This is a genomic window from Candidatus Pantoea symbiotica (assembly GCF_056491525.1).
In genome coordinates, this window is sequence record NZ_JBSZHR010000002.1 from 2408106 (window position 1) to 2523448 (window position 115343).

Annotated in this window: 93 protein-coding genes and 1 other annotated feature (2 of these 94 cut by a window edge); of the genes, 39 read left to right on the plus strand and 54 right to left on the minus strand. The window is 52.5% G+C overall.

Annotated elements, in window-relative coordinates; translation table 11 throughout:
• Both ACXIZX_RS11845 and ACXIZX_RS11850 read left to right on the plus strand, forming a co-directional pair.
• A protein-coding gene (locus tag ACXIZX_RS11845) for a D-arabinono-1,4-lactone oxidase (RefSeq protein WP_479404217.1) crosses the window boundary here: on the plus strand, positions 1-120 show its end. It extends 1263 nt beyond the left edge of the window; the window shows 120 of its 1383 coding nt (coding positions 1264-1383); its start codon lies off the left edge, out of view; the stop codon is at positions 118-120.
• Between the two features lie 18 nt (positions 121-138).
• Positions 139-966, plus strand: coding sequence for a glycosyltransferase family 8 protein (locus ACXIZX_RS11850; RefSeq protein WP_479404218.1), 828 nt, complete (start codon positions 139-141; stop codon positions 964-966).
• Between the two features lie 69 nt (positions 967-1035).
• Here ACXIZX_RS11850 and ACXIZX_RS11855 read toward each other — a convergent pair whose 3' ends face one another.
• Positions 1036-2058, minus strand: coding sequence for an LLM class flavin-dependent oxidoreductase (locus tag ACXIZX_RS11855; protein ID WP_479404219.1), 1023 nt, complete (start codon positions 2056-2058; stop codon positions 1036-1038).
• 204 nt (positions 2059-2262) lie between these two features.
• On the opposite strand from ACXIZX_RS11855, the gene ACXIZX_RS11860 reads away from it, so the two are divergent.
• Both ACXIZX_RS11860 and ACXIZX_RS11865 read left to right on the plus strand, forming a co-directional pair.
• A complete protein-coding gene (locus ACXIZX_RS11860) occupies positions 2263-3330 on the plus strand; it encodes a fatty acid desaturase (protein WP_479404220.1) in 1068 nt (355 codons plus the stop codon).
• Positions 3227-4012 (plus strand): phosphate/phosphite/phosphonate ABC transporter substrate-binding protein, encoded by a 786-nt coding sequence (locus ACXIZX_RS11865; RefSeq protein WP_479404221.1) that lies wholly within the window; start codon positions 3227-3229, stop codon positions 4010-4012. The genes ACXIZX_RS11860 and ACXIZX_RS11865 overlap by 104 nt, the downstream gene beginning before the upstream one ends.
• Before the next feature lie 625 nt (positions 4013-4637).
• On the opposite strand, the gene ACXIZX_RS11870 is transcribed toward ACXIZX_RS11865, so the two are convergent.
• The 8 genes from ACXIZX_RS11870 to ACXIZX_RS11905 all read right to left on the minus strand — a co-directional run bounded on the left by ACXIZX_RS11870 (position 4638) and on the right by ACXIZX_RS11905 (position 14376).
• Complete coding sequence (locus tag ACXIZX_RS11870; protein WP_479404222.1) at positions 4638-5978, minus strand: LLM class flavin-dependent oxidoreductase; 1341 nt, start codon at positions 5976-5978, stop codon at positions 4638-4640.
• A gap of 10 nt (positions 5979-5988) precedes the next feature.
• Positions 5989-7596, minus strand: coding sequence for an ABC transporter ATP-binding protein (locus ACXIZX_RS11875; protein WP_154183637.1), 1608 nt, complete (start codon positions 7594-7596; stop codon positions 5989-5991).
• On the minus strand, positions 7593-8426 hold the full coding sequence (locus ACXIZX_RS11880) for an ABC transporter permease (protein WP_179450208.1): 834 nt from the start codon (positions 8424-8426) through the stop codon (positions 7593-7595). Before ACXIZX_RS11880 ends, ACXIZX_RS11875 begins: the two co-directional genes overlap by 4 nt.
• A complete protein-coding gene (locus tag ACXIZX_RS11885; protein ID WP_179450206.1) occupies positions 8423-9415 on the minus strand; it encodes an ABC transporter permease in 993 nt (330 codons plus the stop codon). The genes ACXIZX_RS11880 and ACXIZX_RS11885 overlap by 4 nt, the downstream gene beginning before the upstream one ends.
• A gap of 13 nt (positions 9416-9428) precedes the next feature.
• Positions 9429-11042: an ABC transporter substrate-binding protein gene (locus tag ACXIZX_RS11890; protein ID WP_479404223.1), complete on the minus strand. Its 1614-nt coding sequence runs from the start codon at positions 11040-11042 to the stop codon at positions 9429-9431.
• 36 nt (positions 11043-11078) lie between these two features.
• Positions 11079-11603, minus strand: coding sequence for a GNAT family N-acetyltransferase (locus ACXIZX_RS11895; RefSeq protein ID WP_312184780.1), 525 nt, complete (start codon positions 11601-11603; stop codon positions 11079-11081).
• Between the two features lie 229 nt (positions 11604-11832).
• Positions 11833-13446, minus strand: a complete 1614-nt coding sequence (locus ACXIZX_RS11900) for an ABC transporter substrate-binding protein (protein ID WP_479404224.1) — start codon at positions 13444-13446, stop codon at positions 11833-11835.
• A 159-nt stretch (positions 13447-13605) separates the two neighbouring features.
• Positions 13606-14376 carry a hypothetical protein gene (locus ACXIZX_RS11905; protein WP_231103562.1) on the minus strand — a complete coding sequence of 257 codons (771 nt, stop codon included), beginning with the start codon at positions 14374-14376 and terminating at the stop codon, positions 13606-13608.
• A 590-nt stretch (positions 14377-14966) separates the two neighbouring features.
• On the opposite strand from ACXIZX_RS11905, the gene ACXIZX_RS11910 reads away from it, so the two are divergent.
• From ACXIZX_RS11910 to ACXIZX_RS11925, 4 genes are all read left to right on the plus strand, one after another.
• Complete coding sequence (locus tag ACXIZX_RS11910) at positions 14967-15764, plus strand: fimbrial protein (RefSeq protein ID WP_479404225.1); 798 nt, start codon at positions 14967-14969, stop codon at positions 15762-15764.
• A gap of 102 nt (positions 15765-15866) precedes the next feature.
• Positions 15867-16370 (plus strand): CS1 type fimbrial major subunit, encoded by a 504-nt coding sequence (locus ACXIZX_RS11915; RefSeq protein ID WP_008107322.1) that lies wholly within the window; start codon positions 15867-15869, stop codon positions 16368-16370.
• A 77-nt stretch (positions 16371-16447) separates the two neighbouring features.
• Complete coding sequence (locus ACXIZX_RS11920) at positions 16448-19186, plus strand: TcfC E-set like domain-containing protein (protein WP_479404226.1); 2739 nt, start codon at positions 16448-16450, stop codon at positions 19184-19186.
• 9 nt (positions 19187-19195) lie between these two features.
• Positions 19196-20362 carry a CfaE/CblD family pilus tip adhesin gene (locus ACXIZX_RS11925; protein WP_479404227.1) on the plus strand — a complete coding sequence of 389 codons (1167 nt, stop codon included), beginning with the start codon at positions 19196-19198 and terminating at the stop codon, positions 20360-20362.
• 91 nt (positions 20363-20453) lie between these two features.
• Here ACXIZX_RS11925 and ACXIZX_RS11930 read toward each other — a convergent pair whose 3' ends face one another.
• Positions 20454-21047, minus strand: coding sequence for a LuxR C-terminal-related transcriptional regulator (locus tag ACXIZX_RS11930; protein WP_479404228.1), 594 nt, complete (start codon positions 21045-21047; stop codon positions 20454-20456).
• A gap of 167 nt (positions 21048-21214) precedes the next feature.
• Positions 21215-23311, minus strand: a complete 2097-nt coding sequence (gene fusA, locus ACXIZX_RS11935) for an elongation factor G (protein ID WP_179450190.1) — start codon at positions 23309-23311, stop codon at positions 21215-21217.
• Between the two features lie 211 nt (positions 23312-23522).
• On the opposite strand from fusA, the gene ACXIZX_RS11940 reads away from it, so the two are divergent.
• The gene (locus ACXIZX_RS11940; RefSeq protein ID WP_479404229.1) at positions 23523-24434 is read left to right on the plus strand and encodes a ketopantoate reductase family protein; all 912 of its coding nucleotides are present in this window, start codon (positions 23523-23525) and stop codon (positions 24432-24434) included.
• A 30-nt stretch (positions 24435-24464) separates the two neighbouring features.
• Here ACXIZX_RS11940 and ACXIZX_RS11945 read toward each other — a convergent pair whose 3' ends face one another.
• Positions 24465-25232 carry a YdcF family protein gene (locus ACXIZX_RS11945; RefSeq protein WP_479404230.1) on the minus strand — a complete coding sequence of 256 codons (768 nt, stop codon included), beginning with the start codon at positions 25230-25232 and terminating at the stop codon, positions 24465-24467.
• Between the two features lie 99 nt (positions 25233-25331).
• Here ACXIZX_RS11945 and ACXIZX_RS11950 point away from each other — a divergent pair, with 99 nt between their 5' ends.
• Positions 25332-26393: a LacI family DNA-binding transcriptional regulator gene (locus tag ACXIZX_RS11950; protein ID WP_479404231.1), complete on the plus strand. Its 1062-nt coding sequence runs from the start codon at positions 25332-25334 to the stop codon at positions 26391-26393.
• 47 nt (positions 26394-26440) lie between these two features.
• Here ACXIZX_RS11950 and tmaR read toward each other — a convergent pair whose 3' ends face one another.
• From tmaR to dacD, 4 genes are all read right to left on the minus strand, one after another.
• Complete coding sequence (gene tmaR / locus ACXIZX_RS11955; RefSeq protein WP_008110563.1) at positions 26441-26761, minus strand: PTS system regulator TmaR; 321 nt, start codon at positions 26759-26761, stop codon at positions 26441-26443.
• 161 nt (positions 26762-26922) lie between these two features.
• Positions 26923-27981, minus strand: coding sequence for an FUSC family protein (locus tag ACXIZX_RS11960; RefSeq protein ID WP_008110562.1), 1059 nt, complete (start codon positions 27979-27981; stop codon positions 26923-26925).
• 247 nt (positions 27982-28228) lie between these two features.
• On the minus strand, positions 28229-28693 hold the full coding sequence (locus tag ACXIZX_RS11965; protein WP_179450182.1) for a GyrI-like domain-containing protein: 465 nt from the start codon (positions 28691-28693) through the stop codon (positions 28229-28231).
• Positions 28694-28781: 88 nt separating this feature from the next.
• Positions 28782-29948, minus strand: a complete 1167-nt coding sequence (gene dacD, locus ACXIZX_RS11970) for a serine-type D-Ala-D-Ala carboxypeptidase DacD (protein ID WP_479404232.1) — start codon at positions 29946-29948, stop codon at positions 28782-28784.
• Positions 29949-30149: 201 nt separating this feature from the next.
• Between dacD and sbcB the strand changes: the two genes are divergently transcribed.
• Complete coding sequence (sbcB, locus tag ACXIZX_RS11975; protein WP_479404233.1) at positions 30150-31571, plus strand: exodeoxyribonuclease I; 1422 nt, start codon at positions 30150-30152, stop codon at positions 31569-31571.
• Between the two features lie 254 nt (positions 31572-31825).
• Entirely contained in the window at positions 31826-34930 is a 3105-nt protein-coding gene (locus tag ACXIZX_RS11980; RefSeq protein WP_479404234.1) for an Ig-like domain-containing protein, read from the plus strand.
• Positions 34931-35040: 110 nt separating this feature from the next.
• Here ACXIZX_RS11980 and ACXIZX_RS11985 read toward each other — a convergent pair whose 3' ends face one another.
• The 5 genes from ACXIZX_RS11985 to ltnD form a co-directional block, all read right to left on the minus strand.
• On the minus strand, positions 35041-36393 hold the full coding sequence (locus ACXIZX_RS11985) for a GntP family transporter (protein WP_061717692.1): 1353 nt from the start codon (positions 36391-36393) through the stop codon (positions 35041-35043).
• Positions 36394-36510: 117 nt separating this feature from the next.
• Entirely contained in the window at positions 36511-37290 is a 780-nt protein-coding gene (locus ACXIZX_RS11990; protein ID WP_154183621.1) for an HPr family phosphocarrier protein, read from the minus strand.
• A complete protein-coding gene (gene otnC / locus ACXIZX_RS11995) occupies positions 37290-37916 on the minus strand; it encodes a 3-oxo-tetronate 4-phosphate decarboxylase (RefSeq protein WP_154157688.1) in 627 nt (208 codons plus the stop codon). Before otnC ends, ACXIZX_RS11990 begins: the two co-directional genes overlap by 1 nt.
• A complete protein-coding gene (otnK, locus tag ACXIZX_RS12000; RefSeq protein ID WP_479404235.1) occupies positions 37913-39172 on the minus strand; it encodes a 3-oxo-tetronate kinase in 1260 nt (419 codons plus the stop codon). The genes otnC and otnK overlap by 4 nt, the downstream gene beginning before the upstream one ends.
• Positions 39173-39174: 2 nt before the next feature.
• Positions 39175-40083 carry an L-threonate dehydrogenase gene (ltnD, locus tag ACXIZX_RS12005; protein WP_154190111.1) on the minus strand — a complete coding sequence of 303 codons (909 nt, stop codon included), beginning with the start codon at positions 40081-40083 and terminating at the stop codon, positions 39175-39177.
• Positions 40084-40342: 259 nt separating this feature from the next.
• Between ltnD and ygbI the strand changes: the two genes are divergently transcribed.
• Positions 40343-41104: a DNA-binding transcriptional repressor YgbI gene (gene ygbI / locus ACXIZX_RS12010; protein ID WP_008104813.1), complete on the plus strand. Its 762-nt coding sequence runs from the start codon at positions 40343-40345 to the stop codon at positions 41102-41104.
• Between the two features lie 82 nt (positions 41105-41186).
• Here ygbI and ACXIZX_RS12015 read toward each other — a convergent pair whose 3' ends face one another.
• Positions 41187-42545 (minus strand): APC family permease, encoded by a 1359-nt coding sequence (locus ACXIZX_RS12015; protein ID WP_479404236.1) that lies wholly within the window; start codon positions 42543-42545, stop codon positions 41187-41189.
• Positions 42546-42917: 372 nt separating this feature from the next.
• Positions 42918-44333, minus strand: coding sequence for a glutamine synthetase family protein (locus ACXIZX_RS12020; protein ID WP_061717698.1), 1416 nt, complete (start codon positions 44331-44333; stop codon positions 42918-42920).
• A gap of 213 nt (positions 44334-44546) precedes the next feature.
• On the opposite strand from ACXIZX_RS12020, the gene puuD reads away from it, so the two are divergent.
• The 6 genes from puuD (at position 44547) to ACXIZX_RS12050 (ending at position 50022) form a co-directional block, all read left to right on the plus strand.
• The gene (gene puuD, locus ACXIZX_RS12025) at positions 44547-45311 is read left to right on the plus strand and encodes a gamma-glutamyl-gamma-aminobutyrate hydrolase (protein WP_479404237.1); all 765 of its coding nucleotides are present in this window, start codon (positions 44547-44549) and stop codon (positions 45309-45311) included.
• Positions 45308-45865, plus strand: coding sequence for an HTH-type transcriptional regulator PuuR (gene puuR / locus ACXIZX_RS12030; RefSeq protein ID WP_008104818.1), 558 nt, complete (start codon positions 45308-45310; stop codon positions 45863-45865). The genes puuD and puuR overlap by 4 nt, the downstream gene beginning before the upstream one ends.
• A gap of 24 nt (positions 45866-45889) precedes the next feature.
• On the plus strand, positions 45890-47167 hold the full coding sequence (locus ACXIZX_RS12035; RefSeq protein ID WP_479404238.1) for an NAD(P)/FAD-dependent oxidoreductase: 1278 nt from the start codon (positions 45890-45892) through the stop codon (positions 47165-47167).
• 95 nt (positions 47168-47262) lie between these two features.
• Positions 47263-47622 (plus strand): GtrA family protein, encoded by a 360-nt coding sequence (locus ACXIZX_RS12040; RefSeq protein ID WP_101763396.1) that lies wholly within the window; start codon positions 47263-47265, stop codon positions 47620-47622.
• Positions 47619-48554 carry a glycosyltransferase family 2 protein gene (locus ACXIZX_RS12045; RefSeq protein ID WP_309834046.1) on the plus strand — a complete coding sequence of 312 codons (936 nt, stop codon included), beginning with the start codon at positions 47619-47621 and terminating at the stop codon, positions 48552-48554. Before ACXIZX_RS12040 ends, ACXIZX_RS12045 begins: the two co-directional genes overlap by 4 nt.
• Positions 48547-50022 carry a glucosyltransferase domain-containing protein gene (locus tag ACXIZX_RS12050; RefSeq protein WP_479404239.1) on the plus strand — a complete coding sequence of 492 codons (1476 nt, stop codon included), beginning with the start codon at positions 48547-48549 and terminating at the stop codon, positions 50020-50022. Before ACXIZX_RS12045 ends, ACXIZX_RS12050 begins: the two co-directional genes overlap by 8 nt.
• Before the next feature lie 93 nt (positions 50023-50115).
• Here ACXIZX_RS12050 and ACXIZX_RS12055 read toward each other — a convergent pair whose 3' ends face one another.
• On the minus strand, positions 50116-50943 hold the full coding sequence (locus tag ACXIZX_RS12055; protein WP_479404240.1) for an SDR family oxidoreductase: 828 nt from the start codon (positions 50941-50943) through the stop codon (positions 50116-50118).
• Positions 50944-51119: 176 nt separating this feature from the next.
• On the opposite strand from ACXIZX_RS12055, the gene hisL reads away from it, so the two are divergent.
• The 12 genes from hisL to ACXIZX_RS12115 all read left to right on the plus strand — a co-directional run bounded on the left by hisL (position 51120) and on the right by ACXIZX_RS12115 (position 61012).
• Positions 51120-51167: a his operon leader peptide gene (gene hisL / locus ACXIZX_RS12060; protein ID WP_100396937.1), complete on the plus strand. Its 48-nt coding sequence runs from the start codon at positions 51120-51122 to the stop codon at positions 51165-51167.
• Positions 51143-51264: a sequence feature (His leader region), on the plus strand. Its footprint overlaps the gene before it by 25 nt.
• A 53-nt stretch (positions 51265-51317) precedes the next feature.
• Positions 51318-52217 (plus strand): ATP phosphoribosyltransferase, encoded by a 900-nt coding sequence (hisG, locus tag ACXIZX_RS12065; protein WP_008104821.1) that lies wholly within the window; start codon positions 51318-51320, stop codon positions 52215-52217.
• Between the two features lie 4 nt (positions 52218-52221).
• Positions 52222-53529, plus strand: coding sequence for a histidinol dehydrogenase (gene hisD / locus ACXIZX_RS12070; RefSeq protein ID WP_479404241.1), 1308 nt, complete (start codon positions 52222-52224; stop codon positions 53527-53529).
• A complete protein-coding gene (gene hisC, locus ACXIZX_RS12075; protein ID WP_479404242.1) occupies positions 53526-54602 on the plus strand; it encodes a histidinol-phosphate transaminase in 1077 nt (358 codons plus the stop codon). Before hisD ends, hisC begins: the two co-directional genes overlap by 4 nt.
• A complete protein-coding gene (hisB, locus tag ACXIZX_RS12080; protein WP_154183612.1) occupies positions 54599-55666 on the plus strand; it encodes a bifunctional histidinol-phosphatase/imidazoleglycerol-phosphate dehydratase HisB in 1068 nt (355 codons plus the stop codon). Before hisC ends, hisB begins: the two co-directional genes overlap by 4 nt.
• The gene (gene hisH / locus ACXIZX_RS12085) at positions 55666-56256 is read left to right on the plus strand and encodes an imidazole glycerol phosphate synthase subunit HisH (protein ID WP_008104825.1); all 591 of its coding nucleotides are present in this window, start codon (positions 55666-55668) and stop codon (positions 56254-56256) included. Before hisB ends, hisH begins: the two co-directional genes overlap by 1 nt.
• Positions 56256-56993, plus strand: coding sequence for a 1-(5-phosphoribosyl)-5-[(5-phosphoribosylamino)methylideneamino]imidazole-4-carboxamide isomerase (gene hisA, locus ACXIZX_RS12090; RefSeq protein WP_008104827.1), 738 nt, complete (start codon positions 56256-56258; stop codon positions 56991-56993). The genes hisH and hisA overlap by 1 nt, the downstream gene beginning before the upstream one ends.
• Positions 56975-57751: an imidazole glycerol phosphate synthase subunit HisF gene (hisF, locus tag ACXIZX_RS12095; RefSeq protein WP_007888882.1), complete on the plus strand. Its 777-nt coding sequence runs from the start codon at positions 56975-56977 to the stop codon at positions 57749-57751. The genes hisA and hisF overlap by 19 nt, the downstream gene beginning before the upstream one ends.
• Positions 57745-58356: a bifunctional phosphoribosyl-AMP cyclohydrolase/phosphoribosyl-ATP diphosphatase HisIE gene (hisIE, locus tag ACXIZX_RS12100; protein ID WP_277966234.1), complete on the plus strand. Its 612-nt coding sequence runs from the start codon at positions 57745-57747 to the stop codon at positions 58354-58356. The genes hisF and hisIE overlap by 7 nt, the downstream gene beginning before the upstream one ends.
• A gap of 88 nt (positions 58357-58444) precedes the next feature.
• Positions 58445-58921, plus strand: coding sequence for a YbaK/prolyl-tRNA synthetase associated domain-containing protein (locus tag ACXIZX_RS12105; protein ID WP_479404243.1), 477 nt, complete (start codon positions 58445-58447; stop codon positions 58919-58921).
• A gap of 66 nt (positions 58922-58987) precedes the next feature.
• On the plus strand, positions 58988-59785 hold the full coding sequence (locus ACXIZX_RS12110) for an ABC transporter substrate-binding protein (RefSeq protein ID WP_479404244.1): 798 nt from the start codon (positions 58988-58990) through the stop codon (positions 59783-59785).
• A gap of 111 nt (positions 59786-59896) precedes the next feature.
• Positions 59897-61012: a succinylglutamate desuccinylase/aspartoacylase family protein gene (locus ACXIZX_RS12115; protein WP_479404245.1), complete on the plus strand. Its 1116-nt coding sequence runs from the start codon at positions 59897-59899 to the stop codon at positions 61010-61012.
• A gap of 1269 nt (positions 61013-62281) precedes the next feature.
• Here ACXIZX_RS12115 and ACXIZX_RS12120 read toward each other — a convergent pair.
• From ACXIZX_RS12120 to wbaP, 25 genes are all read right to left on the minus strand, one after another.
• Complete coding sequence (locus ACXIZX_RS12120; RefSeq protein WP_479404246.1) at positions 62282-63352, minus strand: glycosyltransferase family 9 protein; 1071 nt, start codon at positions 63350-63352, stop codon at positions 62282-62284.
• Between the two features lie 89 nt (positions 63353-63441).
• Entirely contained in the window at positions 63442-64851 is a 1410-nt protein-coding gene (gndA, locus tag ACXIZX_RS12125; protein WP_479404247.1) for an NADP-dependent phosphogluconate dehydrogenase, read from the minus strand.
• Between the two features lie 160 nt (positions 64852-65011).
• A complete protein-coding gene (locus tag ACXIZX_RS12130) occupies positions 65012-66238 on the minus strand; it encodes a capsular polysaccharide export protein, LipB/KpsS family (protein WP_479404248.1) in 1227 nt (408 codons plus the stop codon).
• Positions 66239-66251: 13 nt separating this feature from the next.
• Positions 66252-67379, minus strand: a complete 1128-nt coding sequence (locus tag ACXIZX_RS12135) for a glycosyltransferase family 4 protein (protein WP_479404249.1) — start codon at positions 67377-67379, stop codon at positions 66252-66254.
• On the minus strand, positions 67380-68279 hold the full coding sequence (locus ACXIZX_RS12140; protein WP_479404250.1) for a glycosyltransferase: 900 nt from the start codon (positions 68277-68279) through the stop codon (positions 67380-67382).
• On the minus strand, positions 68276-69427 hold the full coding sequence (glf, locus tag ACXIZX_RS12145; protein ID WP_479404251.1) for a UDP-galactopyranose mutase: 1152 nt from the start codon (positions 69425-69427) through the stop codon (positions 68276-68278). Before glf ends, ACXIZX_RS12140 begins: the two co-directional genes overlap by 4 nt.
• 5 nt (positions 69428-69432) lie before the next feature.
• Positions 69433-71337 (minus strand): DUF4422 domain-containing protein, encoded by a 1905-nt coding sequence (locus ACXIZX_RS12150; protein ID WP_479404252.1) that lies wholly within the window; start codon positions 71335-71337, stop codon positions 69433-69435.
• An 11-nt stretch (positions 71338-71348) separates the two neighbouring features.
• Positions 71349-72086 carry an ABC transporter ATP-binding protein gene (locus ACXIZX_RS12155; protein WP_309834013.1) on the minus strand — a complete coding sequence of 246 codons (738 nt, stop codon included), beginning with the start codon at positions 72084-72086 and terminating at the stop codon, positions 71349-71351.
• Positions 72086-72853: an ABC transporter permease gene (locus tag ACXIZX_RS12160; RefSeq protein WP_064739220.1), complete on the minus strand. Its 768-nt coding sequence runs from the start codon at positions 72851-72853 to the stop codon at positions 72086-72088. The genes ACXIZX_RS12155 and ACXIZX_RS12160 overlap by 1 nt, the downstream gene beginning before the upstream one ends.
• A gap of 309 nt (positions 72854-73162) precedes the next feature.
• Positions 73163-74176: a UDP-glucose 4-epimerase GalE gene (gene galE / locus ACXIZX_RS12165; RefSeq protein WP_137386113.1), complete on the minus strand. Its 1014-nt coding sequence runs from the start codon at positions 74174-74176 to the stop codon at positions 73163-73165.
• Between the two features lie 48 nt (positions 74177-74224).
• Positions 74225-75118: a UTP--glucose-1-phosphate uridylyltransferase GalF gene (gene galF / locus ACXIZX_RS12170; protein ID WP_008104857.1), complete on the minus strand. Its 894-nt coding sequence runs from the start codon at positions 75116-75118 to the stop codon at positions 74225-74227.
• Between the two features lie 393 nt (positions 75119-75511).
• A complete protein-coding gene (locus tag ACXIZX_RS12175) occupies positions 75512-76852 on the minus strand; it encodes an MOP flippase family protein (protein ID WP_008104858.1) in 1341 nt (446 codons plus the stop codon).
• Positions 76849-78072 (minus strand): glycosyltransferase, encoded by a 1224-nt coding sequence (locus tag ACXIZX_RS12180; protein WP_036648512.1) that lies wholly within the window; start codon positions 78070-78072, stop codon positions 76849-76851. Before ACXIZX_RS12180 ends, ACXIZX_RS12175 begins: the two co-directional genes overlap by 4 nt.
• A gap of 4 nt (positions 78073-78076) precedes the next feature.
• On the minus strand, positions 78077-79339 hold the full coding sequence (wcaK, locus tag ACXIZX_RS12185; RefSeq protein ID WP_179450146.1) for a colanic acid biosynthesis pyruvyl transferase WcaK: 1263 nt from the start codon (positions 79337-79339) through the stop codon (positions 78077-78079).
• A gap of 279 nt (positions 79340-79618) precedes the next feature.
• Complete coding sequence (locus ACXIZX_RS12190; RefSeq protein WP_479404253.1) at positions 79619-81829, minus strand: phage tailspike protein; 2211 nt, start codon at positions 81827-81829, stop codon at positions 79619-79621.
• 57 nt (positions 81830-81886) lie between these two features.
• Entirely contained in the window at positions 81887-82921 is a 1035-nt protein-coding gene (locus tag ACXIZX_RS12195) for a glycosyltransferase (protein WP_154155947.1), read from the minus strand.
• A gap of 156 nt (positions 82922-83077) precedes the next feature.
• Entirely contained in the window at positions 83078-83830 is a 753-nt protein-coding gene (locus ACXIZX_RS12200; protein WP_008104866.1) for a glycosyltransferase family 2 protein, read from the minus strand.
• Between the two features lie 73 nt (positions 83831-83903).
• Positions 83904-84821, minus strand: a complete 918-nt coding sequence (locus tag ACXIZX_RS12205; RefSeq protein WP_061717734.1) for a glycosyltransferase family 2 protein — start codon at positions 84819-84821, stop codon at positions 83904-83906.
• Between the two features lie 74 nt (positions 84822-84895).
• Entirely contained in the window at positions 84896-86074 is a 1179-nt protein-coding gene (locus ACXIZX_RS12210; RefSeq protein ID WP_479404254.1) for an acyltransferase family protein, read from the minus strand.
• 24 nt (positions 86075-86098) lie between these two features.
• The gene (locus tag ACXIZX_RS12215; RefSeq protein WP_479404255.1) at positions 86099-86821 is read right to left on the minus strand and encodes an SGNH/GDSL hydrolase family protein; all 723 of its coding nucleotides are present in this window, start codon (positions 86819-86821) and stop codon (positions 86099-86101) included.
• A 15-nt stretch (positions 86822-86836) separates the two neighbouring features.
• Positions 86837-87973, minus strand: a complete 1137-nt coding sequence (locus tag ACXIZX_RS12220) for an EpsG family protein (RefSeq protein WP_008104873.1) — start codon at positions 87971-87973, stop codon at positions 86837-86839.
• 181 nt (positions 87974-88154) lie between these two features.
• Positions 88155-90332 (minus strand): tyrosine-protein kinase Wzc, encoded by a 2178-nt coding sequence (wzc, locus tag ACXIZX_RS12225; RefSeq protein WP_008104875.1) that lies wholly within the window; start codon positions 90330-90332, stop codon positions 88155-88157.
• A 12-nt stretch (positions 90333-90344) separates the two neighbouring features.
• On the minus strand, positions 90345-90779 hold the full coding sequence (locus ACXIZX_RS12230; protein ID WP_008104877.1) for an arsenate reductase/protein-tyrosine-phosphatase family protein: 435 nt from the start codon (positions 90777-90779) through the stop codon (positions 90345-90347).
• Between the two features lie 9 nt (positions 90780-90788).
• Positions 90789-91919, minus strand: coding sequence for a polysaccharide export protein (locus tag ACXIZX_RS12235; RefSeq protein WP_179450138.1), 1131 nt, complete (start codon positions 91917-91919; stop codon positions 90789-90791).
• Positions 91920-92192: 273 nt separating this feature from the next.
• Entirely contained in the window at positions 92193-93626 is a 1434-nt protein-coding gene (gene wbaP, locus ACXIZX_RS12240) for an undecaprenyl-phosphate galactose phosphotransferase WbaP (protein ID WP_008104880.1), read from the minus strand.
• A gap of 789 nt (positions 93627-94415) precedes the next feature.
• Here wbaP and ACXIZX_RS12245 point away from each other — a divergent pair.
• Positions 94416-95972, plus strand: a complete 1557-nt coding sequence (locus tag ACXIZX_RS12245) for a TerC family protein (RefSeq protein ID WP_479404256.1) — start codon at positions 94416-94418, stop codon at positions 95970-95972.
• Between the two features lie 36 nt (positions 95973-96008).
• Here ACXIZX_RS12245 and asmA read toward each other — a convergent pair whose 3' ends face one another.
• The 3 genes from asmA to udk all read right to left on the minus strand — a co-directional run bounded on the left by asmA (position 96009) and on the right by udk (position 99247).
• Positions 96009-97808 carry an outer membrane assembly protein AsmA gene (gene asmA / locus ACXIZX_RS12250; protein WP_479404257.1) on the minus strand — a complete coding sequence of 600 codons (1800 nt, stop codon included), beginning with the start codon at positions 97806-97808 and terminating at the stop codon, positions 96009-96011.
• Between the two features lie 146 nt (positions 97809-97954).
• The gene (gene dcd, locus ACXIZX_RS12255) at positions 97955-98536 is read right to left on the minus strand and encodes a dCTP deaminase (RefSeq protein ID WP_007888946.1); all 582 of its coding nucleotides are present in this window, start codon (positions 98534-98536) and stop codon (positions 97955-97957) included.
• 72 nt (positions 98537-98608) lie between these two features.
• Positions 98609-99247, minus strand: coding sequence for a uridine kinase (gene udk / locus ACXIZX_RS12260; RefSeq protein WP_008104883.1), 639 nt, complete (start codon positions 99245-99247; stop codon positions 98609-98611).
• 230 nt (positions 99248-99477) lie between these two features.
• Between udk and ACXIZX_RS12265 the strand changes: the two genes are divergently transcribed.
• From ACXIZX_RS12265 to yegD, 3 genes are all read left to right on the plus strand, one after another.
• Entirely contained in the window at positions 99478-100089 is a 612-nt protein-coding gene (locus tag ACXIZX_RS12265; protein ID WP_008104884.1) for a phosphatase PAP2 family protein, read from the plus strand.
• 161 nt (positions 100090-100250) lie between these two features.
• Positions 100251-102815 (plus strand): diguanylate cyclase, encoded by a 2565-nt coding sequence (locus tag ACXIZX_RS12270; RefSeq protein WP_479404258.1) that lies wholly within the window; start codon positions 100251-100253, stop codon positions 102813-102815.
• A gap of 77 nt (positions 102816-102892) precedes the next feature.
• Complete coding sequence (yegD, locus tag ACXIZX_RS12275; protein ID WP_479404259.1) at positions 102893-104245, plus strand: molecular chaperone; 1353 nt, start codon at positions 102893-102895, stop codon at positions 104243-104245.
• A 72-nt stretch (positions 104246-104317) separates the two neighbouring features.
• Here the strand turns inward: yegD and ACXIZX_RS12280 are convergent, their stop codons facing one another.
• The gene (locus ACXIZX_RS12280) at positions 104318-105652 is read right to left on the minus strand and encodes a carbohydrate porin (RefSeq protein WP_036648467.1); all 1335 of its coding nucleotides are present in this window, start codon (positions 105650-105652) and stop codon (positions 104318-104320) included.
• A 218-nt stretch (positions 105653-105870) separates the two neighbouring features.
• Positions 105871-106833 (minus strand): aldo/keto reductase, encoded by a 963-nt coding sequence (locus tag ACXIZX_RS12285; RefSeq protein ID WP_061717746.1) that lies wholly within the window; start codon positions 106831-106833, stop codon positions 105871-105873.
• Positions 106834-107071: 238 nt separating this feature from the next.
• Here ACXIZX_RS12285 and ACXIZX_RS12290 point away from each other — a divergent pair, with 238 nt between their 5' ends.
• The 4 genes from ACXIZX_RS12290 to mdtD all read left to right on the plus strand — a co-directional run.
• Positions 107072-108292, plus strand: a complete 1221-nt coding sequence (locus ACXIZX_RS12290) for an MdtA/MuxA family multidrug efflux RND transporter periplasmic adaptor subunit (protein WP_479404260.1) — start codon at positions 107072-107074, stop codon at positions 108290-108292.
• Positions 108292-111414 carry an MdtB/MuxB family multidrug efflux RND transporter permease subunit gene (locus tag ACXIZX_RS12295; protein ID WP_479404261.1) on the plus strand — a complete coding sequence of 1041 codons (3123 nt, stop codon included), beginning with the start codon at positions 108292-108294 and terminating at the stop codon, positions 111412-111414. The genes ACXIZX_RS12290 and ACXIZX_RS12295 overlap by 1 nt, the downstream gene beginning before the upstream one ends.
• The gene (mdtC, locus tag ACXIZX_RS12300) at positions 111411-114479 is read left to right on the plus strand and encodes a multidrug efflux RND transporter permease subunit MdtC (protein ID WP_479404262.1); all 3069 of its coding nucleotides are present in this window, start codon (positions 111411-111413) and stop codon (positions 114477-114479) included. Before ACXIZX_RS12295 ends, mdtC begins: the two co-directional genes overlap by 4 nt.
• A 90-nt stretch (positions 114480-114569) precedes the next feature.
• A protein-coding gene (gene mdtD, locus ACXIZX_RS12305) for a multidrug transporter subunit MdtD (protein ID WP_479404263.1) crosses the window boundary here: on the plus strand, positions 114570-115343 show its 5' portion. 633 nt of this gene lie beyond the right edge of the window; 774 of the gene's 1407 nt are visible here — the first part of the coding sequence; its start codon is at positions 114570-114572; its stop codon lies off the right edge, out of view.

Sequence of the window (115343 nt, forward strand, 5' to 3'; positions counted from 1 at the left end):
CCTCAGCGCTATCAGTGGCGCGATATCTATCCGCAGTGGGACGCTTTCCGCGCGGTGCGCAACCAGCTCGATCCACAACGCCGTTTTAGCAATGACTATGTCACTGCTTTGTTTGATTAAGTTTGAGGGGGAGAAACCATGTTTGCATGGGTAACGCTGTTAACGCAGCCGGACTATTTTATTGGCGTGAAGGCGCTGCACCGCTCGCTGAAGCGCAGTGAAACCCGCTGGCCGCTGATTGTGATGGTCACTGACGCCATCGATCTGGAGACGCGTGAAGCCTTGCAGGCGCTGGGCTGCGTAATCCATCAGGTGGATCCGCTGATGCCAAATGCCGAGCTGGAGCAGCATTACGCTTCGGCGCAGTTCGGTGAAGTGTGGAGCAAACTGCGCGCGTGGGAGCTGGTTGACTGCGAGCGCGTGGTATTTCTCGATGCCGATATGCTGGTGCTGCGCAATATGGATGAGCTGTTTACGCTCGATCTGGGCAAGCATGCGCTGGCAGCATGTCACGCCTGTCGCTGCAATCCCAACAAGATCGCCAGCTATCCGGCCAGTTGGCAGCCGGAGAATTGCCATTATACCTGGCAGGATCGGGGTGAACCGGCACCCTCCACGCTTGATCGCTATCTGAACGGCGGTTTCCTGGTGCTGAAGCCGGATCTGGCGGTGTTTGAGTGGCTGCAGGAGAAAGTGGCGGCCATTACCGATTTGCGTCGCTATCCGTTCTCCGAGCAGGATTTACTCAATGAAGTGTTCGAAGATCGTTGGTTACCGCTTTCGTATAAATATAACGCGCTGAAAACCTTGCCGTTCCAGCACAGTGAGATGTGGCGCGAAGATGAGGTGAAGAACCTTCACTTTATTCTGGCGAAACCGTGGAAACGCGATTTGAATCAGCCCGAGTCGGAACGCGACCGTTATTACGCGCTGGATAAGCTGTGGTGGGAGTTGGCGACGGAATAACTTAAAGACGTAGGGTCGCATTTATGTGCTTCAGGTCGCCATAAATGGCGACCCTACGAGATCTTAGACTTAACGCCAACCCAACTCCGGTGCAACGTGGGTCAAAATGCTCTCAATCACATGCGCACAATAATCCACGCCTAACTGATTCGGAATGGTCAGCAATAGCGTATCCGCTTCAGCAATCCCTTCGTCCTGCGCCAGCTGTTTGATCAACTGATCCGGCTCAGCTGCGTAGCTGCGACCAAAGATGGCGCGGGTTTTCTCGTCGAGGAAACCTACCGAATCCTGATCCTGGCCACTGCGACCAAAGTAGGCGCGGTCGGTGTCGTTGGTCAGCGCAAAGATGCTGCGGCTCACCGAAACACGCGGCGTACGCTGATGGCCCGCTGCTTCCCACGCCTGACGATAGGCTCGAATTTGCTTTGCCTGCTGCACGTGGAACGGCTCGCCGGTTTCATCATCTTTCAAGGTGGAGCTTTGCAGGTTCATGCCCTGCTGCGCTGCCCAGATGGATGTTGCGTTGGAACCCGATCCCCACCAGATACGCTCACGCAAACCTTCCGAGAACGGCTCCAGACGCAGCAAACCCGGCGGATTCGGAAACATCGGCTGCGGATTCGGTTTCGCGAAACCTTCACCGCGCAGCACTTCCAGCAATTCCTCGGTATGACGACGGCCCATATCGGCATCGCTTTCCCCGTTCTGCGGATCAAAGCCAAAGTAGCGATAGCCTTCAATCACCTGCTCCGGCGAGCCACGGCTCAGGCCGAGCTGCAGACGACCGTTAGAAATCAGATCCGCCGCACCGGCATCTTCCGCCATATACAACGGGTTCTCGTAACGCATATCGATTACGCCGGTACCAATTTCGATCTTTTTGGTACGCGCACCGACCGCCGCCAGCAGCGGGAACGGCGAACTCAACTGACGCGCAAAGTGGTGCACGCGGAAGTAAGCGCCATCGGCACCCAACTCTTCAGCCGCGACCGCTAAATCAATCGATTGCAGCAGGACGTCCTGCGCCGAACGGGTGGCGGATTGTGATGATGGGGTCCAGTGACCAAAGGATAAGAAGCCAATCTTTTTCATGCTGAAATTCTCCTCGTGAGCCACGCAGGCTCGAACGTTTTCAATGCAGCAAGGTTACGCCACAGACGAGGTGACTGATAGCCAATAGATTTCGCGCGCTTCATCAACTTTTTTGCATAAGTAAGAAAAAGAGATTCTTTGTGTTCATCACGGTGATCAATCATCGTCAGAAGCCTAATCACTGTTCACAGGTTCAGCTTCTCCATGAGTAAAGGGACATCCGCCTATCTCAGCGCGCAACAGCGCGAGGTGGTGCATCAACTGGCGCGCAGCTGGCTGTGGCGCAGCGAATTGCCAACGTGGCTATTGATGGTGGCGGTGTACAGCGGCTGGTTCGCCAGCGTTGTCTATTGGCAAACGCTGGGATTAACCTTGAGCACGCTGCTGCTGATCCTGTTTACCACCTGGTATATGTCGTTGCAGCATGAGTTAATTCACGGCCACCCGACGCGTTTTCCCCGTTTCAATCAGCTGTTCGGTATGCTGCCGCTGGCGGTGTGGTATCCGTATGGTTTATATCGCGATTCGCATCTGGCGCATCATCGCAATCACACGCTGACCGATCCCGATGAAGATCCGGAAACCTACTACCTTTCGCCAGCGCGCTGGGCACAACTCAAGCCGTGGCAGCAGCAGGTGATTCATCTGCGTAATACTTTTCCCGGCCGCTTGCTGATCGGCCCGCTGCTGGATATGGGCGCGACCGTCAAAACCTTACTGAATGCCTTTCTCCAGCGCGATACACCGGCGATGACTATGTGGATCATTCATCTCAGCTTGCTAATCGGGCTGTTTTACTGGATGACGCTGCACGGCTTCTCGCCGCTGTGGTTCGTGCTGGCGGTGAGTTACCCGGCGCTGATGCTGACCAAAGTGCGATCCTTCTACGAGCATCGCGCTGAAGAAGAACCGCTGGCGCGCTCGGTCAATAACGAAGCCGCGCTGCCGTGGCGCTTACTGTTCCTCAATCTCAACTATCATTCTGTACATCACGATCTGCCCGGTTTGCCGTGGTACGGATTACGCAAAGTCTATTTGCTGTATCGCGATGGTTATCATCAGCGTAATCACGGTTTTCGCGTCGCCGGTTATGGCGAGTGGATAACCCGCTTCTGGCGCAAATCGGTCGAGGTTAATGCCCATCCGGGTACGCAAAAGGATGCACAGGATGCCCACGCTTTCGTTACCGATGTACGACATCAATCATCAGGCAACTATCGGCCTGACCTCAGCGCTAACGACGCTGTTGCAACAACGCGGCGTGCCAGCTGAGGTTCGCTGGCCGCAGGATTTATTGCCGCACTGGCGCGATGAGCAATTGCTGCTGAGCCAAACCTGCGGTTATCCGCTGGTAGAACTGCTGCCCGATGTACAGCTGGTCGGCACCTTTCACTCCAGCGCGCAGGGCTGCGACGGCATGCGCTATCGCAGCTGGCTGGTGGCGCGCAGCGCAGATGAAAACCTAACGCTAAGCGATTTTCGCGGTCGGTGCGCGGTGTGTAACAGCAACGATTCGCACTCCGGCTTCAACTCGCTGCGCTACGTGATTGCCCCGCTGGCGCAGAACGGAAAATTCTTCAGCGAGACCCGTTTTAGCGGCAGTCATCGTCAGTCGCTGGCGGCGTTGCGGGCGGGCGATGCGGATATTGCGGCGATTGATTGCATTACCTGGGCGCTGCTGCGCCGCAATTATCCAGAGGAGTTGGCGGGGCTGGAGATCATCGGCGAAACGCCGCTGTGCGCCGCGCTGCCGCTGATTACGTCGGCCAAAACCGATGCCGAAACCCTTGAGAAACTGCGCAGTGCGTTGAGCGAGCTGACCCGCGATAAGTGTTATCAGGATCTGCTGGCGGAGAGTTTGATCAGCGGGTTCAGCGTGAGCGATCGGGCGTTTTATGACGAAGTGCGGGAGTGGAAAGATCGCGCCGCCGCGCTGGGCGTGACGGCGTTGTAACCATCTGTTTATCGATTGGAACGGTCGCCATAAATGGCGACCGTACGGGAAATGTGCGGGATTTTGTAGGGTCGCCATTTATGGCGACCTTGGCAACATTAAGCTACATCAGGCGTTTATGACGAAGTGCGGGAGTTAAAAGATCGTGCCGCCGCGCTGGGCGTGACGGCGTTGTAACCATCTTTATCAATTAAAACGGTCACCATAAATGGCGACCCTACGGGAAATGTGCGGGATTTTTTAGGGTCGCCATTTATGGCGACCTTGCCAACATTAAGCTACATCAGGCGTTTATGACGAAGTGCGGAAGTGGAAGCATCGCGCCGCCGGGCTGGGCGTGACGGCGTTGTAACCATCTTTATCGATTGGAATGGTCGCCATAAATGGCGACCCTACGGGAAATGTGCGGGATTTTGTAGGGTCGCCATTTATGGCGACCTTGCCAACATTAAGCTACATCAGGCGTTTATGACGAAGTGCGGGAGTGGAAAGATCGCGCCGCCGGGCTGGGCGTGACGGCGTTGTAATCATCCGTTTATCGATTGGAACGGTCACCATAAATGGCGACCCTACGGGAAATGTGCGGGATTTTTTAGGGTCGCCATTTATGGCGACCTTGCCAACATTAAGCTACCTGCTGACTACCACGCTGCACCGCGAACTGATTTTCCGGCTCGGCCAATCCCAGGTTCTCGCGCAGCGTCTCGCCTTCATACTCTTTGCGATAAATACCCCGCGCCTGCAACAGCGGAATCACCTGTGCCACGAAATCATCAAACGCGGTTGGCGTACCGCCGCGCACGATAAAGCCGTCGGTTGCGCCTTGCAGGAACCAGTTCGCCAACCCTTCCGCTACCTGCTCCGCCGTTCCCAGGAAACTCGGGCGCGGCGTGGCTTCTTCCAGCGCCGCCTGACGCAGCGTTAAGCCTCGTTCGCGGGCGTTCTGCTTGATCTTGTCGGTGGTGCTGCGGAAGCTATTGCTGCCCAGCTCGCCAATGTCCGGGAAAGGGGCATCCAGCGCGTACTGACTGAAATCATGATGCTCGAAGTAGCGGCCAAGATACTCCAGCGCTTTATCGATGGTTACCAGCTCGGCAGTTTGCTGATAGCGACGCTCGGCGTCTTCCTCGGTTTCACCAATAATCACGCTGATGCCCTGGAACACACGAATATCATCGGCATCCCGCCCGCGCGCCACCAACCGGCGGCGCACGTCTTCGCGGAACTCGCGCGCCTGCTCCAGCGTTTCCTGGCGCGTGTAGATGGCATCGGCGGCTTCGGCGGCGAAGGCTTTACCCGCTTCAGAAGCGCCTGCCTGGAACACAATCGGACGCCCCTGCGGCGAGCGGCCGACGTTGAGTGGTCCCTGCACCGAGAAGTAGTGTCCCTGATGATTCAGCGTATGCAGCTTGTCGGCGGCGAAGAATTCCCCGCTCTGTTTGTCGCGCACAAAAGCATCGCCTTCCCATGAATCCCACAGCCCTTTCACCACCTGCAAATATTCGCTAGCAACGCGATAACGCTCGTCATGTTCCGGATGCGTGCTGCGCGAGAAGTTTTTCGCCGAGCCTTCCAGCGGCGAGGTCACCACGTTCCAGCCAACGCGACCGCCGCTCAGATGATCGAGGCTGGCAAACTGGCGCGCCACGGTAAACGGCTCGCTGTAGGAGGTTGAAAGCGTGGCGACCAGGCCAATTTTTTTAGTCACCAGCGACAGCGCCGACAGCAAGGTGATCGGCTCAAAGCGGTTGAGGAAGTGCGGAATCGACTGCGGCGTGATGTACAAACCGTCGGCGACAAACAGGAAATCGATCTTCGCCTGCTCCGCTTTGCGCGCCAGATCCAGCACGTAATCGATGTTAATGCTGGCATCCGCCACCGCATCGGGATGACGCCATGCCGACATGTTGCCGGATACGCCCTGAATAATCGCGCCCAGCCGCAGCTGGCGTTGTGTCTGACTCATTCTGCTCTCCTTAATATGCGTTCGCGGGCTGCCAGTCGGGAATGACCGGCAGCGCCTGTAACAGTTTTTGCGTCCACGGATGCTGCGGCGCGGCGAACACCTGCTGCAGCGCCCCGCTCTCCACCACTTGCCCGTTCTGCATCACCAGCACGCGATCCGCCAGATGCTGGATCACGCCGAGATCGTGAGAGATAAACAGCAGCGCGGTGCCGTGTTCGGCCTGCATGTCAGCCAGCAGATCCAGCACCTGCGCCTGCACCGAAACGTCGAGCGCGCTGACCGGTTCATCGGCCACCAGCAGCGCCGGATTCGGCGCAAAGGCGCGCGCAATCGCCACGCGCTGACGCTGGCCGCCGGAAAGCTGCTGCGGATAGCGCTGCAGGAAACGGTCGCCGAGCTGCACTTCATCGAGCAGCTGTCGCACGCGCTGACGCCGCGCATCACCGTAAATCCCGGCGCTATCGAGGCTTTCGCCGATAATTTTTTCCACCGTGTAGCGCGGATCGAAAGAGCTGAACGGGTCCTGCGCGATCAGCTGCAAGCGCGCACGCCGGGCGCGACGCGCTTTCTCCGGCAGACGATCCCAGCGCTCCCCTTCCAGCAGCAGCGTGCCGCTGTCCGGTTCGGTTAAACCCATCACCACTTTCACCAGCGAGGTTTTGCCGGAGCCGGATTCGCCGACCACGCCAAGCGTTTCCCCGGCGTGCAGCGTGAAGTTGATGTCGTTGAGCACCAGACGATCGCCGTAGGCTTTGTGCAGGCCGATGCCCTCCAGCAGCGGCGCGCTGCTGCGTGTTGGGCGCGGCGGCAGCGGCGTCGGTTCAGCCGCGCTGAGGCGCAAACCGCGCGTGGCGGGCGTCGGCACCGCGCGCAGCAGGCGCTGCGTCCAGGCGTGTTGCGGACGATTGAGCAGCGGGCCGCTGTTGCCCTGCTCCACCACTTCGCCATCGCGCATTACCAGCACGCGATCCGCCAGTTCCGCTACCACCGCCAAATCGTGGCTGATCAGTAGCAGGCCGTGGCCGTCGCGACGGCGCTGCGCCAGCAGTTGCAGAATCTGGCGCTGTACCGTCATGTCCAGCGCGGTGGTCGGTTCATCAGCAATCAATAAAGTTGGCGTGCCGGCCAGCGCGGTAGCGATTAAAGCACGCTGACGCTGGCCGCCCGAAAGCTGATGCGGATAGCGTTCGAGGCGGCTTTCGGCATCGTGAATGCCCGCCGCCTTCAGCAGTTCGATGCTTTTGTCCTGCAAATGGCCGCGATGACCGGCGGCGCTTAGCGCATCACTCAGCTGCTGACCAATGCGGCGCAGCGGATCGAGCGATACCAGCGCGTCCTGTAACACATAGCCAATGCGACGACCGCGCAGCGCGCGCCAGTCGCTGCGGCTGGCGTGGCGCATATCGCGGCCGTCGATAGTGAAACGGTCGGCGGTTAACACCGCGCCTTCCGGCAGCAGGCCAAGCAGGCTGCGCGCGGTCAGGGTTTTGCCGGACCCGGATTCCCCGACCAGCGCCACCGATTCGCCCGCCGAGACTTGCAGGTTGAGGTTTTTCACCACCTGCTGCGGCCCGAAACGGATCGAGAGATTCTGGATATCAATAAATGGCTGGCTCATGCGGATCGTCCTTCAAAACGTGCCTGCCAGTAACGCCCCAGCGTATTCACAGCAATCACCGTCAGCGTAATAAACACGCCCGGCCACACGGCGATCCACCACGCGTTACGCAGATAGTTGCGTCCTTCCGCCAGCATCAGGCCCCATTCGGCGGTCGGCGGCTGCGGCCCCATGCCGAGGAAACTCAATCCGGCGGTGCCGATAATCGCGGTGCCGAGCCCCAGCGTGGCCAGCGCCGGCACCTGCGCAATGGCGTGCGGTAGAATATGGCGCGTGATCAACGTGAAGCGTGACAGGCCAAAGGTGCGCGCCTGCTCAACGTAGCCGGAGGTCATCACGCTGTAGGTTTGTGCCCGCACCACGCGGGCAAAACGCGGCACCGACGCGACGCCGAGCGCGATAATCAGGTTGTTGGTGCCGGGCCCGGTGAAGGCGATGAGCATCAGCGCCAGCAGCAGATCGGGAAAGGCGGAGATCACATCCACCGCGCGGCTCAGCAGCTCATCCACCACGCCACGCGCCAGCGCCGCCACCAATCCCAGCAAGGTGCCAAACACCACCGCCAGCGCCATCGCCGCCACGCTGATCAGCAGCGAATAGCGGCTGCCGTAGATCACGCGCGTCAGCAGATCGCGTCCCAGCTGATCGGTGCCCAGCCAGTGCTGCGCCGACGGCGGCAGCTGCGCGTTTACCGGATCGGCCAGCAGCGGATCGCTGTGCGCCAGCCACTGCGGCGCGGTCACCGCGATAGCCAATACAATGAGAAACAGAATCGCTGCCCACACCGCGGCGGGCAGCGCAACCGGAAGGCGTTGCAGTGCGGCAATCATGATTTGCTCTCCCCGCGCAGACGCGGATCAATCCACAGCGACAGGATGTCAACCAGGGTGCTCATCACCACGTAGATCAGCGCCGAGAGAATCGCCACCGCCAGCACCACCGGCAGATCCTGCGCCAGCACCGCATCGACGGTGAGTTTACCGAGCCCGGGACGTCCAAAGACCTGTTCGGTGATCACCGCGCCGCTCAGCAATCCGCCCACCAGCCAGCCGGTCAACGTCACTGCTGGCAAGGACGCATGACGCAGCGCGTGGCGCAAACGAATAGTGGTTTCCCCCACGCCCCACGCACGTAACGTAAGGGTGAATGGCGCATCCAGTGCGCGCTCCAGCTCGCGGCGCAGCAGTTGCGCAATCACCGCGCCCTGCGCCAGACCGAGCGCCAGCGCAGGTAGCACCAGCGACGACAGCGAGCGATCGCCCGCCACCGGGAACCAGCGCAAGGTGAAGCTGAAAATAAACAGCAGCACAATGCCCATCCAGAAAGAGGGCGTGGACGCCAGCAACAGCTCGACGCCGTTAGCCACGCGGCGACCAATGCGACGATGCGCGGTGCCGACGGCAATCACCACTGCAAAGATGATGCTGACCAGCAGCGCCGCCAGCGTCAGTTTGATGGTGGGCCACAGCTGCGTGGCCAGCAGATGGCTGACTTCGGTATTCAGCATGTAAGAGCGCCCAAAATCGCCGTGCAGCACGCGCCACATATAGTGCAGATATTGCCACCACAGCGGTTCGTTCAGGCCCCATTCAGCGCGGATCGCCGCCTCAATCGCGGGCGTACGCAGCTGCTCACCGATCAGCAGACTAACGATATCGCCCGGCGCCAGATGCACGCCGAGAAAGGCCAGCGATACCGCCGCCCACAGCACCAGTACGCCGCCCAACAGACGGCTGACGATGCGGCGCGTCAGGTCGCTGCGCCACACCGATGGCCGACGCGCGCGTGGCGTGCGGGTGACAATGCTTTCCAGACTCATCTTCGCCTCCTGATTAGTGGTCGCTGAGCCAGATGTCGTACGCGTTCTCCGGCATCTGTTTAAAACTGCGGAAACCGGCACCGTGCACGTAGCTGGCGGTGGCGATCTGGTCTTCGGGTTCATACAACGGGATCGCCAGCGCCTGCTGTGGCAGCGCGTATTGCTGCAGCTGGCTGTAGAATTTACGGCGCTGATTGATATCCAGCGTCGCTGCTGCCTGATCGAGCCAGCCGTTGATTTGCGGGCTGTTGACGCGGCTGTAGTTAATCGGCCCGCCGGCTTTCACCGGGCGATAGTGGTTTTCGATATCAATGCCGTCGGTTTCGGTATTCGAGTTAGCAATCGAGCCGAAGTGGCCGGTGTTACGCACGTCGGTATAGGTGCCGGAATCGACGTAGCGCAGTTTGAGGTCCACGCCGAGACGCTGACGCGCCTGCGCTTGTACCGCCTGTAGCAGCACATCGCGCTGATCGCGCACCGTTGCCTGCGCCTGAATCACCTCAATGCTCAAACGCTGGCCGTCTTTGGTGCGGAAACCGTCGCTGTCGCGCGTTTGCCAGCCCGCTTCGTCCAGCAGCTGGTTGGCGGCGGCGGGATTGTTACCGTACTGACCTTCAAGATCGTTGTTGTAGAGCGGATCGACCGGCGAAGTGATGCCCCACGCGCGGGTACGTTCGCCGCGATACACCGACTTCAGCAGCGGATCGATATCCAGACCTTGCAGTAACGCCTGACGCACTTTCACATCCTGCGTCGGACCATATTCCACGTTGAGGAATAGCGAATACGGCGTACCGGTATTCAGCGCATGCTGATAGGTAAAGTCGGGATTGTCTTTGAATTCACCGGCATCGTTACCCGAAATGCCTTCAATGGCATCAACCTGGCCCGACAGCAGCGCGCCAGTGCGCACCGAAGATTCCGGCAGGAAGCGATAGGTAACGCGATCGAGATACGCCGGTCCTTGATGTTTGGCGGTGGCGGGCGCCCAGTTGTAGTGTGGGTTGCGTACGAATGTCACCTGCTGGCCTTTTTCGTAGCTTTCGATAATAAATGGCCCGGTACCGGCGATCTCTTTGCCACCGGCTTTCAGCTCGGGTGAGTTCCAGCTGGCCGGCGCCAGAATCTGCAATTTGGCGGCGAACGACAGGAACGGAGAATAGCCCTGCTTCAGCGTGATGGTAACGGTGTAGTCGTCCGGCGTCGCCACGCTGGCAATGCGCGCGCCCAGGGCGCAGATGCTGCTGCCGGCGCAATACTTCGCATCCTGCACGTGGCGGAAATTCTCGGCCACCGCGTTGGCATCTAGCTTCTCACCGTTGGAGAAGGTGACATCGCGACGCAGGCTAAAGCGATACGTTTTACCGTCCGGGCTGACCTCATAACTTTCTGCCAACCAGGGTACGAAACTGCCGTCAGTACGGCGCGCCAGCAGCGATTCCCACACGTTACGCAGCGTCACTTCCGCTTTGGATTGCCCATTGAGCTGCGGGTTAAACGGTACAGGTTCGGTTTCGACGCCAAAGGTTAAGCTGCCACCGCTGCGTGGTTGCTCAGCGGCGAAAAGTGATGCGCTTCCCAGCAGGCAGATGACACCCAGCGCGAGAGTGATGGAATTCGCTTTCATAAGATCCTTGGTGGTTGCAGGTGCTTTTTTAGTTGTTCAGGCGATTTTGGCGATGGGTTGATCGGCTGGCGGGTTGAATTCCTTTTTCAGAAACACCAGCGCTTCGCCTAATGGATTGGTGCGGTGATGGAACGGTTGATAACCGCGACGCAGATAGAGCTCGCTCAGCCATGGATGCTTAATGGCGGTGGCGAGATAGACACCCGGCGCTTTCAGCGTCTCTTTCAGCAGAGTTTCTTCGGCGTAGGTGATGATGTCGCGGCCAAAGCCCTGCCCTTTGTAATCAGGATCGACAGCAAACCAGTGGATAAACGGCAGCGACGATGGCGCATGTTCATCCTGCTGCCACGGAAAACGCACCGTGACGGTCGCCACCGCGCGTTTCCATTTGCGCAGCACCAGCACGGTTTCCTGCTCGATGACGCGGCGCACCTGCTCAACGTTGCCCTGTGAAATAGTGAAATGCACATCCAGCGCCACCAGCGCGGCGTAGGCACGCTGTAACAGCGCAAATATTTCTTCCGCATCGTCGGGCTTGGCAACTTCAATTAGCTGACTCATGGTGACCGTTTCCTTATTCATTCCTGCCGAAAGTATTAAAATCCGGCGGATTAAAGTAAACCGAGAATAACGGCAATCGATTTGTTGAATATGGCAATGCAATAATTTAGCGGAAGATGAAAACATTTAATTAATGCACATATCGTAGCGGCGCAATTAATTGCGCTGTTTTGACTTTTAAAATCAACAGAGCGCGATAAATCGCGCCGCTACGGATATGTGCGTTTTTTTAGTGCTTGCTCACCCACACATCGTAAACGCTTTCTGGCATCTGTTTATAGCTGCGGAAGCCGTAGCCATGCACGTAGCTGGCGGTGGCTAACTGATCTTCCGGTTCATACAGCGGCACTGCCAGCGCCAGCTGCGGTAAAGCGACCTGCTGCAGTTGGCTGTAGAAATCGCGGCGCTGGTGCAGATCCAGCGTGCGGGCGGCTTTATCCAGCAAGCCATTGATCTTCTCATCGTTGACGCGGCTGTAGTTAATTGCTCCGCCCTGAGCGATCGGACGATAGTGGTTTTCGATATCCACGCCATCGGTTGGCGTGTTGGAGTTGGCGATGGTGCCGAACTTGCCGCTTTTACGCACATCCGCATACGTACCGGAATCGACGTAGTTCAGCTTGAGATCGACACCAAGACGCTGACGCGCCTGCGCCTGAATTGCCTGCAGCAGCACATCGCGCTGGTCACGCACCGTCGCCTGCGCCTGAATCAGCTCAATGCGCAGACGCTGGCCCTCTTTAGTGCGGAAACCTTCGCCATCACGCGTTTTCCAACCGGCTTCATCCAGCAGCTTGTTGGCCGCATCCGGATTGTTGCCGTATTTGCCTTCCAGTTCTTTGTTATAGAGCGGATCGATGGGCGACGTGATGCCCCACGCGCGGGTACGTTCGCCGCGATACACCGACTTCAGCAGCGGATCGATATCCAGACCTTGCAGTAACGCCTGACGCACTTTCACATCCTGCGTCGGGCCATATTCCACGTTGAGGAACAGCGAATACGGCGTGCCGGTATTCAGCGCATGCTGATAGGTAAAGTCGGGATTGTCTTTGAATTCACCGGCATCGTTACCCGAAATACCTTCAATGGCATCAACCTGGCCCGACAGCAGCGCGCCAGTGCGCACCGAGGATTCCGGCAGGAAGCGATAGGTAACGCGATCGAGATACGCCGGTCCCTGATGCTTCGCGGTGGCCGGTGCCCAGTTGTATTTCGGGTTTTTAACGTAGGTCACCTGCTGGCCTTTCTCATAGCTTTCGAGAATAAAGGGCCCGGTGCCTGCCAGATCTTTACCGCCCGATTTCAGCTGCGGTGATTTCCAGCTGGCCGGTGCCAGAATCTGCAAGCCCGCAGCGAAGGATAGGAAGGGTGAGTAAACCTCTTTCAGGGTGATCACCACAGTATGATCGTCCGGCGTTTCAATCTTCTCGATGTGCGAACCCATCAGGCACAAACTGCTGCCAGCGCAATATTGCGCGACCTGAGTTTGGCGGAAGTTCTCAGCCACCGCGTTGGCATCGAACTTCTCGCCGTTGGAGAAGGTGACGTCCTGACGCAGATTAAAGCGGATCACTTTGCCATCCTGGCTGGCCTCATAACTTTGCGCCAGCCACGGCACAAAACTGCCGTCCGGACGGCGCGCCAGCAGCGATTCCCAGAAGTTACGCAGCGTGATTTCTGCTTTGTCCTGACCATTAAGCTGTGGGTTAAAAGTGGTCGGTTCGGTTTCGACACCAACCGTTAAACTGCCACCGCTAACCGGTTGATCGGCGGCTACAGCATTAAACGCGTTTCCCAACAGGCTAAAACCTAATGCCAAAGCGATTGTATTTAATTTCATATTGTCCTTGGTGATTGCAGGTAAATATTATGTATGGCCTGAATCTGGCCTGTATTAATTCCCGCTGAATTATTAAAACCCGGACAAATAAATGTAAAACGACAATAGTGGCAATCGATTTGTTGAATATGGCAATTCACCAATAACTGAAAAAACAGATTATCGTGACATGCTTGCTGGTAGCGGAGGCACGCCGGATAACCCGCGTAACCCGTACTCGACCATTGCCATATAGACCGCAAAATAATCCAGCGCCATTTGCATAAAGGAGAGATGCAAAATGAGTGTATTGCTGGCTTTATCCAGCGTCAGCAAACCCGCCGCTTCGGCGTCCTGCAGGCAGCGTTTGATGTGCGAACGCGAAACGCCACATTTCAGTGACGCTTTCAGGTAGTTGTACTCAATAACGGTGGTTTTTTGTTGCAAACTTTCGATGTAAAGATCCATCAGCAGCATATGCCCGGCATCCCTGAAAATGAAGGCTTTACTCTCTGGCACCATATCGAATAAGTAGACATGCTTGAGGGTAATTTCAGCGTATTTTTTGAAGTATTCGGCATGGAAATTTTCCATTTTCAGGCATGCCGAAACGTCGAAATCACCATACAACATGCCGTAAGGGATCATCATGGTATTAATTAAGGCGCGGGTTTCATCCAGCGCTTTGCTGGTCACCGTGTAGGTTAACTTGCGTTTATCCAGCGCGTCCTTTTTAACTTCCATACGCCCGCCTACCCGAATAAAGAGCAGAAAGGAGTCAATAGTGTTGTCGCTAATCAGGCCGGTTTTCTTACAAAAGTCTTTTACATCACGCAACGTTGGGTTTGCTGAAGTGAAGGAGTACGCCATGATCGCCGAACCAATAATAAAGCGATTGGCTTTAAAAATGACTTTAAAATAGAGCGGCTTAGTCAGATACAGTCTAAACAACAGTTTGTAATGCTTCTGCATAACTAACGAGATGTTTTTATTTGACTTAATCTCTGCTGCGCGATGATAAATTAATGCTGTGAGTTGCTGTTTGCTTTTCATATTGCTGTGTTGTGTGCCTGGTTATCAATTATAAATATTTCAAAAACCACCCACCTTCTCATACGTTATTTTAAAGCCTGTTGAGAATCGGTAGATGATGCTTTTGGGAGGCATTGTTTCTGAGGTTAACATTTTAAGATTAACAAGGGTCTTTTTGCCCTTCCGAGTACGATCTTACCATCAATGCGCTATTTTTTGTAAAGCCTGATTTTATTTTAACCTGACAGGACCATTTCTAAGCCTGTAAATTAATCTTTGTTTTTATAGCTATTTCATTAAGTTAGGTTGCGATATTTTGGCAAGTATTCACTTTGCAGCACAGCTTAAAAAAATTAACCACAAAAATGGACAGTGACTTAACAAAGCCCGTATGAGAACTTTCTTAACGCACGGTTATTCCGCTTGATTAAGCCACGTTGGCTAATAGCCATGCCGATTTTTACAGGGAATATCCGACAGGATTTTAATGGATTTCATAAGGATTTATCATGGACGATTCACCGCAAAAGATGCTGCATCACGGCTTTTCATGGGGTATTTCACCCAATAATTATCTGCTAAAAAAACTCGCTTACCCTCTGATCCTCATGGGTTTTATTGCTATGCCATCAGCATGGGCAAATATGAGTGTCTATCCAATGGAAGTCACCCTGAATAATCAGGGTGCGGCGCAGGTGCAGACATTATCACAGAGCGGTGAAGCGCAGTTTATTCGCGTCAGCATCAAGCGAATTGAGCGTCCTGCGACACCGTTTGAAAAAGAAATATTGGTTGAGGATGCCGTTTCGCGCTCGCTTATCGCTACACCGGATAAGTTCGCGCTCGCTTCCGGTTCTCAACGCATCATTCGGCTGATTTCATTACAACCGCCGGAAAAAGAGACCGCCTGGCGCGTCTACTTTGAGGCCGTGGCTGCCCCGGATGAACTGAAAGATCAATCGCTGCCGAATAATAACATCAGCAATCAGGTCGGCATCAATTTAGTCTGGGGCGTACTGGCCCATATTCCGCCGCGCAATGCCAGGTTATCGCTTACTGCATCCGCATCGGGCGAAGTCAAGAATTCGGGTACGGTACGCGTAGTGATTCGTGAGGTGGCGGTTTGCTCAAAACAACATATCAGTAGCAGCTGCCAGTGGAAAAAAGAACACGCCACGGTTTATCCGGATGAAACACTGCGCTTTAAAGCCTGGAGTTCTACAGAATTAAGTGCTGCTCAGGAAGTCAGAATTAAATATGTTGATCTCAACACGCGGAATTTAGCCGAGTACGTTATCGGACAATGATCAGCACCTATTAAAGGAATAACAACCTGTTTGTTATAAAGCAGTTTACTACCCATGAGACGGTCATTTACGGCCAGTACAAGGATTTTCACGGAGCTACAAATGCAAAAATTAATTAAACCACTTGTCATCGCTGCTGCGTTAACGGCTGTATTTAATGCACAGGCGGTGCAGAAAGATATTACGGTGAATGCGAATGTCGATTCGACGGTCGATATGACCCAGGCGGACGGAACCGCATTACCGGGCACCATTAATATGCAATATATTCCGGGCCGTGGTTTGTCTACCTATTCACTGGACACCAAAATCTGGTCGAACTCGCAAACCGCCAATATTAACGTTGCGCTGGTGAGCGCTGCTCAGCTTAACAATACCGTCACCGGTACAGCGGTACCCTTGACCGTCACGCTGGGCGCGGATTTAAAACCGATTACCACCACCAACACACCGCTGACTTACGCCTCGCTGTTCCCGGCGGGTACCGCCAACGGTTCGTCAGTATTGCCACTAAAAATCTCGCAGACCACGCAAGGCGTGCTGGCAACCGGTACCTATTCCGGCGTGATTAGCTTGTTAATTACTCAGGCCACCACGCAGAGCTAATTTGTCGGTATTGACTGATCAATTATTTCGGGGGGCCGCTCGCCCCCCTTATTATTCTTTTTCAGCAGGATGCTGTAATGAAGGTCAATATTCGCGTCGTTTTAATCGCCTCTTTCATTACCCTGATCCCCTCTCTTGCACCCCGCGCTGCCACGCAGGTTCCGCCTGGTTTTGAATCGCTGGTTACCGGCCAGACGCTGTGGGTCAACCTTTCTGTTTACGGGCAATCGCTCGGCCTGTTTGAAGCCTCTGTTTCGCTTGATACCGTCACGTTCTTAAAACCGCATCAGGTTGCGCGGGCGGTGATGCAGCATTATCAAAACGGTCCGCAGCAGGAAAAGCGCTTAGACCATCTGATCAGTGAACCGCTGGCTCGCAATGGCAACAAGGCATGCAGCAGCAACGGCGGCGCAGCAGGCTGCGACTATCTGGAAACCGATTCCCTCGCGCTGATCTATGACGAAAATAATGCCAAAGTGGCGCTGTTTCTCGGCCCGGAATTTGTGCCGCTGGCGGCTGACAACGCATCGCCCTACTACCAGCAGACCGCCGAAACGGAAGCGGCGTTTATTCATCAGCAGAATATCAATTTCGTCACCAATCGCGATGACCAGACGTTATCCCTGCAGGGTGCGGGCGCGCTTGGACTCACTGAAAACAGCTATGCCGGTATCGACTGGGACTATCTGGCGCAAAAATACCGTCAGCAGAGTCATCAGGAAGTGCGCTTTAACAACGTGTTTCTGCGCCGCGATATCGGCAAGCGCTATTACGTGCAGGCCGGACGCATGGATTCGCGCGATATCTTTAGCAACGCCGGCGGCAACATTACTTTAAGCCAGCTGCCGCTTAGCACCATCGAAGGTGCGCGCGTGGGTTCGACGCTCGCCTGGATGAACCGCGCACAGGCGGCGCAAGGCACGCCGGTGACGGTGTTTATTACGCGTCCGTCGCGTATTGATGCTTATCGCGGGCAGCAATTGCTGGGCACCTTTTACCTCAATGCGGGCACGCAAAACCTCGATACCAGCGCCTTTCCCAATGGCAGCTACAGCGTGACGTTGCGCATCTATGAAGAGAATCAGTTGTCACGTACCGAACAGGTACCTTTTAGTCGTACCGGCAATGCCATCAGCCAGAACATTGAATGGTTTGTACAAGGCGGAACCATTCCCGATCGCGAGATGCAGGGCAACGGCGCTGCGTCACAGCAGAGCGCCGACCGCCGCGTGATGCAGGCGGGCATCAAAGTGCCTGTGACGCAAGACGCTGCGCTGACCGGCGGTGTCGCCGTGACCAATCGCAACCGCTTTATCGAAAGCGCGCTCGACTGGAGTCACGGCTTTGATAACTCGCTGCTCGACGGCATTCTTACTACCCGCTTTAGCTACCTGAAAGGCAGCGAAGGCTCGCGCGGCAATATCCAGCAGGTCGCCTATAACGACGGATTCTCCCTTAGTTTCTATCGCAGCGCCTTGTATGCACAGGACTGCTACAGCAACAACGGTGGGCAATACGGTTTTAGCGGGTGCTACCAGAGCAGCAGCCTGATGTTCAGCGTGCCGGTGAAAAGCTGGTATCTGAATGCCGGCTACAGCGCCAGCAAGAATGAAGGCCGCAATGTGCTGCCCGTTCAACTGGATGATAACGCGGTGGTGCCACAGTGGACGCGCCGCAACCTCTACAGCAAAACGCAGACCACCACCTGGCAGGCTGGCCTTGGGCGCGGCTTCAGCGTCAACGGCATCAATATTAATACCAGCGCCAATCTCTTTACCCGCACCAGCAGCAGCGGAATCCAGCGCGATAATGGCGGCTTCCTCTCGGTTTCACTCTCGCGCGTCAGCACGCCGACCGTCAATTCAGGTTCGAGCTACAGTTCGCTCGGCATGACCTACCAAACCGATCGCAACAACAAAGATCAGATTGGCTATAACGTGGCGCAGAACTGGTATTTCGATGCGCAAAATCAGCAGGAAATCGGTGTGAACCTCAACGGTAATCAGGAAAACAAGCTGAATGCTTCCTTTTATGGCAAAACCGGCGGCGAATACGGCAGCGGCAGCCTGGCGGTCAGCTCGGCATCGTCCGGTTCATCCGCTCAACGCTTTAGCAGCAGCGGCAGCTATAACTCCTCTTTGGCGGTGGCGCGTTCCGGTCTGTACTGGGGCAAATGGGGCAACGGCCTGCCCGGTGCGGCGGTCGGTTTGCATGTGGCAAGCAGCGATGAGAGTCGCGATACCCGGGTGGATGTCTCGGTTGATGGCGCGGGCAGCGCCAGCCTGCACGGCACCGGCCGCACGCTCTTCAGCGTACCGGCTTATACCCAGAGCGCGATCAGCATCAATGATTCCATCGAATCCACCGACGGGATGCGCAGCGAAATTACTCAAGGTGCCGGACGACGCACGCTGTTCATCGCGCCGGGGCGCATGTTGGTTAGCAAGGTGAATATTGTTTCGCGCTACACCTGGCTTGGCAGACTGATGATCAATCAACAGCTTCCACTGGAAGGTGCCACGCCGCTGAATGTCGCCAGCTGGTCCGGTTTAGGCCAGGGCGGATTCAGCGCTGAGACCGATCACCGCATAAAAAATCTCTACATGGTGCGCGGCATGCAGATGTACCGCTGTGAAATGAAGGTGAAAAGCACCCATGACGTGGTGCGTTACGTCGGCGATAGCGACTGCAAACCTATCGAACTGGCTTCAGTGCCGCAGGATGTGCAGCAACGAGCAAAAATGCTGATTGTCACCCGCCAGGCGGATGAGGTTCCGCTGGCTCGCACCGCGCCTTCTGCGTCGCAACAACAATAGGGATTTTGGATGAAAAGTAGCTTTCTTAGCGCGCTGACGCTGTTTTGGTTAATGGTCAACACATTGGCGCAGGCGGCCACGCTCACGCCTTCTGGGCGCAATACCAGCATTGCTGTGACGTTTGACCGCATGTCAGTGCCGGCGCAATTGCCGATCTGGACCAATGAAAACGGCGGTTATGATACCAACGACGCGCCAAAATGGGGCCGCAACACGCTGGTGTGCCAGTCGCGCACCAGCAATCAATATGGCGCCTGCCTGACATTACCTGTCTGGTTGGAAGCCTCTCCATCACCCTATCCCGTGCCGCTATTGTTTACCGAAAGCAGCACCAAACAGACGTTGGTACTGAATGTCTATCTCACCAAAAGGCGCTCATTGAATAATGTGGTGGTGGCGACCAATCTGGTGCCGATGAATGCTTTTGGTGGTGCCGTCACGCCGCGTGGCGATGGCACCGATTATTCAGCCTATCTTCCCTCTTCTGAGCTGAGTAAATTCCCGTCGGCGGGCACCTGGAGTGCGACGCTGAAAATGTCGCTGATGCAGTGGCCAGTAACCTCCTGCACCGGAAATTCGCAGAACGTGAACGTGGGTTGTACCAATGTGACGAAGATGGGTGACTGGATCGCCACCATGACCTTTAAGGTGACGGATTACGGTAATCAGCAGATTTATCTGCCGGAGTTTGGCAATGCGGCCGCCACGGTTGATCTCGGTTTAAAAACCTTCCCCGGTGCGCGCGCCACCACCACCGTCAGCGGCAGCCGTTCGCTGGATATGTGCCTGTACGACGGCAATAATTCTGACAGCAACCGGGTGAGCATCTTGTTTCAGGACGAAGGTGCAGCCGCGCCCGCCAGAGCCACGGGATTGTTTTCGTTATATCGCACAGGCGCGGACAAAAATCTGGCGCAAAATCGTCTCGATTATGCGGTTGAAGTGATTAACCCGCTGACTAAAGCGCGCCAGGCAGTCGAGAACGGCAGTGAAATCATCTGGAGCGGCACTAACAGAGGTGTGTTGCGACGTGTGGTGTTACCGGGCCAGAGCAATTCGGTGCTGTGCGTTCCCGCGCCGATACAACTCATCACGCCGCCTTTTACTTTATCGTCAAAAACAGCGGGCCGTTATCAGGGCACGCTGAGGATTATTTATACTCCGACGACGCAATAATGGCGCGGGCGGTGATGACATTATCCGATGTTTTGCAGGATGGGCATTTATGGGAATAAGGTCGCCATGAATGGCGACCCTACCGGGTGATTTAAAAATTATTGGTGAAACGCTGATAGAGATGCAGGCTGTTTTTCAGATTGAGCTTTTTAACGATCTTATTCTGATGGCTGTAGAGTGTTTTTTTATTTATACCGGTTATCTTCGCCACACCTTCAATCGATTCGTAAGTGAATAAACAACGCAGGAAGTTAAATTCTTTACGGGTTAAATGATTATTGATGGCGGGAGCAGCCAACAGCTGGCCGTTTTTATGCTGGCACAACATCATCGCCAGCCTGGTACTGATGGTGCCGATTGGAGATTTTTTATCGATAAAACAATCGGCTGTAATGGCATGAGTGCTGTAATTAATCTTGTTTTTCACTGAATCTGAAAAGAAAATCAGCGTCGCATTCAAGGTGCTTTTCAGTCTGGTCAGATAATCTATCTGAGCCAGCGCCGTGCGGAAGTTTACCGGCAAATCAAAAATAATAATCGGTGAAAGGCTGGCGGTTTTTTCCCTGTCACTCATTAGCGTCTTCATTTCACGAAGCGTATTACAGCAAGTGATATTTGAATGTTGCAGCAGCGCAATTAAGCCCTGCTGGTGATAGCAAGACTGATCCAGATAAATGACATCCATGATTAATTTCCGATAAATATCCCTCATTCTGCGCATACTATCGGCTTACCGGCGGAAATTAACTGTCCATTTTTGGTGCTAAATAATTCACGTGATCGATCGGTCGATTTAAAAGTAGACCGGGCACAAAGTGTTACCTCTGTGCCCGGTCTGATTTCACTCTAAAGCTAGGCGCGCGCGGCGATGATGCTTTCAGCCACGTTGCGTGGCGCTTCCGCGTAGTGCGCAAACTCCATGCTGTAGGTTGCTCGGCCTTGCGACATCGATCGCAGCGTGGTGGCGTAGCCAAACATCTCGGACAGCGGCACTTCGGCGCGAATAATGCGCGCACCAAAGCGTTCATCCATGCCCTGCAGCGTACCGCGCCGCGACGACAAATCGCCCATCACGCCACCGGCATACTCTTCCGGCGTCTCGACTTCCACCTGCATCAGCGGTTCGAGGATCACCGGATCGGCCAGTTTCGCGGCGGCTTTGAAGCCAAAGATCGCCGCCATGCGGAATGCCATTTCCGATGAATCGACGTCGTGGTACGAACCAAACGTCAGCGTGGCTTTGATGTCCACCACCGGATAACCGGCCAGCACGCCGCTGTTCAGCGCTTCACGAATCCCCTTCTCCACCGAAGGAATGAACTCGCGCGGCACCACGCCGCCTTTGGTGGCGTCTTCAAAGGCAAATCCGGCACCCGCCTGCTGCGGCTCCAGCGTCAGCACCACATGTCCATACTGACCTTTACCACCCGACTGGCGCACAAACTTGCCTTCCACCTCGCGCACCGTTTTGCGAATGGTTTCGCGATAAGTAACCTGCGGCCGACCGATGTTGGCTTCCACGCCAAACTCGCGCTTCATGCGATCCACGATAATCTCCAGATGCAGCTCGCCCATGCCGGAAATAATCGTTTGTCCTGATTCCTCATCGGTGTGCAGACGGAACGACGGATCTTCGGCCGCCAGCCGCTGTAGCGCCAGGCCCATTTTCTCCTGATCGCTCTTGGTTTTCGGCTCAATCGACAGCGAAATCACCGGATCGGGAAACTCCATGCGCTCCAGAGTGATCACCGCATTGGGATCGCACAGCGTTTCACCGGTGGTGACCTCTTTCAACCCCACGCAGGCGGCGATATCGCCGGCTCGAATCTCTTCGATCTCGATACGGTCATTGGCTTGCATCTGGACGATGCGACCGATGCGCTCTTTGCGCCCTTTCACCGCGTTCCACACGCTGTCGCCTTTGCGCAGCACGCCGGAGTAGACGCGCACGAAAGTCAGCTGTCCGACATAGGGATCGCTCATCAGTTTGAAAGCCAGCGCTGAGAACGGCTCGCTGTCATCCGCATGACGTTCGTCGTGTTCGCCCTGCTCGTTGACGCCGCTCACCGCCGGTACGTCGAGCGGCGAAGGCATCAGTTCAATCACCGCGTCGAGCATGCGCTGCACGCCTTTGTTTTTGAACGCGCTGCCGCACAGCATCGGCTGGATTTCGCCGAGCAAGGTGCGCTGACGCAATCCGGCAATCACCTCGTCTTCACTGAGATCGCCCTGCTCCAGATAGCGATCCATCAGCGCTTCGCTGGCTTCGGCCGCTGCTGCCACCATGTTCTCGCGCCACTCGGCGGCAAGTGCCTGTAGCTCAGCAGGAATTGGCGCATAGCTGAAGCTCATGCCCTGGCTGGCGTCGTCCCAGTAAATGGCACGCATTTTGTTGAGATCGACCACGCCGCTGAAGTGCTCTTCCGCTCCGATGGGGATCACAATCGGCACCGGATTGGCGTGCAGGCGATCTTTCATCATCTGCACCACGCGGAAGAAGTCCGCACCCTGACGGTCCATTTTGTTGACGAAGGCGATGCGCGGCACGTGATATTTATTGGCCTGGCGCCACACGGTTTCAGACTGCGGCTGCACGCCGCCAACGGCGTCATACACCATCACCGCGCCATCAAGCACGCGCATTGAACGCTCAACTTCAATGGTGAAATCGACGTGTCCGGGCGTATCGATGATGTTGATGCGGTGCGGCGTAAAGCTGCCGTCCATGCCGGGCCAGAAGCAGCTCACTGCCGCCGAGGTAATGGTGATACCACGCTCCTGCTCCTGCGCCATCCAGTCGGTGGTTGCCGCGCCATCGTGCACTTCACCTAACTTGTGGCTCATTCCGGTGTAAAACAGGATGCGCTCAGTGGTGGTAGTTTTACCGGCATCGATGTGCGCGGAGATGCCGATGTTGCGATAACGTTCGATGGGGAGGGTTCGGGGCATGATGCGTCCTTAGTCATTCGACTAGTTATGCGGCGCGCACCATTGCCCGCCGCTGCGCAACAGCCTAAACCTATTGTACGAGTAAATACGAACAGTTTGAGCCTTTTTTAAACATCGTTAAAATCTTGTATCTGATTCAGCATTTACGGGCTGGAAAGCCGTCGCCGGTCACTTTAAGGTAAGGCTTTCACTCTCAACGGGAAAATTGACCATGCGTATTCTGGTAGTCGGCGCCGGCGCCACCGGCGGCTATTTCGGTGCGCGTCTGGCGCAAGCAGGACGTGATGTGACTTTTCTGGTGCGCGAGCGCCGCTTTCAGCAGTTACAGCAAACCGGTCTGGTGCTGAAAACGCCATCCGACAGCGAAGTGATTCAGCCGCAGCTGGCGCAGGCCGGCTCGCTGGATGGACATTTTGACCTGATTATTTTGACGGTGAAAAGCTTCGCGCTGGATCAGGCGATGAATGACATCGCGCCCGCTGTCGGCCCTGACACGCTGATCATGCCGATCCTCAACGGCATGCGACATATCGATACGCTGCGTGCACGCTTTGGCGACAAGGTGATTGGTGGCCTGTGCAAAATCAACGCCACGCTGGGTGAAAACGGCGAAGTGCTGCAGATGACGCCGCTGCATATTCTCTATTACGGCGCGCTGGACGGTCACAATGATGCGCGTTTGCAGCTGGTGGATGAAGCGCTGCGTGCGGCGCAGTTTGATACGGTGTTTGCCGACAACATCATCAGCGAGCTGTTGGAAAAATGGTTGCTGCTCAGCACGCTTGGTGCGGTGTGTTGTCTCGCGCGCGGTAATACGCAACAGGTGCTAACGTCACAAGGCGGCGAAGCGCTGCTGCAAAGTGTATTTGGTGAAGTGTTGTCGGTGCTAAGCGCGGAAGGTTATCAGCAGCGCCCGGCGGTGACGGCGAAGATTTATGAGACGCTGAACAATCCTAAAGCAGCGATGACCTCGTCGATGTATCGCGATTTAACCCAGGGCTTTGAGATTGAGGCCGATCAGGTGATTGGCGATCTGCTGGTGCGCGGCGCACGCAGCGGCGTGGTGACGCCGTTGCTGAACGCGGTGTATGTCAATTTGCAGGTGTATGTGCAGGGTCGATAAAACGGATCGCCAGGGATGGCGACCGAAATCTCATAACCGTGACTGCACGCCTGGCAACTGTTTCAGACGTTGCCAGCCCGCTTCCACCTCTTCTGGCACCTCAACGTGGCCGAGGAAACCTTTGCCGCGCGGCCCGTAACCATTTTCATCGTCACGCAAGCGCTGGATTTCCCCCATCAGCAGCGAGAGAAAACGCTCCATCGACCACAATCCCTGCGGCGGCGCACCAATAATGCGCAACATGCCCGCGTCCATCTTCACCTGCGGCCCAAACACCGGCCAGCTGATAAATTCCGGCGCATCCGCACGATCGCGCCATTGAAAGCGGAAGGTTTCCCAGGTACGACGCTGCATCAGCGGATCCTGCACCAGCAGCACGCGCTGCGGCTGCCAGCTGTGCTCATCCAGCAGTTTCTGGCTGAAGGCGGCGTTTTCCCCGCAGTTGCGTGAGGCGGTTTCCAGCAGCAGCAGATCGTCCGGCAGCGCGGCAAAGACGCGGGCGACATCGCCTAACAATTCGGCTTCGCTTTTGCCTTTGCTGTCGATTTGGCGATACAGCGGATGCACCGCGAGCATCTCCACCAGCAGCGGCGTTGAGTGGCCAGTGCCGCCGCTGATCAATAACGGCAGCTGATATTTTTTCGCCACGGCAATTACCGCTTCCACGTTCGGTAGTACCGCGTGACCGGCGAGAATGGCTAAATCGATGTCGAGCGTGCCATCTTGTGGCATCTGATCCAGCGCCAGCCAGGCCGCCAACGTATTGATATCCTGAATCTGATGGTTGTTGAGTTGCATCCGGTTCTCCTCTTTATACCTTTGGCAGTGTAGCGGCTTAAGTGCGTGTCAGCAGGGAAAAATTTGCTACACTCGCAGCTTAATCTTCAGGAGAGATTCATGACTGCGCGCTCCGTAACCCTCGACGATGTAGCTCATCTGGCTGGGGTTTCTTATCAAACCGTTTCTCGCGTCCTCAACCATTCCGAGCAGGTTTCGCCGCGCACCCGCGCCAAAGTAGAAGCCGCGATGCAGCAGCTCAACTATGTGCCGAATCGCGTAGCGCAGCAGCTGGCGGGAAAAAACACCCGCACGCTAGGACTCGCCACCAGCGATTTAGCCTTGATGGCGCCCGCACAGATCGCTTCGGCGATTCAGCAACGTGCGGCAGCGCAGGGTTATCATCTGGTGATCGCCATGGCGAATCCCGACAGCGCGCCGCAGGACACCGTTAACGAACTGCTGGCGCAACGCGTGGATGCGCTGCTGATCAACCTGCCGCTGGATGCCGCGCAGGCCGCGCAGATTCAGCAGCAGTGCGACCACAAACCGGTGCTTTTTCTCGATGTGGAGCGCAGCGCTGAGGTGACGCAATGCCAGTATCAGAGCGAATCCGGTGCGCAGCAGGCGGTTGATCATCTGGTGGCGCTCGGCCATCGTCAGATTGGCGTGTTAAATGGCCCGGCAAGTTCTGCATCGGCGCGTGCACGTTTTGCCGCGTGGCAGCAAGCGCTGGCGGCGCATCAACTCACGCCATTCTGCGTGTTAAGCGGTGACTGGAGCGCTGCTTCGGGTTATCAGGCGCTGCTGGCGCAGTTGCCTGACCATCTGCCGCAGGCGCTGCTGGTGGCCAACGATCAGATGGCGCTCGGCGCGATGCGGGCGATGCATCAACATGGCGTGAGGATCCCGGCGGAGATTTCGCTGATTGGCTATGACGATACGGCGGAAAGCGCGTGGTATCAGCCACCGTTAACCACCGTGCGGCAGGATTTGCAGCAGTTGGGCGCGGTGAGTGTTGATCGCTTGCTGGTGCAGCTGGAAGGCGGAGATGTAACAGAGAAGACGCTGGAAACCGAGCTGGTGTTACGTGAAACCACGGCGGCACCGCAGCAGGATGAGGTGGATGTGGCGGAGATTGCCCAGCAGTTGCAGGTTTTGGCGCGGAAGTTGAAGCGTTGAGCGGGAAGTAGAAAGAAAAAGGTCGCCATGAATGGCGACCCTACGATTTATTGCGCTTTTGGCTCGCCCATCGCTTTCAACTTCTTAGACAGCTCGCGACGCTCTTTGGAGAGGTCAGCGTTTTTGATGATGTACTCATCAACGCGGTCTTCATAGTCCACACGCATGCTGGCGATAATTTCCTGCACCGCCTCGATGCTCATGCCTGGTTTGATGTATTCACTCAGGTTGTCCAGCAGCAGCACACGTTTCTGGTTATCACGGACTTTCTTCTCGTTATCCACGATTTCGCGCTGCAGTTTGTTTTTACGACGGAACATACGCACAAACTCCAGTACGTCCTGAAATGATTGCTTGGCATTTTCCATGTTGGCACCTTTCTTGAGGCCTGCGTCGGCAGGCGGAATAGTCATAACGTTTAGCTTAGCGGCTTGGCCGCCAGGGTTGCAATTCTCACCGCTAAATTCGGACTGGCGCTTATCTTAGCGCAAAGAAAGGGTGATTCACATTAAGTCATTGCCTGAGAAAACTATTTACGCAGCGCCAGCCGCACTAAATCGGTCATACGCTCCAGTTGGCGCGCCTGTTCGAGGCTCAGCCAGACGTAACCGTAAATTGCCGTGGTTTCGGAACGCCCGCTGCGATTGGCAATCAGCTGCTCCAGTTCCTGGGTGATCTCCTCCAACGCGTGGCTGTTGGCGGTGATCTGCTCGGTCTCGCCTTTCACCATCAGCGTTGCCAGCGCATTCAACGTGTCTTCGGTCATCTGCTGAGTGCGGCGCAGCGTGGGCGCGTTGAGCATAATCAAGTGGCTTTCACGCGACGACCACCATGCATCAATCTGCATCTGCATGGTGTTCACCATATTGCGATTGATGGTTTGGATCGCCTCAAACACCGATTTCGGAATGCGCGTCTCTTTGCTCGCCGGCTCCAGCAGCGCGCGCATTTTAATTACGCCGCTCAGCAGCTTCTGGAAAGGTTTATTCAGCCGCGGTTTCTCCAGCAGATTGGCGGAGAAACCGGTGTGATGCAGCTTGGCCATGGCGATAAACGCATCCGATAGCTGGATACGCCAATGGGTGTACGCGCGTTGCGCCCAGATGGCGCTAAACAGCAGCGCCATCAGCGAACCGAGAATCACGTCGCCGCCGCGCCACATGGCGATGGTGAAATCCCCGGCCGGTGCACCTACCACCACGCCGAGCGTGATACCGATCAACAGCGCCATGTAGGGATGTTTGCCCAGCGTCAGATAACCACAGACCACCATCACGATGGCGCACCACACCAGCATCACCGGCAGCGAAAACAGCTCAAGCTTGAGCGCAATCAGGCCAGAAATCAGACCGGCGAAGGTGCCGCTAATGCGCTGCACCACACGCGGCAGCACGTTGCCCCAGGTGGAAATCGGCCCCATCACTACCACCAGCGTAATCAGCGGCCAGGTGCCTTCGGGAATGTCGGTGAGGCGTACAAACAGGAAGCACAGCACAAAAGCGATAGCGATGCGCACGCCGTGCACGGCGCGATAGTGGCGGTAGAACCAGAACTCAATCTGCGAGATGGGCTTGTCAGCGCGTAACATGGTTGTCCGGGAACGCTATAAATTTGCGCGCTATGTTACCCTGGCGAGGGCTGCATCATCAGGGTTGAACGCAACTATTTTTCGTGTTTTGCTGAAATTCAACATGGGCGTTACATCAGGTTTTCCCAATGGAAACATTGATGTAACGCATTCAGTTTTATGCGGCCATTAAGAAGGTCGCCATGAATGGCGACCTTACGGGTGCGGTGCGGTTTTTTAGGGTCACCATTTATGGTGACCGCGTAATTTATTCAGCCGCACGTACCGGAATATACATATCCACCAACCAGTCGCCGCTGTCAGATCCATCTGAAAGGTAATGCTCAAAGCACGGACGATTGTCGACTTGCCAACCGCCCTGGGCGTTCAAGCTATCGAACAAACTGCGCCACGCGCTGAAGAAATCGTTGTTGAGCACTTCAACACGCGCATGAAAATAGCGGCCACCCGGCAATAAGCCTTTTTCGATATCGTCGCCCGCCGCCGGAATCATCTCTTCTGGCGCGGTAATCACCGTTTCCACGCGCAGCTCTTCAGGCGGCAGCTCCTGCGGATTGCCGTAATAGATCGCCAGCCATTCGCCTTCAACCTTGTGCTCGCTTACCCAGCTTTTCAGCTGGTTAAAGCCGCGCGGCACGGTTTCCTGCCACGGACCTTGCAGATGGTAACCGAGCCAGCTTTGCGGATTACGTTCAACAATCGATGCTTTCATACCTTGCCTCTCATCAGCAGCAGAAACAGCGATTGTGCCATCACCGCCGCAGCACGGCGACGATGATGACGCGGAAATACGCGACAGATTACAGTTTCTGTTTCACGTAATCGCTGATGCGCGTAATGATGCCAGCCTGATCAACCGCTTGCAGCGCGTAGAGCGGATAGCTTGCCAGCTGCTTATCTTTGTCCATCACCTGAATTTCACCAATCTGCTCGCCCGCTTTCAGCGGCGCTTCCAAATCTTTGCGATCGATAACGTACTTCGCCATCACGTTGGCCACTTCGGTGCGCGGCAGCGACAGATAAATATCCTGCGTGGTGCCGACATCCACTTTATGCGGATTGCCGTACCAGACGTTTTCGGTACCGATCTTTTTGCCCGCGTGGAACAGCTGCACGGTGTCAAAGGTGTTTTGGCCCCAAACCAGCAGCTTGCGCGCCTGATCTTCACGGCCTTTCGAACTCTTGCCGCCCATGATCACCGAGATCAAGCGATGACGCCCGACGACGTTAGAGGCGATGATGTTGAAGCCAGCACTTTCGGTGTGGCCGGTTTTCAGGCCATCGACGTGCAGATTTTGATCCCAAAGCAAGCCGTTGCGGTTGTTCTGGGTGATACCGTTCCAGCTCAGGGTTTTCTCACCGTACATGGCGTAGAAATCCGGCTCGCCGCTGATGATGGCGCGCGACAGCACCGCCAAATCGCGTGCCGTGGTATGCTGGCCCGGCGCATCGAGGCCGTGCACGGTTTCGAAATGGGTGTGCGACAGACCAAGCTTCTGCACGTAGCTGTTCATCATGGTAACAAAGCTGCTTTCGCTACCGGCCACATGATCCGCTAACGCCACGCAGGCATCATTACCCGAATCGATGATCACGCCACGCATCAGGTCACGCACCGTGACCTGATCGCCCGGCTTGAGGAACATCAGCGAAGAACCTTTAAACACCGGATTGCCTGCGCCCCACGCATCTTTGCCGATGGTGACTTTGTCATCGCGGCTGATTTTGTTCTGATCGATAGCGCGATCCACGACATAACCGGTCATCAGTTTGGTCAGGCTGGCCGGATTACGCTCTTCATCCGGATTGCCGGCAGTGAGAATTTGTCCGGTTGTGGCGTCCATCAGCACCCACGAAGCCGCATCAATCGGCGGTGGCGTCAGGGGAAACGGCATGCTGTCGTCAGCCTGCGCCAACGATGCCCAAATAATCATTCCAGATACAGTTACCAGCAGACGCCTTTTCAACACTTCTTCCTCAAGATCAAAAAATGAATTTACCGCCGCACGTTTTACGGCAAATAGCGCTTACAGATCTGAATAAATTGAAAAAAAGTATGAACTGCGCATAAATGCTGCGCGCCTGCTCGCAGCGAGGATGATCAAGGTTGTACTGCTATCCACGGACGACTATCCTGTGCGTTGATTCTCCATTGCCAGGATAACGCCGTGCCCGCCTCTGAGTTCACCTTCTTATTTCACGATTATGAAACCTTCGGTAAAAGCCCGTCGCTGGACCGTCCGGCGCAGTTCGCGGGCCTGCGTACCGATAAAGAATTCAACGCGGTAGGTGAACCGCAGGTGTTTTATTGCCAGCCAGCGGACGATTATCTGCCGCAGCCGGAAGCGGTGATGATCACCGGCATTACGCCACAAACCGCCAAAGCGCGTGGCGTGACAGAAGCGGCGTTTGCCGAACGCATTCACGGCCTGTTTAGCGAGCCGCAAACCTGTGTGATTGGTTACAACAATGTGCGCTTTGATGATGAAGTGACGCGCAATATCTTCTATCGCAACTTCTTCGATCCGTACGGCTGGAGCTGGCAAAACGGCAATTCACGCTGGGATTTACTCGATGTTATGCGCGCCTGCTACGCGTTGCGCCCGGAAGGCATTGAGTGGCCGGAAAATGACGATGGCTTCCCAAGCTTTAAGCTGGAGCATCTCACCAGGGCCAACGGCGTGGCGCACGAACAGGCGCACGATGCGATGTCCGACGTGTATGCCACGCTGGCGATGGCGAAACTGGTAAAAGAGAAGCAGCCGAAGCTATTTGAGTTTCTGTTTACCCATCGCAACAAACAGAAACTGATGACGCTGATTGATATCCCGCAGATGAAACCGCTGGTGCACGTTTCAGGCATGTTTGGGGCAGCGCGCGGTAACACCAGCTGGATTGTGCCGCTGGCGTGGCATCCGGATAACCGTAACGCGCTGATTGTTGCGGATCTGGCCGGTGATATGTCGCCGCTGCTAAAGCTAGGATCAGATGAACTGCGTGAGCGTTTGTATACCCGTCACAGCGATTTGGGCGATCTGCCTGCGGTGCCGATCAAGCTGGTGCACATCAATAAGTGTCCGGTACTGGCGCCCGCGAGCACGCTGCGTCCGGAAGATGCCGCGCGCCTGAATATCGATCGTCAGCAGTGCCTCGCTAATCTTAAGCTGCTGCGTGACCACGCCGAAGTGCGTGAGAAAGTGGTGGCGCTGTTTGCCGACGCCGAGCCGTTTACACCTTCGGATGATGTGGATGCGCAGTTGTATGACGGTTTCTTCAGCGATGCCGACCGCGCAGGTATGAATATTATCCGCCAGACGCCGCCGCAGAACTTACCGGCGCTGGATTTGACCTTCGAAGATAAGCGCATTGCTAAGCTATTGTTCCGCTATCGCGCACGTAATTTCCCTGGCACGCTGGATGACGCCGAGCAGCAGCGCTGGTTGCAGCATCGCCGCGAAGCGTTAAATGCCGAGCGGGTGCAGGCGTTCCTGCTGGAACTGGAGTCGCTGGCGAGTTTGCATGAAGACAATACTGAGAAGATGGCACAGCTGAAGGCGCTGTATTTGTATGCGCAGGAGTTGGTGTCTTAAGAAGATTTGTTCAATGCCCTCTTCGCAAGAGAGGGTTTTCCTTTTAACCGGCTTTTTACTTCGTTTTTTTAAGCATCGAATTCATTGGTTTCACTCTCCGTCTGATTTTTTAGTTCCGCTCTTAAAATACACATAACTCATTGCCTTTGACGGGCTTTTGAGACACGTCTCTTTAGTAGCTGAAATACGTTTCTATACCATTTTGATTCTCTTAACTCACTACAACGCTTAGTTATTGAATCGGAATTGAAACTATGAACTTACTTGCATATGACCAGACAAAATATATTTACAGAGATATTCGACGCCCTACTTTCGCCGGCTCCACCGGTGAATACCATCCAAACACCGTAGTAAGAATTACGCTTGGCCAAAAACAGGTCAATGCGGATTACAACCCTGTTGACGGCAAATTCACCTGGACGCTTGATGAAGATCTGCCTGACGGTGTTTATAATCTGTCAATTGTTGTCATTGATGCTGCAGGCAATGTTGGTCCAGCAACCCTGCGCACGCTGGTCATTGATACTACGCCTCCCGAAGCCCCTGAGCTTATAAATCTCAAAGATGACGTTGGCGCGAAAACCGGTAGTTTTGATCCGGGCCAGCTAACTGATGATGCTAAACCAACCCTGACGGGCGTTGCTCAGCCTAATACCGTTGTATATTTGCGGGATGCAGCAGGCAATGATATTGGCAGTGCAAAAACTGATGCAGTGACCGGCAAATGGGTTATCGAGCCGAATAATGATTTGCAACAGGGTGAGAACGTATTAACCCTGGTGGCTATTGAAGAGTTTGGCAAAGATGCCAATGGTGCGCCGATTTACCGTGAGGGCAAAGTCTCTGATTCCTTCATCATTAATGTTGGCATGGCTGACTTCGTTACCATCGTCGATGCCCTTGATGATGTGGGGAAATGGAGTGGCGTGCTGAACAATGGCGCGCTTACCGACGACACCACGCCAACACTGCGCGGCCAGACAAATGAAGGCGCTACGGTCATCGTTTACTACCGCAAAGCGGGTGAAAGCACCTGGGCAGGAAGCGCAACCGCAACGGTGAACGGACAAAACTGGAGCTGGACCCCTTCCCCTGCGCTGGCGGCCGGTCAATACGAGTTCCAGGCGGCGACACCTAAAGTCTCTTCTGCACTATTTAACCTGGACATCTTTGCTGCGGGTTCAGGCGATCAACAGACAAAAATCACCGAAGTCTGGGACGATTTTGGCACCACTATCGGCAAACTCAACAGCGGCGACTTTACCGATGACATGTCACCGAGATTCACTGGTCGGGCAGAATCGAACAGCCGGGTTGTGATTCAGTACACGCTCAATGGCAGCCAGAACAGTGTCACCGTTGATGTAGGCCATGATGGAAAATGGAGCTGGACGCCGTCGGTTGATCTGTTAGCTGGCGACTGGAATTTCCAGGTTAAGAGTGAAGGTGCAGCAGACTGGAATGACAGTTTCGATCTGCATATTTATCCGTCACCTTCGGTGCCGACCACCATTACACAGGTATTTGACGATGTTGGCGTTACCGGGCCTGTCGGCAACAACGGTATCACCGATGACAGCACGCCAACCTTATCCGGTCGCTCTGAAGCGGGACGCTTTGTCCTTATTTACGACGGCAGCACACTGCTGGGCTCCACGCAGACAAGCAGTAATGGTGACTGGAGTTTCACGCCGACGGCGCTGGGCGACGGACGCCATAACTTCTGGGCCGTGCAGCGTGACTATTCCGGCGTGTCAAATAAATGGCAGATCGAAATCGATACTTCCGGTTTGGGTCCGGATAAACCAAGCATTACAGGATTGTTCGAGCACCAGGCGAGTGGCGCATACGACAAGTTTGCTAATGGCGGCATTATTGATGATGGCAGCGTAAAGGTTGAAGGCACAGGCCGCGCGCTGAGCGTTATTAATATTTACGATGGCACAACGTTAATTGGCAGCACCACGGCAGGCACCGACGGTAAATGGTCATATCTGCACGACAGTAATTATTCTTCAGGTTTCCACAGTATCACCGCAAGAGAAGTAAAATCAGCCGGAGTCAGCGACCCTTCAAATGAAGCCAGGTTTACTTTGGTGGGTACTGGAAAATCGGGTGAAGGTTACTACGCTGATAGTTTTCATGATGATCCAGTGATCATTACAGGAAGCAGGTCATTTAGTTCAGGATACACTTTCCGTTCATTAAACGGGGGCACCTTAAAATTAGTGGAAGGAACTCTGTACTCTAAAAACCAAGCGATAGTTAAAAAGGAACCAGGTTACCTTAAGTTTCTTGATGACGGTGATAACACTGCGAAAAGTGTCACTTTTGAAATAGCAGCTTCTACTGATTTTTATATGGCAGTTAATGGGCTGTCCGACAGTGGCTGGGCACGGTTAGCTTATTACAGCACCACAGGTAAATATTTGGGATCGTCGGACTTCGGTTCCAAAGTTGGTGCATCAATCGAGGGAGTTATAAAACAATCAGGATTTGTAGCGCCACAAGGTGAATTGATTGGCAAGGTGACAGTTACGGTTAAAGATAAAGGGGGAATGGGTATTGCAAGTGTTATTTATGGTGTATCCAGTTATCCTACAGGTAAAGGTGACGCATATTTTACAACTATTCCAGATGGACCGGTATATAGCTCAGGTAATGGACTTGAGGGTTTCGCAGTTCTAACCGGCGTGGCTTATCAAGAAAACGGAAAGATGAGGCTTTCACCTGATGATATTTTTAGCTTTACTGTCGGCAAGACTACTGACATCCAATTCAGCCTGGAAGGTTATGTCGGCGTAACTTTTTATGATGTCTATAACAATGTAATACATTCCGGTAGTTATAGTAGCTTCGTAAACTATACTGCACCTGCTGGTCAGCTAATCTATCGTGTTGCGATCGATACCTATGGTCAGACTAATATTCTGATTGATAACGTTATCTGGGGAAATAACCCAGTAAACCCCGATTACGGCTACGACAGTAATAGCGCCAACATCGCTGCCCATGATGACAGCAAGGTTGAGTTAAATGGCCTTGTCGAATCCCAAGCGATTATTGACCTGCAAGATGGTGAAAGCACCACCAAAGTTATCACCGTGGAAGATTTGCTGACTTATGGCGAGGAAGGTCTTTTCACTGAAGCTGATGCCAAGCAACTGATGATTCAGGGCGATAAAAATGATGTTATTCAACTGAACGATATTATGCCGGAAGGTGGTGATATTGAGCAGTGGACGCATCAAAAAGGCACCATTACCGTTGCGGGCGTAAAATATGAAGTTTATAGCCACAATGGTGAGAATGCAGAGCTGCTTGTGCAGTCAGATGTTAAAGTTGAAATAATCTGATTTGCTCTGAAGTAACGTAAATTAACGCTGTGTCATTTTTTAATTAATGACACAGCGTTTTTATTTCTATCCCGAATATCACAATTGATGCACGGAATTAACCACGTTATTTAAATCATACCCCAAACCAACCACGTCAGCGCAAAGCCGCTTAATCCCATCACCGTGGTCAAAACGGTCCAGGTCTTCAGGCCGTCCGCCACTGACAAGCCCAGATAGCGCGTCACTACCCAGAATCCCGCATCATTAACATGCGACAACCCTAAACCACCGAAACATGCCGCCAGCGTCACCAGCACACGCTGCATATCCGTCACATCGCCCACCGCCTGGCTTAGTAAACCACTGGTGGTCAGAATCGCGACCGTTGCCGATCCCTGCGACGCACGCAGCGCCAGCGACAGAATGAACGCAGCCGGTACCAGCGGCAGATGCAAAGTTTCCAGCGTCAACGCCAGCGCTTTTCCCACACCCGATTCCACCAGCACCTTACCAAAGGCACCGCCCGCACCCGCCACCAGAATCACGCTGGCAGAGCTGGGAATCGCACGTCCGGTGAGATCTTCTAACTTCTCTTTGCTCCAGCCGCGACGCACGCCGAGCAGCCACGCCGCCAGTCCCAATGCAATCAGCAGCGCAATCGCTGGGGTTCCAATCACCGTCATCACCGAGCGTAGCGTGCTGCCTTCTGCCAGCGTGGTGTGCGCTACCGTTCCCATAACGATTAACAGAATCGGCACCACAATCAGGCCAGTAATGGTCAGCGCACCCGGCGGTGGCGCGTCATTCTTTGGCTTACCTTCCGGCTTCGCCAGCTGCAGCTGCTCCAGCACATCGACGGAAAGATGGTATTGACGCAGGTTCATCGCTTTCGCCACGTAGTAACCGACGATACCGACCGGAATCGAGATCAGGATTCCGAGCATCATCAGCCAGCCCATATCGGTATGCAGAATCCCTGCAGCCGCAGCCGCACCTGGATGCGTTGGCAGCGCCACGTGCACCGTCAGCATCACGCCCGCCATCGGCAAGCCAAACTTCAGCGGTGACACGCGCGCCACTTTGGTGAAGCCATAAATCAGCGGAATCACGATGATAAAGCCAACTTCGAAGAACACCGGAATGCCGAGAATAAACGCCGCCATGGTCAGCGCCGCCACGGTACGCTTGATGCCCAGCGATTTACTGAAGCGTTGCGCCAGCGACTCCGCACCGCCCGAGGCTTCAATCACTGCGCCGAGCATCGCCCCCAGCACGATGATAATAGTGATATGCCCCAGCAAATTCCCCATCCCGCTAAAGATGGTTTCCATGATTTTGTCGGCGGGAATGCCGGTAGCAATCGCCACCAGCAGGCTGACAATCAGCAGCGCCACAAAGGGGTGAACTTTGGTTTTAATCACCAGCAGCAGCAAGATCACGATGCTGGCAGTAGCTATAGCTAACAACAATGCGGTAGACATGGTATCCCTCTGATTTATATCTATTTATTAGTATGGTTATTTCTGGCATTGACGAATTGAGGTAAGACTTGCCCAACACAGCGTACAAAGCCGCTGTGTTGGGCGGTAAAACAGGGGTTATTTAGCGTAAGGCGCGAACCAGCCAAGGCCCGCTTCAGTACGGCCGCGCGGGATATATTCACATCCCACCCAACCGTCGTAGCCCACTTCATCCAGCAGGTTAAACAGATAGGAATAGTTGATCTCGCCTTCATCCGGCTCGTGACGATGCGGCGCAGAGGCGATCTGGATATGGCGATAACGACCGGCGTATTCGCGAATCAGATGCGTCAGATTGCCGTCCACCAGCTGCGCATGGAACAGATCGAGCTGGGTAAAGACGTTGGGTCGATCGATCCGTGCCATCATCGCCAGCGTCTGATACTGGCTGGAGTAGAGATAATTCGGCTTGGTAACCGGATTGAGCGCTTCCAGCAGCAGGCGAATGCCGTGCGGTGCAAAACGCTCGGCGGCATAGTGCATGTTGCGCACGAAAGTCTCTTCATAGGCCGCACGATCGGCACCGTTTGGCACCGTTGCCGCCATTACATGCACTTGCGGCACATTAAGCGCTATCGCGTATTCCAGCGCGCGGTCAATATCCGCATGCGCCTCGGCTTCACGGCCCGGAATAGCAGAAACGCCCCACTCGCCCGCTTGCACGTTGCCTGCGGCGGTGTTGAACAGCACCAGTTCCAGCTGATGTTTTTCCAGCTCGGCTTTAATCACCTCGGCAGGAAAGTCATACGGGAACAGGAATTCCACTGCGCGAAAACCGGCGTTAGCCGCAGCGGCAAAGCGCTCGATAAACGGCAGTTCACCGAACTGGGTAGATAAATTGGCTGCAAACTTAGGCATTAGAAATTCCTCAATTCCGCGACTTCGCTATCGGTCAGATAACGAATCGAACGGTCGCCGAGCGTGAACATCAGACGCGCGGTCTCTTCCAGTTCTTCGGTGTTATTGGCGGCTTCGCGCAGAGATTTGCCCACCACCACCGGACCGTGATTGGCCAGCAGGAAGGCGTTATAACGCGAGGCCAGATTGGCCAGATCGTCGGCCAGACGCTGATCGCCCGGCTTGTAGTACGGCACCACCGGCACATCACCCACGCGCATCACCACGTACGGCGTGAACGGACGGATGCAGTTTTCAGTGTCGAGATCGTTCAGGCACGAGAGCGCCGTCAAATAGTGGCTGTGCAGATGCACCACCGCTTTGCACTCAGGATTATTCAGGTACAGTGCGCGGTGAAATGCGACTTCTTTCGACGGCTTGTCGCCGGAGATCCATTCGCCCTGAATCGTCACTTTCGACAGACGATCGGCCTGCAATTCGCCGAGGCAGGAGCCGGTTGGCGTCGCCAGCAAGTTACCATCTTCCAGCAGCAGCGACAGGTTGCCTGCTGAACCGGTAGCGTATCCGCGCTGAAAGAAGGACGCGCCGAGCTGTACCATTTCTTCGCGTGCTTGTTGTTCCGTCATGCTGAAAACTCCTGTTGTGCGCGGGCAAAGAACTGTTCGTCGCCAAAGTTGCCGGATTTCAGCGCCAGCGACAGCGGCTGCTGGATATCGCGCACCCACGGCACACCCGGCGAAATCATTGGCCCAATGTGGAATGCGGTGACGCCAAGGCTTTGTGCCACCACGCCCGAGGTTTCACCGCCGGCGACGATAAAGCGCTGCCAGCCACGGCTTTTCAGCTCCCGCGTTACCGCAGCAAACAGCTGCTCAACCGCTTCACTGCTGCGCGCCGCGCCGTATTGCTGCTGAATGGCTTGCAGCTGCTGCGCATCGGCGGTAGCAAACAGCAAGGGCGCCAGATCGGGCTGATGATTGGCTTCCACCCAATCACAAAGTTCCTGCGCATAGCTTTCGACGTTGTCGAGACAACGCTCCACCAGCACTTCGTGCGATGGCGCTTGCTGACGATACGCCTGCACCTGACGGTTGGTCATTTGCGAGCAGGAGCCCGAGATCACTACCGCGCGGTCGCCTTGTGGACGTCCGGCTTGTTCAGCGTCGCTGTTTTGCTGTTGTGTTGCCCAGGCGCGGGCGATACCGATCGCCAGGCCTGAACCGCCGGTCACCAGACGCATCTCTTTCAGCGCTTCGCCCTGCGTCAGCAAATGCTGCTCGTGCAGCGCGTCCAGCACCACATAGTTGATGCCCTGCGCTTTTAAAACATCCAGCTGCGCACGTACCGCATCGGCACCTTGATCCAGCTGAGTCGCGTTGATCACCGCCGCCTGACCTTTGGCCTGACGCGTCATCAAACGCACCAGATTGCTGTCGGTCATTGGCGTCACCGGATGATGGCGCATACCCGATTCGGACAGCAGCTGATCGGCAACAAACAGATAGCCCTGATACACCGTGCGACCGTTAACCGGCAGCGACGGCGAGATCACCGTTTGCGTTTCGCCCAACGCCGCCAGCAGCGCATGGGTCACCGGGCCGATATTGCCCTGCTCGGTGCTGTCGAAGGTGGAGCAATATTTGAAGTAGAAACGATCGCAGCCCTGCTGTTGCAGCCACTGCAGCGCCGCCAGCGACTGATCGATCGCCTGCTGCGCTGGGCAAGAGCGTGACTTCAGGCTGATCACAATCGCCTGCGCGCTCAGTTCGTCGTGACTTTCCGGCACGCCGTTGAACTGAATGGTCGGCAGACCGTTCTGCACCAGGAAACTGGCGATGTCGGTTGCACCGGTAAAATCGTCTGCAATGACGCCTAAACGCATGATTACTTCTCCTTCGCCTGCGGCAGCGTGATGCCGCTGAAGATCTTGATCACCGCGCTGTCATCTTCACGACCGTGACCGGCGTTGCTGGCTTCGGTAAACATGTTAAGCGCGGTGGAAGCCAGCGGCAGCGGGAAGTGCAGCGACTTGGCGGTATCCGCCACCAGATTGAGATCTTTAACGAAGATATCGACCGCTGATTTTGGCGAATAATCGCCATCCACCACGTGACGCATGCGGTTCTCAAACATCCACGAGTTACCGGCGGCGTTGGTTACCACGTCATACATGGTATCGAGCGGAATGCCGGCGCGGGCGGCCAGCGCCATCGCTTCAGCGCCCACCGCAATGTGCACGCCCGCCAGCAGCTGATGAATGATTTTTACGGTTGAGCCGAGACCGATTTCGCTGCCCACGCGATAGACTTTCGCCGCCACCGCATCCAGCACCGGCTTCAGCAGGGCAAAAGCTTCGTCGCTGCCGGAAGCCATCACGGTCATCTCACCGACCGCCGCTTTTGCTGCGCCGCCGGAAACCGGTGCATCCAGCATCAGCAACTGATGCTGAGCCAGCTGTTGTTCAATCGCCTGCGCATCCTGTGAAGAGATGGTAGAAGAGACCATCACCACGGTGCCGGGCTTGAGCTGCGCCGCCACGCCGTTTTCACCAAACAGAATCGCTTTAACCTGCGCGGCATTCACCACCAGCAGCAGCACCGCATCGAGTTCCGCGGCAAAGCGGGCAGCGGAGGTCTGCGCATCACGCGCACCGGCCTGGCGCAGGGTTTCCAGCGCCTGCGGATTGAGATCAACACCCCAGGTATTTAATCCTGCACGGATGCAAGACTGTGCTGCACCCATGCCCATGGAACCTAAACCAATCACGCCGATGTTATTCACGGTTGCTGACATCGCAAACCTCCATTGTTAATTTAAGTGATAATTTGTTCATTGGTGTTAAGTCTGCCGCAGTCAGTGGTGAATAAACGTGCGTGACATCACAAAAATTAACTTCACTGCGCAACGTTTAACAGGGATTCACAGCTGAAGCTAATGGTGTCATACCCCGTCAACACGGGATTTCTGCTTACATATCGGGAAGATAAATTGTGCTGCGAGCTGTGAATCGATGATCTACAATGTGAAAAAATGATAATTCAGGGAGAGCAATGTGATTCCGGTTGAACGTCATCAACAAATTTTAGCGCTGGTTGGCGAACGCGGCGTTGTGAGTATTGCCGAGCTTACTGAGCGGTTGGGTGTGTCGCATATGACGATTCGTCGCGACGTGCAGAAGCTGGAAGAGCAAGGCGCGGTGTTGTCAGTTTCGGGCGGCGTGCGCTCGGCGGATCGCCTGGCGGCGGAGCCGTCGCATCTGGCGAAAACCAATATGTACAGCGGCGAAAAGATGGCGATTGGTCAATATGCCGCGCGCCATATTCCGCGCAATAGCTGCATCTATATCGATGCCGGCACCACCACTCTGGCGCTGGCGCGCGAGCTGGTAGAACGTGATGACCTGCTGGTGGTGACCAATGATTTCGTGATTGCGCGCCTGCTGATGGAGAGCAGCGGCTGCAAGCTGATTCACACTGGCGGCACGGTGTGTCGTGAGAACCGTTCCAGCGTCGGTGAAGCAGCTGCACGCAGTTTGCGCCAGCTGGCGATCGATATCGCATTTATCTCCGCGTCCTGCTGGGGCCCGCGCGGGCTGTATACGCCGGATGAAGATAAGGTGCCGGTGAAGCAGGCGGCGAGCGATGTCAGTAGTAAGCGCGTGTTGTTAAGCGACAGTTCGAAGTACAACAAGATTGCGACTCATCTGGCGTTGCCGCTGGAGCGCTTTGATACGTTGATTACGGATGCGGAGTTGAGTAAAGCGGGACGCGAAGCGTTGAGTGCGGGGAGCTGGGAGTTGGTGTTGGCGAGCTAGAATTTACGGTTTTAAACCAGGTCGCCATGAATGGCGACCCTACTATGTAGGGTGCGCATTCATGCGCACCTGGTCATTTAAATCACACTTCTTCGCTGAACTGCGGAACCGGGTTGCGGAAGGTGCGGGTAACAAACGCGAGGTAAATAATACCAATCGCTGCCCACACCAGGCCGAGCACCATTGAGGTCTCTTCCAGGTTAATCCACAACGCACCGACAGTCAGGGCGCCCATCACCGGCAGCACCAGATAGTTGAGGTGATCTTTCAGCGTCTTGTTACGCTTCTCACGGATCCAGAACTGCGCAATCACCGACAGGTTCACAAAGGTGAACGCCACCAGCGCACCGAAGTTAATCAGTGCGGTTGCGGTTACCAGGTCGAAGTTGATCGCCATCAGCGCCACCGCGCCCACCAGCAACACGTTCAGCGACGGCGTGCGGTAAGTTGGGTGAATGAAGCCAAAGAAACGCTGTGGGAACACACCATCGCGGCCCATCACATACATCAGACGCGAAACGCCTGCGTGCGCGGCCATACCGGATGCCAGTACCGTCACCACCGAGAAGATTAGGATGCCAATCTGCAGCGCTTTACCCGCCACGAACAGCATGATTTCTGGCTGTGAAGAGTCCGGATTGGTGAAGCGTGAGATGTCCGGGAAGTACAGCTGCAGGAAGTATGAGACACCGATAAAGATCACACCACCAATCAGCGCGGTGAGGAAAATCGCGCGCGGGATAGTGCGTTCAGCATCTTTGGTCTCTTCTGACAGCGAACTGATACCGTCAAAGCCGAGGAACGAGAAGCAGAGAATGGTCGCACCGGTAATCATCGGTACTACGTGTGCATTCTCGGACCAGAACGGTTTGCTGCTGGTCAAGGTTCCTGCACCAACACCGTGTGCCACACCGTAAACCACCATGCCGGTAATCACTACCATCACCACCACTTGCAGCACCACGATCACGCTGTTGAAGTTGGCAACGGTTTTGATTCCACGCAGGTTGGAGATGGTCATAAAGGCCACCAGCAGCACCACGAAAATCCACGACGGAATGCCCGGCACCAGCGTCTCAAAGTAGCTTTTCGCCAGCAGGATGTTGATCATCGGCATGAACAAATAGTCCAGCAGTGATGACCAGCCAACCATAAAGCCGACGTGCGGACTGATTGCCTTCTGAGCATAGGTGTAAGCGGAGCCCGCAGATGGGAAGCGGCGTACCAGCTTGCCGTAGCTCACGGCAGTAAACAGAATCGCGATCAGGGCGAAAGCATAAGCGGTGGCGACGTGGCCGTCGGTCAATCCAGACACGATACCGAAGGTATCAAACAGGGTCATTGGCTGCATATACGCCAGGCCCATCATGACAACCGGGATCAAGGTCAGGGATTTTTTCAGATGTGCACGCTGAGGTGCGGCAGAGGTGTTAAGCGACATTGTTCAGGCCCCCGCAGACGACAACCGCGATCGGTTGGGCTACAGGGCTACTGCGCAATTTGCTGCAGTGAGAAGTGATATAAGTGTTTACGATTGTCGCGGCGCCGTAGTCATCACGGAAGCGAGAACCAGCCTGAGCTGGTGCAATGTTAAACAGTCCCATCTTTGTTTTCCTCAAATCTCACGCACAAGCGTGTTTGTCAGTATCTATCTATCCGGATGCGTGTCCGGCCTCGTTTGAATTTCAGTGAGTACATCATGCAAAAAAATAACCGACGGGATAAGCGTCGGTTATGTTTCTCATTTTGCAGGGCGCGTATTTTGCCCCAACTTATGCCATCGGCACAAGACGTTAGATCAAATCTTCCTGCGTCAGGCGTTCTTTAGCATCCAGTCGATTTCTGTTGAGGTGATTAAGCGCTCAAACTGCATCAATTCATACTGTTTGCAGCTGTGCCACACGCCGCTGAAACGCTCGCCCAACAGCTTCTGCAGCGGGTAGCTATTCTCGAATTCATACAGCGCATCGCTCTGGCGAATCGGTAATGCCAGCCCTTCAGCTTCATGTCCATTGCCCTGCACCGGATGCGGTAAGGGTAGCTGATTATCCAGACCGTGCAAAATACCGGCAAGAATAGTTGACACTACCAAATAGGGATTTGCATCCGCACCGGCCACGCGATACTCAATGCGATGGTTATCCGCATCGCCACAAGGCACACGCAACGCGACCGTGCGGTTGTTATGTCCCCACGACGCCTGCAGCGGCACGTAGGCTTCCGGCAGGAAGCGGCGATAGGCGTTCACATTCGGCGCCAGCAACGCCATCGAAGCAGGCATCAGATCGATCATGCCCGCCAGCGCGCGTTTCATCAGCGGCGAATCGCTGCCGTCATCTAGCGCGAAAGCGTTGTGATCGGCGGCATCCAGCATGCTGATGTGCACATGCATACCGCTGCCCGCGTACTCTTCGTAAGGTTTAGCCATGAAAGTCGCGGTCATGCCGTGATTTTCCGCCACCTGACGCACCAGCCGTTTCAGCTGAATAGCATGGTCACACGCTTTCAGCACGTCGCGCGTGTGATGCAGGTTGATTTCGAACTGGCCAGGTGAAGCTTCCGCCAGCGCGCCATCGGCGGGAATACCTTGCAGCTTAGCTAAATGGTCGATATCCCGCAGAACGTCGGCGAAGTGATCGAGATTATCCACCGAATAGACCTGGCTCTGCATATTGCGTTCGTCGCTGCCCGGCGAGCACGGCGGCTGAATAAAACCTTCGGCATCGCGCTTTTTATCCACCAGATAGAACTCCAGCTCTACCGCTACCACCGGGAATAATCCTCTATTGCGCAGCTGTTGCCACAGCCGATTGAGGACATTACGGGGTTCAACGTCAAAGGGAGTGCCATCTTGGTTACACATGGTCAGCAACAGCTGGGCGATGTGCGTGGGATCGGCGGCAGAAGGAATTAAGGTTCCGGGAACCGGCATGCAGAGGTGGTCGGGTTCGCCGAGTGATTGTCCAAGTCCGGCGTCTTCGACGGTGTTACCGAGAATATCCATCGCGAAAACCGAAGCTGGGAAGTAACACCCTTTTTCCAGTTTTGCCAATGCGGAGATGGGAATGCGTTTACCGCGAAATACCCCATTTAAATCATTAAGAAGAATATCGACATACTGCGTTTCAGGATGGCGTTCCAGCCAGGTTTTGACCTCCAGCTGGAACGCGCTTGTTCGTTTCTCTTCACTATGTCGCGTGAAGTCTTCTACTTCTACGAGGTTCGTCATGATCCCACCCGCCCTTTACCGTTTAATATTGGTGCGCGTAATGCTCAAAATAACAGCCACTCCTCTAACATAGCTCTAACGCAAAAAGTGTGCAAATGTAACAATTCTGTTTGAGGAATGAACGATCGGTTGCTAGATTGACAAAATATTGCACACTTTACAGGCTAGCCGCGCATTTCCGGCGAAAATATTGAACAGCAACGCGGAGACGTTATGGGCATTATTTTTGACAAGCCCTTGATTGGCGTAGTGATGTGCCAGAACTTTATCGGCAACCATCCAGGGCAAACGGTTCACAACAAATATCTCGACGCTATCGTGCTCGCCGGTGGCGTGCCGCTGCCATTGCCACATCAACTGATGCAGGCACCTCATCTATTAGAAAACAGTATGACCGTGCTGGATGGCATTTTGCTGACCGGCAGCCCCAGCAACATCGAACCCTGGCATTACGGCGAAGACGGTAAAGAGGCGCATGCCGATCCGGCGCGCGATCGCCTCGCCTTCGGGCTCATCACACATGCGATGGGTAAAAAGATGCCGATGTTCAGCATCTGTCGCGGCTTGCAGGAGTTGGTGGTCGCCAACGGCGGTGCGCTGCATCGCCAACTGCATATGACACATCTATTCCAGGAACACCGCGAAAACGACGCGCTGCCGCTGGAGGAGCAATACGCGCCGGTACATGACGTGCAGCCAGAAGTGGATGGCATGTTGAGCCAACTGCTCGGCAGCGCCGAACCTTTTGCGGTCAACTCGCTGCACGGACAAGGCATCCGCGAAACCGGTCCGCTGCTGCGTGTGGAAGCGCGCGCGCCCGACGGGCTGATTGAAGCCGTGAGCCTGCCAAAGCACCCTTTCGCCCTCGCGGTGCAGTGGCATCCGGAGTGGCATTCCGACCGTGATCCGGTCTCGCGCCGTTTGTTTGCGGCCTTTATCCACGCCGCTGTCTGTTATCACAAGGAAAAACAGCCATGAATGATGCCACTCTGGCACCCGGACGTCGCTTATCGCAGATCCGGCAGGAGTTGGGATTGTCTCAGCGTCGCGTCGCTGAGTTATCAGGTTTAACGCACAGCGCTATTAGCACTATCGAACAGGATAAAGTGAGCCCGGCCGTCAGCACCTTACAGAAGCTGCTGAAAGTTTACGGGTTATCGCTATCGGAGTTTTTCTCCGAACCCAAAATCAATGCCACGCCGCGCGTGATTGTGCGCCCGGAAGAGTGCGTGGAGATCGGCAGCCTTGGCGTATCGCTGATGCTGATCGATAACGGTGCCGCGCGACGTGCGCTGGCGATGCTGCTGGAGCGTTATGAACCCGGCGCCAGCACCGGCGAGAAGTTACGCCATCCCGGCGAGGAAACCGGCACGGTGCTGGAAGGTGAAATCACGCTGGTGGTCAACGGCCAGAGTTACCATCTCTATCGCGGTGAAAGCTATGTGATTGATACCGGCTTACCGCACAGTTTTACCAACACCTCAGATCAACCGTGTCGCATTGTTAGCGCGCATACGCCCGCCAATTTCTAAGGTTTCGCGCTTAAGGAGGATGTAATGCAACATGTGGGAAGTTATTACGCCGCTACCGCCAACACGCATGAGCCGTGGCCGGAGCTGCAAGAATCAGTGCAATGCGATGTCTGCATTATCGGCGGCGGCTTTACCGGACTCTCGTCCGCGCTGTTTCTCACCGAAGCCGGTTACGACGTAGTGCTGCTCGAAGCGGCGAAAATCGGCTTTGGCGCCAGCGGCCGCAATGGCGGCCAGGTCGTCAACTCCTACAGCCGCGACGTGGATGTGATTGAGCAGCGCTACGGCAAACAGACCGCACAGATGCTCGGCAGTATGATGTTTGAAGGCGCGGAGATCATTCGCGATCGCATCGACCGATATGCCATCGCCTGCGACTATCGTCCCGGCGGCATTTTCGCCGCGCTGAACCAGCGGCAAATGGGCCATCTGCGCAACCAGAAAGCGCTTTGGGCGCGCTACGGTAATCACGATTTGGAACTGCTCGACGAACGTGGCATTCGCCGTGAAGTGGCGACCGATCGCTACGTCGGTGGCTTGCTTGATAAACGCGGCGGCCATCTGCATCCGCTTAATCTTGCGCTGGGTGAAGCCGAGGCGATTCGTCGTCACGGTGGGCGCATTTATGAGCAATCGGCGGCGATAGAAGTGAAATATGGCGCACCGCATCGAATAAAAACCGCTAAAGGCGAAGTCAGCGCCACGTTCGTGATTTTTGCCGGCAACGCCTATTTGCCATCGCAGCTTGAACCGCGCCTGACGCGCAAAAGCATGCCGTGCGGTTCACAGATCGTCACCACCGAACCTTTAACACGCGATCAGGCGCTGGGTTTACTGCCGAACAATTACTGCGTTGAAGATTGTAACTATCTGCTGGATTACTTCCGCCTCACCGCCGATAACCGCCTGCTCTACGGTGGCGGCGTGGTATACGGCGCGCGCGAGCCGGATGACATCGAAGCGCTGATTCGTCCCAAGCTGCTGCGCACCTTTCCCCAGTTGCGTGACATCAAAATCAGCCACCGCTGGAGCGGCAATTTCCTGCTTACGCTATCGCGCATGCCGCAGTTTGGCCAGGTTGAGAAGAATGCGTTCTTTATGCAGGGTGACAGCGGTCATGGTGTGACTTGCACCCATCTTTCGGGGAAATTGATTGCAGAGGTGCTGCGCGGGCATGCGGAACGGTTTGATGCCTTCGCAAAATTGCCGCATCTGCCGTTTCCGGGTGGGAGACGGTTTAAGGTGCCGCTTACCGCGATGGGAGCGGCGTGGTATGCGTTAAGGGATCGGTTTGGGGTGTGAACCACTGATTACAATTTCTCGACATTCCTTTACCAAAACTTGCTATAAAACAGCAGTAATGTCAGGATCGGGCTCTTTAATTTTTGGGCTGCAAAATGTTGAGGTTGTTCGCCAGATACACTTCTGTAGGTGTAATTAATACGCTCATTCATTGGGGCGTATTTGCCGCACTTTATGCCATCGTTGGTAGCCAATCCCTGTCTAACCTCGTGGCGTTTTGTGTTGCGGTAACCTTTTCCTTCTTTGCCAACGCAAAATGGACGTTTAACGCAGAAGCGACCACCACTCGATATCTTCTCTATATCTGCTTTATGGGCGCAATGGCAACAGCCGTGGGCTGGACAGCTGACTATCTGCACATTAATCCAATTATTACATTGGTTTTCTTCTCTGCACTCAGCTTGGTTTGCGGCTTCGCCTACTCTAAGTTTTTCGTGTTTAGGACAAGTAAATGAAATTATCTCTTATTGTTCCAGTACTGAATGAAGAGGAGGCCATTCCCCTCTTCTATAAAGCAGTACGCGAATTTGAACCCTTTCAAAAATATGATATTGAATTGGTTTTTGTAAATGATGGCAGCACAGACAAGACAGAAGCGGTACTAACTGAAATTGAGACGGACGATTCTTTAGTTAAACATATTTCGTTTACACGCAATTTCGGTAAAGAGCCAGCCCTTTTTGCTGGCCTTGAAGCAGCAACTGGCGATGCTATTATCCCTATTGATGTCGATTTACAAGATCCTATTGATGTCATTCCTTTGATGGTCGATAAATGGCATTTGGGCGCGGATATTGTTCTGGCGAAACGTGTTGATCGCAGCACAGACTCTCATCTAAAGCGTAAGACTGCTGAGTGGTTTTACAAACTGCATAACAAGATCAGCTCGCCAAAAATTGAAGAAAACGTGGGTGATTTCCGCTTAATGTCACGCGACGTAGTGGAAAATATCAAACTGCTGCAAGAACGTAACCTGTTTATGAAAGGTGTTCTCAGCTGGGTCGGCGGCAAAACTGAAGTCGTTGAATATATTCGCGCTGAACGTGTTGCTGGTACAACAAAATTCAATGGCTGGAAACTGTGGAACCTTGCACTTGAAGGGATAACCTCGTTTTCAACCTTCCCGCTTCGTATCTGGACTTATCTCGGGCTTGTCGTCGCTGCCCTTTCATTCATCTATGGCGCATGGATGGTAATTGATACTATTTTCTGGGGCAACCCTGTTAAAGGCTATCCTTCCATTATGGTTTCCATGTTGTTTTTAGGTGGTATTCAACTCATTGGGATTGGCGTACTTGGTGAATATATTGGCAGAATTTATTTAGAGACAAAAAGAAGACCAAGATTTATTCTTAAAAAATCAAAAGAGAAGATTTCACATGACTAAAGTTTTCAATGAGAAAAACGATAATAAAGTATTTATCTCCCTTGCAATATTACTTGTAATGTATTGTTTTCCTATAATATTTACTGGTAGATTATATATTGATGATTTGGGAAGAACATTATATGGTTATACCGGATGGGGGCTAAATGGTCGACCACTTAGCGATATGCTGATGTCTGCATTAAACTACGGCACTCCATTACTCGACATCTCTCCGCTAAATCAAATACTGAGCGTTATTTTGTTAGCAGGAACCTTATATTTCTACGCAAAAACTAATTTCCCTGCACTCTCTTACATATCTACTACAGCTATTATATTTTTCTTTATAGCTAATCCATTTTATATTGAAAACTTGTCCTATAAGTATGATTCACTGACTATGTCACTTAGTCTAATAACATTGATTATTCCCTTTATTATAAGATTTAATAACGCTTATGATGTAATATTATCAATTACAATGATAATATGCTCATTGTCACTATATCAAGCATCGCTTGGTTTATTTGCTATTCTTACAGTAATCGAGTTAACAACAAAGTTTAGCAAACTTGGTAATAAACACATTTTACTAAAAACCTTATCGAGATTATTACAAATTACCATCGGCTATGTTATATATAGGATATTCATTGCGTCTAAATTTGTCGAGGGTGAATATAATCTAACGCACTCAAAAACGCTTCCTTTGAATATCGATTCATTAGTTCCATTTGAGAAAAACCTAAGTAACGTTTTGTGGTATTTCAATGAATTGATTGCAAGCATACCATTATTCGCCACAATTACATACGCTCTAATATTTTTAATATCTATAATTTTTATTGCTCGAGATTTATATGACGATGGATTGAGGAAAAATGCACTCTCCTTCGCCATATTACTATCTTCGCCTTTGTTAATTTTTATTTTTTCTTTTGCACCACTTCTGACTTTAGAATTTCCAGTATTTGCACCGCGAGTATTAATTTGCTTTGGTGGCGTCCTTTTGTATTTTTCACTAATAATTTTGCGTGTAATAAAAAACAACCATTTAAAAACATTAGTTTGTTTACCAATGCTTTGGGTGACATTATATTATTCTTACTCTTTCTCTAATGCATCCTCCAGCCAAAGGGATATTGACAGTTTGATTTCATCATCAATTTATAATGACGCAAGCCATTACGGTAATGAATTTAAATATGTCAACATTATAGGGAAAATGCCTGAATCTAAACAATTTTCATTGGCTCAGTCAAAACTTCCGATTATGTCTCGGCTCATACCAGTCTATATGAATGGCGATTGGTTATGGGGTGCAGAATTACTCAATCATTATGGCATGACATTACAATATAAAGTAATAGATGAAGACACAAAAAAAACCCTCTGCCAAATTAAACCCTTTGTAGTAAGTAAATATTACAACCTTTATTCAATTAGTGATGTATTAATCATCTCATTTACAAAATCTTCATGCTAACATTTGGCCTCGAATCAGATTCGAGGCCAAATTTCATGAACTTTAGAAGTTTACAATTGTTATGAATTATCACGTTACCAAATCGAAAATTTGTTATTCCAAGGGCATTTTCATCGGATCATCATACGTATACTCAAACCCCAGTTCACTCGCGATTTTCGAGCCATCAATCACTTTCCCGTTAGAACGCTCTGGCTCCGCCACAAACGTCGGCGGCTCAAGCCCCAGCTGCTTCGAGACGCTGGGATAAAAGCTATCGCGCGACGGGTGTTTCGATGCGCAAAGATTGTAAATGTGCCCGCCTTTTGGGGTTTGCAGCAACAGCACAATCGCGTCAACCACATCATCGAGATGCACCAGATTGACCGCATGACCGCCGTTTTCAAGCCCAGTTTTTCCTGCGAGGAAACGACCAGGATGACGATTCGGCCCGACTAATCCTGCGAGGCGCACAATATCCATGCTGGTGCCGGGCAGATCGTGCAGCCAGTTCTCCAGCTCCACCAGCGTTTTGCCGGCGACAGTTTCCGGCTGCAGTGGGCTGGTCTCTTTCATTACACCTTCGCCGCTGCCGTATACCGATGTAGAGCTGGTGAAAATAATACGCGGGACTTTTTTTGCCAGCGCGGTGTCCACCACGTTCTGCACCGCCTGCATGTAATCTTCACCGCCTTTCACCGTGCGGCTGGCGGGCAACGTCACCACCAGCGCATCCACCGCCATCAGCGACTCTAACTCTTCGGCTTCACACTCCAGCTCGGGCGTTAGTATCAGTTGGAAGGCTTCGATGCCACAGCGGCGTGCGGCGTCCACGCCATCCGGCGAGGTTTTACTGCCGGTGACCTGCCAGCCGCGTGCCGTTAGCGCCATCGCCAGCGGCATACCCAGCCATCCCAGACCTACAATCGCGACCTTTTTCATATCGACTCCTGCTATGGGCTCACACTTCATCTTAGTGCGGCTAGATGTGCCAAACCAGCGCAAACTGTTTCGGGAGATTCCGGAAATTGACGGTTAAAAAAGGGTTGCCAATTGTCACCATCTTCGTTAGGTTATTCAGCACGCAAATGAATACTCATTCAGCAACGGAATTTACTATGACACGCGTTCAGTTCAACCACCATCATCACCATCATCCTGACTAGTCTTTCAGGCGATGTGTGCTGGGAGACGATTAGGATCTTCCAGTGGTGCGAACGCAAAGAGAGCCCCCGGAAGATCATCTTCCGGGGGTTTTTTTATGGGCGAACGCAAACCAACACGTTCAGACAGGATTGAATAAGAGGACAGGAACCATGTTAGATAACACCCGTATTCGCATAGCTATGCAGAAATCTGGCCGTTTGAGTGATGAATCACGCGAACTGCTGGCACGCTGCGGTATCAAAATCAACCTTCAGCAACAGCGTCTGATTGCGTTTGCGGAGAACATGCCGATCGACATCCTGCGTGTGCGCGATGACGATATTCCTGGCCTGGTGATGGATGGCGTCGTCGATCTCGGTATCGTCGGTGAAAACGTGCTGGAAGAGGAGCTGCTGAACCGTCGTGCTCAGGGCGAAGATCCGCGTTACTTCACGCTGCGTCGTCTGGATTTCGGCGGTTGCCGCCTGTCGCTGGCGATGCCGGTTGATGAAGAGTACACCGGCCCGCAATGCCTGAATAACGCCCGCATCGCCACCTCTTATCCACACCTGCTGAAGAAATACCTCGATAAACAAGGCGTCGCCTTCAAATCCTGCCTGCTAAACGGTTCTGTTGAAGTTGCACCTCGCGCTGGTCTGGCCGATGCGATTTGTGACCTGGTTTCAACCGGCGCCACGCTGGAAGCTAACGGTCTGCGCGAAGTAGAAGTGATTTATCGCTCTAAAGCGGTGCTGATTCAGCGCGACGGCGAATTGCCTGCCGCCAAGCAAGAGCTGGTCGACAAAATGATGACACGTATTCAGGGCGTGATTAAAGCGCGTGAATCCAAGTACATCATGCTGCACGCGCCAAGCGAGCGCCTGGATGAAGTGATTGCGTTGCTGCCGGGCGCTGAACGTCCAACCGTGCTGCCGCTGGCCGGTGATGTCAGCCGCGTGGCGATGCACATGGTTAGCAGCGAAACGCTGTTCTGGGAAACCATGGAGAAGCTGAAGTCGCTGGGCGCCAGCTCGATCCTCGTGCTGCCAATCGAAAAAATGTTGGAGTAACACGATGAGCACTCTGATGACACCCATTGATTGGCAGCAATGCAGCGCAGAGCAGCAGCAAGCGCTGCTGATGCGTCCGGCGATTTCGGCTTCAGAAAGTATCAGCCAGATCGTGCGCGACGTGTTGGTACAAGTGAAAGACAGCGGTGATGCGGCGCTGCGTGAATTTAGCGCGCGCTTCGACAAAGCGCAGGTGGATAACCTGCGCGTCACTGCCGAAGAGATGCAAGCCGCCAGCGATCGTCTGAGCGACACGCTGAAGCAGGCGATGGCGGTTGCTGTGGGCAATATCGAGACCTTCCACAATGCGCAGATTCTGGCGGAAGTGGATGTGGAAACTCAGCCCGGCGTGCGCTGCCAGCAAATTACCCGTCCGGTTAAATCGGTGGGTTTGTACATTCCTGGCGGTTCCGCCCCGCTGTTCTCAACCGTATTGATGCTGGCGACACCCGCGCGCATCGCCGGTTGCGGTCGCGTGGTGCTGTGCTCGCCACCGCCGATTGCCGATGAAATTCTTTACGCAGCGCAGCTGTGCGGCGTTAAAGAGGTGTTTCAGGTTGGCGGTTCGCAAGCCATCGCCGCCCTCGCCTTCGGCACCGAAACCGTGCCGAAAGTGGACAAGATTTTTGGCCCAGGCAACGCGTACGTGACCGAAGCCAAACGTCAGGTGAGTCAGCGTTTAGATGGCGCGGCGATCGATATGCCTGCTGGTCCATCAGAAGTGCTGGTGATTGCCGATGAAGGCGCTACGCCAGCATTCGTGGCTTCTGACTTGCTGTCGCAGGCGGAACACGGCCCGGATTCGCAGGTGATTCTGCTGACGCCATCGCTACAACTTGCCAAAGGTGTGGCGCAAGCGGTTGAGGAGCAACTGGCGCAGCTGCCGCGTGCGGCTACCGCGCGTCAGGCGCTAGAGAGCAGCCGCCTGATTGTGCTGCGCGATTTGGATCAGTGCATCGAGATCTCCAACCTGTACGGCCCGGAGCACCTGATCATTCAGACGCGCCAACCGCGCGATCTGGTCGATAGCATCACCAGCGCCGGTTCAGTGTTCCTTGGCGACTGGTCACCGGAATCGGCGGGCGATTACGCGTCTGGCACCAACCACGTGCTGCCGACCTACGGTTACACCGCCACTTGTTCCAGCCTTGGCCTAGCCGATTTCCAGAAACGTATGACGGTGCAAGAGCTGACGCCGCAAGGCTTCCTCAATCTTGCCGCAACGATTGAAACGCTGGCCGCCGCCGAGCAGCTGGAAGCCCACAAAAATGCCGTTACCCTGCGTGTTGCCGCGCTGAAGGAGCAAGCATGAGCCTGAATATTGAAGAGTTGGCGCGCGCCAACGTGCGAGCGCTGACGCCGTATCAATCGGCGCGTCGTCTGGGTGGTAACGGTGATGTGTGGCTGAACGCCAACGAATTCCCGCTGCCGGTGCCGTTTGAGCTGTCGCAGCAAACGCTGAACCGCTATCCGGAATGCCAGCCGAAGATTGTTATTGAGCGTTACGCCGCTTACGCCGGTTTGACACCGGAGCAGGTGCTGGTCAGCCGCGGTGCGGATGAAGGTATCGAACTGCTGATGCGCGCGTTTTGCGAGCCGGGCAAAGATGCGATTCTGTTCTGCCCGCCAACCTACGGCATGTACAGCGTCAGCGCCGAAACCATCGGCATCGAATATCGCACCGTGGCGGCACTCGATGACTGGCAGCTCAATCTGCCTGCCATCGCTGACCAGCTCGATGGCGTAAAAGTCGTCTATATGTGCAGTCCAAACAATCCGACCGGCAACCTGATCAATCCCGACGACATTCGCAAGTTGCTGGATATGACAGCTGGTAAAGCGCTGCTGGTAGCCGATGAAGCTTATATCGAGTTCTGCCCGGAAGCGACGCTGGCGGGCTGGCTGCAAGAGTATCCGCACTTAGTGATTCTGCGCACGCTCTCCAAAGCCTTTGCGCTGGCCGGTTTGCGCTGCGGCTTCACCCTGGCGAACAAGCCGGTGATCGATCTGCTGATGAAGGTGATTGCACCCTATCCGCTCGCCACGCCGGTGGCGGATGTGGCCGGACAAGCGCTGAGTGAGCAAGGTATTGCGCTGATGCGTCAGCACGTTGCCGAGCTGAACGCCAATCGTGCCTGGCTGTTTGAGCAGTTGCCGCAGATTAGCGTGGTGCAGCAGGTGTTCCCAAGCGAAACCAACTATATTCTGGCGCGCTTCACAGATTCGCCAAAAGTGTTTAAAACGCTGTGGGATCAAGGCATTATTCTGCGCGACCAAAACAAAAACCTCGGCCTTGCGGGATGCCTGCGCATCTCCATCGGCACCCGTGAAGAGTGCGAGCGCCTGATCGCCGCGCTGCAAGCCTTATCAGTGGAGCAAGCATGAGTCAGAAGATCCTTTTTATCGACCGCGACGGCACCATCATCTCTGAGCCACCCACCGATTATCAGGTGGATCGCATGGAGAAGCTGGCGTTTGAGAAGAACGCCATTCCTGCGCTGCTGGCATTGCAGGAAGCGGGCTATCAACTGGTGATGATCACCAATCAGGATGGCCTCGGCACCGCTAGCTTCCCGCAGGCCGATTTCGACGGCCCGCACAACCTGATGATGCAGATTCTCAGCTCACAAGGCGTGAATTTCAGCGACATCCTGATCTGCCCGCATATGCCGGAAGATAACTGCGATTGCCGCAAGCCGAAGACCAAAATGGTGGAAGCCTGGCTGGCCGCCGGTGCGCTCGATACCGCCAACAGCTACGTGATTGGCGACCGCCTCACCGATATCCAGCTGGCGCAGAACATGGGCATTCAGGGCCTACGTTACGGCGCGGAAGGCGAAGATTGGGATGCGATTCAGGCGCGTTTGACCAAGCGCGATCGCTATGCGCTGGTGCAACGCAACACCAAAGAGACGCAGATTAAAGTCGAAGTGTGGCTGGATCGCGAAGGCGGCAGCAAAATCAACACCGGCGTTGGCTTCTTTGATCACATGCTGGATCAGATTGCGGTGCACGGCGGATTCCGCATGAACATCGATGTGAAAGGCGATCTCTACATTGACGATCACCACACCGTGGAAGATACCGGTCTGGCTCTCGGCGAAGCGCTGCTGAAAGCGCTGGGTGACAAACGTGGCATCGGCCGTTTCGGCTTCGTGCTGCCGATGGATGAGTGCCTGGCGCGCTGCGCGCTGGATATCTCCGGCCGCCCGCACATCGAATTCAAAGCCGAGTTCAGCTACCAGCGCGTGGGCGATCTCAGCACCGAGATGGTCGAGCACTTCTTCAGCTCCCTCTCCTACGCCATGATGAGCACGCTGCACCTGAAAACCAAAGGCCGCAACGATCACCATCGTGTGGAAAGCCTGTTTAAAGCCTTTGGCCGCACGCTGCGTCAGGCGATTCGCGTGGAAGGCAACACCTTGCCGAGCTCGAAAGGAGTGCTGTGATGAACGTGGTGATCCTCGATACCGGCTGCGCCAACCTGTCGTCGGTGAAGTGGGCCATTGAGCGCCTCGGCTACACGCCGCAGGTGAGCCGCGACCCGGATGTGGTGCTGCATGCTGACAAGCTGCTGCTACCGGGCGTTGGCACTGCGCAGGCGGCGATGAATCAGCTGCAGGAGCGCGATCTCATTGATCTGATCAAAGCCTGTACTCAGCCGGTGCTCGGCATCTGCCTCGGCATGCAGCTGCTGGGTCGCGGTAGCGATGAGAATGGCGGCGTAACCACGCTCGGGCTGGTTGATGAGCCAGTGACGCTGATGGACACGCAGGATTTACCGCTGCCGCACATGGGCTGGAACCAGATTACCGCTAAAGCGGGCCATCATCTGTTCCGCGACATTCCCGATGGCAGCTATTTCTACTTCGTGCACAGCTACGCCATGCCGGTGAATGCGGCCACCATCGCGCAGTGCGATTATGGCCATCCGTTCACTGCCGCCCTGCAGAAAGATAACTTCTTCGGCGTGCAGTTCCACCCGGAGCGTTCGGGCAAAGCAGGCGCGCAGTTGCTGAAAAATTTCCTGGAGATGTGATGATTATCCCCGCATTAGATTTAATCGACGGCAAAGTGGTGCGCCTGCATCAGGGCGATTACGGCCAGCAGCGCGATTACGGTAGCGATCCGCTGCCGCGCTTACAGGATTACCAACGCCAGGGCGCTGAAGTGCTGCATCTGGTGGATTTGACCGGCGCGAAAGACCCGGCCAAACGCCAGATTCCCCTGCTCACCACCTTACTGCGCGGCGTGAACGTGCCGGTGCAGGTTGGTGGCGGCATCCGCAATCGCGATGACGTGGCGGCGCTGCTGGCAGCGGGCGCTACGCGTGTGGTAGTGGGTTCCACCGCGGTGAAGCAGCCGGAAGAAGTAAAAAGCTGGTTCAGCGAGTTTGGCGCGGACGCCATCGTGCTGGCATTGGATGTGCGCATTGATGCCAACAACCGTAAAGAAGTGGCGATCAGCGGCTGGCAGGAAGCGGCGGGTGTGACGCTTGAAGAGGTAATCGGCTGGTATCAGCCGGTTGGCCTTAAACATGTGCTGTGCACCGACATTTCGCGTGACGGTACGTTAAGCGGCTCCAACGTCGAACTGTATAAAGAAGTGTCTGCGGCCTTCCCGGACATCGCTTTCCAGTCGTCGGGCGGCATCGGTTCGCTGGATGACATCGCAGCGTTACGCGGCAGCGGCGCGCAGGGCGTGATCGTCGGTCGCGCTTTACTGGAAGATAAATTCACTGTTGCGGAGGCGATTGCATGCTGGCAAAACGGATAATTCCTTGTCTCGATGTGCGTGATGGGCAAGTGGTGAAAGGTGTTCAGTTCCGTAATCACGAAATCATCGGCGACATCGTGCCGCTGGCGCAGCGCTATGCGCAGGAAGGCGCGGACGAGCTGGTGTTCTACGATATCACCGCCTCATCGGATGGCCGCGTGGTGGACAAAAGCTGGGTGTCACGTGTGGCGGAAGTGATTGATATTCCTTTCTGCGTGGCGGGCGGCATCAAGAGCGAAGAAGACGCGGCGCGTATTCTGCAGTTCGGTGCCGACAAGATCTCCATCAACTCGCCGGCATTAGCCGATCCGACGCTGATCACGCGCCTGGCCGATCGCTTTGGCGTGCAGTGCATCGTGGTGGGTATCGATACCTGGTTTGACGAAGCGAGCGGCAAATATCACGTCAATCAGTACACCGGCGACGAAGCGCGCACCAAAGTGACCACGTGGGAAACCCTCGATTGGGTGCAGGAAGTGCAGAAGCTGGGCGCGGGTGAAATCGTCCTCAACATGATGAACCAGGATGGCGTGCGGAATGGCTACGATCTGGTGCAGCTGAAGAAAGTACGCGATGTCTGCAAAGTGCCGCTGATCGCTTCTGGCGGCGCGGGTACCATGCCACACTTCCTCGAAGCTTTTGAGCAGGCGAATGTCGATGGCGCGCTGGCGGCTTCTGTGTTTCACAAACAAATTATCAATATCGGCGAGTTGAAAAACTTCCTGATCGACAACGGTGTGGAGATTCGCGCGTGTTAACTGCAGAACAACTGGCCAAGCTGGATTGGGTCAAAACCGCGGGCATGATGCCCGTTATCGTCCAGCACAACGTTTCCGGCGAAGTGCTGATGCACGGTTATATGAATGAAGAAGCGCTGCAAAAAACTCTCAGCGAGGGCAACGTCACCTTCTTCTCACGTACTAAAAACCGTTTATGGACCAAAGGCGAAACCTCGGGCCACTTCCTGCAAGTGGCTAGCATTACGCCGGATTGCGACAACGATACCTTGCTGGTACTGGCGAATCCGATTGGCCCAACTTGCCATCTCGGCACATCCAGCTGCTTCTCACCGGCCGCACCGGACTGGACGTTCCTCTATCAGCTCGAGCAGTTGTTGGCTTCACGCAAAACTGCCGATCCTGAGAGTTCGTATACCGCGAAGCTGTACGCCAGCGGCACCAAGCGCATCGCGCAGAAAGTGGGTGAAGAAGGCGTGGAAACCGCTTTGGCAGCAACGGTTAATGATCGTCACGAGCTGACCAATGAAGCATCTGATTTGCTGTATCACTTGATGGTGCTGCTGCAGGATCAGGAGCTGGATTTGAGCACCATCATCAATAATCTGCGGGCGCGTCATAAATAACTTTCCGTAGGGTCGCCATTCATGGCGACCAATGTTCCAGGTGCGCATAAATGCGCACCCTACGCTATTCATCAGCATGGAAAATATCATGACCACACATGAAAAACTGATCGCCCTGCTCGACCAGCATCAGGCGCGCTATCGCGTGATGGAACATGAAGCGACTGGCAAGTGTGAAGCTGTGGCGGCGATTCGCGGAACTGAAGTTGGGCAAGGCGCGAAGGCGCTGGTGTGTCATGTAAAAGGTAACGGCATCAAGCAACATGTGCTGGCGGTGCTGCCTGCCGATCAACAAGCGGATCTCAGCAAGGTTGCTGCAGCGGTTGGCGGTCGACGCGCTTCGCTGGCCTCGCCTGCCGAAGTTGATGCACTGACCGGATGCGTGTTCGGGGCTATTCCACCGTTTAGCTTCCATCCTGATTTACAGCTGGTGGTCGATCCGCTGCTGTTTGAACGTTATGACGAAATCGCCTTTAATGCCGGATTGCTGGAGCAATCGGTGGTGCTGAATATTGCGGATTACCAGGCGCTGCATAATGGTAACGTGATGAAAATAATCCTCTAATTGCCTTGCCCGGCCCTGAGCGGTACTCTTCTTGACTCAACATCACATCAAAAGAAGACCGATATTATGGCAATTTCTCGTTTAACCGCCCGCCTGCGTCAGACGCTGGCGCTGGCTGTGCTGGCAGGTTGCGCATTTGGCGTGCAGGCAAAAATTGATCAGGTGCGTTTCGCGGTTGATCCTACCTATCCTCCTTTCGAATCCAAAACGCCACAGGGCAAACTGGTCGGTTTTGATATCGATCTTGGCAATGCGCTGTGTGAGCAGATGCAGGCCAAATGCGTGTGGGTGGAAAGCCAGTTCGATGGCATGATCCCGGCGCTAAAAGCGCGTAAGTTCGACGCTATCCTGTCTGATATGGGTATCACTGAAGAACGTCTTAAGCAGATTGATTTCACCGTGCCGCTGTACGACACCCATACGCAGCTGATTGCGCGTAAAGGTTCTGGCCTGCTGCCAACCGCTGAATCGCTGAAAGGCAAAACCGTGGGCGTTGAGCAAGGCACCGTGCAGGAGCGTTATGCGCTGGCAAAATGGCAGCCGCATGGCGTGCAGGTTGTACCTTATGGCGATCAGGCACAGGTTGAGAGTGATTTGATTTCTGGTCGTCTTGATGTGGTGTTTACCGATGCTGCCCAGGCCGCAAATGGCTTCCTGAAACATCCGCAGGGCAAAGATTTCGAATTAGCAGGCCCGATTGTGCAGGATCCGATTATCGGTCCAGGCACCGCGATAGGCCTGCGTAAAGGCGACACAGAACTGAAAACCGCGCTGGATAACGCTTTTGCCGAGCTGAAGAAGAACGGCACTTTCGATAAGATTCAGAAACAGTACTTCGCGACTGACATTTCCATTCAGCAGTAATCTTTAGGGCGGCTTTTTGCCGCCCTTTTCGCACTCAGCACTATAATTCCATCAGAAAATAAATCAGGCGTCGCTGAAAGCGTGCCATGAATAAAGGACATCGATAGCGTTATGCAACAACAACATCATCCTCTATTAAGCGCCTCGCTGGGCACGCAACGCGAAATTGTCAGCTTCCACTTCGGCACGGATTCACAGCAACGCGTCTACATTCAGGCTGCGCTGCACGGCGATGAGCTGCCGGGCATGGCGGTAGCGTGGTATTTGAAACAGAAGCTGTTAGCGCTGGAATCTGCGGGCCAGCTAAAAGCCAAAATCACGCTGGTGCCGGTCGCTAATCCTTTAGCGATGGGACAACACTGGCACGGTAGCCATCTCGGGCGTTTCCATACGCTTTCAGGACAAGATTTCAACCGCCGCTTCCCTGCATTGGGTGAAGCCTTGGTTGAAGAGCTTGCAAGTTCACTGACGCAGAGTGAATACGAAAATAAGCGTCTAATTCGGGAAGCGATTGATCGTCATTACCGTGAGCGTATTGCCCGCACTGAACTTGATGCTCAACGCTTTACGCTGATGCGCATGGCCAGCCAGGCGGATTTAATGATTGATTTGCATTGCGACTGGGATGCGCTGCCGCATCTGTACACTACGCCGCACGCGTGGCCAGACATCGAACCGCTGGCGCGTTGGTTAGGAAGTGAAGTGCAATTGCTGGCGCAGATTTCTGGCGGCGAGCCGTTTGATGAGGCTTGCTGTGAACCGTGGCTAACGTTGGCTGAGCGCTATGGCGATGAATATCCTATGCCGCGTGGTTTGCTGCCGGTGACGCTGGAATTGCGTGGCGTGGCGGATGTATCGCCTGAAGTGGCAGAGAAAGATGCTGACGCGATTATCAATGCGCTAATTGAAGGTGGTTATATTGCCGGTGAAGTGGGTGAATCCCCTGCCCTGATTCATCCTGCGACGGACCTGGCGGGATGTGAGTATATTCATGCAGCGCAATCTGGATTGGTGTTTTACCGACGTAATTTGGGCGAGAGGATTAAGGCTGGGGAAGTGGTGGCTGAGGTTGTTGACCCGATTACTGACCAGGTGATGCCGCTGGTGGCAGAGTTTGGTGGCGTGTTGTATGCGAGGAATTTGACTAAGTTTGTGACGGCGGGGATGTTGGTGGTGAGGCTGGCTGGAGAGAATGCTGGGAGACGTGGGGAGTTGTTAGTTGGGTAACTAACCAAAAACTCTTCAGATACTTCAATTATGAGTGTTTATTGAACTAAAGATAATAATTTTTTATTTATGAATATAAAAAGCTTGCTTGAGATACAAAATTGAAATAAAAAATTCTTTTCGTTTTTTACATTTCCTTGTGAATAGTTAGGGTTGTATAAAAAAAGGATTTGGAGTTGAACGGCTGCAGAGGTTCACTTTGCTGGTCAGTAGTCGCTGGGCATAGGCTTGGAAGTCATTTGAAATGGGACAACGTCAGCTTTTCTCATTCTTATATCAGTTGACGGTTTTTTCATTCTTTCAGGAATTGTTTTAACCTATATTTATAAAATAAAATCAGCTGGCGGTAAGAATGACTCGTCCAAATATTTATTTCACCGATCCGAACGTTTATACCCTCTACATTTATTGAATTTTCATCTCTTCGTCTTTATCTGTAATCATTTTTTTTGAAAGTATTCCTTTCAATGTGTCTACTTTAACAGGATTCTATAATTTAATTTTGATTCATGGTTTAGGATTCACTTCTTCATGGAACTGGAATGATCCAAGTTGGTCGACATCTATAGAATTTTATGCTTCAGTTTTGATTTTCCCAATGTTATTGAAAATTCACAATAACATCTCACTTATTGTTATAGCTGTAATCTTGTCTGGTTTAATGTAAGAAAGACATTATAATTTAGAAACAGCCACAGACATTCACCCGTTGTTTTTTCATCTGGATTATTAAAGTGTATTGCAGGAATGTCCTTAGGTGTTTCGATTATAAATTCAACATTCAACATTCAACACTAATAATAAAAAGAAATTCAATCTAAGTGTTTTGATAATTCAAACATCAGCAATCCTTTATACCGCATGCTTTATATTCACTATAGAAAAAACACCATCTTTTGAAATTAAATCTATTGTATATTTTTACTATATCTTTTATAGACAAAAAACTACAACTCCTTTTGAAACAGAATATGCTCCCATCATATCTTATGTGTATTTAAGTAACATAAGTTTCGCAATTTATCTATTCCGTACACATTTAATGCTTTTATTAGATCAAGTAAAATTTTAAAGATCATTATCGTTATATGAATAAACTTCGTTTTTCCTTACAATATTAACGATTTTCTCCCACTTAATATACCCCTATTTTGAAATGCCAACCTACCGAAAAAGCAAAAATAACCGATGGAATATTGGCTAAGTAAATTAAAAATAATAGTTGGCGAATTTCTTTTGAGGCAATATCTACTGCTCTCAAGATTAACGCTAACATTCTTCTATAACTGCATTTACTATTATTTCATCTTCAATATCTCTAACCAAATATGTGTTTGAAACTATCTTAATAGCTTTATCATACCCCGGTCCGAACACGACATTAATAGTAAAATCATCCCACATTTCCATGTTATAAAGTGCTATGCATTTTTTTTGGAAAAAATTAGCCATGTGAACAAAAGAGGTATCAACTGACAATAAGATTTCAGATTTATCAATGAGGGCGCAAGCATCATAGAAATTAACCTCTGGCAGCATATGTATGTTGTTTTTACCAATTGCTAATTCGTTCAACTGAAATTGAGAACCTAGAACTATTACTGAAACATCACTTAAATCAGAAAGCCTTAACGCTATAGACCTGGCTTTTTCGACAGAAAGACTTCTGTTATAGTTAGAAGCAAAAGGTGCAAATGATATAACTTTCCCTTTTAGTGAAGATACAAACTCATCGGCAAATTTTAAACTTGTTTTTGGAAAATCTATTTTGTAAGGAATGCTCTCAGTTGGCAACCCCAAAATATCAAATAAATATTCTGCTCTATGAGTTAAGTGCTTATCTAATTCTTTATATATGATAGTTTTAGTAAAACACGCCCTACTTACCCCATTTCCATTGAAAGCAATGGATTTCCTGGCGTTTATAAAATATAGACACTTTATCCTTTGAGGAGTGCGAAGGTCATCACCATACATATCAATTGTATAATCTATTTTATCAGAGCAGATATTTTTAATATTTTTTTTATTAATGTCATCCGTAAAAGGGATTACAACATCTACAGAAGATAAAGCATTATAGAAAAAAACATTCCTCTCTGCACAAACGACGATCACTTTAATATTTCGTTTATGAAAGTAGTTAAGCAAACCAGAAAAAATAATGCCATCCCCTATTCCTTTTGTAGGCATAAGAAAAGCAACGCTTTTTATTTTTTTTATACGCCAATTAGAAAAAATACGTCTTAATATTAGCATAGGAAGGATTTTGTAAAAAACCGATCCATTATCCTGTCCAAATTGAATAAACACACTGAATTTATTGATAATCTTTTTCATTATTCAACCTAATGATAAGTCACACTAGATGGTTTTTTTACAATAAAAAAGCCTCAATATGAGGCTTTTATTCACATTGATAACTCAGATTAGGCAAGCCATTCGGTATGGTATACGCCATCTTTATCGATACGTTTATAAGTATGTGCACCGAAATAGTCACGCTGAGCCTGAATCAGGTTCGCTGGCAAAACTTCTGAGCGGTAGCTGTCGTAGTAGGCAATAGCTGCAGAGAAGGTTGGCGTCGGGATACCGTTTTGAATAGCGTAAGACACCACATCACGCAGTGCCTGCTGGTAATCGTCAGCAATATTCTTGAAGTATGGATCCAGCAGCAGGTTTGCGATGTCTGCATCATTAGCATAAGCATCAGTAATTTTCTGCAGGAACTGAGCACGGATGATGCAACCTGCACGGAAGATCTTAGCAATCTCACCGTAATGCAGATCCCAGTTGTTTTCTTCGGAAGCAGCACGCAGTTGAGAGAAGCCTTGAGCGTAAGAGACAATTTTGCCCAAATACAACGCACGACGTACTTTTTCTACAAATTCAGCTTTATCGCCAGTGAAGGCTTTAGCCTGCGGACCGCTGAGTACTTTGGAAGCTGCAACACGCTGAGTTTTCAGCGAAGACAAATAGCGGGCAAAGACAGATTCGGTGATCAATGACAGTGGTTCGCCCAGATCTAATGAGCTCTGGCTGGTCCATTTACCGGTACCTTTGTTAGCGGCTTCGTCCAGAATCACATCAACCAGATATTTACCGTCTTCGTCTTTCTTAGTGAAGATATCTTTGGTGATGTCGATCAAATAGCTGCTCAGCTCACCGTTGTTCCACTCGGTAAAGGTTTCAGCGAGCTCTTCGTTGTTAAGACCCAGCGCGCCTTTAAGCAAAGCATATGCTTCAGCAATAAGCTGCATGTCGCCATATTCGATACCATTGTGAACCATCTTCACATAGTGACCAGCACCGTTCGGACCGATGTAAGCAACACAAGCTTCGCCATCTTCAGCACGGGCGGCAATTTTATCAAGGATTGGAGCAACCAATTCGTACGCTTCTTTCTGGCCGCCAGGCATGATGGATGGGCCTTTCAATGCACCCTCTTCACCTCCAGAAACACCGGTACCGATGAAATTGAACCCTTGGTCAGACAGTTCTTTGTTACGGCGGATGGTATCTTTATAGAAGGTGTTACCGCCATCAATCAGGATGTCGCCTTTATCCAGGTGCGGAGTCAGGGAAGCGATAGTTTTATCGGTCGCTTCACCCGCCTGTACCATCAGGAGGATACGACGTGGTTTTTCAAGCGATTCAACAAACTCTTCAACAGTATAAAAAGGTGCGAGTTTCTTGCCGTGGTTCTCGGCGATGACTTCGTCCGTCTTTTCGCGCGAACGGTTGAAGATAGAAACAGTGTAACCGCGGCTCTCAATGTTAAGAGCCAAGTTACGGCCCATCACTGCCATACCTACAACACCGATTTGTTGCTTGGACATTTTATACTCCTATCTGAAATGAGTGGACGAAAGTGTCTATTTCGGCCAACGAGTCACAAACATCTTACCTTATGTTACCCGTAACTTAACATTCAAGAGAAAATTAAGCACGTAAAGGAAACTAGAAACTCACTTATCATTTTTGGTTAAAGCTTAATTTTTAATCAGAGACAGATACTTTTTTCCTCAGTTGCTCGAGTTCGTTTTCATAAAGACGTACACGTTCAACATAATCACTAAATTGACTTAAAATTTGTTGATTTTCTTTCTTGAGAGCAAAATTACTATCGATAGCAGCTTTTACATCTATTAAGGCTTGCACTGAACGTCTACGCTCGAATTCTAAGCGTCCTTGAAAATCTAGAATTATCGGCATTAGCACATCCGCTGGAGATACTGTTTGAACCGATACTCCATACTCAGGATCAAACTCTTCAAATGCTTTATTCAGGAATAAGTCAAAGTTTTCAGGTTTTTCTGGGTTAATCCAATATGTGTTGAGTAAAAAAGCCAAATGCTTCTTTTGATTAATATTCATACCTGATGAAGACGATGAAAAAGCATTTAGCAGATCATCTTTTCCATTCAATGGGTGGCAAGCTATTTGCCATTCGCATTTGCCTGCACAGTAAACGGAAGCACCATCAATAAGAGCTTCAATACCAACCCCTGAATTAATAGTAATAACTGACTTAGATTTTTTTATAAGTTCATGAATGTTACTGTTACTTTTTACAACCCAGTGGTTTGTCTTGATTAAATTTTCAATTGCTTGCTCAACTGCAAATGACTCACAGAAAGGATGTCTCTTTACAACCAAAAAAGTTTCATTTTTTCTTGCCAACTCAGCAGCATCAATTAATAATTGAATGCCATCATAATTACTGTGAATAGCAACGGGATCATTTTGAACCTGCATTGGATAGAAAACATAATCTTCAATGTCATCAGGGAGAATGTCTTCCGATTGTGGGTATTTTGAAGATTTTGTTTCAATGAAGAAATCATGCCAATGTGAGATTATTGATTCTGCATCAGAGTCTGATATAGATTTTATATTATCCTCATATTTATGTGGGTTAACAACTATATCAGCCCAACCTGAATAACCATGAGAATCAATTGAGAAAAGAGGAACTACTGGGGATTCTTTCATTCTATAAACATTTTTTTCACTGCCCCATGAATGGTATGAAAATACCATCGTCCCTTTTTCTGGTAATCGTGGTGCCTCATCTGCCCCAAAAGGTACATCCCTAAAATAAAGTGGAATTTTCCTGTCAGTTAATGCGAAAATCAAATTGCTAATAAAATTTTTATGTTTAAAACCATCGATAGGGTTCTTAGTCCACGAAATAGGAATTTCAACTATTATCTTCTGTATCATAAAATCTCCTTTATTAGCCCAGGCTTTTATATATGAGCAGTGTTTTTTCAATAACGCTAGTAGAGGAGAAAAGATTCGTTACTCTTTCCCGCGCACGCAGTCCCAGTTCTTCTCTTAACCGAGAATTAGTTAACAACTCCTCAATTTTTTCAGATAATTGTGCGATATCATTTTTTGGAACTATAAAGCCTGTTAAATTATTTTCGATGATACTGGTACAACCTCCCGTGTTATATGCTATTGATGCACGCCCGACCGCAGCAGCTTCGATTAAGATTCTGGGTACGCCTTCAGCATAAACTGAGGGAAGAGCAACAATATTAGACATCTCGATAAGTTCTTTAACATTATTACTTTTACCAAGCCAATTTATTTTATTTTCAGCAGACCATTGTTCTATAATATCATTAGGGATGCAATCGGGATCATTTTTTACCGAAATTCCAGCAACATTCAGTTCAAAAAAAACATTCTTAGCTTCAAGGTTTTTTTTAACTTCAACCAAATCTGCTAAACCTTTACTCCAAATTAAACGACTTGCAAAAAGAACAATTGGGGTTGGCCTAATTTCTTCTTTTACATAATCAAAATCTTTAACATCAATGCCAGCACCTTCAATGACAATAGTTTTATCTTGTCGAACACCAGTCATTTGAATTATTCTACTTCTATCATTTTCATGCTCAAAAATAAGGAATACATCTTTTTTTGCTGTTATCCAGCGATAAAGAGGTGCCACCATATTTTTTAAAAATAAATATTTTTTTTCGTCTGAAGAGAATACCCGACCCAATCCGACAAAACTTAAAACGAGATTCTTTTTACGAAGTTTAGCGTAGCAACCGCCAATCAGGCAGGGCTTGATCGTTATGCAATGTAAAATATCAGGATTGATAGCGTTTATTAATTTTATCGACTTCAAAATGTCTTTAATAATAATGAGCGGGTTCAATGACTGCTCTGACATTTTGGAATTGTGCGTAATAATACCCAGTGAACGAAATTTATTAATAATTTCTTTACTTTCAAAGTTGCAAATAACATGAATTTCATAACCTTCATTTATCCCAGCAGTCGCCCTGTCAAGCCAGTGAAGGTTGAAATACCAATCTGAATTAATATAGAAACAAATCTTCTTCATTTAATTACCATCTACCTTCCCCTTTAAATTATATATCACCCCATCCATCATCCCTCTAAACAGCGATTTCAAATAATCGATTTTGTTATTTGAATTTCTAACCATACAAATGTACTTACACAATCTTAGAATAATTGAAAACAGACTAAATGGAGGTTCAGATGGAAATATCTTCCTTGACAATATTAAATTTCGCGCGAGGTAATATATTTTCCACGGAAGAATTGCTGAAGACGATTCTACAACATCATGATGAAAAATGAGATCTGGATTATAAATCATCTTACAACCCATTTTTTTTAATGACCACGAGTAATAAACATCATCAAAATAAATAAATAGCTCTTTCTTTATTTCAAAATAAGAATTTTTCAAAGTTTCAAAATCAATGAAAACTCCTACAAATGAAAAGGTAATGATTTCAGAACAACCTTCTTCTTCAGCCGCATATAAAAAAGGGGATTTCTTATACAAGTAAATATCATGAATATTGTTTGGTATCTTCACCCAAGGAATATTCATTTTGCATCTTGAACCATTAAGATCATAAACATTTGAAGCTATAACTTTCGCATTTCCTTTATCGCTGACTAAAAAATTATCGATGATATTTTTTTCTGGGTAGGCATCGTCATCAAAAAAAAGAACCCAGTCAGGTTGAGTATTATTAGAGATCCATTCTGAACCGAGTAAAAAACCTCCTGCTCCACCTTCGTTATTTTCATTACGTAGTATAACTAAACGAGGATCATTTATTGTTGATAACCACTCAAATGTTCCATCTGTAGATGCATTATCAACGATTACGACTTGATGAAAAGAGAGCTGCTTTACAGCAGCCCAGCATTTTTTTAATTTGTCTAGTCGGTTAAAAGTTACGACTAAAGCCGAGATTTTCATCTTGGATTAACCACGAAATTAGGCATTACGGTATTTTCTTGCACTGAAAGACGATATGCACGTACAACATCCAATGCTTCAGCAATCGTTACATCCATATCAAGATAACGATAAGTACCAAGACGGCCAATAAAAGTGATATTTTGTTCTTTTTCTGCGCTGTCCAAATATTTACCTAATAACGTCATCTCACCCATTTGTCTAATTGGATAATAAGGAATGTCTTTCTCAGTACAAGAGCGACTAAATTCTTTATAACATACAGTTGAATCATGCTTTTCCCATGGGGCAAAATATTTATGTTCGGTGATCCTGGTATAGGGTACATCAACCTCACAGTAATTCATTACGGCACAACCTTGATAATCACCTTCGGCAGTGAATTTATCAAAGTCTAGAGTTCTGTATCCTAAGCGCCCTAAACTATAACCGAAGTATCCATCCAACTGACCACTATAAAATACATGGTCATAATTTTCTTTTTCTTGAGGGTTATAATCAGTGTTCAATTCAACAGTAATATTTTCGTGATTTAGAATCGATTCAACAATTGGGGTATAACCCTCTTTTGGCATGCCTTGATACTTATGATTGAAATAGTTATCATCATAATTAAAACGTATCGGGAGCCTTTTTAAGATAGAAGCTGGCAACTCTTTTGGCTCCATCCCCCATTGTTTAATGGTATAGCCCTTAAAGAATGACTCATATAATTCTTTACCAACAAATCTTAACGCTTGATCTTCGAATGTTTTAGGATCAAGGATTGTAGCATCACCCTTTGATTCAATTAGCTTTTTAGCTTCTTCAGGATTACATGTAGTTTTAAAAAACTGATTGATCGTGTGTAAGTTGATCGGTAAAGAGAAAACCTGTCCATTTACAGTTGCTTTAACTCTATTTACGTATGGCATCATCTCGCAATGTGAACTGATATAATTCCAGACTTCTTCATTATCGGTATGAAATATATGAGGCCCATATGTATGAATCATTACATTAGTTCTTTCGTCTCGCTCGCTATAGCAATTTCCAGCGATATGGGCACGAGAATCAATGATTCTTACATTGTGCCCGTCCTCAGCCAGTTCACGCCCAATCACTGCACCCGAAAAACCAGCACCTACAATTAAAATATTTTTTCTCATTGAAATTAACCTAAAATCATCCGACGAATTTTATAATACGTTTTTGCGATTTGCTGCCGACGCTTACTACCAACTGGAGCATAGCGATTTAAATATGGCATCAATTTGCGTTTTACTTTTGTCTGGAATAATATTTGGTTACTACCTGTATTATTCGCAATTACATTAACCTTGCCGTATAAGCGGTTAATAACTTCTTGTTGCCAGGGTGTTCCATCAATATATGACATGAAGTTATCAAAGAAATCAACGTGAGGAGCATCCCAGGGCTTGTTTTCACCTGCAAAATGAATCATTTTTGGTTTTCTTCTGGAAGCCAAAAACTGCATGTATGAGGCAAATTTTAGATTTGGGAAGAAATCATCTGTATTCCCATTACCATGATATACATTCCACTCAAATGGCAGATAATGCACCCGGTCGTAAAAAACCTTGTTCATAATGTCTTGGTCTAAAAACCAAAACGATCTGGATTTCATAGTAGCCATTAGCTGAGTGTATGTATTCTCAGCATTCATCTGCGCAACATTGAACAGAATTAAGCCAGCCTGAAAATAACGCTCTGTATCCTTCATTTCCAGAACATTATTTAAGTATTCTTTTGCTGTTTCGTTTTTGCCTTCCTCAGAATGAGCAATAGCGCCAAACTTTACAAAACCTTCCATGACAATATCTTTCACAGCTGCCACAAGGTTATTCTTCATATCAATATGAACTAATTCTGCTACATCACTTTCAACTATAGTATCAGCATCGATAAACAAGACTTTTTCGAAATTTGAAAATAAAGAAGGAATAAATAATCTGGCATAAGTCGCAGCGCTAAAATGCGCGCGCGTATAAACACTTTTCATTTCACTGAATGCGTTAACATCAAAAAAGCGCATTGAAAAGTTATTTTTGTTTTTTATTAGCGAAATTAAACGCGACTTATTTCTTGCCGAAACACCATTTTCTAATACAACAATATCGTAGTTATCTTTTTCAGTGCTATTTTTAACTATGGAGTTTATTAATGCTCCACCACTCAATGAGTAATTATCATCAAAACAAATGACAATAGGTATATTTTTTGATTCAAAATTCTGTTTTAACTTCCCGTTAAATGTTTCATTTTTAACAAAAGTTCTTTGAATTTCTTTTTTATTTAACCCGCTAGTTTTTTCTTTATGAATCAGATAAATATTGAACAGCCTTTCTGAGATATGGCCTACAACTCTTTTTTCTTGTGCATCATAATTACGGAGCGCGAAATTATTTTCAAGATCTTCAAGTATTGAAAATAACCATTCTGAATAATCTGAAAATAATTCAGATTTCATAACAAACATATTCGTATAATATCCATCGTGCGCAGTATTAAATTCTTTTACTGCTGCAGCATATTCAGGATATAGATACAATAAGCTGTCTATTGCTGACTGGTAATCTTCAATATGTAAATGCTGAGATACTTTATAATGTTCATAATTATTCTTGCTCCCCGCCTGCTTTACACTCCATTTTTTAGGCAACAAGATATCATAATCGGCAATTGCACTAATGATGCTGCTTTCATCTAACCCAAACTTTTTTTCATATTCAGGAGATATAACGTCTTCATTAATTACGCCCCAAATATCTTCATCATAGCTTTGATCTGATGAAAAATTTAAATGCCTTCTATAATGCATAAAGCCGACATAATCTGATGAGAGATCATTCTTCCACACCCAATATTGAGCTGTAAGTTCGCAATAAAATGGATTCTTAAAAGAAATATTTTCTCCAGTATTATCACCTATACAGCAAATATCATTATAGCTATTGGCTTTTCCTACATGTATTGGTTTTATTACATTTGATGATAAAAAGGCGCTAGGCTTATGGTGGCTGGTATATATTTTTACTTTTTCATTGCTAATATTCATTCATTGTTTCCTTACATTGAAGATCGATATTGTTCTAAAATTACAGCCGCATTGCCACTCGCCTTTAATCGGTGGTTCTCAATCCATATAACTCTGTCACAAATCTTTTCAATATCGGTTAAATTATGGCTAACAAAAAGTATCGTTACGCCTTTCTCTTTAAATTTATTAATGGTCTCAATGCACTTTTTTTGAAACGCATAATCACCTACAGCTAAAACCTCATCAATAATCAAAATATCCGGATCGACTTGAGTAATAACCGAGAAACCCAGTTTTGCTAACATGCCACTTGAATAAACACGAATCGGTTCATCAATGAATTCACCAAGCTCAGAAAATTCAATGATCTTATCAATTCGTTCATTTAATTGCTTACGTCTCAAGCCGAGTAGAGTGGCATTTAATCTAATATTTTCTCTACCAGTGAGTTCAGGATGAAAGCCGCCTCCCAATTCTAGCATCGAAGCTACTCGGCCTTTGGTGGTCACACTTCCTGCCGTAGGCTTAATTACACCAGCAACTAAACCTAAAGAAGTGCTTTTACCAGCACCATTTCTGCCTATCAAAGCAACAGATTCCCCTTTATTAACTGTGAAGTTGATATCCTCAATAGCCAGATAGCTTCTACCTGATAAAAGGGTTAATGCTCTTTTCGGGTTAAAAATCAGCTCTTTAATTCCTGAGCCAATATGATGATATAAGGGATAACTTTTAGTTACCGCTTTAAATTCAATTGCGACTTCCATTATAAAATCTCTGCGAAACGGTATTTTAATTTGTTGAAAACCCATGCACCAATGGTAAGCGTCACGATTCCCATACCATAAAGTGAAAGAATTTTTTCATAATCAACATGACCATTCATGAATAATTCTCTCCAGCTCAAAACCATATCTGCGAGAGGATTATAGGTTATTAACCATTGATATTTTTCAGGTATCATATCACTGGCATAAAGTATTGGCGTGCAATAGAACAGCAGCATAATACCCAATGTAATAAACCTTTCTAAATCACGGAAGAAGAGATTCAACGTTGAAAGGAAAAGAGCAATACCATAGGAGAAAATCAATTGTGCGATGCCAATCAATGGGATGCCATAGATCCAATTCCAATGAGGCGTCATGTCATATATTAAAAGGAACACAATGATAACTGGAATGGTGCAAAGGAAATGCAAGCACTCCATCATGACATTACTGAAAGGAATAACTGATCTTGGAAAAACCGTTTTCTTTATTATTTGTGCGTTAGCTATGAACGAAAACAGCGAGTTAGAGGTTGTGCTTGCAAACCACTGCCAGGGAAATAATCCCGTGATAATAAAGATTGTGTAATTAGGGATTTGGACTCGCATGATTAACTTGAAGATAAAATAGTAAATCATGGCAAAGAGAAGTGGATTAGCTATTGACCATAAATAACCTAGAAAACTACTTTTATAGCGAACTTTAAGTTCCTTCTCAGTGATTACTGTTATTAAATCAATGAGATATCCCAAACTAAACTTCATACTTTACGCTCTAATTTTAAGCTTACGCTAATGATTATTTAATGTTCGATGATTAGTTCTGCAGACGCTACCGCCCCTGGCTCTATAGCTACCAGTACACTACTAATCAATCCATGTTTCGAAAGTTCGTGCCGCTATTTCCGATAACAAGCTAAACACATAACTTAAATTTTATAATGGCCATCCGCACTTTTTGATAAGCGCAGAATGTTATCATTTCCGATAACTACTTAAAAGCCTGTAAAACCCCATGATTTATAAAGCAAAAAAGCCTGTCCGTAGACAGGCTTTGAGCTATAAACAGTATAACTAGCGGAATCCATTCGGATTCTTCGACTGCCAGTTCCACGTATCACGCATCATGGCATCAATCCCGCGCGTTACACGCCAGTCCAGCTCGTTGTTCGCCAGCGTGGCATCCGCCCAGAACGCCGGCAGATCGCCGTCACGACGTGGCTTGAACTCAAACGGAATCGGCTTGCCTGACGCTTTCTCAAACGCCTTGATCATCTCCAGCACAGAGAAGCCAACCCCGCCACCCAAGTTGTAAGCTTTGTAGCCTTCAACTTTGGCTAAATGATCCAGTGCCTTCAGGTGCCCTTCTGCCAGGTCGACAACGTGAATGTAGTCGCGCTGTGCGGTGCCATCTGGCGTATCGTAGTCGTCGCCAAACACGCCCAGCTTCTCCAGACGGCCAATCGCCACCTGCGCGATGTACGGCAGCAGGTTATTAGGAATGCCGGTTGGGTCTTCACCGATTTCGCCAGATTCATGCGCGCCAACCGGGTTGAAGTAGCGCAGCGCGATGGCTTTGAAGTTCGGATCTGCTTTAGCGAAGTCGCGCATCACGAATTCGATCATCAGCTTTGAGGTGCCGTACGGGCTGGTCGTGCCGCCGATTGGCGTGGTTTCCACGTAAGGAACCGGTGCATCCGCGCCGTAAACGGTCGCAGATGAGCTGAAGATGAAGTTCCACACGCCAGCTGCGCGCATCTCTTCCAGCAGCACCACGGTGCCCGCCACGTTGTTTTCGTAGTATTCCAGCGGCATGCGCGTGGATTCGCCAACGGCTTTCAGTGCGGCGAAGTGAATCACGGCGCTGATATCGTTAGTGGCAAACAGGTCACGCAGGCAGGCGCGATCGCGGATGTCGCCTTCAACGAACACCGCTTTTTTACCTGAGAGTTTTTCCACGCGGTTGATGGCTTCGCGGGAAGCATTGCAAAGGTTATCCAGGACCACAACGTCGTCGCCACGCTCTAACAGCGCCAGCACCGTATGGGAGCCGATGTAACCCGCTCCGCCCGTTACCAAAATAGCCATGTGTACTCCTTTAAACCGCGCTAATGGCGCGGTAGAGAATGAGGAAGCTTATTTCGCCAGGATTTTCTGAATGGATTCGCGGAAATCGCGGCCCTGATCGTTGTTACGCAAGCCGTAGGAAACGAATGCCTGCATGTAACCAAGTTTACGACCGCAATCATAGCTGGTTCCGGTCAGCAGTTGCACATCAACCGGCTTCTTCTTGCTCAGGGATGCAATAGCATCGGTCAGCTGAATACGGCCCCATGCGCCTGGCTCGGTGCGCTCCAGCTCTTCCCAGATATCCGCAGAAAGCACGTATCGGCCAACAGCCGTCAGGTCAGAATCGGTCGATCCCGCTTCTGGCTTCTCGATAAAGCTGGTGATGGTGCTGATATCGCCTGGGTTATCAATCGGCTCTTCGGTGGTCAGCACGCCGTACTCGGTGAGGTCTTCACCCGGCATATGTTTCGCCAGCACCTGGCTGTGGCCAGTATCTTCAAAGCGAGCAACCATTGAGGCGAGGTTATAACGCAGGTGGTCAGCGGTAGAGTCATCCAGCAGCACGTCTGGCAGCACCACCACAAATGGGTTGTCGCCAATCATTGGACGCGCGCACAGCACGGAGTGGCCCAGACCCAACGGGTTGGCCTGACGCACGTTCATGATGGTCACGCCCGGCGGACAGATTGACTGCACTTCGCTCAGAAGCTGACGTTTAACGCGCGCTTCGAGCAGCGCTTCCAGCTCGTAAGTGGTATCGAAGTGGTTTTCCACTGCATTTTTGGAAGCATGGGTGACCAGCACAATCTCCTTGATGCCAGCCGCGACGCATTCGTCAACAATGTATTGAATCATTGGTTTGTCGACGATTGGCAGCATCTCTTTCGGAATGGCTTTGGTCGCAGGAAGCATATGCATACCGAGACCCGCAACTGGGATTACTGCTTTAAGCTTGGTCATATTTATTCCATTTCATGAAGTGAATACGTGGGGTCGATTATGCAGGATCGGCCGGTCGAGCAAGTATAATCTTTATCTGAAAAACCGGCACTAACTCTCTGTCACGCCATCAAAAATCGCTAATTTGACCTGCAAAAATGCCAGGATTCCAAAGCGGAAACGATGTACTAAGCCGCTGAAAAACCGCGAGAGGATGGAATGAGAGTGACGAAGGAAAAGACCAGTGATTTTCAGAAAAGTTAACGTGTAGGAATTGCAAGGTCACCATAAATGGCGACCCTACTAAGGAGTGGCGCGTTTTTCGTAGGGTGCGCATTCATGCGCACCTGAATTCATATCGAAATTAATGCTTAACTGAGCGACATTACACCGTTAACGGTGACCCTACGAAGGTTACAGCCAGCCCTCAAACCATTCCGGCATCACGAACAGGTTAAAGTGGTTTACCAGCATCATCAGCGCCACAAACACCACCGACACTGAAACCCACTGGCGCGCATACGGCATAAAGCGGATGCCAATCACCGGCTTGATGAAGAACGGATGCGCGAAGGCCGAGATCAGCACCTGCGAGATGGACAGCGTCAGCGCCACATACAGCACGTTCGGCCAGATGTAGGTTGTCGCCAGCACCGCGACCACCACCAGGCTCGCCACAATGTTCCAGTAGAACTCAACATTGGTGCGACCGTTGGCCTGCGAAATCGCGCCGGTTAAGCCGCCCATTGGACGCAGCATGCCAAACAACAGCATCAGCGGAATCAGATGGTAAACCTGCTCATGCGAAGCGCCGTACAGCACGCGCACAATCACCGGTGACAAAATGCCAATCGCCAGATACATCGCGCTGCTGAACAGCATGATGACGAAAGTCCCTTTCAGGAACAGCTTTTTCAGCTGCTCCGGATCGTGCTGCTTCTCAGCAAAGCGCGGCAGCGCCAGACGGTTAATCACCGGCGAAACCAGCTTCAGCGGTTGCAGAATTAGCTCTTTTGCCAGCGAGTAAATCCCCAGCATCTCCGCGCCCATCACTTTACCGACGATCAACGCATCTGCCTGAGTACGCAGCTGGTTAATGGTCTGCGAACCAAGTTGATACACACCGTAACGCACCGCACTAACGAAGGTTTTGCCGTCGAATTCCCAGGTCGGACGCCACGATTTCTCGCCGAAATAGATCATGCAGAGAATACGCGTGAAGGCGTTGATGAACAGGCCAAGAATCGCCGCCGCCACGGTGAGCGAGGTGTAATACAACATCGCGACGGTACACAGGAACGCGAACAGCTTGGTTGCCATCTCAATCTTCGCCAGCGTCACCATGCGTTTGGTTTTCACATAGTGCGCCTGATACTGCGAAAGATGTCCCAGCACCAGGAAGTTAAGGCTGGTAAGCATGATTAAGCCCACCAGCTCCGGCAGGTGATAGAACCACGCCACCGGATAGGCAATCGCCAGCATAATCAAGCCGGTGCAGAAACTGAGCGACACGTTAACCCAATAAATGGTGCTCTGCTCGCGGCGATTAATGTCCTGGCGATGCACGATGTAACTGCTCATGCCCATATCCTGCAGCACGGTCGCCACCGCCAGAATCGCATTGATGATCGCCAGTAAACCCAGCTCGTGCGTTTCCAGTTTGCGCGCCAGTACGGCGAGCTGTAACACCTGAAGCAATGCGGCAAAACAGGTACTACCAAACAGCCAAACGGCCTGTTTTTTTAATCCGCTCACACCATGCGCTCCAGAATTTTCGCCAGCTCACCGTAAGCGATGTGCTGATTGAACTCAGTTTCAACTTTCTGCCGCGCGGCCGCGACCACTGGAGCCACATCAACATCGCCGCGTGACAGACGCAGCAGCGTTGCCGCCAGCTCGTCAGGATCGTTTTCGGCCACCAGCCATCCGCTGACATCATTCTCAATCAGTTCAGGAATGCCGCTGTGATAGGTCGACACCACCGGCAAGCCGACCGCCATCGCTTCCATCAGCGCCACCGGAATGCCTTCCATATCGCCATCTGCGGCGGTTTTGGACGGCAGCAGGAAGATGTCCGCTTCGTTTAGCGCCTGACGAATCTCGTCCTGCGGCTTAAAGCCCGGCATGTCGACGCAATCCTGCAATCCGGCGCGCGCTATGTGCTCGCGCATCATGCCATCCTGTTCGCCGTTACCGATAATGGTGAACTGGAACTGGCCGCCGTTATTACGCAGGATTTCGCTGGCTTTCACCGCCACATCCAACCCTTTCTTCTCGGTCAGACGCGCAACAGAGACGATGCGCAGCGGCTGATGGAACGCTTCGCGCGGACGGAAGTTAAACTTCTCCGGCTCGATGCCCATACGCGTCACGTGCACCTTAGCGCGCGGACAGCCCATCTCAATCAGCTTGTTCTCCCACAAGTGGCTGATAGGCAGCATCAGTTCACTCTGTTTAAACAGGTTGATGTAGTCGAGTTTGTGCTCTTCGAGGATGTGACGACGCGAAATATCCGCGCCGTGGAACACCGTCGCCTGCTTGCCTTTCAGCACGCCGAGCTCGCGCAGTTTGTTCGCCAGCGCGCCGGCATAGCCGAAGTGCACCAGAAACACATCTGCGGTGTACGGCTGTTTGGTGTTGGCGACAATCGCCGGCAGCAGCAATTTGCTGGCCTGTGCGCCGTAGCGACGCACATTCAGCGACTTAAGCAGCGCGCCTTTGGTGATTTTCGGCAGTATCAAGCCAATACGCTGCGTCAGCTTATCGAGGTTGGATACTTTCTCTTCCGGCAGTAAATAGTGGGTTTTCGCTGCCAAATTGTAGTCATCGAATGCGGCGTGGCGATTGATCATATCGCCCGGAAACACGGAGATAATCTCCACGTCGTAGCCTGCGTCAATGAAATGCGTCACCTGATTGAGCACAAAGGTCTCAGAGGCAACAGGAAAACGCATGGTGAAAAAGGTCAGCTTCATCACTTCACCCCAGGACGTTGAGAATTTCTGCTGTAATGCGGTTACCAATCTCACGCTCCTGCGCCACCGCGGTATCAACTTTGTGTTTTACGTTGTCGTAGTCGGCCAGCACCGTCTGCACTTTATCGATGAGCGAACCATCCATCAGGCTCTGCACATCGGTGGCCATCTGCGGCAGGCCAAGCTGTTTCATCACGCCGAGCGACTTGTGCTCGTAGTTGATGGCCACGGCTGGCGTACCAAAGTTCATGGAAATGATGGCGGAGTGCAGGCGGGTACCAATTGTCAGATGACAATGGCTAAGGAGGATTCCGAGTTCGAGGTCGTTGAACTCGTCCATGATGACATGGTAATGCTCGGGATGCTCGACATGATCGCGCAACGTTAGCGCCACCATGCGGTCATCTTTGGCGTAGCTATCAATACCGGTACAGGTAGAGAAGGCAACCACCTGATAACCTTCGGCAATCATCGCGTTAATTACGCGGCCAAAGGCAGCTTCATACTCTTTCTGCGTCACACCGAGACGTTTGTCGAACGGCGCCAGTTCACGCACGGTGATCGCAATGGTTTTGCGCGCACTGATAATCGCTTGCCAGTGCAGCAGGTTATGGCTTGGATTGGCCACTTCACGCGCTTCAACCAGGAACGCGGTATCGACGCCCTTCTTCACTTTGCTGGTGGTCACGCCATCCTGCTTCAGGCGGTCGTAGCTCACCTCTTCGCGCAGCACCAGGCTGTCAACGCGATCAAAGACAAAGTTCGCCAGCGCATTGACGCGCGGGTTTTCGAACGGACCGACCGAGTGACCCACCATATGCAGCGGCTTTTTCGCCATCAGCGCACAGAGTGCGTGGTCGAATTGGGTTACGCCGTAGAGATCGACGAAGAACGAGCCGCCAACCTGAATAATCGCATCATACTGCGCAAGGCTATTGGTAAACGCCGCCAGATGTGGTGGCACCGAGAAGGATTTGTACACGCCGCCTTTGCCGAGGTGCGCCATCATGATGTCCGGCATCAAGCGGTTCGCCACTTTGCGTTTCAGGCTGCCGACTAACCCTTTGCCCGATTTGCTGTTGTGCAGGAACAGGGAATCCTGCTGGATGTCCTGCTGCAGTAAATAGCCAGAGCTTGTTGGATAACGGCTGATCACATCGATATCCAAATCCGCGCGCGCGGATTTCAGTGAATCAATCAGCCCACGTAAAATCGCGCCATCCCCACGATTTCCACAGGTATGGTTTCCTACCAATAAAATCTTCATAAAAAAACTCCGGAAAAATTTTTGTAATTTTTACAAGCCGCCAATAGCTGCACTGGCAAAGTGAACTCTGTTTAAAAGGACTGCAATGGGAGTAAACCCCAAAAAGTGGTGCTTAACGTCGGTGCTGCTTTCTGGTGCGCATAAATGCGCACCCTACAAAACCCTCAACCATTCTGAACGTCGCTGCTGCTTTCCGGTGCGCATAAATGCGCACCCTACAAAACCCTCATCAAATGCCGTAGGGTCGCCATTAATGGCGACCGATTTACAAACCACTCATTACGACTTCACAGCGAAATACGGCATAGCCACCTGCTCACCATTGATCACTACCGAAATGAAACCTTTCGGTTCGCGGGTATCCACCTGTTCCGGCTTAAGCGCTCGCGAGGCCATAAGCAAATCGCCCTGCTCGTTACCGCCGATACCAGCCTTACCGTTGTGCAGGCTAAAACGTTGCGGTGCCTGCTGTGCGCCACTGCCCGGTGCGCCTTTGTCCATCACCGCATCCACACGCGCACATTGGCCGGTTAGGAAGCGATCCTTAGCGGTGCTTTTGATCAGCACGGCGGTGGTCGGCGTCCAGCCCGCTAGCTTGACGTAGACTTTGGTGTCGGTATCGCTACGCGCTTCGAAACGCACATCAACCACTGGCGAGCTACCTTCCGCTGACCAGCTGGCTTCGGCTTTGTTTTTCTTGCGCTGCAGATGAATCACCGCGCGGCCGCCGGTGCCTTTGCCGTTGATAACATCCATCAGCGGCTGGTTAGCGGTACCGTTATTGAACTGCGACTGACCAAACACCTCGATCTCCCAGCTATCACCCACCGTTGGTGAGTAGAAGTTGCCGAGTTCAAACCAGGTTTGCTGATCGCTGTTATTGGTCAGGCGGAAGCGCGAGGTGATGTAGTTGTATTTCAGACTGCCATCAATAGCGACGCCGTAGGATTCGACGCGCGTCGAGCCCATTTCCCAGATGTTCAGCCAGCGTTCGCCTTCCAGCGAGTTATCGATCCAGCTGCCCGACTGCAGATTGGTCTGGCGCATATTAAGGCGCGAGTTACGTGCGTTGAGCGGGTTCTTGCAATCCTCAATGCTCAGCGCATCGACAATCCATTGGCCGTTAGAGATGTCGCCTGGGAAATCACTGTGCTCAATCCAGCCGTTATGGATGATCGATTGGCTGCAGCGCGGCAGATTCAACACCATGCCGCCTTTACAGTGTTGGGCGTTGAAGTTGGAGAGCTCAATCGCGGTGCTGTGATCCCATGCGCCGGCCTTTTGACCCGACCAGCTGGCTTTAATCACATCACCAGTACAGGCGTTGGCGTACCATTGGTCGATTTTGCAATCCAGCGTATCCAGCAGGCTAAGCGAAACGCCGCCGACCTGATTGAAGCGCAGGCAAGCGCCACGGAAGAACTGGCCGCCCGGACAGGTGTTGCGGAACAAACCCTGTTTGTTCGGACGCTTATCGGTGTTGCCGTTGAAATTCAGGTTGGAGATTTCCGTCCAGCGCGCATTTACCTGGAACAGGAATTCGGAGCGACCGTCAGAAACCAGCGTGGTCGCCGGGAAATAACCGAAGTTGACCATCGCGCCCGAGATGCGGAAGAAGCGACGACCTTCGTCACCGAAATCACATTCGGAGACAAAGAAGGTGCCTGCCGGGAACTGCACGCAGATCTGCTGGCTGGCATCAATCGACCATTGATACATGGCTTTGATCGCCGGTGCGCTATCGGTTTTGCCGTCGGCGATAGCGCCGAAATCAAACAGCGTCAGGCGGTTAAAATCTTCCACCACGCGACGCCAGGTGAAACCGTTGCCGCTGAAGTTCACGCCGCCGTCATCTTTGCCATCACCGAAGGTGCCGACGAACTCGCCGCCGCCCACTTCCAGCCCTTCGTGCCAGCTTTTCAGCTTGATTTTGGCACCGGCGAACAGCGGACGGGTTTTACGCAGCTCTTCAACTGACGGGATCTCACCAATCAGCTGATAGCCGTTCGGCTGCGCCAGACGCTGGCTAAAGTTGCTCTGATTAGGACGTGAAACATCGCTGATGGAAAACAGCGTGTGGCCCTGATCATCTTCCACCACCATTGAGTGTGATGGATTGGCGATCAACGCTGCATTATCGTGAATGAACTGGGCGAAGTTGCCTTTGTTCAACGCAATCGGCTGGCTGATTTGTGACACTTTGCCATTGGCATCGCGCAGAAACACCGGGATCTGATTACCAGACTGGCTGGCATCACTGCCTGCCTTACCGATCCACAGTTTGCCCTCAAAGTTCTGCCAAAACTGCGGCGGCATGGTATAGACGTTTTCTGGCGTCAGAATCGGTACATCGCCCGCCGGTACGCTGGACGGATCGACAGATTTTAACGTTGGCTGACCACTTTTTGCGGCGTAGCTGGAAAACGCACTCACTGAGAGCGCGGTAACAATCGAGGAGGCTGCGGCCTGCAAGACTTCTCTTCTTTTCATGCTTCAATTCCCGTGGTTGTGCGGCCAAAAAGGATTCCCGAGGCACGATAATTGTCGCTAAACAAGCGCGAGCCAGCTCTGCTTGATCTGGTTACCGTCAAACTTGAGCGCGGTTTCTTTGGTTTTTTCACTCATCGCATAGAACAGGCCATCATCGCTGGCGAGCTGCTCCATGCGCTTGATAAAGGTGGTTTTGTCGTTCATCGGCACCAGGAAGCCATCTTCACCGTGATTGATGATCTCCTGCGGCCCGGTTGGGCAATCGTACGCCACCACCGGCAGCGACCAGGATTTGGCTTCCAGCAGCACCAGCGGCAAACCTTCATAGCGCGAGGTCATCAGCGCCATGTCGCTTTCACGGTAGTAATCGTTGATGTTGCTGACTTTGCCGACGAAGTTAACGCTATTGGTGATACCTAACGCGGCAGCCTGATCGTGCAGCTGCTGGCGCAGTTCGCCGTCACCGGCAATCACCAGTTTCCATTCAGGATGTTTCTTACTGAAGTCGGCCCAGATATCCAGCAACAGGTCGAAGCCTTTCTGGTTATCCAGGCGCCCCACCGCCAGCGCCTGACGGCTGCGCGTTTGACGTTGAAACGCTTTGTACACCACCGGATTGGGGATTTGCTGGCTGGCAATATTCCAGCGGTTAAACACCTGATGATCTTTGTCGGTCAGGACAATCACCTGGTCGTAATAGCGCAGCATCAGCCACTTCAGCAGCTTAATTGGCTTGCTGAACGAGTTAATCGCGATGTGTTCGCAGGCATAAGCTTTGAAGCGCTTCTTCTTCAGCGCCATCAGGTTCCAGAAGGCGAACATCACGCTCAGGCGGCCCATGCTGATCAGGAATACGCTGTCGAAGCCTTCCTGATGAATACTTGCGACGGCGCTTTTAATCGGGTTGCTGTGGCCTTCAAAGCTGACAATTTTCTTCACCCGTTCGAACGGATAAAAAGTTTTGCCGTTGCCTTCCAGCGAGTAAATGGTGACTTCATGCTGCTCGCCGAGGCACTCAGACATAAAGTTGCAGATGTTTTCAGTGCCCGCATATGAGTAGGCATCTTTAATCACCAAAACGATCTTTTTCATAAATCCCTTCCACCTCAAACGACTGTTTAATTGAGACCCAAATCATTCGCGCTGCAACAAGGCGGCAAGTACGACCATCCCCCGGAGCTTACTTCAGTAAGTGACTGGGGTGGACGTGCGCAGCCAACGCAGTTGCAGCGTGAAGGATGCCGGGTATCAACGGTGTTTCAAGGCGAAAAGAACGCCGTTCACCATGTACCATGTGTAATAGTAATATACTTTTAACGGATTGTTTTTATAGATAATTCTTAATAATTCGAGGTGCCACTTCGCCGCTTTATTTTTGTTGCGCGACAGTGAATCGCCCAACTCGTAATAGTTGACCAGGGTTTTCTGGATCACGCGGGCTTGTTTGTAGCGGAGGAACAATTCATAGAGGAACAGGAAGTCTTCGTGGCCTTTACGCTGGAAGAAGATGCCCTGTGGAGGACGGCGGAAACACACCGATGAGAAGCAAACGCGATACTGCTTCTTCACGAAGTTTTCCTGTTGCAGGTAGGGTTTGCTGTAGTTGATATCGTGGTCAGCGGTTTTGGTTTTGTAGTGATAATGCGTGATCACGAAATCGTCGCCGGCGGCAATCGCAGCCGTCTGTTCGGCCAGTTTTTCGCGGTGCCACTCGTCGTCGCTGTCGAGAAACGCGATGATCTCTTCTTTCGCTGCGCGCAGCCCAACGTTACGGGTTTCGGCTGCGCCTTGATTCACTTCGTTGTCGAGAATGGTGATGCGTGCGTCCTGGCAATGTTCACGCACAAAGGCCAATGAATCATCGGTGGATTTGTCGTTGATCAGGTAAAGATGCCAGTCGCTGTAGGTCTGGTTGATGATCGACTCAACCGCGCGCAGAACGGTATTTCGCGCGTTATACATCGGCATCACAATACCGACGGTGCCAACATGATTTGTCATTTGTCTACCCGGAGTTTCAGGAACCAAAAAATTGCCCCCATGTAGGGAGCAAGTGAAAGTGTTTAAAAGTGAATCAGGAGACGGCTCTTCTACCCGAGAAGCGCGACTTCACCTTATCGAGCAGGCGATTCATGAAGTAGGCGCGATTATCACGGTTGGTGAGGAAGAAGTAGCGTGCAAAGCTGAGGCTGGCCTGCAGCGATTTCCCATCCATCTTGTAGCGCAGCGGCAGCTTGAACGCCTTGTAAGTGTGGATGTCGCGTGTGGTCAGATGCGGCTTCATGGTATCGAGCCAGAAGAAGGAGTATTTGACCGATTCGCCTTTGTGCTTGGAACCAAATTTGGTCACCAGATGGTACGTTGCCAGCGGCTTGTCGATCATCACGAATGCGTAACCCATGCGGTCGGCGCGGATGCAGAAATCATAATCCTGATGGCGAATATAGCGCGCATCAAACTGGATCTTCACCGCATCTTCGCGCTTCAGCACAATGGTGCTGGTTTGAATGAAGCCGTAACAGCCAAACAGATACTCGGCCACGGTTTCGTTCTTACCGGGCGGTTGCATCGGCATCACCTTGAGGAAGCTGCCATCCTGATGGATGTTCACCTGACTAAAGATGACGTAGCGCGATTTGCCCTGCGCTTCCAGTTTGGCGATGGTTTCGCTGGCGACCAGCAACTTGTCCGGATGCCACTCATCGTCGGCATCAAGAAAGCTGATAAAGTCGCCGCTTGCCAGCTCAATACCTTTGTTACGGGCGCCGGCGCCGTTGAGTTTGACCTCAGACAGCTCCAGTTTGATAGCCAAATCCTGATAACGCTCGCTGCGTACCACCTGCGCCAGTTCGGCCGCATCGGCCGATTTGTCATCAACAATAATGACTTCAAAATTGCGATAGGTTTGCGCTTTGACGCAATCTAGCGTCGTGACAATCGATTTCGACGCGTTATACGCGGGAATAACAATTGAGAAGCGAATCTCCTGCATTGCCAGCACCTCATTAAAAAAGTTACAAAATCAATGATATAACTTGTGGGCTCAAAAGAATAATGGGTGATGTCCTAATTTGTCGGCGAGGTCTTCATCGCCACTTTCTTCTTATTGCTACTGCCGATAAACGGTTTCTCGACAAACAGGTAAGTCAGTTTCGCCACATAGAAAGAGGCGACAAAGAACAGCGTTGAAAGCAAGGTGTAGAACAGGAACGAATGCGGATAGAGCGTTTCCGGAATCTGCTTGATGAAATAGAGCACCACACCGTGAATCAGATACAGGCTGTAACTCACTTCACCAATCGACATCAGGGTTTTGTTTTCCAGAATGCCAAACACGGCGTTGCCGCTGCTGACAATAAAGAAGATCACCGTCAGACAGCAGAGGAAAATCAGATACCAGAAGGTGTTGCTGGTGAACGACAGCGAGAACAGCGACAGCACAATCACCGCAAAGCCGGCCAGACTGGAGGTTTTGTAGTGCGCAAACATGTCGCGATATTTATACGCCAGATAACCCATGGCGAAGCCCAGCACCGGACGCGGATCGGTATAGGTTTTACCCCACAGACGCAGGCCAACCGCCACACAGAAAATCACGCCGATCGAGCCGAGAATCAGCAGCGTTTTGTATTTTCCTTTGGTGGCGCGGTTGAGAACGTAAATCAGCGGAATCGACAGATACAGCAGCCATTCGAGGCGCAATGTCCACTCAACACCGGCGTTCACATCCGCCGTCAGGAAATCACCCATGCGATAGCTGCCAATTAACAGCAACCACAACACGGCATCTTTCACCGCCGTCAGGCTATAAGTGAGATCGCCCTGCACCACGCCCACCGCGATGATGACAAAACCGGAGAACCAGAACATTGGGACAATACGGCGGATACGCGACTTGAGCAGCTTATGCGTCAGCTGCCCTGGCGTCAGGGTTTCATTATCCAGCCAGCGATAGAACAGGAAGGCGGAGATCATGAAGAACAGCAGCACACCAAATTTGCCGGAGTTAACGAAGAAATTACCTTCAGAGAACCAGGCAAAATAATCTTTATCGAACACCCACTGACCATCCAGCGAATAGATGTAGTGGGCGAAGTGTGAGAACGCGACGATGCTGGCCAGCAGCGCGCGCATACCAGAGATACTTTTAATACCGCTCTCGTTGTAAACGCCTTTGTGGAAGGAGAATACTCGCAGAATAATTAGCGCCAGACAAAATGACAGCACCATGATTAATACATACATGTCAGCTCCTGAATCTGAGTTGGGTTAGCTGCTGTGCCGTGACAAAACGCTATCGAAAGTGCTGCTTAAGACGTTGAAGGTTCTTTCTGCTTTCTGTTTATAAAGCATCTCATTGGGGTGAATGCAATCGGGCGACATCTCAGATTGCCAGTCACGGTTTTTTTTGATGACGCTGAACTGCTTCACAATCGGAACTTGCTGCTCTTTAGCCACTTCATTTAACTGGTAAACATACGGCCAGACGTTCCAGCGCTCGGCTTTGCCACAAATTGGATTCGGTTCCTGAAGAACCACCAGTTTGTTATTCGCCTTCGCGCCTTTCACCAACTCGGTGATGATGCGCTTGTACTCTTCCGGCGTTTCAATGCGCTCGCCTTTGTCTTTGAAGAAGTTGATGCGCGCATCATTGATCGCATAGTTAATCAGAATCATGTTGGCATCGGATTTCGCCATGCGTTCTGACCAATCCATCGGCGTATTGTCTTTGTTGTAAACCAGCACCGAAACCTGTGCGCCCGGCATGCCGTGGTTCTTCACCTCAATATTGTTGCCGTACTTCTCGCGCAACATCTGCTGCAAAAAACTCACTTCGTTGTTTTGACTGATGATGTTACGACCGCCCGAAGCGGTAACGCCTGCGGTGGTCGAGTCACCGTAGGCCGCGATGATAAAGGTGCCGGGGTGATCATCTGCCTGCGCCAGCAACGGCGCAGAGGTGATCAGAAATGCCAGTAAGGTCTTCCGCATATTTCCTCTCATCGATTAATGAAACAATTTGAATTCACGAGCAACTTCATAGCCGACAACGGCTTGCTTCAGTGAGATCGTGTTGTAATAGAGGTAATAAACAAGGAAGAAAGCAAACATCGCAAACATCGCCGGCTTCAGTACCCGTTTCGACTGATAAATAAGCGACGTCAAAATAATCGGTTCGACCTGCAGCAGGTAGTTCGACAGGCGCGCACCCGATGAGTAGTTATAGAAGAAGATCCTGATGCCGCCGCCGATCGCAAAGGTCAGAATCAGCAGGTAGTTCAGCTTCCACACGTCGTACTGTTCGCGCTTGAGCTGGTTGCTCAGCATGAAGTAGACAAAGATAAACACCAGCATGATGTTTTTCAGGTTCGACACCGACACCACGCTGCCGTCACCGGCATTCGAGGCTTCGTTACTGTAGCCTGCGGCCCTTTCCCCCATCGATCCCAGATGTCCGGCGATCAAGGCGATAAAGCCGGTTCCGCCCACCACCGAAAGTGGCACACTGAACATGATGATGGCCACTGGCCACCAGCGCGATTCCCGAATAAACAGGAACGGAATGATGGTCACCACCATTACTGCGGTGTTGTGACTGAGGAAGGACAGAATAAAGAAGGCAAACGCCCACCAGTATTGCTTGAGGTAAATCGTCCAGATCACGCCAAGAAACAGCGCCGAACTCAGGCCAAAACGAATCTGGTTAACGTCTTTGTTAATAAAGATGTGCGCCGAGTAAAGCGCCAATGCCAATACCGGATACGGCGACATCTTTTTAAAGAAGATAGCGTTAGTCGATACCGCCAGAATACTGAACACAAACAGGAACACGCTGGCATTGTGTGAAAACAGGCTGGTAATCCACGCGATAGCAAAAATCAGCGGTTCATACCGGAAGAAGGCAACGGTGTTAGCAAAACCGTTGACCTCAATACGGCGGATGAAGTCAGCAAAGAAGCTGCGATATTGATAGTCGTCCATCCCGGTGCCGAGACCGCGAATACCGGCGAAGATAATCAGCGTGACGGTGGCGATGCACAGCAGGTAAGTCAGAATATGGGTGGTTCGTTCGTCTTTCTTCAACAGGATTTCGACCAGCGCAAGCAACAGTACAAACCCTGATAAATACCAATATGGAGCCATGGTGTGATTCCTTAATTCCACAAGTTCTCATGCCAACAGTGGCTTTTTTTGGCGTTATAAAGAGAATCACCTGTGTCAATCGTTGCGTGTCGTCATTCAAACGGTGCAATCAAAAGGGGCGGTCAACCCGCCCCTCTCTTCACCGGATTACCCTCATCATTAACAGTGAATGACGGGCAAATTAACTTTTCGTAGGTTTGCCATACTCGTAATCGTAATAGTCGTAACCGTAACCATACGAGTTGGCGGCTTTACGCACCACGGCGTTGAGGATCACACCTTTAATCTCAATACCGTTCTGGGCAAAGCGTTTGAAGCTGACATCAAGTTCTTTCGGCGTGTTGGTTTCAAAACGCGCTACCATCAGCGAAGTACCAGCCAGTTTGCCGATGATCGATGCATCGGTTACCGCCAGAATCGGTGGCGTATCAATCAACACCAGATCGTAATTCTTGCTCGCCCAATCTAGCAGCTCACCCATGCGACGATGCATCAGCAGTTCAGACGGGTTTGGTGGCACCTGGCCGCGTGGCAGGAAGTCAAAACCGTACGCACCTTTCTGAATCAGTGCTGGGCTGAACTCGGTTTTGCCCGACAACACGTTGGACAGACCGGATTTGTTATCCGCTGACAGCAGTTCGTGGGTGTAACCGCGACGCATATCACCATCGATGAACAGTACGCGTTGGCCCGCTTTTGCTACCAGCGTTGCCAGGTTGGCACAGATAAAGGTTTTACCAATGCCTGGGCTCGCGCCGGTGATCATCAGGATGTTGTTTTTTGCTTCCATCATCGCGAAGTGCAGGCTGGTACGCAGGCTACGAATCGCTTCGATTGACAGGTCAGTAGGATTTCCCAGCGCCAGCAGCGTTTCGTGTGGATCGGTTTTCACCTTGTTGCCACGACGCGCCAATGCTTCGGTATCTTTCTTACGTTGCCATTCTGACAGCGGTACGCTCGCATAAACGTTCATGCCCAGCTCTTCCAGCTGTTCTGGATTCTCGATGCCGTGATGCAGCAGCGCTTTCATCAGAACCAGACCAACAGAAACCATCAGACCCAGAATCAGGCTCGCCGCGATGATCAACAGTTTCTTCGGTGCTACCGGGCTGTTGCCGGTTGCTGCGCCATCGATGATGCGCACATCACCCACGGTGCTGGCTTTACTGATACCCAGCTCTTGCTGACGGTTCAGCAACTGCATGTAGATTTCCTGACCAGACTGCACATCACGCGTCAGACGCAAGATCTCTTGCTGCGTTTGTGGCATCTGAGAAATCTTTTTATTCAGCGTTGCCTGTTCATTTTCCAGCGTTTTGCGTTTTTCCAGCAAGGCGCGATACGTTGGGTGATCTTTGGTAAACAGCTGAGACACTTCGGCTTCACGGAAGGTCAGTTCGTTCAACTGACTCTGTACGCTGACAGAAGAATCCAGCGCAGATTTTGCTTCCAGCGACAGGTCAACCGACTCGTTCTGGCGACGGAAGGTATTCAGCTTGTCTTCCGCATCATCCAGTTTGCCACGCACTTGCGGCAGCTGATTGCGCAGGAATTCGAGGCTCTTTTCCGCTTGCTCAGATTTACGTTCAACGTTCTGCAGCAGGTAGTTATTGACGATTTGGTTCAGCACTTTGCTGATCTGCTCTGGATCTTCACCCAGATATTCCAGACCCAGCACGCCGGTGTCTTTGCCTTTATCCGCAACAGTCAGGTTGGCCAGCACGGAGTTAATCGCCTGCAGCTCGTTCAGCTTGGTGACGCTGAAGCTGGTGCCTTCATCAGCATTAATGCCGCTCACCAGCATGGTCACTTCGCCGTGTGTTTCCAGCTGACCGACTTTACCTTTGAACAGCTCATCACCATCCGCTGACACGGTGTACGAGTCAGGACCGGTCACTTCCAGTTCAACGGTGCGCTTATCGATGGTGCGTGGAATTTCCAGGCGGGAGATCGCGACAGTCGATGGCTTGTTACCCATCAGGCGCGACAGACCTTTACCAATCACCGGGAAATAGTTCTGAGTGACAACGGTATCCAGACCCAGATCGTCAACGGTTTTACCGATAACCATACGTGATTCAAGAATCTGAATCTCGGTATCGGACGCCGGCGTTGGCGGCAGAATGCTGTCTAACTCATTCAGTACTGAGCTGGCATTCTTCTGCTCAACCTGCACTAACGCATCTGCGCTGTAGATTGGTGTAGCAAACAGTGTGTAGAGCGTCGCCACCAGCATGAAGAAGGCGGTAACGGCAACAATGATCCAGCGATGATCAATCAGCTGTCCCACAAGATGCGCCAGATCCCATCCATTCGAATCTTCCTTTGGCGCGGTCATAACCTTGTTTTTGATATTCATGGATAATCCCAACTATCGGCTTAATACGTTGACCCATTTCTGGGTAGCGTTTTCCAGTAACCCGTAGACCTCTTCAAAGGCCTCGCGACTTTTTTTGTACGGATCCGCAATTTCCTGCTGATTGAGCCAGTGGCCAAGCAGCATGGTTTTTCCGCGTGCGGCTGGATCGATGCGATTCACCTGCTCAACGTGGCGCTTTTCCATTACCAGAATCAGGTCATAGTCACGGCACATGCTGGCCGTTAACTGCTGTGCCTGATGACCATCGAGCGACACACCGTGATCGGCGGCCACATCGAGGGCTTTCTGGTCCGCCGGATAACCTTTCAGGGCACTGAGCCCTGCTGAGGCGATCCGGGTGTTTGGTAGCGCGCGCTTGAACAGACGCTCCCCGGTTGGGGAGCGGCAAATGTTGCCGACGCAGACGACTAACACGGACTTAATCATGGCGAACCCTTAGTTCGACCAGTTGCGGAAACGAAGCGCCGCGGAGCTGGCATCGTCAACACCTACGATGGTCGGCAGCAGGCTTGAAATCACACGGTTCCAACGGGTAAGTGGTGTAGCGGTGACATAGACGATGTCGTATGGCTCCAGTTGGAATTCGGTGCCCATCACCATTGATGCCGCATCTTTGGTATTCAACTGATAGATGTTGGCGATCTTGGTGCGGTTGGCGCCGCGAATCGGACGAATCACGAACACGCCGGTAGCATCAGAGGTGGTCTGATCCATACCCTGCGAGTTGCCCAGTGCTTCGGCCAGCGTCATGCCGCTGCGGTCCATCTTCAGCGTTGACTGCTGCTTCACTTCACCCATTACGAAGACTTTGAGATCGTCGTTACGTGGCACGTAAAGGATGTCGCCCGGATAGAGCAGATGATTTTGGCTCAGGTCGCCGTTTTGCATCAGCGCCTGCAACGAAAGACGTTGTTCTTTGCCATTGTGCGTCAGCACCACGTTACGCCAGTCAGCGTCGGCGGCTAAACCGCCCGCGGCGTTAACGGCATCCAGCACGGTCAGCGGCACGTTAGTGATCGCCTGTTGTCCGGAGGTGGTGACTGAACCGGTCACGTAGGCTTTCTGTGAACGGAATGAGGCGACGTTTACGTCAACCTGCGGGCTTTCAATGAACTGTGCCAGACGACGCGCCACTTCGGTGCGGATCTCGGTGACAGTTCGGCCTGCTACGCGCACTTTACCGATGTACGGATAGAAAATAGTGCCATCCGCCTGCACCCAGTTACCGGTGTCGCTGGCGCTACGGTACTGACCGGCTGGTGTGGTCAACTCTGGGTGATCCCAGACGGTGACATTCAGCACGTCGCCAACACCGATGCGGTATTCGTAGCTCTGAATTTCATTTTGCAGCATTGGGTTAGCCTGAGCGACTAACGGCTTCGGACGCATCTGTTCAACCAGACGCGGCGTCAGCGGGAAGACGTTGACATATTTGTCGATGTCATAGTTGCTATCCTGTTGCTCTATGACATCTTTTCCACTGGTGGAAAGGTGAGAACCCGGCTCAATGGTACATCCGGAGAGAAAAGTCGCGGATACCAGTAACGGTATCAATTTAATTTTCATTATCATCTGATTCTTCGCTATCAGTTATTGATTGATAGAGGCGAAATCGCCCGCTGTGTAGCGTCTTACAAAAATGGAATATGACAGGTTAAACACTGAAACTGTGGGTCATTATTATGCGCTCCCTTGGTTTTATGTTGTCACCGAGTCTAAAGACGACATCAATTAAAATGGTTTATACAGACTCAATCAGTGCAGCTGTCTAATAACGACACACTCAGCACCCGCAGTTTTCAATCGGGGAAGCAATGCCCTCCCCGACCTCGCTGTCTATCAATAGGCGCCATCGCGTTTCAGCACTACGCCAACCGTCTTAAACAGAATCGCAATGTCGTTCCACAGCGACCAGTTCTTGACATACCACGAGTCAAAATAGACGCGTGTTTCATAGTCAACGTCGTTACGACCGCTAACCTGCCACAATCCCGTCATGCCTGGTTTCGCCATCAGGTAATAATCGACATCACCGGCATAACGGCAGAGTTCATCTTCAATAACCGGGCGCGGACCCACCAGGCTCATATCGCCACGTACTACGTTCCACAGCTGCGGCAGCTCATCCAGACTGGTTTTACGGATGAAATGACCAACTTTGGTAATGCGCGGATCGTTCTTCAGTTTGAAATCTTTATCCCACTCGGCGCGGGCAACAGGATCGGTACGCAGTACCTCTTCCAGCACCTCTTTCGAGTTGATCACCATGGAGCGGAATTTCAGGCATTTGAACTTACGTCCGCCCAGACCTACACGTTCATGACCGTAAATCGGTGGTCCGCCATCGCGGCCAACCATAAAGCCGAGTACCAGTAATGCCGGTGACAGCGCCAGGATAATGCTCAGTGCGCCGACGATATCGAATGCACGCTTAAGGAAACGCGAAGTGCGCTTCGCCAGGTTGTTATTCACGCGCAGAATCATCACTTCATGGCTAAAAATATAAGCCATGTCGGTGCCATAGAGCGGTACACCGCGCAGCGTTGGGATCACCGAAACGGAACGGCAATTGTGCATCGCCAGCGTTTTCAGCCAGTGATCGCGGTGCTGGCTCTGTTCGAACTCCACCGCCACGATGAACTGGGTTTCGCTGTTGGTCAGCTGCCACAGCTCTTGTTCGTTGTGCAGCACAGGCACGCCAGAGATGCTGGCCTGCGGGCTGCTTTTATCGACATCGAAGAAGGCGATAACATCAAAGCCCATCACTTCTTCGCTCTGCAGCGCCTGCCAGGCTTCCTGCGCGTTGCGGCTGCTGCCGATGATGATGGTTTGCTTCTTCCACATACCGTAATGATTCAGCACACGTTTAGAGATGGCGCGTGCTAATGGAATCAGAATCAACGCCAGAACCCAGGTCGCTACCCAGACAAAGCGCGACATTTGCCATTGTGAAAGTGCTGAAATTGACAAATCAATGACAGAGAAAATAAGAATGGTACGAAATATCTCTTTGAGCTCGAACCAGAATGGTTTGCGGTAAGTATAATGACGCAGGCGAACCCAGAACCAGCCTACGCAAATAACCGATAACGCAATGTGGGTAGCGATTTTTAAATGCAGGTATTTTTCAGATATATCTGCCAGTGGAGAATGGGTAAACGAATTAATCAACGCCATGGCAATAAATAATGCTGCGTTGAAACAAATTAAATCCGAGCACGCCAGTAAAATTTTGGTCAGAAGACTTTTATATGTAATTTCGTTATCGCGCATATTTAACTCTTTTATATTATTTCTTTAATCCCTAATGCCTCAACGCTGTTTAATAAACGAGCGAAACATTCACTGCATTTGTTGAGGCAATCTGCGGTAAATTCTCTGAGGCCAAATCAATTCTCACAATAGTAAGCAAGAGAATTGTGATTAATACCAACAGATTAGTCCGACTTCCCTTACCACAGTGGCAGACCGTTAAACCAAGAGAAAGGCGCTTCAGGCACGCTACCGCCCTTGGCTGTCGCTGCCAATACCGCTTTCATCATCCTAATTACAGCTTGTTTTATGCGGCATTTTTGCGCTAATTACTGGCCGTGGTCCGCGTGCGATCACAATTCGCAACATTAGAAGGCTAAGGAGCACGCTATTAACGACTTTGGCGCAGACATTTACTAACACGTTGCTATACTAGTTATTACTGGCTTGTTTACAAGTAGGCCCCGTCTTCCCTGCACTATTTTAGGAAAAAGACTACCAGCCATAAGTATTGATGCCAGCCCTTTCAGGCCATTCCTCTGCAAAATTCAGATTAATTCGATACTCAACGACGCAATAGGCTGCATTAAAAATGCACGTACTTGTCTGCTGAAAAAAAATAATAGCCGCCATCATTCAGGTGCAATTTTTATCCATACTTTCATCTTATCTGTGCAAATCGGCAATCAGGGTTATTCTTCTTGCCTGGCAACACCGTGCATTGACCGCGTTAGCCGCTATTTGTAGGCTTTATGCCATTTCACTATCATCAGATTAAGCGCATGACACAGACATTAAGGTGATTAACACATGTTGGAGTGGATCATTGATCCGTCGCTCTGGGCCGGATTAGTAACGCTAATCGTTCTGGAGCTGGTGCTGGGCATTGATAACCTGGTTTTCATTGCCATTCTGGTTGAAAAGTTACCGCCAAAGGAACGCGACCGTGCGCGCATTTTTGGCCTGCTACTCGCGCTGGTGTCGCGTTTAGCGCTGCTCGCCTCACTTTCCTGGCTGGTTACGCTGACAAAACCGCTGTTCACTCTGCTGCATCATGGCTTCAGCGCCCGCGATCTGCTACTGCTGTGCGGCGGCTTCTTTCTGCTTTATAAGGCCACCACCGAGTTAAACAGCCGTCTGGAAGGGGCTGACGAGGAAACTGGTCAAAATAAGAACGGTGCTAAATTCTGGCCAGTGGTGGCGCAAATAGTGGTGCTGGACGCCATCTTCTCGCTGGACTCGGTCATTACTGCCGTTGGCATGGTGAATGAGCTGCCGGTGATGATGGCGGCGGTCACGGTGGCAATATTGCTGATGCTGCTGGCGAGTAAGCCGCTGACGCGTTTCGTCAACGGCCATCCGACCATTGTGATTCTCTGCCTGAGCTTCCTGCTGATGATCGGCTTCAGCCTGGTGGCCGAAGGGTTAGGCTTTATTATCCCGAAAGGTTATCTCTACGCGGCGATTGGTTTCTCCATTGTCATTGAGATACTCAATCAGCTGGCGATGTTCAATCGCCGCCGCTACCTCACCGCCGGACGTCCGCTGCGCCAGCGCACTTCAGAAGCCGTATTGCGTATTCTGCGCGGCGAAGCGCAACGTGCGGAGCTTGACGCCGATACCGCGTCACTGGTGGCCGACGGCGAGGAAGGTGCACTCTTCAATCGCCAGGAACGCCGCATGATTGCCCGCGTGTTGGGGCTTGGTCAGCGCCAGATCAATAGCATCATGACCTCGCGCCACGACGTTGAGCATATCGACCTCAGCGAAGATCCGGCGGAGATTATGGCGAAGCTCGATCGTAATCAGCACACGCGCATTCTGGTTACCGAACAGGGCCGCGACCCACTCGGCGTGGTGCACGTGATTGATTTGCTGCATCAATCGTTGCACAGCAAATCACTGGATTTACGCTCGCTGATTCGCCAGCCGCTGATATTTCCTGAGCGCGTCACCTTATTGCAGGCGCTGGAGCAGTTCCGCAATGCGCGCACCCACTTCGCCTTTGTGGTGGATGAGTTTGGTTCGGTGGAAGGCGTGGTCACGCTAAGCGATCTGATGGAAACCATCGCCGGCAATCTGCCGATTGAAGGTGAAAAAGTTGATGCGCGCTATGATATTCAAGTGCTGCCAGACGGAGGATGGGTGGCAAACGGTCATATGCCATTAGAGGATTTAGCCGTCTATGTGCAGCTGCCACTCGATGAAAAACGCAATTACCACACGCTGGCGGGATTGCTGATGGATAGCCTGCAACACGTGCCGCAGGAAGGCGAAGAGTTACAGATCGGCGATTATCTTTTGCGTACGTTGCAGGTAGAAAACCATCGCGTGCAGAAGGTAGAGATAGTGCCGATCGCGCCGTAATCAACAAGGTCGCCATAAATGGCGACCCTACAACGATTATGGCTGCTTCGCCGGTTGCTGGCGATCCAGCCACTGATTCAAGCGCGACTTCGCTTCACTTTGCAGTTGCTGACGCACCACGTCATCCACCGGCAAGGAGTACTGCAGATTATTCCAGCCACCGTACATGCGTAGCGGAATAGTTTGCTGGTTCAGCAGAGCAGCTAATTTGTCGTCGCCTTGCCAACCGCGCAGCATCATATTAATAGTGACGTCGAGCTGCTGTTTAACCATATCGACATTGCCTTTGGTCTGCACCGCCAGACGACTGTTGCCGCCCTGCAGATCAGGCAAACTGAAGATGCCCTGTTTAAGCGTAACGCGTCCACTCAACTGCTGAATACCCTGATCGTCGGGCTGATCGTTGGTGACACGATTGCTGACGCGCGCCACCGCACGTCGCACCATCTGTTGCAGATTCAGCTGCGAAAGCTGCAAATTAGTCGCTTCCAGATCCGCACTGCCCTGCCAGTTGCGTTTTGCCTCTTCAATGCTTAATCCCGCTCCGCTGATATCGCCCTTCAGCGAAACGGTACCTTGCAGCGTCTCTGGCAGTTCTAAAGCTTTCAGCAATGGCGCAATGGCGATGTTATCCAGCTCAGGCTGGAACGCCACTTGCGTTACCGGTTTACGAATATCTACCGAGCCGGGCACCGAGAAATGCCCTTCGCCGAATTTGCCTTGCAGCTTACTCAACGTCATCAAACCCTGTTGATTGCTGCCGTCGAGCTGCAAATTGGTCAGCGTCAGGCCGCGCCACACGCTGTTATCTGCGGTGAGGTTAAGCGTCAAATCCAGCTGATTCAGCGGTGAGTCGCTGTTGTCACGCATACGCGGCTCAGCAATCACCGGCGTGCTGGTCACGTTAGCCTGCTGCGGCGCGCTGTTATCCGTCGACGGTGCATTCGCCATCAACGCGTCGATATTCAAACTGGTAGCATGCAGCGCCAGATTTAGCTGCTGTGGAAGCGCCAAACGTCCATCGGCGCTGCCTTCCAGTGCGCTGTCATTGGCGGTGAGCTGCATCTTCTGTAAAGAGAAATGCTGATTGTCACCGTTCCATTCCCCCTGACCGCTCAAGGTGCCTTTTATCCCCTGCGTCGGCAGATTGGCACCGTCGATGGCGTAATTCATCTCATCCAACTGTCCGACTAAACGATGCGGATACTGCGCCACATTCATTTGCCCTTTGAGATTGACGCTGACATTGCGCTGATTACGTGAAATTCGAGTAGCCAGATTGATGCTGGCCTGTTTGCTGGCATCCTGATCGAGGTTGAGATTGAGGTCGCGGAAATTGTATTCATCGCCGCCTGGCTGCTGCCAAATCAGCAAACTATCGGCAAGACGCAATTTGCCGATGTTGAATGACCAGCCGTTATTGCTGCTGCTCACCGGCTCGGCATCACCCGGCCCCACCGGCGCGCCGGTCGGTTTTTGCGCAGCACTGTCTGGCGTTACGCGGATGATGGCGTTTTTTAGCATCACCTGGCTGACGCTCAGCTGATGTGACAACAGCGGCCAGAGGTTGACATCCAGCCGCATATTGTCGGCGGTGACCATTGGCTGCGTGGCGCCAGGCGCGGTCAGACTCATGCGCCCGGCGAGAATGCTGAGCTGCGGCCAGACGTGCCAGCGCAGATCGCCGCCTACCTGAAGCTGATAACCACTGCGCTGCTCTACCTGCTGTACCATATAGGTACGAAAGTCGTTGGGATTGACCAGCAACACCAATGCCGTCATGCCCGCTACGACCACCACTAACAGGATGGCCAGCGTAGTTATCACTCTTCTCATCAATTCCTCATTGCCGTCATACTTCAAGTTGCCGCAGCGTTGGCTGCGCTCGCTCACCCCAGTCACTTACTGATGTAAGCTCCCGGGGATTTACTCGCTTGCCGCCTTGCTGCAACTCGAATTATTTTGGCAAGCATTAGTTTTAGTCAGTCTTTATCTATACGGCTGGCATCCGCGCCCTGCTGACCACGATATTTGGCGTCTTCGCGACGGTTATACGGTCGCGCAGCCGGGCCTGACAGCGGCTCAAAGCTCAAAGCACCAATTAACATGCCTGGACGCAGCGCCAGCGGCAGTTTTCCTGAGTTATAAAACTCCAGCACGATACGGCCTTGCCAGCCCGGATCGATACGGTGCGCCGTGACGTGCACCATCAAACCCAGGCGCGCCAGCGAAGAGCGGCCATCCAGCCAGCCGACCAAATCGTCGGGAATGGTGACCGATTCCAGCGTTACCGCCAGTGCCAGTTCGCCAGGATGCAGGAAAAAGGCTTCGCCTTCCGGCAGGACAATCTCATCGCTCATGACGCGGTCCAGCGCAGCACTGACTTCGTGCTTAGGACCACTCAAATCAATAAACGCCGCAGTGTGGCCGCTAAAAGTGCGGAACTGGTTGCCGAGGCGCACATCCACCGTGGCGCCATTAATGCGTTCCACCGGTGGGCGCGGCTCAATCGCCAACTTTCCGTTGTCCAGCCAGGCTTCAATATCGCGATCGCATAATCTCATCGCAGGTACTCCATGAATTAAGTGTAGCGAATGGCTACGACAGCGCGTCACGCCGGGGCGGACGCCATGTCGTTAAAGATACTGATTAATCTTGGCCTTGAGGATATCAATCGCGATACGGTTTTTTCCGCCGCGCGGCACAATGATGTCAGCGTACTGCTTGGAAGGTTCAATAAATTGCAGGAACATCGGACGCACGGTCTTCTGATACTGGCTCATCACCGAATCCATTGAGCGGCCGCGCTCATTGACATCGCGCTTCATACGGCGCATCAGGCAGATATCCAGCGGCGTATCGACGAAGATGGAGAAATTCATCTCCTGGCGCAGGCGCGCGTCGGTTAACAACAAGATGCCTTCGAGGATGATGACTTTCTTCGATTTGAGATGAATACAATCGCTAGTGCGCGTGTGCTCAACGTAGCTGTAAACCGGCAGCTCAATTTCCTGGCCGGCTTTCAGCGCGCGCAGGTGCTGCAACAACAAATCATGATCCATCGCACTCGGATGGTCATAGTTGGTTTTCACCCTCTCTTCCATGGTGAGGTGGCTCTGATCTTTATAGTAGGCATCTTCGGGGATCACACCGATATGCTCGTCACCGACCTGGTCACGGATTTCACGATAGAGCGTGCTGGCGATAAGACTTTTTCCGGATGCGGATGCACCTGCGATGCCAACGATCACGCACTGATGAGACTTGTCAGTCATACTTTTTTAAGACCTGATAACTGGAGCCTGCCTAAGCCGAAGCTGCAACGGGCCGAATGAGAGGGTTAGTTGGCGGCAATTATAGGTATTTCACCGGTTTGATGCCAGAAAAATGGGCCAACGGCTTTTCAGAATATCCCCTTTTGCAGCCAGACGCTTAATCGATACACTGTTCATCTGCCAACACTGTAGCTGGCGTTGGCACTCCGAATGTAGCCGCAAGGAAAAGTATGAGCTGGAAAACCCTGACCTATTTTGGCGACAGCATGTTGCTGATCCCGACTGCGGTAATCATCGCGCTGGTATTGCCATGGAAAAGCGACAACCGCCAAACCGTCTGGTATTGGGTGCTGGCGTTTGGTCTGGCTGGCCTGGTGGTGAGCGTCTCAAAAATACTGTTTCTCGGCTTTGGCATTGGTAGCGCCAGATTCAACTTCACCGGCTTCAGCGGACACAGCGCGATGTCAGCCACGCTCTGGCCGGTGATGATGTGGCTGATCTCAGGTCGCTGGTCGCCGCGCTGGCGTCTGTTTACCATTGGTATCGGCTATCTGATCCCGTTGATGGTCGGCCTTTCACGTTTGGTGATTCACGCGCACTCAAAAAGCGAAGTGCTGGCGGGCCTGATGCTCGGTTTCACGCTCAGCACCGCATTCCTGCTGACACAGCGCCGCACTTCGCTGAAGGGCTTTAGTCTGCCGCAAATTGGCGTTGCGCTGCTGGTGCCGCTGCTGCTGCTGGGCCATGGTCGCGTCGCCACCACACAACAATTCCTTGAGCGCTTCTCTGCCAATCTTGCCGGCTTAGAAAAGCCTTATACCCGCGCCGATCTTTTTCGCTAACACCGTTTGGCCCTTTGCGCGCAAAGGGCCAATCAATTCAGTGAATAACGACTTAAATGCAATTCCCGGCAGAAATCTCAAACAGATGTGCTAGCATGCGAAATAGTGATTGATTGGCGCATTTTCCATCGTGAATCAGGTGCGCGCAGCTGGATTCTTGCATGACCCTCGAAATATTGACTTCACGAGAAAGACCACACCGAATATGGCTCAATGCCTTGCTCATTGGCGGGCTCACTTTTCTACTGACGCTATTTTGTCTGGAACTGATTGTTGTCAGCGGACGTATTTCACCGCTTTGGTACTCCACCGCGCTAATGACGGTGATCGTGTTTCGTGCGCACTCCAGACACGTTCCCTTGCTGCTGTTTGCTTGCGTGATGGGTACCGCGCTGGCCAATCTGATCATTATTGGTCCCGCGCTCAGCAATATTAAGTTCGCCATCCTGAATATGGTGCAGGCGATTCTGGGCGGCGTGATGCTGCGCGCCCTGCTCGATCGTCGCGCCCCGCTCAATTCGTTACTCGACTGGGTGCGCTTTGCCCTGTGCGCCGGTCTGATTGCGCCGCTGCTCGGCGGCGTGGTGGCATTGTGGATGCTGCATGTCGGTAGCAGCGCGTCACTGCCCTTCTTCTCGACCTGGGTGATTTCTGAAGTGATCGGCGTGCTGGCATTTGGTCCGGTATTATTACTGTGGCCGACTAAACCGCTGCGCCAGATTTTAACGCCAGGCCGACAGCTGGAAACCTGTCTGACGCTGTTTGGCACGCTACTCGCCAGCTATTTATCGCTGCGTTTTCTGCCGTGGCCCTTCACCTTTATTGTGGTGATCCTGTTCTGGTGTGCGGTGCGGCTGCCAAAATTTGAAGCCTTTCTGCTGTTCTTCCTCAATGCCAGTTTCATCTCGATTCTGCTCGCCTTTAATTTGGTCAACCTGGCGCAAAACGGCATGCTGCTCGGCCAGGTCAGCACCTGGCTGCCGTTCCTGTTGGTGCTGCTGCCAAGCCACGTGATGGCGCTGGTGATGGACGCCTTCCAGCGCGAAAAGCATCACATTAGCGAGAGTGAAACCCGCTTCCGTAACGCCATGGAGTACTCGGCGATCGGCATGGCGCTGGTTGCGCCGAATGGTGGCTGGCAGCAGGTCAATCAGTCGCTGTGCCAGACGCTAGGCTTTCCGGCCGATGAACTGAAAAAGCTCACTTTCCAGCAAATCACCCATCCCGACGATCTCAACAGCGATTTGCAGCAGTTGGAACGATTGGTGGCGGGTGAAATCATGACCTACACCATGGAGAAGCGCTATTTCCGTAAGGATGGCGAGATCGTCTGGGCGCGCCTGACGGTTTCGATGGTGCGCGACGCCGCGCAACAGCCGCACTACTTCATCGCCCAGATTATCGATATCTCCGAGCTGAAGCAGAGCGAGCAGGTTAATCGCCGCCTGATGGAACGCATCACGCTGGCCAACGAAGCCGGCGGCATCGGCGTGTGGGAGTGGAATCTGCTGACCGGTGAAATGCTGTGGGACAAACGCATGTACGAGCTGTTTGGCTTAGGTCCGCATCAAACGCCCACCTACGATCTGTGGGTGCATCTGCTTGATCCGGCTGAACGGGAAACCGCCGCGCTGGTGGTGCAGCAGGCCATTGAACGCCGCAGCGCTTTCCAGCTGGAATACCGCATCAATTTGCCGGAAGGCCCGCGCTACGTGCGTTCTGAAGCCAACCGTATCCTGAGTCAGGATGGGCAGATCGAACGTATGCTCGGCATCTGTCAGGACATCACGCCGCTGCGCGCGCTGAATGAAGCGCTGTTCCAGGAAAAAGAGCGCATGGCGATCACTCTCGATTCCATCGGCGAAGCGGTGATCAGTACCGATGATGAAATGCGCGTCACCTTTATGAATCCGGTGGCCGAAACGCTGAGCGGCTGGCCGCAGGAAAAAGCGGCGGGCATGCCGATTACCGAACTACTCAACATCACGCGTGGCGCGAGCGGGCCGCGTGTGGACAACCTGTTGCTGTGCCAGCTGCCAGGCGAAAAAATTTCCCCCGATCTCGATGAAGAGCTGGTGCTGCACACGCCAGACGGCACGCGCGTCGAGATTCATTACAGCATTACGCCGCTGAAAACCCTGACCGGTGCCAGCATCGGCGCGGTAATGGTTATTCAGGATGTCAGTGAATCGCGCAAGGTGATGAAGCGTCTGAGCTACAGCGCCTCACATGACATGCTGACGCGCCTGCCAAATCGTCACAGCTTCGAGCAGCGTTTAAAGCAGTTGGTGAACGATGCGGCGGCCAATAATAGCCATCACGTATTGGTGTTTATCGATCTGGATAAATTCAAAGCGGTGAACGATACCGCTGGCCACGCCGCCGGTGATGCGCTGCTGCGCGAACTGGCAGAGCTGATGCCACATCATCTGCGCAGCAGCGATATGCTGGCACGTTTGGGCGGCGATGAGTTTGGCGTGTTGCTGCCAAATTGCGAAGTGGATCAGGTGCGCGACGTGGTGCAGCGCATCGTCACCGCCGTGAGCGAATACCGCTTTATGTGGCAGGATCAGCCTTATCACGTCGGCGCGAGTGCCGGCATCACGCAAATCGATCAACGCAACTGCATCAGCAATGTGGTGATGTCACAGGCCGATGTCGCCTGTTACAGCGCAAAACATGCGGGCCGTGGTCAGTATCACGTTTATCAGGAAGTGCAGATGTAATCTGCCACGTCTGCCCATTGCCAGCCCGCGCTGGCTGCGCTAAAGTCGCCCCCTTTTTTCCGGCATGGGGGATAAATATGTTTATCGGATTCGATTACGGCACAGCAAACTGCTCAATTGCGGTCAGCGATAATGGCACGCCGCGCCTGCTGACACTGGAGAATGGTCAGCGCCTGCTTCCCTCCATGATTTGTGCACCAACGCGCGAAGCGATCAGCGAATGGCTGCATCGCCATCATCAGGTTCCAACGCCAGACAGCGAAGGCACCGCCTTATTGCAGCGTGCGCTGCGTTATAACCGCGAAGAAGATATCGACGTCACGCCAGGCAGCGTGCAGTTCGGTTTGACTGCGCTGCAGCAATATATGGTCGATCCCGAAGAAGTGTGGTTTGTGAAGTCACCGAAATCCTTCCTCGGCGCTAACGGCCTGAAGCCGCAGCAGATCGCTTTCTTTGAAGATCTGGTGTGCGCCATGATGCTGCACATTCGTCAGCAGGGCGAAACCCAGCTCGATCGCCCGATTGAGCAAGCGGTAATTGGTCGCCCGATTAACTTCCAGGGTTTAGGCGGCGAAGAGGCTAACCAGCAGGCGCAAGGCATTCTGCTGCGTGCAGCACAGCGCGCCGGTTTTCGTGATGTCGAGTTTCAGTTTGAGCCGGTGGCGGCAGGCCTGGATTTTGAAGCTACGCTGCAGAAAGAGACGCGCGTATTGGTAGTGGATATCGGCGGCGGTACCACCGACTGCTCGATGCTGCTGATGGGCCCGGAATGGCGTCACAAAACCGATCGCCGTGAAAGTTTGCTCGGCCACAGCGGTTGCCGCGTGGGCGGGAACGATCTCGACATTATGCTGGCGTTCAAAACCTTGATGCCGCTGCTGGGCCTCGGTGGCAATACGCAGAAAGGCACCGCGCTGCCTGCGCTGCCGTGGTGGAATGCAGTCGCGATCAACGATGTTCCGGCGCAAAGCGACTTCTATTCTGCGGCCAGCGGCAAACTGCTGCGCGATTTGATTCGTGATGCCGAACACAGTGACAAAGTGGCGCACCTGCTGAAAGTGTGGCAGCAGAAGCTGAGCTATCGTCTGGTACGTGCGGCGGAAGAGAGCAAGATTGCGCTGTCGGAGGTGAAAGAGACCGACGCCTCGCTGGCGTTTATCGCCACCCAATTGCAGGCGCAGATCAGCGCAGCGCAGCTGGAAGAAGCAATTAACCAGCCGCTGGAACGGATTCTGGAGCAAGTGCATCTGGCGCTCGCCACCTGCGAAACCAAGCCAGAAGTGATTTATCTCACCGGTGGCAGCGCACGTTCGCCGGTGCTGCGCGCCGCGCTGCAGCAGGCGCTGCCCGATACGCCAATTGCCAGCGGCGATGACTTCGCCTCGGTGACCGCCGGCCTCGCCCGCTGGGCCGAAGTGATGTTCAGATAAAAGTCAGGGCGGCATCATTGCCGCCCTGCTTAAAGTTGTAGGGTCGCCATTCATGACGACCCGTCTCACACATCAGAAATTCACGTTCGCACTGATCCCGCCTACAAACGCATCTTTCACTTCACTCACCGCACCCGGCGCCACCACATATTGCAGGTTCGGACGCAACTGCAGCCATTTGGTCAGCTGAGCGTTGTAGTAGATCTCATAGTTGTACTCTGAGCCATCCTGAATTGGCAGATAGGTTGGGCTGTTGAAATCCGTTTCGCCGTTAGCGTTGTTCTGCTCACGCAGAGAACGCGTGTAAGCGCTGTTAACGTGAATACGCGCTGCACCGACACCAATCTCATCCTGCGGACGCGCATCAAACGGCCCTTTCCAGGTGAAGCTCACCGACTGATAGTTATCGGTTTTCGAGGTTTTGTGGTCGTTCATTACCGCTTGTACGGTAACGCCCAAGCCACGGCTGGCATCGCCGCCTTGTGCGGTCAACTGCTGTTGCAGTAGCACGTAGCCGCCATAAGCATGATCCTGGCTTTGATACGCGCCATCGCGCCAGCTGCCATAGTTGTCGCCATTCGCCGAAGAGTAGTAATAACCGATGCGGTAATTACCCGGCAGCTTATCTGCGCCTAAGGTCGGTTTCCAGCCCAACTCTACCGGCACCATATTGCCTTCGGAGTTGCTGGTATCCAGGCGGAAGCCATCGCCGCGATCGTAGTTGGCACTGTTCTGGTTATAGAAACCGACCTGGAAGAATACCTCAGGCGTAATATTCACCTTCACGCGACCGCCCCATTGGGAAACCGGCCAGTTGAACCAGCGATCGCCTCGCCAGTTACCTGCCTGGCCGCTACCAAACGCCAGGTTCTGGAACTTACTGTCAAAGTTATCGAAATCTTCACCAACGGTCACACGACCCGCTTTCAGGTTCACGGTGTTATCGAACAGACCCTGGCTCAACCAGAATTGGGTTAAGCGCCAGGTTTGGCCGCGTCCGTACACTTCCTGAGGTGATGACAACATGCCAGTACGAGAATCGCCGACCTGATCGGCAATGTTCTGACCATTACGATCGGTAATCGTCACCTGGAATTGGGCATCCTGCCAGTTGAGCAGTTTTTCCAGGTCGAAGTTAGCGCCAAACGCCCACTGATCGCTGTAGCGCATGGTGGTGTTGGTATCGGCACCGCCTGCCAGGTTGGAGCCGGTTTCCATGGTGTAGTTAACGTCGAATTTAATGCCGTCGTTTTCCAGCTGCGTTCGGTAACCGCCCCAATCACCAAACATATATGGAGAGTCGTAACTGAAAGCATCAGCGGCCAGCGCAGATGCACTCAGCATCGCAAACATCAGGGTTCCCGCTGCCAGGCGGGGTAAATGCTGCACTGCTTCTTTTCTGTTCATGATGGTTATTCTTATATGAAGTTACTGGAATGGATCGAACAGAGGATAGTGCTGAGGATTTGGCAATTTTTGCAAATATGTGCGCAGTTTACCGCAGGTTGATAGTGCGTTAGCGCAATTGTGACGCCAGTCGATGATTGAAAATCTTTTGGCTAAAATGGCATTTTTTGTGAGGCAGAGCAGGAAAAAAGCGGGACGCCGCAGCGTCCCTGAAAACATTACAATTTGCTGGCGCTCGCCAGCTCTTCGATCTCTTGCTTGCTGAGTTCCAGCTGAGTAGCTTTCACCAGCTCATCCAGCTGCTCTAGCGAAGTGGCACTGACAATTGGCGCGGTAATGCTTGGACGCGCAATCTGCCACGCCAGCGCAACCTGCGTTGCTGAAACATCGTGCGAGGCGGCGACATCTTCCAGCGCTTCAACGATGCGCTTGCCGCGTTCATTCAGATACTTATCCACGATGCCCTGCCCGCGCTTACTTTTGCTGGCATCTTCCGGCTTTTTGTACTTACCGCTGAGGAAGCCGCTGGCCAACGAATAGTAGTTGATCACGCCGAGGCCATTTTTCACCGCGACCTGCTCCAGACCGCTTTCGTACTCCTGACGGTCGTAGAGATTGTATTCAGGCTGCAGCGTTTCATAGCGTGCCAGGCCGTGCTGCTTGCTCACATCCAGCGCTTCCTGCAGACGTTTAGCGTTGTAGTTAGACGCGCCAATCGCACGCACTTTGCCCTCTTTGATCAGCGAATCGAAGGCTTTGAGCGTATCCAGCAGCGGCGTGGTTTCATCATCACGGTGCGCCTGGTAGAGATCGATAACGTCGGTTTGCAGGCGACGCAGTGAATCTTCCACCGCCTGACGAATGTAAGCCGGTTTAAGGCCGGTTTTCTCTGGCGACAACTCCATGCCGACTTTGGTGGCCAGCACGATGCTGTCGCGCTTGCCGCTTTTCTTCAGCCATTTACCGATGATGGTTTCCGATTCGCCACCTTCGTTACCCGGCGCCCAGCGCGAATAAACGTCGGCGGTATCGATGAAGAACAAGCCCTTCTCCACCAGCGCATCAAGCAGTGAGAACGAGGTTTTCTCATCCACCGTCCAGCCAAACACGTTGCCGCCAAAGGTGAGACGGGGAACTTCGATACCGCTGTCGCCAAGCTGGCGGAGTTTCTGTTGACTCATTTTGTTCTCCTTATTCAAACGAGACAGGTCTGTTATTGAGCTTAGCAAAGGAAATGGTCGCGCTTATGCCTATTGCTGGCAGAATATTTACAGAATATGAATACTTACCTTCGCCAGGGCGATATTCTTATTTCCTTCAATTTTTGCCCGATCCGGGCGACTACAATCATTCGTTTGCGTAGTGGCATTTTTATTACGCACCTTGGGAATACGAAACCGCTGGAGAGCACACACCTTGATGAACCGTCGACTAAAAACAAGCTTGCTGGCCGTAGCCGTGATTGCCGTATTGGCTGGCGGATATTACTGGTGGCAACATCCAGCGGAACCGAATAAACAGACGCAGGCTGAAGGTCAGCAGCAGCGTGGACGCGGCGCAGGCGGCAAACGCCCCTTAGCGCCGGTGCAAGCCGCCGCTGCCACAACAGAAAGCGTGCCGTATTTCCTCAGTGGCCTCGGTACCGTCACCGCCGCCAACACCGTCACCGTGCGCAGTCGCGTTGATGGGCAATTGATGGCGCTGCACTTCCAGGAAGGACAACAAGTGGCCGCTGGCGCTTTGCTGGCGGAAATCGATCCGCGTCCTTATCAGGTGGCGTTAACCCAGGCGCAGGGCCAATTGGCAAAAGATCAGGCCACACTCGCCAATGCGCGCCGCGATCTCAGCCGCTATGAAAAACTGGCAAAAACCTCGCTGGTGTCACAGCAGGAACTCGATACGCAACGTTCGCTGGTGAGCGAAACGCTTGGCACCATCAAAGCCGATGAAGGTAACGTCGCCAGCGCCCAGCTCAATCTGACTTACAGCCGCATTACCGCGCCAATTGGTGGACGCGTGGGCTTGAAGCAGGTTGATGTCGGCAACTACATCACGTCCGGTGATACCACCGGTTTAGTGGTGATTACCGAAACACACCCGATTGACGTGGTGTTCAGCGTCGCCGAGAACAACATCAGCCAAATCCTCAAGGCGCAGAAAAACGGACAGCCGCTGATTGTCGAAGCCTGGGATCGCAGCAACAAAACGCTGCTGACCAGCGGCACGCTATTGAGTCTCGATAACCAGATTGATGCCACCACCGGCACCATCAAGCTCAAGGCGCGTTTCAGCAACGAAGATGACACGCTGTTCCCGAACCAGTTTGTTAACGCGCGTCTGAAGGTTGATACCTTGCAGGATGCGGTGGTGATCCCGACCGCCGCGCTGCAGATGAGCAATGACGGCCACTTTGTCTGGGTGGTCAACAGCGACAACAAAGTAAGCAAGAAACGCGTTACCGCCGGTTTGCAGGATAGCCAGAAAGTGGTGATCAGCGCGGGCCTCGAAGCGGGCGATCGCGTGGTGACCGACGGGCTGGATCGTCTGACGGAAGGCGCCACCGTTGAAGTGGTGGCACCGCAAAGCGCCGCGACACACAGCACGCGCGCTGCGCAGCCCGCACGCGGAGAGCGTCAATAATGCAGGTGATGCCTCCTGACAGCAGCGGTGGACCTTCGCGCCTGTTTATTCTGCGCCCCGTCGCCACCACGCTGCTAATGATCGCCATTCTGTTAGCCGGCGTGCTCGGCTACCGTTTTCTGCCGGTTTCCGCTCTGCCTGAAGTCGATTACCCGACCATTCAGGTGGTTACGCTTTATCCCGGCGCCAGTCCCGATGTCGTGACCTCCTCGATTACCGCGCCGCTGGAACGCCAGTTCGGCCAGATGTCCGGCCTGAAGCAGATGTCGTCGCAGAGTTCGGGCGGCGCTTCCGTGGTGACATTGCAGTTTCAGCTGACGCTGTCACTGGATGTTGCCGAGCAGGAAGTGCAGGCGGCGATCAACTCCGCCACCAACCTGCTGCCTAACGATCTGCCGAATCCGCCGGTTTACAGCAAAGTGAATCCGGCCGATCCACCGATCATGACGCTTGCCGTTACCACCACCAGCATGCCGCTTACGCAGGTGCAGGACATGGTGGAAACGCGCGTGGCGCAAAAAATTTCCCAGGTTTCGGGCGTCGGTTTGGTGACGCTGTCGGGCGGGCAACGTCCTGCGGTGCGCGTGAAGATGAACACCCAGGCGCTGGCCGCGCTCGGCCTGACCAGCGAGTCAGTGCGCACCGCCATTACCAACGCTAACGTCAACTCGGCGAAAGGCAGCCTTGATGGCCCAACGCGCTCGATTACGCTGTCGGCCAACGATCAGATGACCTCGGCGGAAGATTATCGCAAGCTGATCATCAGCTATAACAACGGCGCGCCGGTGCGGCTGGGCGATGTGGCTAGCATCGAACAAGGTGCCGAGAACAGCTGGCTCGGCGCCTGGGCGAACCGCCAACAGGCGATTGTGCTCAACGTGCAGCGCCAGCCCGGCGCTAACATCATCGCCACCGCCGATAATATCCGCGCCATGTTGCCCGGTTTAACCGCCACGCTGCCGAAATCGGTGGATGTGAAACTGCTTACCGATCGCACCACCAATATCCGCGCTTCGGTCAGCGATACCCAGCACGAACTGATGCTGGCGATGGCTTTGGTGGTGATGATCATCTACCTGTTCCTGCGTAACGTCCCGGCGACCATCATTCCCGCTGTCGCCGTGCCGCTGTCGCTGATCGGCACCTTTGCCGCGATGTATTTCCTCGGCTTCTCAATCAACAACCTGACGCTGATGGCACTGACCATCGCCACCGGCTTTGTGGTCGATGATGCCATCGTGGTGATCGAGAACATCTCGCGCTATATCGAAAAAGGCGAAAAACCGCTGACGGCGGCGCTGAAAGGCGCGGGCGAGATTGGCTTCACCATTATCTCCCTCACCTTCTCGCTGATTGCGGTGCTGATCCCGCTGCTATTTATGGGCGATGTGATTGGCCGCCTGTTCCGCGAATTCGCCGTGACGCTGGCGGTGGCGATTTTGATTTCCGCCGTGGTGTCGCTGACGCTGACGCCGATGATGTGCGCCCGCATGTTAAGCGCCGAATCGCTGCGCAAGCAGAACCGCTTCTCGCGCGCCAGCGAAGCGATGTTTGACCGCGTTATTGCCAGCTACGGACGCGGCTTAACGCGCGTGCTGTTGCATCCGTGGATCACCTTGTCGGTGGCGCTCAGCACCTTGCTGATCACCGTGTTGCTGTGGATCGTCATCCCCAAAGGCTTCTTCCCGCAGCAGGATAACAGCATCATTCAGGGCACCTTGCAGGCGCCGCAGTCGGTTTCTTACGCCAACATGGCGGAGCGCACGCGCGATGTCGCGTCGATCATCATGAAAGATCCGGCGGTTCAGAGCATGACTTCGTTTGTCGGCGTCGATGGCACCAACGCCGCGCTCAACAGCGCACGCCTGCAAATCAACCTCAAGCCGCTGAATGAGCGTGACGATCGTATTCCGGCAGTGCAGCAGCGCCTGCAACAGGCGTTAGCTAAAGTGCCGGGCATTTCGCTGTGGCTGCAGCCGGTGCAGGATTTGACCATTGATACCCAGGCCAGCCGCACGCCGTACCAGTTCACGCTGCAATCTGGCTCGCTCGAGTCGCTGAGTTTGTGGGTGCCGAAACTGCTGGAGCAGCTGAATACACTGCCACAGCTGCGTGACGTCAGCAGCGACTGGCAGGATCAATGTTTGGAAGCCTTTGTACGTGTCGATCGTGATAGCGCCAGCCGCCTGGGCATCAGCATGGCCGATGTGGATAACGCGCTGTATAACGCTTTTGGTCAGCGGCTGATCTCCACCATTTACACCCAGGCCAACCAATATCGCGTGGTGCTGGAACAGAACAGCGATGCCACGCCGGGACTGGCGAGCCTCGACGGCATTCGTCTGACCAGCAGCGACGGCGGCAGCGTGCCGCTCAGCGCCATCGCGCAAATCGAGGAGCGCCACGCCGCGCTCAGCATCAACCATCTCGATCAGTTCCCGTCGGCAACCTTCTCGTTTGATGTCGCCGACGGTTATTCGCTGGGCGATGCGGTGAAAGCGGTGAGCGCGGCAGAAGATCAAGTTGGCATGCCCGCCGAGATGATGACGCAGTTCCAGGGCAGCACGCTGGCCTTCGAAGCGGCGTTGTCCAGCACCGTGTGGCTGATTGTGGCAGCGGTGGTGGCGATGTATATCGTGCTTGGCGTGCTGTATGAGAGCTTTATCCATCCGATCACCATTCTCTCGACGCTGCCCACCGCCGGTGTGGGTGCGCTGCTAGCGCTGATGCTGAGCGGCAACGAGCTGGATATCATCGGCATCATTGGCATTATCTTGCTGATCGGTATCGTGAAGAAAAACGCCATCATGATGATCGACTTCGCGCTGGCCGCAGAGCGTGAGCAAGGCATGGCGCCGCGCGAGGCGATTTATCAGGCATGCTTGCTGCGTTTCCGTCCGATTCTGATGACTACATTGGCGGCGCTGCTCGGTGCGCTGCCGCTGATGCTGAGCACCGGCGTCGGCGCAGAGCTGCGCCATCCGCTGGGGATCGCCATGGTCGGCGGTTTGGTGGTAAGTCAGGTGCTGACGCTGTTCACCACGCCGGTGATCTATCTGCTGTTTGATCGTCTGTCACACGCGACGCGCCGTCGCTTTAAACGCTCGGAGGCGCAGTCGTGAAGTTTTTCGCGCTGTTTATCCATCGCCCGGTCGCCACCACTTTGCTGACGCTGGCGATTGCGCTAGCCGGCATTCTCGGCTTCCGCCTGCTGCCGGTGGCACCCTTGCCGCAGCTGGATTTCCCGGTGATTTTGATCTCGGCTTCGCTGCCCGGCGCATCGCCAGAAACCATGGCGGCCTCGGTGGCGACGCCGCTCGAGCGCTCGCTGGGGCGCATTGCCGGCGTCAGTGAAATGACCTCCACCAGCTCGCTGGGCAGCACGCGCATTATTCTGGTGTTCGATTTTGATCGCGACATCAACGGTGCCGCGCGCGATGTGCAGGCGGCAATCAACGCCGCGCAAAGCCTGCTGCCAACCGGCATGCCGAGCCGTCCCAGCTACCGCAAAGCCAACCCTTCCGATGCGCCGATCATGATCCTGACGCTGACCTCAGACATTTATAATCCCGGTCAGCTGTATGATTACGCCTCAACGCAGCTGGCGCAGAAGCTGTCGCAAATTGAAGGCGTGGGCGATGTGACGGTTGGCGGCAGCTCTTTGCCTGCGGTGCGCGTCGAACTCAATCCGCAGGCTTTATTCAATCAAGGCGTTTCGCTGGATGCGGTGCGCACCGCCATCAGCAACGCCAACCAGCGCCGTCCGCAGGGCGCGATTGATGATGTGCAGCAGCGCTGGCAGTTACGCACCAACGGAGAATTGCAAACCGCCAGTGAGTATCAACCGCTGGTGGTGCATTACAACAACGGTGCGGCGGTGCGCCTCAGCGATGTCGCTAACGTGCAGGATTCAGTGCAGGACGTACGCAACGCCGGGATGACCAACGGCAAAGCGGCGGTGCTGCTGGTGGTGCGTAAATCGCCGGAAGCCAACATTATCGATACCGTTGATCGCATTCGTGGCGAATTGCCGGAACTGCATGACGTGATCCCCGCCGCCATCGATCTGCAAATTGCGCAGGACCGCTCGCCCACCATTCGCGCCTCGCTGCATGAAGTGGAACAATCGCTGATCATCGCCGTGGCGCTGGTAATTCTGGTGGTGTTTGCCTTCCTGTGCGACTGGCGCGCCACGCTGATCCCCGCCGCTGCGGTGCCGGTTTCGCTGATTGGCACCTTCGCCGCCATGTATCTGTGCGGCTTCAGCCTGAATAACCTGTCGCTGATGGCGTTAACCATCGCCACCGGTTTTGTCGTCGATGACGCCATTGTGGTGCTGGAGAACATTGCGCGCCACGTCGAAGCGGGCATGAAGCCGCTGCAGGCGGCGCTGACCGGCGTGCGCGAGGTCGGTTTTACCGTGCTGTCGATGAGTCTGTCGCTGATTGCGGTGTTCCTGCCGCTGCTGATGATTGGTGGCATCATTGGCCGCTTCTTCTCAGAGTTTGCCATCACGCTGTCGGTGGCGATTCTGATCTCGCTGTTTATCTCGGTCACGCTGACGCCGATGATGTGCGCTTATCTGCTCAAGCCGCAGGTCAAGCGTAGCCAGCCGCGCACGCGCGGTTTCGGCAAGCTGCTGATGAAGGTGCAGAACGGCTACGCGCGCTCATTGGGTTGGGTGCTGAATCACGCCATTTGGGTGCTGATGTTGCTGCTCGGCACCGTGGCGCTCACCGTTTGGCTGTTCATCTCGATCCCGAAAACCTTTATGCCAGAGCAGGATACTGGCCGCTTACAAGGCTTTATCTCGGCGGATCAGAGCATTTCGTTCCAGGCGATGCGCGGCAAGCTGCAGGATTTCATGAACATCATCAAAGCCGATCCGGCGGTAGATAACGTTACCGGCTTTACCGGCGGTTCACGCACCAACAGCGGCTCGATGTTCGTCTCGCTCAAACCGCTCTCCGAGCGCAGCGAAAGCGCGCAGCAAGTGATCGCCCGGCTGCGTATCAAGCTGGCGAAAGAGCCGGGCGCGAATCTCTATCTCAACGCGGTGCAGGACATTCGCATTGGCGGACGTGAATCCAACGCCAGCTATCAATACAGCTTGTTGTCGGACAACCTGAATGATCTGCGCGAATGGGAGCCGAAAATCCGTCAGGCGTTTGCCGCCCTGCCCGAGCTGGCGGACGTCAACTCGGATCAGCAGGACAACGGCAGCGAAATGAATCTGACCTATGATCGTGAAAGCATGGCGCGGCTCGGCATCGATGTGTCTGCCGCTAACGCGCTGCTGAATAACGCCTTTGGTCAGCGCCAGATCTCCACCATTTATCAGCCGCTTAACCAGTACAAAGTGGTGATGGAAGTCGACCCGCGTTACACCCAGGACATCAGTTCACTCGATCAGATGTTTGTGATTAACAGCGACGGCAAAGCAATTCCGCTGAGCTGGTTTGCCAAGTGGCAACCGGCCAACGCGCCGCTTTCGGTAAACCACGAAGGCTTGTCGGCGGCGTCCACCATTTCGTTTAACCTGCCGGAAGGCGTATCGCTATCGCAGGCGTCTGAAGCCATCGATCGCACCATCACCGCGCTTGGCGTGCCCTCCAGCGTGCGCGGCAGTTTTGCCGGCACCGCGCAGGTGTTCCAGCAGTCGCAATCCAACCAGCTTTACCTGATGCTGGCAGCGATTGCGGCGGTGTATATCGTGCTCGGCATTCTGTATGAGAGCTACGTGCATCCGCTGACCATTCTCTCCACGCTGCCGTCGGCGGGCGTCGGCGCGCTGCTGGCGCTGGAGCTGTTCAACACGCCGTTCAGCCTGATTGCGCTGATCGGCATTCTGCTGCTGATCGGTATCGTGAAGAAAAACGCCATCATGATGGTCGACTTTGCGCTGGATGCCGAGCGCAACGGCAATCTGTCGCCGCGCGACGCGATCTTCCAGGCGTGCCAGCTGCGCTTCCGCCCGATTCTGATGACCACGCTCGCCGCGCTGTTTGGTGCACTGCCGTTGGTATTGACCAGCGGTGACGGCGCGGAACTGCGTCAGCCGCTCGGCATCACCATCGCCGGGGGTTTGGTGATGAGCCAGCTGCTGACGCTCTACACCACGCCGGTGGTTTATTTGATGATGGATAAGCTGCGGCGGCGTAAGAAAAAGGTGTTGGTGGCGGGTTAAGGGAGGTCGCCATGAATGGCGACCCTACAAAACCGCACACTACATTCGTAGGGTCACCATTTATGGTGACCGCACAGCAGAGGAGATTCAGTGAACACGCAAAACGCCACCGTGCGCTGGCAGCTATGGATCGTCGCGTTCGGCTTCTTTATGCAGGCGCTGGATACCACCATCGTTAACACCGCGATCCCGTCGATGGCACGCGATCTCAACGTCAGCCCACTGAATATGCACTCGGTGATCGTCTCCTACGTGCTTACCGTGGCGATTACGCTGCCGATCAGCGGTTGGCTGGCGGACCGCTTTGGCGTGCGCAATATCTTCTTCTGCGCCATTGTGCTGTTCAGCATCGGCTCGCTGCTGTGCGCCTTCTCCACTACGTTGGATGAGCTGATTATGGCGCGCGTGGTGCAAGGGATTGGTGGTGCGATGATGGTGCCGGTTGGTCGTTTGACGGTGATGAAAATCGTGCCGCGCGAGCAATATATGTCGGCGATGACCTTCGTCACCACGCCGGGACAAATTGGTCCACTGCTCGGCCCGGCGCTGGGCGGGATTCTGGTGCAGTACGCCAGCTGGCACTGGATTTTCCTGATCAACATTCCGGTTGGCATTATTGGCGCGATTGCCACACTAACGCTGATGCCCAATTACACCATGCAGACGCGGCGCTTCGATTTCCTCGGCTTTGTGCTGCTGGCTGTCGGCATGGCGACCTTAACGCTGGCGCTGGATGGTCAGCGCAGCTCCGGCGGATCGCCGCTGTTGCTCGGCTTACTGATTCTGGTCGGGGTGTTTTCGCTGCTGTTCTACCTGATGCACGGCCGCAACAACGATAACGCGCTGTTCAGCCTGAAACTGTTT

Bases quoted from the DNA above. Each gene is read 5' to 3' on its own strand.
- ACXIZX_RS12135 (WP_479404249.1), bottom strand. From the start codon at position 67,379: ATGAAGAAGATTTGTTTCTATATTAATTCAGATTGGTATTTCAACCTT.
- ACXIZX_RS11910 (WP_479404225.1), top strand. From the start codon at position 14,967: ATGGACGATTCACCGCAAAAGATGCTGCATCACGGCTTTTCATGGGGT.
- dcd (WP_007888946.1), bottom strand. From the start codon at position 98,536: ATGAGATTATGCGATCGCGATATTGAAGCCTGGCTGGACAACGGAAAG.
- ACXIZX_RS12160 (WP_064739220.1), bottom strand. From the start codon at position 72,853: ATGAAGTTTAGTTTGGGATATCTCATTGATTTAATAACAGTAATCACT.
- asmA (WP_479404257.1), bottom strand. From the start codon at position 97,808: ATGAGAAGAGTGATAACTACGCTGGCCATCCTGTTAGTGGTGGTCGTA.
- ACXIZX_RS11940 (WP_479404229.1), top strand. From the start codon at position 23,523: ATGCGTATTCTGGTAGTCGGCGCCGGCGCCACCGGCGGCTATTTCGGT.
- ACXIZX_RS11990 (WP_154183621.1), bottom strand. From the start codon at position 37,290: ATGCCTAAGTTTGCAGCCAATTTATCTACCCAGTTCGGTGAACTGCCG.
- ACXIZX_RS12045 (WP_309834046.1), top strand. From the start codon at position 47,619: ATGAAATTATCTCTTATTGTTCCAGTACTGAATGAAGAGGAGGCCATT.
- hisC (WP_479404242.1), top strand. From the start codon at position 53,526: ATGAGCCTGAATATTGAAGAGTTGGCGCGCGCCAACGTGCGAGCGCTG.
- ACXIZX_RS12220 (WP_008104873.1), bottom strand. From the start codon at position 87,973: ATGGCTCCATATTGGTATTTATCAGGGTTTGTACTGTTGCTTGCGCTG.
- ACXIZX_RS11885 (WP_179450206.1), bottom strand. From the start codon at position 9,415: ATGAGTCTGGAAAGCATTGTCACCCGCACGCCACGCGCGCGTCGGCCA.
- wcaK (WP_179450146.1), bottom strand. From the start codon at position 79,339: ATGAAGATTTTATTGGTAGGAAACCATACCTGTGGAAATCGTGGGGAT.
- hisG (WP_008104821.1), top strand. From the start codon at position 51,318: ATGTTAGATAACACCCGTATTCGCATAGCTATGCAGAAATCTGGCCGT.
- ACXIZX_RS11980 (WP_479404234.1), top strand. From the start codon at position 31,826: ATGAACTTACTTGCATATGACCAGACAAAATATATTTACAGAGATATT.
- hisF (WP_007888882.1), top strand. From the start codon at position 56,975: ATGCTGGCAAAACGGATAATTCCTTGTCTCGATGTGCGTGATGGGCAA.
- udk (WP_008104883.1), bottom strand. From the start codon at position 99,247: ATGACTGACAAGTCTCATCAGTGCGTGATCGTTGGCATCGCAGGTGCA.
- ACXIZX_RS12245 (WP_479404256.1), top strand. From the start codon at position 94,416: ATGTTGGAGTGGATCATTGATCCGTCGCTCTGGGCCGGATTAGTAACG.
- ACXIZX_RS11895 (WP_312184780.1), bottom strand. From the start codon at position 11,603: ATGAGTCAGCTAATTGAAGTTGCCAAGCCCGACGATGCGGAAGAAATA.
- ACXIZX_RS12215 (WP_479404255.1), bottom strand. From the start codon at position 86,821: ATGCGGAAGACCTTACTGGCATTTCTGATCACCTCTGCGCCGTTGCTG.
- galF (WP_008104857.1), bottom strand. From the start codon at position 75,118: ATGACCAAGCTTAAAGCAGTAATCCCAGTTGCGGGTCTCGGTATGCAT.
- hisA (WP_008104827.1), top strand. From the start codon at position 56,256: ATGATTATCCCCGCATTAGATTTAATCGACGGCAAAGTGGTGCGCCTG.
- fusA (WP_179450190.1), bottom strand. From the start codon at position 23,311: ATGCCCCGAACCCTCCCCATCGAACGTTATCGCAACATCGGCATCTCC.
- ACXIZX_RS11860 (WP_479404220.1), top strand. From the start codon at position 2,263: ATGAGTAAAGGGACATCCGCCTATCTCAGCGCGCAACAGCGCGAGGTG.
- ACXIZX_RS12295 (WP_479404261.1), top strand. From the start codon at position 108,292: ATGCAGGTGATGCCTCCTGACAGCAGCGGTGGACCTTCGCGCCTGTTT.
- gndA (WP_479404247.1), bottom strand. From the start codon at position 64,851: ATGTCCAAGCAACAAATCGGTGTTGTAGGTATGGCAGTGATGGGCCGT.
- glf (WP_479404251.1), bottom strand. From the start codon at position 69,427: ATGAGAAAAAATATTTTAATTGTAGGTGCTGGTTTTTCGGGTGCAGTG.
- ACXIZX_RS12015 (WP_479404236.1), bottom strand. From the start codon at position 42,545: ATGTCGCTTAACACCTCTGCCGCACCTCAGCGTGCACATCTGAAAAAA.
- ACXIZX_RS11960 (WP_008110562.1), bottom strand. From the start codon at position 27,981: ATGTTACGCGCTGACAAGCCCATCTCGCAGATTGAGTTCTGGTTCTAC.
- ACXIZX_RS12200 (WP_008104866.1), bottom strand. From the start codon at position 83,830: ATGACAAATCATGTTGGCACCGTCGGTATTGTGATGCCGATGTATAAC.
- otnC (WP_154157688.1), bottom strand. From the start codon at position 37,916: ATGACGGAACAACAAGCACGCGAAGAAATGGTACAGCTCGGCGCGTCC.
- ACXIZX_RS12210 (WP_479404254.1), bottom strand. From the start codon at position 86,074: ATGTATGTATTAATCATGGTGCTGTCATTTTGTCTGGCGCTAATTATT.
- ACXIZX_RS11985 (WP_061717692.1), bottom strand. From the start codon at position 36,393: ATGTCTACCGCATTGTTGTTAGCTATAGCTACTGCCAGCATCGTGATC.
- ACXIZX_RS12120 (WP_479404246.1), bottom strand. From the start codon at position 63,352: ATGAAAAAGATTATCAATAAATTCAGTGTGTTTATTCAATTTGGACAG.
- ACXIZX_RS12205 (WP_061717734.1), bottom strand. From the start codon at position 84,821: ATGCAGGAGATTCGCTTCTCAATTGTTATTCCCGCGTATAACGCGTCG.
- ACXIZX_RS11875 (WP_154183637.1), bottom strand. From the start codon at position 7,596: ATGAGCCAGCCATTTATTGATATCCAGAATCTCTCGATCCGTTTCGGG.
- tmaR (WP_008110563.1), bottom strand. From the start codon at position 26,761: ATGGAAAATGCCAAGCAATCATTTCAGGACGTACTGGAGTTTGTGCGT.
- ACXIZX_RS11850 (WP_479404218.1), top strand. From the start codon at position 139: ATGTTTGCATGGGTAACGCTGTTAACGCAGCCGGACTATTTTATTGGC.
- ACXIZX_RS12190 (WP_479404253.1), bottom strand. From the start codon at position 81,829: ATGAAAAGAAGAGAAGTCTTGCAGGCCGCAGCCTCCTCGATTGTTACC.
- ACXIZX_RS11915 (WP_008107322.1), top strand. From the start codon at position 15,867: ATGCAAAAATTAATTAAACCACTTGTCATCGCTGCTGCGTTAACGGCT.
- ACXIZX_RS11925 (WP_479404227.1), top strand. From the start codon at position 19,196: ATGAAAAGTAGCTTTCTTAGCGCGCTGACGCTGTTTTGGTTAATGGTC.
- ACXIZX_RS12230 (WP_008104877.1), bottom strand. From the start codon at position 90,779: ATGATTAAGTCCGTGTTAGTCGTCTGCGTCGGCAACATTTGCCGCTCC.
- ACXIZX_RS11900 (WP_479404224.1), bottom strand. From the start codon at position 13,446: ATGAAATTAAATACAATCGCTTTGGCATTAGGTTTTAGCCTGTTGGGA.
- ACXIZX_RS12280 (WP_036648467.1), bottom strand. From the start codon at position 105,652: ATGAACAGAAAAGAAGCAGTGCAGCATTTACCCCGCCTGGCAGCGGGA.
- ACXIZX_RS11920 (WP_479404226.1), top strand. From the start codon at position 16,448: ATGAAGGTCAATATTCGCGTCGTTTTAATCGCCTCTTTCATTACCCTG.
- ACXIZX_RS12265 (WP_008104884.1), top strand. From the start codon at position 99,478: ATGAGCTGGAAAACCCTGACCTATTTTGGCGACAGCATGTTGCTGATC.
- yegD (WP_479404259.1), top strand. From the start codon at position 102,893: ATGTTTATCGGATTCGATTACGGCACAGCAAACTGCTCAATTGCGGTC.
- ACXIZX_RS11945 (WP_479404230.1), bottom strand. From the start codon at position 25,232: ATGCAACTCAACAACCATCAGATTCAGGATATCAATACGTTGGCGGCC.
- ACXIZX_RS12110 (WP_479404244.1), top strand. From the start codon at position 58,988: ATGGCAATTTCTCGTTTAACCGCCCGCCTGCGTCAGACGCTGGCGCTG.
- hisB (WP_154183612.1), top strand. From the start codon at position 54,599: ATGAGTCAGAAGATCCTTTTTATCGACCGCGACGGCACCATCATCTCT.
- hisH (WP_008104825.1), top strand. From the start codon at position 55,666: ATGAACGTGGTGATCCTCGATACCGGCTGCGCCAACCTGTCGTCGGTG.
- wbaP (WP_008104880.1), bottom strand. From the start codon at position 93,626: ATGCGCGATAACGAAATTACATATAAAAGTCTTCTGACCAAAATTTTA.
- puuR (WP_008104818.1), top strand. From the start codon at position 45,308: ATGAATGATGCCACTCTGGCACCCGGACGTCGCTTATCGCAGATCCGG.
- ACXIZX_RS11930 (WP_479404228.1), bottom strand. From the start codon at position 21,047: ATGGATGTCATTTATCTGGATCAGTCTTGCTATCACCAGCAGGGCTTA.
- ACXIZX_RS12105 (WP_479404243.1), top strand. From the start codon at position 58,445: ATGACCACACATGAAAAACTGATCGCCCTGCTCGACCAGCATCAGGCG.
- ACXIZX_RS11855 (WP_479404219.1), bottom strand. From the start codon at position 2,058: ATGAAAAAGATTGGCTTCTTATCCTTTGGTCACTGGACCCCATCATCA.
- puuD (WP_479404237.1), top strand. From the start codon at position 44,547: ATGGGCATTATTTTTGACAAGCCCTTGATTGGCGTAGTGATGTGCCAG.
- otnK (WP_479404235.1), bottom strand. From the start codon at position 39,172: ATGCGTTTAGGCGTCATTGCAGACGATTTTACCGGTGCAACCGACATC.
- ACXIZX_RS12195 (WP_154155947.1), bottom strand. From the start codon at position 82,921: ATGAAAAAGATCGTTTTGGTGATTAAAGATGCCTACTCATATGCGGGC.
- ACXIZX_RS12270 (WP_479404258.1), top strand. From the start codon at position 100,251: ATGACCCTCGAAATATTGACTTCACGAGAAAGACCACACCGAATATGG.
- ltnD (WP_154190111.1), bottom strand. From the start codon at position 40,083: ATGTCAGCAACCGTGAATAACATCGGCGTGATTGGTTTAGGTTCCATG.
- ACXIZX_RS11865 (WP_479404221.1), top strand. From the start codon at position 3,227: ATGCCCACGCTTTCGTTACCGATGTACGACATCAATCATCAGGCAACT.
- ACXIZX_RS12050 (WP_479404239.1), top strand. From the start codon at position 48,547: ATGACTAAAGTTTTCAATGAGAAAAACGATAATAAAGTATTTATCTCC.
- galE (WP_137386113.1), bottom strand. From the start codon at position 74,176: ATGGCTATTTTGGTAACGGGCGGAGCGGGTTACATCGGCTCCCATACG.
- ACXIZX_RS12180 (WP_036648512.1), bottom strand. From the start codon at position 78,072: ATGAAGCTGACCTTTTTCACCATGCGTTTTCCTGTTGCCTCTGAGACC.
- ACXIZX_RS12235 (WP_179450138.1), bottom strand. From the start codon at position 91,919: ATGAAAATTAAATTGATACCGTTACTGGTATCCGCGACTTTTCTCTCC.
- ACXIZX_RS11880 (WP_179450208.1), bottom strand. From the start codon at position 8,426: ATGATTGCCGCACTGCAACGCCTTCCGGTTGCGCTGCCCGCCGCGGTG.
- wzc (WP_008104875.1), bottom strand. From the start codon at position 90,332: ATGAATATCAAAAACAAGGTTATGACCGCGCCAAAGGAAGATTCGAAT.
- ACXIZX_RS12150 (WP_479404252.1), bottom strand. From the start codon at position 71,337: ATGAATATTAGCAATGAAAAAGTAAAAATATATACCAGCCACCATAAG.
- ACXIZX_RS11870 (WP_479404222.1), bottom strand. From the start codon at position 5,978: ATGAGTCAGACACAACGCCAGCTGCGGCTGGGCGCGATTATTCAGGGC.
- ACXIZX_RS11950 (WP_479404231.1), top strand. From the start codon at position 25,332: ATGACTGCGCGCTCCGTAACCCTCGACGATGTAGCTCATCTGGCTGGG.
- ACXIZX_RS12155 (WP_309834013.1), bottom strand. From the start codon at position 72,086: ATGGAAGTCGCAATTGAATTTAAAGCGGTAACTAAAAGTTATCCCTTA.
- ACXIZX_RS12020 (WP_061717698.1), bottom strand. From the start codon at position 44,333: ATGACGAACCTCGTAGAAGTAGAAGACTTCACGCGACATAGTGAAGAG.
- ACXIZX_RS11965 (WP_179450182.1), bottom strand. From the start codon at position 28,693: ATGAAAGCATCGATTGTTGAACGTAATCCGCAAAGCTGGCTCGGTTAC.
- ACXIZX_RS12140 (WP_479404250.1), bottom strand. From the start codon at position 68,279: ATGAAAATCTCGGCTTTAGTCGTAACTTTTAACCGACTAGACAAATTA.
- ACXIZX_RS12115 (WP_479404245.1), top strand. From the start codon at position 59,897: ATGCAACAACAACATCATCCTCTATTAAGCGCCTCGCTGGGCACGCAA.
- ACXIZX_RS12130 (WP_479404248.1), bottom strand. From the start codon at position 66,238: ATGATACAGAAGATAATAGTTGAAATTCCTATTTCGTGGACTAAGAAC.
- ACXIZX_RS12285 (WP_061717746.1), bottom strand. From the start codon at position 106,833: ATGAGTCAACAGAAACTCCGCCAGCTTGGCGACAGCGGTATCGAAGTT.
- hisD (WP_479404241.1), top strand. From the start codon at position 52,222: ATGAGCACTCTGATGACACCCATTGATTGGCAGCAATGCAGCGCAGAG.
- ACXIZX_RS12055 (WP_479404240.1), bottom strand. From the start codon at position 50,943: ATGAAAAAGGTCGCGATTGTAGGTCTGGGATGGCTGGGTATGCCGCTG.
- ACXIZX_RS12035 (WP_479404238.1), top strand. From the start codon at position 45,890: ATGCAACATGTGGGAAGTTATTACGCCGCTACCGCCAACACGCATGAG.
- ACXIZX_RS11890 (WP_479404223.1), bottom strand. From the start codon at position 11,042: ATGAAAGCGAATTCCATCACTCTCGCGCTGGGTGTCATCTGCCTGCTG.
- ACXIZX_RS12290 (WP_479404260.1), top strand. From the start codon at position 107,072: ATGAACCGTCGACTAAAAACAAGCTTGCTGGCCGTAGCCGTGATTGCC.
- ACXIZX_RS12040 (WP_101763396.1), top strand. From the start codon at position 47,263: ATGTTGAGGTTGTTCGCCAGATACACTTCTGTAGGTGTAATTAATACG.